The following is an 88,750-nucleotide window of genomic DNA, read 5'->3' on the forward strand; positions in this document are numbered from 1 at the left end:
CTATGTTCCTAATTTTCAAATAAATAATTCTAACCCTTATATCGAACTCACGTTAATATATAACGGGTGAACGGATAGGTTTGTTTATTTGTTAATGTGTTAACTAATTAACGGATTAATGGTCTGATTCGTTAAATAGTTATAGCTTAAGGTGGATTTAATGATGCTCTGTTTGTATGTGTGATTGTATGTGTGTATATTTGTAGCATCAATAAGATAAATATACTGATAATCAAATAATGGCACGTCCGATTCAAAATACTCCTACTATAAAAGGTGAGGATGCTAAAAGATTTAGAAAAGAACTTTTGGAATCTCTTACCAAGAAGCTTACGCCCGAAGAAAAGGCTGCAAAGAAAAAGGAAATCAGAGAGATGGAAGAAAGTTATAATTTGTTAGTATCGATTTCTGGTGGAACATTCTATTGACTTTTGGAAGTTGCTGAAACAGGGAAAAGTAACAGTAACCCACTTAAATACAGATTATGAGTTTAAGTCGTTCAATTGCGGGAATACCGATTTGAACGATTTTTTATTTGCTGATTCGAAAATATACTTAAAGTATCTTCGCTATACCACAACGTTGCTGGAAACTGAAAATCGGATAATAGCTTATTACAGCCTTGCCAATGATTTGTTAAAGATATCAGATCGCCAGGATTTTGCTGATGAGATGGAAGGTTGTAGAGATAAAATTGAGTTTGATTTTTGGGAAAGATTTTTAAACCAAAAGATGTATCCAGCAGCAAAAATAGGAAGACTTGCCGTGGATAAAGATTTTCAAGACCAAGGTATTGGTACTTTTCTTATCAGGTCGTTAGTACAAAGTTTTATTAGGAAAAACAAGACTGGCTGTCAGTTTATAACTGTAGACGCTATTAATGATAATACTCAACGAACTATAAAGTTCTATGAAAATAATGGCTTCAAGTATCTCACAATGAATGACGTGAATAGAGAGTCGAGACAAATGTATAAATCGTTATTGGAGTATATCTAGGAGTAAACGGATTTCTATCTCAAATATTAGTTAGTGGTTAGTTAATTTTTAACCTAACAGCGTTAAATGTTAACGAACCCCTGTATTCTATTAAACCGTGTTATAAATCGTTCTGCTTTGCCCCGAAAATTTGGAGATATGCCGAAAGTCCGTATCTTTGTACTGTGTTTTTCATAGTATTAGATTTAAGGTTAACAAAGATTGGCTGTCTGGGATAGATAGCCTTTTTTTTGTCCCTACGGTTTGTGGGTTTGTGCTGTTGACGGGTTCATTTTATGATTTTTTCCCATAACTTTGTTATCCAACTGCTATTGCAGGATTCATTATAGTTTGCAGATATTGCTTCATAAACTGTTTGTACATGTGCCAGTTCCCTATCTATCAATATTTTTATCTTTTCCAGTTCGGCAATTCTTTCATCCTGTTCTTCTAATTCTTTTTCTTGCTTTTCAATGATTTCGCAATACGTCTCGTTCACAAGTGTCGCATTGTGGTATTGCTTCTCCAATTCTTCGAGGTATTCTTCCGAAAACCTGCTCTCCTTTCTCCAACGCAAGAACCTTTTGAGTTCATTTTCGTCTATCAAAATCTCTTCCCCTCTTTTGGCATAGGAGTGATAGATTCTTTTCCAGATAAGAATGGTATCTTGCTGGATTTCATACTTTTGTGCTGCTGCTTCTATATTAATCATTTTGGACATAGTATTTGTTTTTTCATGTGTTTAATCATTGGGGATTGGGAGTAAATAACGATTAGCGGAATGATGCAACGAGCATTCATGCTTTCAGGTTTCCTTTTGGTGCGGAACTGCTGGTTAGGGCATTTATTAGGGTAAATGAAAACTGACCAACCGGATATAAGAAAGGCATGAATGCTGTTGTATCATATATCCAGTATCGAGGCCTTAGCAAACCTTTGACGAGATAATGATAACAACAGACACCCACGCCAATCGTTTATATATAACACATCTCTTGCAGATATGTTGATATACATCCGTTTTACGTGGAGTATCTGCCGTATCATCTCTCCGTCTAATGAAAAGTGCTAAGTTTTCGATACTGAGAGATAATACGTTGATTACTCCTTTATGGAATAAAAAACGGCTTTCTGCTTGTTTCATCTCGCTGATGACGCGGAAAGCGTGCGACAAAGATATATGTTTTTTTTGATATTCAATGAGAATATGGAGTGGAAATAATGGAATAAATAAAAGAAGTTTTGTATTGAGGGGATTTGGGGATGTTTTTTTATATAGGTTGTTTTTACACTGATTACGTTTTACAGTATCAGCCAGATTGCGATGATATGTCCTATGCTCCCGCCCAGGCAGAACAGGTGGAACGTGGCATGCATATAAGGCTTGCGCAATGAGTAGAATACAGCTCCCACAATATAAGAAACTCCACCGCCTATCAGCCACCAGAAAGCGGGAGCGGCTCCTGCCATCTCCAACTGGTCCAGCAAAGGTTTCAAGGCAACCAGTATCGAAGCGCCCATGCCCACATAACAGACCGTTTCGAGATTGCTGTGCTCTTTCAGCTTTTTAAAGCTGAGAATGAAACCGATAACAGCCGACAACCATACGAAAGAGAAAATTCCCCATCCCCATCCGCCTGCATGCCGCAGTGTGAGCAGCGTGAAAGGCGTGTAAGTACCTGCAATATGCAGATAGATAGCACCGTGGTCGAACTTGCGGAGCAACTCTTTCACTCTCCCCGGACGACTGCCGTGATACCACGTGGAACTGACATAAGACGAAAGCATCCCTGCCAGATAGACAATGACGCAAGGCACTGCCCATTGCGCTTCGACGTTCACGGAAGCCTTTTCCAACAAGAAATATCCGGCTACGATTCCCAACAGGATGCCTGCTCCATGACTGAGCGTATTCGCCCATTCTTCTATATTATTGTATCTTTTGTTTTCCAACGTTCTCCTTTTTTTGAAGTATTGAGTCGCAAAGATACTTTATTTTCCGTAACGAATTATCTCGCTTATTCCTTTTTTAGAATGATTTTGCCACTATATTGCCCTGCCACCAGTTTACGGAAGCCGATGAATGTCTCGTATTCATCGGGAGCATAAATCCCTTTCGGCATGAATAAACGATGAACGATATGTATCTCTCTGTCCTTCACCTCGACACTGGAGTGGAAACTCCCGAATTTGCCCGTTACGTCAATAGGTTTCGGAAGACCTTCGATGGCATATCCTTCCGGCAAGCGGATACAGATGCTGTCCGTGTCCGAATAGCCGTAGTTGATATGGATAGGATACGTGCGCTTCGTGACGGAAGGGACGCTGAATCCTTTTCTGAAAATGTTGGCGGGGATAAACAGGCGGTTTCCCGTCTTATGCCCGTATTGGTTGCTGTTGACGGAATAGTCGAAGGTGATGGACGGGGCTGCCTCTTTGCACTCCTTTATTTGCAGGTTCAGGATGTCCGCCTGAGACAGGTTGATGTCCGAGCGGATGCGGTCTTTCTGCTTGTTGGGTGGCAGGTACACGATGCCCGCTTCGTCTTCGTATTGGAACAGGCGGGACACTTCGTTGACCGATATTTTCGCTTCCGCCGTGGGGGAGAGGGTGACGTCGGCGACGATGCATTGCGTATTCAGCGAATCGGGATAAGTGGGCAGACGGTGTATCCTGCCGCCTTCCGGTTCTATCAATAGGGCGTCGTGCCCGGCAATGCCCTGATGGACGTAGCCGAAAGGAAGCTGCGGATTGGTACATTCCAGCCAAAGCGTATCCTGCGGAAGCGGGACTTGCAGAATGACGTGGTTCATCTGGTTGGCGCTCGAAAAGTCGGGGAGCAAACGTTCGTTGGTGGTGCTGATGACTGTGTAAGTAGAGGGGATACCCAGTTCTTTCAGCATGGCGCGGGCGTAGTTGGACAAGCCTTTGCAATCGCCGAACCCCGTGCGGCAGACGTCCGTGGCGGCGATAGGCTGCAAGCCGCCGATACCTAACTGGATACTGACGTAGCGGGTGGTCTTGGCGAGATAGTCGTAGACGGCTTTCACTTTCTCCCGGTCGGTAGAACAGTGGGCGGTCAGTTCGTGCAGTTTGGCGCGGAAAGGGTCGGTGAGCTGGTCGCGTCCGTCGAGCAGTTGGTACTGCCATGCTCCGTACTTTTGCCAGGTGCTTATGTCTCCTTCGGATTTGTCGTACTTGAAAGCCGAAGGGGCGAAATAGACGCGGGGGAATAATGCGGCGGAGCTTGGGCCGAAAGGTTCCCTGAGGATGGGAGACAGCCGCAGGGCGGTGGCTTCTATTACTTGCTGTCCTTCGGGGCCGGTGGATTCTTTCACTTCGATTCCTTTTCCTTGCGTGTTCAATTCACGATAGCGACAACCTTGTCCGGCGGGAAGTTCAATCCGGTAGGCGGCTTTCTCTACGCCCTGGTTGAAGCTCGTTTGCGGGACGAAGGTGGAGTAGCCGATTAGCCCGTTGTTGCATTTCATTTCCCATTCGTACTTCACCGTGAAGGGGAAGGAAGGGTAGTTGCACTCGTAATAATAGAAATAATCGTCTGTGGTGAGTGAGGAACTGTATTCGCTCTTTTGAAGGTCGGATTTCTTTATCTTGCGCACGGTCTGTCCCGAAGCGTTGATGATTTCTCCGGAGAATTTCTGCAGGGAGCGGAACATGTCGCATCCGCAATAAAAGGTGGCGTCTTCCAGTCCTTTGCGGTTGAGTATGGTGATAGTCCGGCTTTCCTTTTCTACGGATTGGGTCATGGATTTGCAGAGGATTTCTGTCCGGGCGTCCGTGACAACGGAGTTGGCATCCTTCATCGTGTCTTGTGCGCGGGCGGGCGTTGCCTGAAGGCTCAGGCAAAAAATGACGTAAGACAGGGCGGGTACTTTCTTTATGAAGTGCTTTATAGAGTTGGTTTGATTGGGATGTTTCATAATATATAAAGATTAAGCATTGTAAGTGCTGTGTCACATGAATGATAATTTTAAATTAGGCACGGATTACACGGATTTCACGGTTTTAAGAAATATGATTATATAAAGCAACAGCGTAATCCGTGCCTAAAATACTAATATACCGAATGGAAACCTTGCTCCGGCGCTACGCCGGCTACGGCGGTTATATTTTCTTGAGTACCAATATTTCGTTGTTTTTCTCGGCAATCAGTTCCCAGAAGGATTTCACCAACTTGTATTCGCTGGTGGGATAAAGCAACTTGTTGGAGCTGAACGAGTAGGTGATGATGAGCTGATTGCCGTTCTGATGTACGAGGTAGCGGCAGAATCCTTGTTTGTCTTCCGTGAACGCGTTCAGGGGAGCCGGCAGTTCGTCGACGGTATATCCTTCGGGGATGGTCAGGTTGGTCACTTGTATGATTTGTTCGGCATAAGGCATTTCCAGCGGCAGTTGGCGTTCGGCCTGGGTGAACGGGCACTTGCTGGCGTGCAGGAAAATCATTGGATTGATGTAAATCAGGTTGTCGTTCACGTTCGCTTGTTTTTCAAATTCGAGACTCTCCTTTACGGTGGAAGAGAAAGCGTTCGTACCTGTTGTCGAGAATGTTTTCACTTTGATGTTTTCTTCCGTTTCCAGTTTGGTGATAAACTCCGCGCTGTCCTTGGCGGCATGATAGTTTCTGCGGAAGTTGGCGGCGTGCTGTCCGATGTATCCGGTCTGGCGGATTCCCGTTATTCGTCCGTCGGGATGAATCTGCGCATTGACGGACGAGCGGATTTGGTTCTTGCCGAGTTGGCTGAGGTCTATCCAGTTGCCCCCGTCCGCTTTGCTGAGGAGACGGGCACGGTCTACCATCAGTACGGGCGGCAGTGTGTTCATATATCCGTTGGTGACGGAGCCGTCGAGGAATACGAAGGTGCTGTCCGTGTCCGCTATGCCGACTACGAACGTGTTCAGCTTCTGGATGGAAGGGTGCGAGAGTGGAAGAATCCCTAACGTCTTGCGGCTCATCACGGCCGGATAGCAGGGAATCTGCGCGTCGTGCAGCATGCTCATGAGTACGAAGTTGATGTCCGCGTTGCTGCCGGTTCCGTTCTTTATCGCTTTTCTCACTTCGCTGCCGTAAAGTCCGTATTGTCCGTTCCATGACATTTTCTTTTTGAGGAAGGTGTAGATGGCGGCAATCTTGTCCTGCCTGTCGGTCAGTTTGTCGAGCCCCAGTGCCGCCATTTCGTCGCGGTAGGGATTGCGCATTTTGAGCAGGGAGCCGAAGTCCTCGTCTTCCAGCAGCATCTTGTCGATAGTCTCCCAGGTATTGGTGAACGATTTGTAGAGTGAACCGGGGAAGTTGATTCCACGCAGTTCGAAGCCGACACCGCTCATGTAATCGTCCGCGCACCATACGTATTTGTCGGGACGGAGAGCGGGCAGTTGCTTGCCGGTAAAGCTCAGGTGGCGTCCGGTGCAGAGGAGCTGTTCCACTTGTCCGTTTTGGTAATGGAGCGTGTAGGAGAGGCTTTCGGACTGGTCTTTCATGTTCAGTGAATGTGAGCCTCTCATGTCGAGGTTGAACAGGAAGTATTCGGGGATGGTGATGTCATATTGCGTGTGGATGACGGGGATGCTTCTCTGCGCTTCCCAGTGGTTGATGCTGTAATAGAAGTCGGAGTTGAGCTGGTATTTGTACTCGAATACGGTTCCCTCACGGACGGCGGGGATGGAGAATTTAATCTGCATATAGCTCTTGTTGAGCCTTTCTTCGAAGACGAGGTCGCGTTTCATCTTGGTGCGTACTATCTTGCCGTCTTCGAGGTTGTAGGCGGAAGCGTCGAGCTGGGTGATGTTTTCTTTCATGGTGCCGCCTGCTTTTTCTTTAGAATAATAAGGTATGATGATGTCCGCATAGGACGTGCCTTCGGATTTCAGTACCTTTATTTTTACCTCATAGGTGTACACGAGCCGGAAGTCATTGTTCAGCAGGTCGTAGCGGGCGTTGTTTCTGGTGTACAGTACGACGGCGGTTGCGGCGGTGTCCGGTGCGTAGGTGGTCATCTTCAGCTCTTCCTCGGTGGGTTTGCCGTATTTCATACTGGGTTTGATGACGTCTGTGTCTGTTTGTTGCGAGTAAACGGGCGACAGGAATTGGAATAGTAATGCGCAGAGAATGAATAGTTTTCCCATTGTTAGTGTGTTTTTTTTAGTACTATTCCCACAAAGATAAAAAAAATAGAGAAAGGTGGTGCTCCTTTCTCTATTTTTTATTTATCGGATGGATAAAATATTATACTAAGTGTCCAATCCACTCTTCACGGTCGCCCGGAAGAAGGTCGATGACCGGAACTTCCACCATAGTGTAGCATCCCGGCTGTTGTCTCATCGAAGCGCGTGCCACGCATACCAGTACCTGTGCGGTCAGTGCGGGGTTGTTGATGCGCATGTTAAATTCGAACAACTGGTTCTGCGTTTTTCCCGATACGCCTTTGCGAGTGAGATTTACACCGTGTCCCATGTCGAGCAGCGCGTCTACGCTCGGAACGAGTTTCACGTGTGTCTCGTCGTTCACGAAGTATGGGTCTGCCTTGATGGCGGCGGCTACTTCTTCAAATTTGTATCCGTCTTTCAGTTCGATGTACACCATGCGGCGGTGGATTCCCGTACCGGTGGGGATGGTCATGGAAAGGGCGGCTTTCACACCGTCGACGGCTTTCACGGCTACGGTGTGTCCCATGCTCATGCCCGGGCCGAAGTTGGTGTAAGTGATGCCTTTCGGGGCAATCGCTTCGAGCATCGTACGCACGATGGAGTCACTTCCCGGGTCCCAGCCTGCGGAGATGATGGATACGGCTTTGTGTTCTTTGGCGGCTGCGTCCAGTGTGCGGCGCAAATCGACGATGCCGGTGTGGATATCGAAACTGTCTACGGTATTGATGCCCATAGCCAGGTATTCTTTTGCATATTTCTCAACGCTGCGGGTGGGCGTGCAAAGAATTGCCACGTCTACGCCTTCCAGCTCTTTAATGTCCTTTACTACTGCGTAGTTTGCCAACTCTTCCGGTTTGTTCTCTGCTCCTGCACGACGAACGACTCCGGCTATTTCGAAATCAGGCGCTGCCTGCAACGCTTCAAGTACGTAGTGTCCAATGTTGCCATAACCGACGATGGCGGCTCTTACTTTTTTCATTCTTTTCTTGGTTTTATATGAACATTTTTCTTTGTTTCTGCCACAAAAGTAAACAAATTATTAGGAAGGATTGTTTACGGGCTGCATTATTTTTATTTTTTTTTAGATTCGCTATGGATTGCGTGGAATACACCTTGTGCGTGCGTCAGATTTTAACCGTCGGGCTCTTAAAACGAATAATCTGTAGAAAACGGGATAATCTGTGGCGGGAAAGTTTTATCTTTGTTCCCATTATGATAGAATATATTAGAGGCGAGCTTGCCGAACTCAGTCCGGCAACCGCGGTAATCGACTGTAACGGGGTGGGATATGCTGCCAATATATCCTTGAATACCTATTCGGCTATTCAGGGAAAAAAAACTTGTAAGTTATATATTTACGAGGCGATTCGTGAGGATGCGTATGTGCTGTATGGCTTTGCCGAGAAGCAGGAGCGGGAGATTTTCCTGTTGCTGATTTCTGTTTCGGGCATCGGCGGGAATACGGCGCGCATGATTCTTTCCGCTCTTTCGCCTGCCGAACTGGTGAATGTAATCAGCACCGAGAACGCGAATATGCTGAAGACGGTGAAAGGTATCGGTCTGAAGACTGCGCAGCGTGTGATTGTCGACCTGAAGGACAAGATTAAGACGATGGGAATGTCTGCCTCGGGCGGCGTTGCCGGTGCCGGGGGCATGTTGCTGCAAGCTGCCAATGCGGAAGTGCAGGAAGAGGCTGTGGCTGCGTTGACGATGCTCGGTTTTGCCGCTGCGCCTTCGCAGAAGGTGGTGTTGGCTATAATGAAGGAAGAGCCGGATGCTCCGGTGGAAAAGGTTATTAAACTGGCCTTGAAACGATTGTAATGATTGTAACGACTTTAACGATGAAGGAACAGAAGATTTATATGCGGGCATGGACTGAGATGCATGGTCGTGCGAAGGTGACGGCTACGGATGAGTGGTATCTTAATTTGGCAAATGAACTGTTGCCGTTGGTAGCGAACTCTTATATGTATAAAGGCAGGGAAATGGTGGAAGACCAGCGACGGGTGGCTTTGTCGTGTGCCTTGTATCTGGAAGATTGCGTGGCGGACGCGGGAAACTGGCGGGAGTTTATTCATTGGCATAAGGAGAATTACGGCCGTTATCTGCCGTTCTATCCGCTGTCTGAGGACTACTTGCCGGACGAAATCAACCGTGAGGACATCGCTTTTCTGCTGTGGGCTATCAATTCGCCGGTCGGTGATGATTTCGACTGGGTGGAGAATCCGATGGACGCGGATTTGCTGGAGTTTGCGGGGGTGCTTTACGAACGCTTGGACGCTGTTTTTGAATCGGCTCCTATCAGCGAACACCTTGCGCCGGGCTGGATGATGGAAACGGAGTTGATGCGGAAGAAACGCGAACCTCTGCCGGCAGCTTTGCCGGGGGAGAAGATGCCGACCAATGTGGAACGCTTCTTTGAAGCGAGCAAAGGGGAGTCGCTCCTGTTTTTCGATTCGTATGACGCACTGAAATTCTTCTTTGTACATTCGTTGAAGTGGGAAGATGAGGAAGATGCTCTGTTGCCGGATTTGGCGGAGTTTGATAATTTCGTTGTTTACGGCAATCCGAAAGGGTTGTTGATAGGCCCTGATGTTGCCGAATTCTTTGCTGACGGGAATAATCCGCTTTATAATGCCGAAGCGGCTGAAGAAGGGGCGTATGAAATGTTCTGCGAAGAGGGTTTATGTCCGTTCGACTTGCTGAAGTATGGAATGGAACATAATCTGCTGCCGGACGCGCAGTTCCCGTTCGAGAATGGAAAGGCGCTGCTACAGGAGAATTGGGATTTTGTGGCTCGCTGGTTCTTGGGTGAGTTTTATGAAGGAGAATAAGAAGTAAGCTATGCCAATAAAAAAAAGTAATAATCCTTTTGCCGGGAAGGCAAAGCCCGGAGCGGGGAAAAAGAAGAGTTCCGGAAAACGGGTGGGTAAGTCGAAGCAGGAAAAGGCTAATAATCAGTTGAATAGAAGGGTGAAATAAGGCTGTGGCAGTCTACGCTCTTTTGGGTTGAGAGATTACACCGTTTTATGAGGACAGAGTACACCGTTTCTTTATATGAGGAAACGTCGTTTCTTCGGAACAGGGAATAGAGAACGTTATGATAGAGTTGACGGGAACAGTTGCTGATATGAAAAAATCGCAACTGTTCCCGTCAACTCTTTTATCTTTAGCCGAGGATGCTTCTTTTACTTGTCGGTTGCTGCTTCCTGCGCTTTCCGTTCTTTTTTCTTATTGATAAATTCGATTTTCAGATTGGCTTCTTCTTGTTCTTTCTTAATCTGCTGCATGGCAGAAAGAATTTGTGCCAACTCGTAGACAGATGCCGCAGCCTGACGGTCGGTCGGGCTCATGGTTGTTTTGTAGGCACGGTCACCGAGGTATTCTACGCGGAGATTCTTGTCTTTGTTGAGGTTGATGAATCCGATAACGTTTCCGTCTTCTCCCAGTTTGTAGTCCGCTTTCTCTATTTTTTCATTCATGTCGGTCGTTTCGTAGCTGTCTTTGGAAGCCGGAGTTTCGGCAAAGCTGCCGTCGGGGGCAATCACTTTGACACCTACATGATGGATATTGCCTGCGCCGCAATAGATGGAAGTCATGCTCATGTTGCCCTGTTCGTCCACCTGAAAGCGGAGAAAGGAGCGGTGCATGTTCTTTTCGACGGTCTGTGCAGGGTGGAGATAATTGCCTACCTGTTGGTATTCAGCGTCCTTTTCGAGGATGAATTTGTCTTTGATGGCGTTGAACGCTTCGGTTTTTGCTTGGAAAGCGCTGTCGAGGTAAGCGAGTGTCTTCTGCTGTGCCTTTGTCTCTACGTCGAGCATCAGTGCCTGTCCCGCTTTGCGTGCTTCGAAGGCTTTGGGGTAGAGGATTTTGATACTGTCGATTTGCGACTTGGCTTCTTCGTAGTCGCCACGTTCGTAGGCAGCCTTGGCAATTGCCAGTTTCTCATTGGCTTTTTTCTCAAGTCCGTTGCCGCAGGCAGCCAGTGCCAGCGTGCCGCAAAAGAGGATAATCAGTTTTTTCATCACAAGTCTTGTTTACTATTTTATTATTTACGGTTTACTATCCAGGACAGACGGCCTGTTTATGGTTCATTGTTCACTTATTAACGGCAAAAGTACAAATATATCCCTTATTTTTGTAATTTTGCACCCTCAAAACGTATAACTAAAAGGAATGATAGAGTTGACTCAAGAGGAATTGAAGCAGCAATTTAGCGAACCCATCTTCGGACAGATAGCCGAAACGGCGGATGCGCTCGGTTTGGAGTGCTATGTGGTAGGCGGTTATGTTCGCGATATTTTTCTGCAACGTCCCTCTAAAGATATAGATGTAGTAGTTGTAGGCAGTGGAATTGCAATGGCGGAAGCACTCGGCAAACGTCTGGGACGGGGTGCGCACGTTTCTGTTTTCAAGAATTTCGGAACGGCACAGGTTAAATATAAAGGTACGGAAGTGGAATTTGTCGGCGCACGTAAGGAGTCGTACCAGCGGGATTCGCGCAAGCCGATTGTTGAGGACGGTACGCTGGAAGACGACCAAAATCGTCGGGATTTCACTATCAACGCTCTTGCGGTTTGTCTCAATAAGGCGCGTTTCGGTGAACTGGTAGACCCGTTCGCCGGTTTGGATGATATGAAGGAGAAGACGATTCGTACTCCTCTCGACCCGGATATTACTTTTAGTGACGACCCGTTGCGCATGATGCGCTGCATCCGTTTTGCCACGCAGTTGGGCTTTTATATTGATGACGATACTTTCGACTCCCTTTGCCGCAACAAGGAACGGATTGAGATTATTTCCCGTGAGCGCATTGCGGACGAACTGAACAAGATTATTCTTTCACCGATTCCCTCGAAAGGGTTTATCGACCTCGACCGTAGCGGGTTGCTGCCGTTGATTTTCCCGGAATTTGCAGCGTTGCAAGGGGTGGAGACACGGAACGGGCGTTCGCACAAGGATAATTTTTATCATACGCTTGAGGTGTTGGATAATATCAGCAAGAAGACTGATAATCTGTGGTTGCGTTGGGCGGCTTTGCTGCACGATATTGCCAAGCCTGCCACGAAACGGTGGGAGCCGAAGGCGGGATGGACGTTCCATAATCATAATTTCATTGGTGAGAAGATGATTCCGAATATCTTCCGGAAGATGAAGTTGCCGATGAATGAGAAGATGAAGTATGTGCAGAAGCTGGTCAGTCTGCATATGCGCCCTATTGTCATTGCGGATGATGTGGTGACGGACTCGGCAGTGCGTCGTTTGCTCTTTGAGGCGGGCGATGATATTGATGACTTGATGATGCTTTGCGAAGCGGATATTACTTCCAAGAATATGGAACGCAAGCAGCGTTTCCTGAATAATTTCCAGTTGGTACGTCAGAAGCTGAAAGACTTGGAAGAAAAAGACCGGGTACGTAATTTCCAACCGCCGGTGAGCGGAGAGGAGATTATGGAAATCTTCGGTTTGCAACCCTGTCGGGAAGTGGGTGTGCTGAAAAGCGCGATAAAGGATGCTATTCTGGACGGTGTGATTCCCAATGAATATGAAGCTGCCCATGCTTATCTGATGGAGCGGGCGAAGAAGATGGGGTTGTGCCGGTGCGCTGATATAAGTTGATATAAAGGGTAGGGTTAAATAAAATCGACCTTATCTAAGAATATTATTCAGGCACGGATTTCACGGATTATACGGTAGCTAATCATTTGTGATGTGATTAACAAAAACCGTGAAATCCGTGTAATCCGTGCCTGAAATATAATAATCGCTTATCTTGTTATTTCTTCTGGTAATTGCGGTTACTGCTTGGGCAATGTCACAGAGAAATATGGATTCGGAGTATGTTGCTCAAAGATGATGGCTTTCATCTTTTCTACGATGTCCGGATGTTGCAGGGCTATGTCGTTGTCCTCGTGAATATCGGTCTTCAGATTGTAGAGGGACGGTTTTCCCTTTTTGACGATTAGCTTCCAGTCACCCATGCGCACGGCTATCTGGTTCGTTTCGTTGAATTCCCAGTAGAGGAAGTCATGCTGTTTCTGTTTCTTCTTGCCCAGTAATGTCGGAGCGAAAGAGATTCCGTCGAAATAATCCACGTCTTTCTCCTTGTTGCGGTATTTCTTCTCATAGTTCTTGACGCCGGCTATGTCGCAGAAAGTAGGCATTAAATCATAGAAAGCACAGATATGGTCGTTTACTTCACCTGCGGGTACACGTCCCGGCCAACGGGCGATAAACGGAATACGTATGCCGCCTTCGTGGCATTGGCGTTTCAGTCCGCGCAGCTTTCCGTCTCTGCCGAAGAAAGTGGGGTCGGCTCCGCCTTCTTCGTGAGGGCCGTTGTCACTGGAGAAGATGACTAGTGTGTTCTCGTCCAGTCCTTTCTCTTTCAGTTTCTTCAGGACTTCGCCTACGTAATAGTCAAGGCGGGTAATCATAGCGGCAAATTGGGCGTGTGTATGCGTGATGGCATTGTAGCGTGAGCCTTCACTGCCTTTGAATACTTTGTCCGGGTCGAATTTCGCTTTATATTCGTTCAGGATAGAATCTTCCGGTTGAACCAGTTCCGCATGAGGCAATGTGTAAGTAAATATACCGAAGAAAGGCTGTTTGCCGTCTTGATGGTCCAGCCATTCCATTGCCTTCTCATGAATCATGTCGGCGGAGTATTGTGGGCGTTTCTGGTATTCGGGACCGTACATCGGATATTTGATGTTCTCGTCCATAATGACACGTACTACGCTTGTGTCGCCCAGCGCTTTGCTGTAACGGTTCAGGAAGTTGGGGTAGTAGAGGTGAGCCTGGAACTGGCAGATATAGCCGTAATACTCATCTATGCCCCGTTTGTCGGGAGTGGAGCAGGAGCCTTCGTAGCCGCCTGCCCATTTGCCGAACATACCTGTGGTATAGCCGTTGTCTTTCATGATTTCCGGCAGGATGATGTGGCCAGGGTCGTAAGGATGCTGTCCCACTACGGAAAATTCTTTGTTGTTTCCGTACATGATGATGGGGGAATTTCCCCAATATTCCTTGTTGCCGCGTACTTCGCAGTGACCGCTGTGTTGTCCTGTCATGAACGAGGCTCTCGAAGGAGCGCTGACGGGGCTGCCTGCATACGCTTGTGTGAAACGTATGCCCTCGCCTGCCATAGCGTCTATATGTGGAGTGCGTATAAACGGCTGACCGTAGCATCCCAAATCTCCGTATCCCATGTCATCACAAAGGATAAATATAATATTAGGTTGGGCAGTCTTTTTCTGTGCATTGGCGGACAGGGTGGATAAGAGCAGTGTGCCACCAACTATTGAGATTGATTTATAATCCATTAGGTTGTTTGATTTTTAAAAGTTGAATGTATGTTTTTTAAGGTTGAATGTATGAGTGCCCGGAATTATTTGCCTATTATATCCTTTCCGTCGCGTACACTTTGGAGAATATTTTGCAGTTCGGTCACTTTTTCCGGCATCTGGGAAGCATAGTTGGTCACCTCTTTTACTTCCTGCATTTTGTAGAGTTGAGGTTCTTTGGAGTTTCCGGTTTCAATCTTCGGTCCCCATTGAATCATTTTCGGTCCGTTGCTCGGTTCGATGTATTTCCAGTCTTTGGTGCGGACGGATAAAGTGTGGTTGGAAGCCTGCTCGATAACCCACGGGCGGTCTTTCTTCTCTTTGCCCAACCAGCTTCCGAGGAAGTTATAGCTGTCCGGTGCGGTGTTCTTTGGCATAATGGCTCCGGTCAGTGAAGCCAGAGAAGCCAACCAGTCGACTTGTGAAACCAATAAGTCCGAAGTCATGCCTTTTTTCACTCCGGCAGGCCAACTGACGATGGCAGGAATGCGGGTTCCGCCTTCAAAGGCGCTGTATTTGTTACCTCTCAGCGGTCCGGCGGGGCTGTGTCCGTTGAGTAGTTCTTCCGCTTTATCGTCATATCCGTCGTCTACTACCGGGCCGTTATCGCTTGAAAGGATGATGAGGGTGTTTTCTCTCAATCCCAGTTTCTCCAGTGTGTTCATGATTTCGCCGACGCAATAGTCGAACTGTACGATAGCGTCACCTCTCAGTCCCATCGGGTTCTTTCCTCTGAAACGGTCGTGAGGGAAGCGGGGAACGTGTACGTCGTTCGTTGCGAAATAAAGGAAGAAAGGTTTATCCTTGTTTTCTTCAATGAACCGAATGGCGTGGGTAGTCAGTGAGTCTGCTATATTCTCGTCTTTCCAGAGTGCCTTGCCGCCGCCTTTCATGTAGCCGATACGGGAAATCCCGTTGACGATGGACATGTCGTGACCGTGGCTGGGCTTCAGGTTATACAGCATTTCAGGGTTGCTTTTTCCGGTAGGTTCACCTTCAAAGTTCTTCTGGTAGCTTACTTCGATAGGGGCGCTGGGGTCGTAGTTGGCTACTTTCCCGTTTTCGATGTATACACAGGGGACACGGTCGGCTGTGGCAGCCATGATGTAGTGGTAGTCGAAGCCTAAATCGCCCAGTGCGCAGGGCAGGGGAGCGTTCCAGTCTTGTGTGCCGGCTTTATCTCCGAGTCCAAGATGCCATTTGCCGACGGCAGCGGTAGTGTATCCTGTACTTTTGAACATATCCGCCATCGTGTATTGTTCGGGACGGATAATCATTCCGGCGTTTCCGGCAGCTACGTCTGTACCTTTTTTGCGCCATGCATATTCGCCCGTCAGCATGGAATAGCGGGAAGGGGTGCTGGTTGCGGCTGTGGCATGGGCGTTTGTGAAAAGAATGCCTGATTCAGCCAGTCGGTTGACGTTGGGCGTTTCTACGTTTTTGGCTCCGTAGCATTGCAAGTCTCCGTAGCCGAGGTCGTCGGCGTAGATAAATACGACGTTAGGAGTTTTTGACTTTGTCGGTGTTGTCTTTTCCGGCGTTTTGTTCGTTGCGGTTACTGTGCAGGCAACAGAAGATACAAGGGTTAGAATCAAAGGTTGTTTCATCATCTTGTTGGGGGTGTTATTAAATTGATTAAATTTTTTGATAGAATGGGTGTGTTTATTAATGTATGTATTAAAAAGTATATTGAAAAGGTCTGTTTTAAATGACAGAGTGAAAGCCTCTTTTTATCGAGGCTTTCTCATTGTATATGCTTTTTGCCTTTTATTAGTGTCCTCCTAATGCAGATATCAGCTTAATTCGATAATTTCTTCATTGCAATTAGTCAGTTTTTCGATTCCTTCGTTGGTGACTACCCAAGAGTTTTCTATGCCGACAGGCCCTACGCCCGGCAGAACGATTTTCGGTTCGAGGGCAAACACCATTCCCGGTTCCAGTTCCTGCTTGACACGGGGGGCGAGTACCGGAGCTTCATTGATTTCGAGCCCGATGCCGTGACCGATAAACTTGGCTTGCTGGCCTATACCCATGAATTTGTCTGCAAATCCAGCGGCGGTAACTATTTCGATGGCTGCATCATATAACTTCTCGCAAGAAACACCCGGACGGGCTATGGTGGCAATCTTTTCCTGAATGTCGAGACAGACTTGATGAGCTGCATAAGCTTCTTCAGGTAGCTTTCCGATGGAGAATACACGGCTCATGTCACCCATGTATCCATTGAAGTTGCCGCCCAGGTCTACCATGACGCTTTGTCCTTCTTTCAGCGGGGTTTTGTTGGCTCCACCCGGCAGGGCAGGGTCAAGACCTTGACCGCCTAAGGCAAAGTCATAAGGAGAAGGATAACCGGCATTGTCTCCGGTCAGCACGCTGCCCATGAAGATTTCCATGCTGCGTCCGAATACGCGGAAGATGCCCAAACAACCTTGTAGACGCATCAGGCGTTCAATCTCGATAGAAAACTCGATGTCTGTCATGCCGGGACGATATACGCTTGGTATCAGGTCGTACGCCTTTGCATGGGCGATGCCCGAACGGCGGAACATTTCGATTTCGATAGGAGTCTTTACACTGCGTGCCTGGCGAATCAGTGGGGTTCCGTTCACAACTTCCGCTTCAGGGAACAGGCTTGCCAGACGGCAATATTCCGTGTAGGGAAGTTCGTCGCCTTCCAGCATCAATTTTGCAGGCATCGGCAATCCCTGTTCTTTCAGCAAATCAACAATTTGTTCCGGTTTACGGATAGGGAACGCATGCTCGCCTGTGATATTATTGGGACGTTTGAAAAACAGCAATGCAGGTGAGTGGAGAGGGAGATAAATATAACCGCTGACTACGCAGCCATAAGTATAAATTAAATTTGCATTACAAGTGATTAGCGCGGCATCAATGCCCTGTAACGCCATCAGACTGCGAATCTTATCGCGGCGGAATTTTAATTCGGGTTGTAGCATCTTTATTTATTTGTTACATGAATATTTATTGTAGAACTATTAGTTACCCTATTGATGCCACAAAGATAATTAATTCCATGGAAAATATGGTTAATTTCAAAAAAATAGCGCTGCCCGCGTCCTGTCACAGGAGGCGAGCAGCGCAAACCACAAATACAAATACAACTAAACAAAGTCTTCTAAATAACGCCTTGTCCCATCATTGCGTGAGCTACTTTCATAAATCCGGCAATGTTGGCACCCTTTACATAATTAATGTATCCGTCGGGTTCCGTACCGTACTTCACGCATTGCGTGTGGATGCCGTGCATGATTGCGTGGAGTTTTTCGTCCACTTCGGCGGCACTCCAGCTCAGGTGCATGGCATTTTGGGACATTTCCAGTCCGGAAGTGGCTACACCACCTGCGTTGACTGCTTTACCCGGGGCATACATCGTCTTATGTTCGATGAAAAGGTCGATGGCTTCCGGCGTACAGCCCATGTTGGAAATTTCTCCGACGCAAAGTACGTCATTTTTTATGAGATTTTGAGCATCTTCTCCATTTAATTCGTTCTGGGTCGCGCAAGGGAGTGCAATATCCGCTTTTACTTCCCACGGACGCTTGCCTTCTACAAAGGTTGCGTTCGGATATTTTTCCGCGTAAGGAGCAACGATGTCATTACCCGAAGAACGAAGTTCAAGCATATAATCTATCTTTTCGCCGCTGATGCCGTCCGGGTCGTAGATATATCCGTCCGGGCCTGAGATGGTAATTACCTTGGCACCCAGTTCGGTGGCTTTGGTTGCTGCGCCCCAGGCAACGTTTCCGAATCCGGAGATGGATACTGTCTTGCCTTTGATATCAATGTTTTTTGCCTGCAACATCTGATTGACAAAGTACAGACCACCGAAACCGGTAGCTTCGGGGCGAATCAGGGAACCGCCGAATTCCAATCCTTTTCCTGTGAAAGTGCCTGTAAATTCACGGGTCAACTTCTTGTACATTCCGAACATATAGCCTACTTCACGTCCGCCTACGCCGATGTCACCGGCAGGCACATCCATGTCGGGGCCGAGATGACGCCACAATTCCAGCATGAACGCTTGGCAGAAGCGCATGATTTCGGCATTGCTCTTTCCACGTGGAGAGAAGTCGGAACCGCCTTTGCCGCCACCCATAGGCAGGGTAGTGAGCGCGTTCTTGAATGTCTGTTCGAAACCGAGGAATTTCAGGATGGAAAGGTTCACGGAAGCGTGGAAACGGATACCGCCTTTGTACGGGCCGATAGCGTTGTTGAACTGTACGCGATAACCGAGGTTGGTCTGCACTTCACCGTTATCGTCTACCCACGTCACACGGAAAGTAAAGATACGGTCGGGCTCTACCAGTCTTTCTATGATTTTAGCTTTTTCAAATTCAGGATGTTGATTGTATATATCTTCAATGGAGAGAAGAACTTCTTTTACTGCTTGAAGATACTCAGATTCACCGGGATGCTTTGCCTCTAAAGAGGACATGATTTTTTGGATGTTCATGATACTATATTTTAAAAGGTTAATTCTGATAAAATGTCAACTAACTCACTGCAAATATAGGAAAATTTTTCAAAGTCGCTTGTTTTGAAGCGGATATTTTGATTAATTAATAATAAAATGTCATATTTCTCTGTTGAAAAACACAAAGTCCCGTGACCTGTAATGTAAAATACAGGCTACGGGGCTTCTATGTGTTTGCAAATAGAAAGTCGCGCTTTAGAATTTCGGCTTCATTCCCAGGTTATACATGATAAATCCGTAGATGTCTGCTTGTTCTTCCAGCACTTTCGCCATCGGTTTGCCGGCACCGTGTCCGGCTTTGCTGTCGATGCGGATGAGTGTGGGGTTCGTGCCGTCATTGTCTGCTTGCAGGGTAGCGGCAAACTTGAATGAGTGAGCGGGAACTACACGGTCGTCGTGGTCGGCAGTGGTGACGAGGGTTGCGGGATAGTTAGTGCCCGGTTTGAGGTTGTGCAGCGGAGAGTAGCTTTTGAGGTATTCGAACATCTCTTTGCTGTCTTCGCTTGTCCCGTAGTCGCTTGCCCAGTTCCAGCCGATGGTGAATTTGTGGTAGCGGAGCATATCCATTACACCTACTTGCGGGATGGCAACGCGGAACAGGTCGGGGCGTTGCGTCATGCAGGCACCTACCAGCAGACCGCCGTTGGAACCGCCTACGATTGCTATCTTGTCCTTGTCGGTATATTTCTGGTCGATAAGGTATTCGGCGGCAGAGATGAAGTCGTCGAATACGTTCTGTTTTTGCATTTTGGTTCCCGCTACGTGCCAGTCTTCGCCATATTCGCTGCCACCGCGAAGGTTGACTTGGGCGTAGATTCCGCCATTTTCGAGGAACGGGATGCGGATGGCGCTGAAACTTGGGTTGAGGCTGATGCCGAAGCCACCGTAGCCGTAGAGGAATACGGGATTCTTGCCGTCTTTCTTCAGGTTTTTCTTATAGGTAAGGAACATCGGGATTTTCACACCGTCCTTGCTGGGATAGAACACTTGTTCGGTCACGAAGTCGTCCGAGTTGAACTGTACTTTCGGGGCGCGGTATAGTTCGTAGGTGTTGCTGTCCATATCATATTTATAGGTAGCGCCGGGAATGGTGAAAGAAGTGAATCCGAAGAAACATTCCTTGTCATCCTTGTTACCGCTGAAACCTACAGAGCCGAGTGACGGTAATTCGATTTCCTGCAATTGCTTGCCGTCGAGACTGTAAACGTAGGCATGGTTGGAAGCGTCTTTATCGTAGGTAAGGAACAGTTTGCCGCCAATCACTTCTGCATTGGAAAGGACAGCTTCCGATTCGGGGACGAGTTCTTTCCAGTCTTCCAATTTGGGACGGTTGATGTCGGCTACCATGATTCTGTTTTTCGGTGCGCCATAGTTAGTGTAGATATAAATCTGGTCACCGATTACTTCAATCGGGTAGTATTGGTAGTCGAGGTCGGTAGTCAGTTGGATGAAAGGGGAGTTCGGTTTTTTCAGGTCGCGGATGAACAGATTGTTTCCTCTTCCGGCACCGGATTCTGTCAGGAAGAGGATGCGTTCGTCTTCACTGGTGCTAGAAGTGTAGAAGCGTTTCGGATAAGCCGGATTCTGATAAACCAGTTTGTCTTTCGATTGCGGTTCACCTATTTTATGGTAATAGATTTTATGATTTTCGTTCACGTTGGAGAACTCTTTTCCTTTGCTTGGAGCATCGTAAGCGCTGTAATAGAAGCCGTCTCCCTGCCAGGCGGCACCGGTGAATTTAGCCCATTCGATGTGGTCTTCCAGCAGTTTGCCGCTTTCGGTGTCCATTACATAAATTTCAGACCAGTCCGAGCCGCTGCGCGAAATGCTGTAAGCGGCGTATTTGCCGTCGTTGGAGAAGTAAAGGCCTGTGAGGGCTACTGTGCCGTCTTCCGACAGTTTGTTCGGGTCGAGGAATACGCGGGGTTCACCGTCCAGAGAATCTTGTACGTAGAATACGCTCTGGTTCTGCAAACCGTCGTTCTTGCTGAAGTAATATTTTCCATGTTTTTTGATTGGGGCGCTGATTTTCTCATAGTCGGCCAGTTCCGTCAATCGTTTCAAGAGGTTTTCCCGGAAAGGGATTTGGCTCAGGTACTCGTTCGTCACTTTGTTCTGTGCTTCTACCCAGGCGGTAGTAGCTGCACTGGTGTCGTTTTCCAACCATCTGTAAGGGTCGGGTACTTGCGTGCCAAAATACACGTCTATTGTGTCTACCTTTGCCGTCTCGGGGTAGACTAGCTTTTTCTGCTGGGGAGCGCATGACATCACCATGATTCCACTCATTAATAAAGTTACTTTTTTCATGTGAATAAAAAGTCTTTTTGAATAAACTTAAAGTTACAAATCTACAAAATAATAAGAGATAAACAAGTAAACTTTATAAAGAAGATGGTGGAAAATGAGATTTAAAGAATTAACTTTGCAAAATGTGATTTTGAAGAATGACGACTTGAATAAGAAAGGAGAATTATTTTATGCTCAGTAAATATAAATTAAACCAGCTTTACTTCAAAGATACGCAATTCGCTAATTTAATGACCCGGCGAATTTTTAACGTGTTGTTAATAGCCAACCCTTATGATGCTTTCATGCTCGAAGATGACGGACGCATCGATGAGAAGATTTTCAATGAATATACTTCATTATCTCTGCGTTATCCGCCCCGGTTCTCGCAGGTGTCTACGGAAGAGGAAGCGTTGGCGCAGTTGGAAAGTATGTCATTCGACCTGGTGATTTGTATGCCGGGCACGGGAGATAACGACAGTTTTGACATCGGTCGGCATATCAAGGAGAAATATGAGCATATTCCTATCGTTATCCTGACTCCTTTTAGTCATGGTATCACGAAACGAATCATCAACGAGGATTTGAGCGCGTTCGAATATGTGTTCTGCTGGTTGGGCAATACCGACTTGTTGGTGTCCATCATTAAGTTGATGGAAGATAAAATGAATCTGGAGCATGACGTACAGGAAGTGGGTGTGCAGTTGATTCTGTTGGTAGAGGATGGTATCCGTTTCTATTCTTCCATTCTTCCGAACCTGTATAAGTTCGTTTTGAAGCAAAGCCAGGAATTTTCTACGGAAGCTCTGAATGCGCACCAGCGTACGCTTCGTATGCGCGGGCGTCCTAAAATCGTGTTGGCGCGTACGTATCAGGAAGCGATGGAGATTTATCACAAATATCAGAATAATATATTAGGTGTAATTACCGACGTGCGTTTCCCGAAAGTGGAACGGGGAGAGAAAGACGGTCTGGCAGGTATCAAGTTATGTGCCGAGATACGGAAGAACGACCCGTTTGTACCTTTGATTATCCAGTCTTCCGAATCGGAAAACTCTTCTTATGCAGCGAAATACGGTGCGAGTTTTATTGATAAGAACTCGAAGAAGATGGACGTTGATTTGCGCCGCATTGTTTCCGACAATTTCGGTTTCGGTGATTTTGTTTTCCGCAATCCCGAGACGGGTGAGGAGATAGCGCACGTACGTAATCTGAAAGAGTTGCAGAATATCCTGTTTGCCGTGCCTGCCGAATCTTTCCTGTATCATATTAGCCGTAATCACGTGTCCCGCTGGCTTTATTCGCGGGCTATGTTTCCTGTGGCGGAGTTCTTGAAGCCTATCACCTGGAGCAGTCTTCAGGATGTGGATGCTCATCGTCGCATTATCTTCGAAGCTATCGTGAAATACCGCAAAATGAAGAATCAAGGGGTCGTGGCGGTCTTCAAACGCGACCGTTTCGACCGTTATTCCAATTTTGCCCGTATCGGTGACGGTTCATTAGGTGGAAAAGGGCGCGGACTGGCTTTTATCGACAATATGGTGAAGCGTCATCCTGAGTTTGACGAGTTTGAAAATGCGCGGGTTGCCATTCCCAAGACGGTGGTGCTCTGTACCGACGTATTCGATGAATTTATGGATACTAATAATTTGTATCAGATTGCCCTTTCGGATGCAGACGATGATGTGATTCTGAGATATTTCCTGAAAGCAAAATTGCCGGACAGACTGGTAGAGGATTTCTTCACTTTCTTCGATGTAGTGAAGTCTCCGATTGCCATCCGTTCTTCTTCTTTATTAGAGGACTCTCATTATCAACCGTTTGCCGGAATCTACAATACATATATGATTCCTTATCTGGACGACCGTTATGAGATGTTGCGTATGCTTTCCGATGCTATCAAAGGAGTGTATGCTTCGGTATATTTCCGCGACAGCAAAGCGTATATGCAGGCTACTTCGAATGTTATCGACCAGGAGAAAATGGCTGTAATCTTGCAGGAAGTGGTGGGCAATCAGTATGGCGACCGCTATTATCCTTCCATGTCCGGTGTAGCCCGTTCATTGAATTATTATCCGTTAGGCGATGAAAAGGCGGAAGAAGGAACGGTAAACCTGGCTTTAGGATTAGGAAAGTATATTGTGGACGGTGGCATGACTCTCCGTTTCTCTCCTTATCATCCGAATCAGGTGTTACAAACCAGCGAAATGGAAATAGCCCTGAAAGAAACACAAACCCGTTTCTATGCTTTGGACTTGAAGAACGCAGGGCATGATTTTTCTATCGACGACGGCTTCAACCTCTTGAAACTTCATGTGAAAGAGGCGGAAAATGACGGCGCTTTGCGCTACATCGCTTCTACATATGACCCGTATGACCAAATTATCAGGGATGGCTTGTATCCGGGCGGCCGTAAAGTGATTACGTTTGCTAATATCCTTCAACATGATGTTTTCCCGTTGGCACGTATTCTTCAATTAGTGTTGAAATATGGTGAGCAGGAAATGCGTCGTCCCGTTGAGATAGAGTTTGCGGCTACGCTGAGCCGTGAGCAAGATAAAACGGGTACTTTCTATCTCTTGCAAATCCGACCTATCGTAGATAGTAAAGAGATGTTGGATGAAGATTTGAACGAGATACCGGATGAGGATGTAGTGCTTCGTTCGTATAACTCATTGGGACATGGCGTTATGAATGACATTTGTGATGTTGTCTATGTCAAGACCGACGGTTACAGTGCTTCGAATAATCAGGCTATTGCCTGGGAGATAGAGAAGATAAACCAGCAATTCCTGGACGCAGGCAAGAATTATGTCCTTGTCGGGCCGGGACGTTGGGGAAGCAGTGACACATGGTTGGGTATCCCGGTGAAGTGGCCGCATATCTCCGCCGCCCGTGTAATCGTAGAAGCCGGATTGACCAACTATCGCGTAGACCCCAGTCAGGGCACGCACTTCTTCCAGAACTTGACTTCTTTTGGAGTAGGCTATTTCACCATCAATGCCTTTATGAACGATGGGGTTTATAATCAGGAATTTCTCAACGCGCAGCCGGCAGTGGAAGAAACAAAATACCTTCGTCACGTCCGTTTTGAAAAACCGATGATTGTCAAGATGGACGGGAAGAAAAAGCTCGGAGTCGTCCTGATACCGGGTATCGACAAATAAGTTCTGTTAACACTCTCAACTTGAATAAGGAAAGTTCTGTTTTTCATATGAAAGACAGAACTTTTGTGTTTTACCTCTTTAAAATAGTCATTTTTTTAGATACGTAAACTTATTTGTGTCCCTTTTTTCATATTGGGGAATAAAACTTTCTTTGGATACTTTATTATAAAGAAGTAAAACTGTACTTTTGCGTTCAGTTTTATACATTTTAGAGATTCTAGAGAGATGAGTAACAGACAACTAGTAAAACTAGCTTTTTGTATATGTCTTTTGCCTCTGTTTTTTTCTTGTTCTTCAGAACGTGACGAAGGTAGTGAAGGAAGTGGGACATTACATGTACAGGTTAATGCAAATCCCGAGGTGGTAGTGGGAACCAATACTCGGGTGGGTGACGGAACAGAACAGGGAGTTCCTGATGTAAATGATTTCTCTTTTTCCATATTTAAAGGAGAAACTCTTCGTGGGAAATGGGCTACTTTGGCAGATTTTCGGTCTGATGATGAGCTTACACTTCGTCCGGGAAATTATACAGCAGTTGCTTCGTATAGTGATGTCGAAAATGAAGGATTCGAATTACCATATTTTGAAGGTAATCAATCGTTTACTATATCGAAAGGAAAAACGACTAATGTGAAAGTGACTTGCTATTTAGCGAATGCAAAACTAAAGATTGCTTATACGGATGCTTTTAAAGAATTCTTTTCTTCTTACTCTTCCGAGGTTACTTCTTCTTTAAATAATATAGTTAAGTATGAAAAATTAGAAGAACGTTATGGATATTTTAAACCAGGAGAGCTGCAAGTCCGTACAACATTTCGCAAAAAGCAAGGTAGCAGTCAGGAAGTGACTGTGCAAGCAAAAACTTTTTTTGCAGAAGCCCGTCATGCTTATATTTTGACGCTTGATGTGGATGCAGGTTCATCAATGGTAAATATATCGTTCAGTGACGATATTCCAAATCAGGAACCAATAACAATTGATGTTTCTGACGAAGCGTTAAGTGCTCCGGCTCCTTATCTGAAAGCGAATGGATTTGGGACAGAAGCATTGTCTGTTGTTGAAGGTAAAAGTGCAGAATCATCACAGATTTACGCATATTTGAATGCGGCTGGTGGGATTGCCCATTGTAATTTGACAACTCACTCCAATACTTTGATTGAGCAAGGATGGCCGGAGTCGGTGGACTTGGCTAATGTGCCTGCCGAGATTTTAGAAAAAATGCAAGGGTTAGGATTGAAAATCGTAGGTCTAAGTGACAAGAAGGATAAGATAGCGATGATTGATTTTACAAATGTTATCCCTTTCTTGGAATATAAAGAAGGGGACGCAGAACATCTTTTCACTTTAAATGCGGTTGATATACTTTCAAAAACCAATGAAGAACCGTTGACTCTCAAAGTGAATAGTCTGGATAATAAGTTTGCAATTACTACTGGACCTACAATTGCTTATGGTACGACCAAAGTGAATGTGAATATGACGCTTGATGGAGATCCATTAAAAGTTAATTATTGGTTGAAGGTAGGTGATAGCAAGCAAGCTATTACTCCAAAGAAAATAAACTCTGATAAGGAACAACATCAACTGACTTTTGTTTTGCCTGAGTCACAGACTTCCGTAATGCAAATAGAAGCTAACTACCTTCGTCGGATGAAGTCGGTAGAAAGTACTGTTGAATCTCCATTATATACACTTAGTTTGGCTTATCCTGGTGATGTTTGGAATAATAAAGCAACGCTACAGGTAGATAAGGTGGTGGAAACAGGCTGGGATTTTCAATATTCTAAAAAAGGAAATTGGAGTGCTGCGGATTATTCGTTATCGGGAACAGAAATATATTTGAAAAGCCTTCCATCGAACGAAAAATTGATTTGTCGATTTGTAAATAGAGATAAAGAAGGTGATATTGTTGGAACTTCTAATCTTTTGACGATTCATACGGAAAAAGAAATGCAGCTTCCTAATGCCAATATGGAAGAGTGGTCTTATGAAACCGGAACAAATGACTGGTGGCGTAAATGGTTCCCATGGAATAGTGAAAGCTCTAAGGGCTGGAATACTATTAATGAGAAAACTACTGCTGATGGTGGTGGAGGTATTGCCAGTGCTTATGCTTATATCGCAAATTCCGGTACGATTCAGACTGCTGATTGTTATGAAGGAGATTATGCAGCATTAATACGAACTATAGGTTGGGGTAAAGGAACTACAGCTCCAGGTCCTTTTTGGGATGGAAGCATGAAAAGAGTGGATCCTGGTTATCTTTATTTAGGAGAATATTCAGAAAGTCCGGAGAGTACCTACATTCCTTATGCTTTTGTTTCTCGTCCTGCGGCTTTATCTTTCTATTATAAGTATACTCCTGCGTCGGGTAAACAACAAAGTAATGATAATTTTGAAATTCGAGTGATTGTTGAACATAGAGAGGGAGATAATAAAATAGTATTAGCGGATGAATATCTTAAAGAAGGGGGGATTGTTGCTGAATATACCCCAAAGAAAATTCAGTTAAACTATGTTGATGTTCATCATCAGGCTACCCATTTGTATATATTATTCAAATCAGGAACTGTAACAGAATACAAATATTTCAAGGTACCTTCAAGAATGAATTTAAGTGATGGTGAATATATTGGAAGTCAGTTGTATATTGACAATATAAAGTTAGAATATAATTAAAAAAAATGTGCTATGAATAAAATAGTATCTATAATAATCGTTTTAATCTTGAGTATGCATATACTTACTTCATGTGATCGCGAAAACATGGATTTTGGAAAAGAGTCCAATGATTATGGACAAGTGAATTTGGCTTCTATGGGACTGTCGGTAAATGTAAATGCTACTCCAGTATCTCGTGCTGAAACAGTAGATCCCAGTAATTATATAGTAGGCATCTATAATGCAGAAGATGAAACTTTGGTTTCGGAATGGAAATATAGTGAGCTTCCTGAGATTTTTCAGTTAAAGGTGGGAAAATATAAAGTGATAGCTCATGCTCCTAATGTTGATACAGCTTTATTTGATGAACCCTATTGTGAAGGATCGAAGAATTTTGAGATTCAGAAAGATCAGATTACTAATCTTGAAACGGTTAACTGTACATTGAATTGTATCATGGTGACTATCCAATATGATGAGAATTTCAGGAAATTGTTGGGGGATGAGGCTAATATTAAAGTTACTGTTAATAATAAATACTCTCTTAATTTTGAAAAAGATGAAACTCGTGCCGGTTATTTTCCTGCGGAAGCGAGTGGTAATGTAATTGATGCGAACTTTATAGGTGAGCTTGATGATGAACTAGATGTGCCAATTAATAAATCCTTTCCTAATATAAATATTGGCTCTCAGTTGATTATTACTTATACATTGCGGGATGCTAATGGTGATCCGGGCACAGGAGGAGTTGTCAATCCGTCCGTTGAGTATGATGTTACCTGTGATATTGTAGAGTTGGATGGTTCTGTTCATCCCGGAAAGGAAGAGGGAATAGACGACTTTCCATCAGGAGGAGATAAGGAAGGTACTGACCCTACTGTGACAAGTGGTAATAAGAATTTTGATTTGAATACTCCAATTGATGCAAATGACTATAATGAAGAGGTTGATGGTCCTGTTGTTGTGAATTTGTTGGCTTCCAGAGGAATAAAGAATGTGATTGTGGAGATTACAAGTACTGATAGCGATTTTGTGGCGGCTGTAGTAGAGTTGTTTGGTGCTACATCCTTTGATTTGGCAAACCCGCCGGCAGATGAGGATCATAAAAATAACTTGATTTCATTAGGTTTCCCGGTTGGAGATGAAGTGAAAACAACAGAGACGGTACCTTTTAATATTACAAAATTTGTTCCACTGTTGCAGGTATATCATGGCATGCATCAGTTTAAGATTACGGTGAAAGATGTAACAAATGCATCTGCTACAGCTACTTTGACGTTGAATACCAAGTAAAATGAAGTAAAGGAGTATGATGAAAAAGATAAATAAATATATCATTTTATCCCTACTGGCTTTAACTGGTTGTCAGAGTGATGAAAATATAGGCTATGGCGGAGAAGGTACGCTTCGTTTGGAGGTACAGATGAAAAATGACTTGCAGGTGGTTGTTACTCGTTCTCTGACTGTTGATGAAGAAAATGCTTTGGCAAAAGATTGTAAAATTCGAATTTATGATACGGATAAGTTGATTCGTAAATACTTGGGCACGGCAGAACTTCCGGAAGAAGGAATAACATTGCCTTCCGGTGAATACCGGGTACGGGTGACTGCCGGAGATTCTGTGGCTGCATCGTTTACCAAAAAGTTCTATGAGGGAGTTAAACCTTTCACTGTCGAAAGAGCAAAAGTAACCCCGGTAGATGTAATATGCAATATTGCGAACACAGTAACAAAAGTTGCTTTTGGTGAATCTTTGAAAACTGTTTTTAAAGAAGAATATGCTGTGTCAATAGCCGTAAAGGCAGAAAATGGAATATTGGATTTTAATGCGGATAATTTGGAAGCAATGGGATATTTTTCTCTTCCAGCCGATTGCGATACTTTGTTTTGTACATTTTCGGCAACTGATATTGCAGGACGTCCGTATACACAGATTGATACTATTCCACAAGCAAAAGCAGCCACTCTTTATCAGTTGACTTATGAATATAAGGATATTGAGGTGGGAAATCCTGATACCGGAGGAGCTATTTTACATTTACAAGTGGATGCCACTCCGTTGGAAATCATTGAAGAAGAGGTTATGTATTACCGTCGCCCGGTATTTACTGCTAAATATGGAGATGAAACTTTAAATCTGGATGCCACAAGTTATGTTGCTACTGAAAGTGGTTCGGATGTTACTATAAATATTACTGGCTCTTCTGCTTTGCAACAGGTACTTCTTTCATCTGAACAGTTTCCTGAATTTTTGGCAACAAGTGAAAACTCTTTTGACTTGAAAAATCTGACAGAGGAACAAAAAACTCAGTTGACAGCAGGTGGAATACTGATTGATGAAAAAGCAGAATCCAAAGGATATGCATTGAATCTGACTCTGTCTGCTGATTTGATTCGAAAATATACGGTTAATGAAGGGTTTTATGCAATTAGTTTAACTGCGACAGACGCAAATAATAAGATGCGTACAGCAAACTGGAAGATGGTAGTTTCAAATGCTACCGTACAAACAGAGCCTGTTCCGGTCTATGAAGTGTGGGCAACAAAAGCAACTTTGTATGGTAGTGTTCTTCCCGGTCGTGAGCCACAAGGTATATTGGCCTTCCGCTATCGTAAGGCGGATGAACAAGACTGGAAAATAGTAGATGCCGTTCGTGACGGACAGAGCGTTCAGAGTGTGTCTGCTGTGACAGGATTACTTTCTGACACGAAGTATGAATATCAATTAATGGATGGTGATGTACTATCTACAGTTGTCTGTACGTTCACTACGGAAAAAGCATTGCAATTGGGAAATAGTAGTTTTGAATATTGGTCGGGAAGTGTTCCTACCTATATTGCGCCTTCATCTGCCGAAAGTGATATTTTTTGGGATTCAGGAAATCATGGTTCCAAATCTGCGAGTGTCGATATTACGGTTGCCGATGCTTCTATTAGACATAGTGGAAAATATTCTGCCAAGTTAACCTCAACAGATGCCAAAGTTTTGGGGATCGGACAGTTTGCAGCAGGTAATCTATTTGCTGGCAGATATTTGAAAACAATAATGGATGGATTGAAAGGAAATGGTGTCTTAGGTTGGGGGCGTCCTTTTACTGCTCGTCCGTCAGCTTTACGTGTCTATGTTAAGTATCGTCCTAAAGCGGTAACTAACCCATTGCCTGAGCAAGGATTGATTTCAGGGGAGCCAGATCAGGGAATCATTTATGTGGCTATAGGTGATTGGTCTGGAACGGGTGGTGAATATATTCCAGGATATGAATGGGCTGTCGTTGCGCAGACAGATTTTAATCATCCGGAAAATACACGTACTTTTGATCCGAATGATGAGAATATAATAGCCTATGGTGAGCGTATCTTTACGGAGGATATTGGCGAAGACGCTGAAATGGCAGAGATTGTCATTCCTCTGAATTATCGTGATAACACTCGTTTGCCCAAATATATTGTGATGGTTGCTTCATCTAGTCGTTATGGAGATTATTTTGCCGGGGCCGTGGGAAGCATTATGTGGATAGATGATGTAGAACTTGTATATTAACTGTTGATTATCAAATAAATATTGCACGTGAAAAAGTTTTTAATATATATCTTGTTAATGGTGGGGATGACTGCCCAGGCACAAGAGTTTAAACGTAATATAGAGGCTCGTACTTTTGTTCCGAAAGGACAATGGATTGTGGGTAGTTCGGTTTCTTATTCCGAACACAACGAGCAGAACTACCAATTCCTGGTAATTGACGGTTTTAATTCGGATGGATATACCTTTAAGGTGAGCCCGATGTTTTGTTATGCATTTAAAGATAATGTGGCTGCCGGAGGGCGTTTCTCTTATGGGCGTACATTAACAAAATTAGATGGTGTGACTTTGAATCTTGACGAGGATACTAAATTTGATGTGAATGATATGTATCAATTGAAGCATACATATGGTGCTATTGGGATTCTTCGAAATTATATCAACTTAGGAACAAGCAGGCGTTTTGCTCTTTTTGCAGAAACGAGGTTGGAAGTCGGTGGAAGTCAGTCCAAGATCGTTACGAAGGATAATACTTCGCTGACTGGAACTTACTCAAAGACTACAGATTTTGGTTTGGGAGTTGCTCCTGGTATTGTTGCATTTATAAACAATTTTACAGCAGTCGAGGTTAGTATTGGAGTACTTGGACTAGATTTTAGTAAGGTAAAACAGACTACAGATCAAGTATATATCGGAGAGCGTTCGTCAAGTTCGGCAAACTTTAAAATTAACCTATTCTCCATTGGATTAGGTATAGCATTCTATTTATAAGGAAGGAATAATGAGTCGATTAATCTATATATGTGTAATGGTTGTGTTGGCTGGAGTACAGACACTTTCGGCACAACAACGGGATACAATTATAATACGTGATACCATTTATTTGGATAAAGCGGAATTGGAGAGAAAGAAAGATAAAGATATTGTGGAGAACACTAACTTGGTTCGTATAAAACCAATAGGACGTTTTGACCGTGGAATTGTGAGTTACCGGTTTATTCCTAAGAAAAAATGGATCGGTGGTCTGACTTTCTCCTATGTTAATTTTGATAGTGACGACAGTCGTTTGCTGTTCTCCATGCTAAAGGATTTTGATTGTAACTTTAAGACGTTTTCTGTTAAGCCCTTTGTTGGTTATGTAATAAAGGATAATGTTGTGGTTGGAGTAAAGCTCGGATATAATCATACAATTGCTGATTTAGGAAATATATCGCTTAATATTGATGAAGAGTCGGATTTCTCGTTGAGTAATATGAGGTATGCGGAGGATCTTTATTCTTTTGGTTTGTTCCATCGTTCGTATGTCGGGCTTGATAGGGGGAAGTTATTCGGATTATTTAATGAGACGACATTAACATATTTGAATGGGACATCAAGTTTTGCCAGAGGAGAAGGAACGGAATATAAGCGGACGGATACGACGATAAATGAATTGCATTTGGGTATCAATCCGGGAGTTGCTGTTTTTATAACACAGAATGTTTGTGCAGAGCTTTCTTTTGGAGTTGTGGGTTTCAAATATAGGTCGGAGAAACAAAGCAATAATTTGGGAGAAACTGGGAAACGACGGTCTAGCGGTGCTGATTTTAAGATCAATCTGTTTAATATAAATATTGGTTTAATTTTTTGCATGTAATGGTGATGCGTATTATATATAATTTATTTCTTAGCGCAGTATTTGTGTGTTTACTGCAAAGCTGTATCAAAAATGATATAGGATACCCGCAGATTGCATTGTCTATTGTAGAAATGCAAGTGACTGGACAACGAGGGAATGCTGTCATTTCCGAAGATAACCGTACAGTTACACTTAATATAGAAGAGACGCAGGACTTGAAAAAAGTTCAAGTCACTGCCTTTACTGTGACGGAAGGTGCTGAAAGTACGCTTGCGGTGAACGATATTATTGATTTGACGACTCCTTATAAGGTCACATTGTCACTTTATCAAAATTATCAATGGAGTATTCTTGCCAACCGTAATATAGACCGGACTTATAAACTCCAAAATCAGGTTGGGGTATCTGAGATTAATGAGGAACAGCGGTTGGCTGTGGCTTATGTGACAAAAGATACAAAATGGAAAGATCTGCAATTGCTTGAACTGAAGTTGGGACCTGTCGGCTCTACTTATAATGGAAGTACTGAAATTCCTTCTTTAGATTGGACAGTATATTCCAATTACGCCTCTGCTAAAATCTTAGTGAAATATAAAAATTTCTTTGAAGAAGAGTGGGAAGTGCGTGCTTATCGTAAAGATAAAAATGCTGACACGAAGCGGGCAGATGGATGGGTGAATGTAGCATGGTTATATGGTGAAGGTCTTGAAGGAGCGGATAATGGGTTTGAAATCCGTGAGGCTTCTGCTATTGAATGGCAAAAGGTAGATAAATCTTATATAACATTTGATGGGGCGGCATTTATTGCACGTATTCCTCATTTGAAGGCGGAGACAGAATATGTTTGTCGGGCTTATTCTGGAATTGATTATGGTACAGAACTTTCCTTTACAACAGGAAAGGCTGTCGAAATTCCGAATAGTTTGTTCGAAGATTGGAGTAAAGAGGATAAGGGAAATAACAAGATACTTTGGAAACCATGGGCAGAAGGAATGGAGAAAGGTTATTGGGATACGGGTAACAAAGGTGCTACCACTGTTGGTACCAGTAATACGATTCCAGTACTTGATACATGGAATGGTTCGGGTAAGGCTGCACAGTTGAAATCTGTTTATATTGTGTTAAAATTTGCTGCTGGTAACTTGTTTGTCGGAGATTATTTAAGAACAGATGTTACTGATGGAGTTCTTAGTTTTGGTAAGCCATTTACAGAACGACCAACTCGCTTGAAAGGACATATTAAATATACAAGTGTAACTATCGATAAATCAACTTCTGAATTTAGTTATTTGAAAGGTAGACCTGATTCTTGTCATATTTATATCGCTTTAGGTGATTGGGATGAGCCTGTGGAAATTCGAACTAAAAAGAGTGAACGTAAATTGTTCGATAAGAATGATTCGAATATCATTGCTTATGCGGAATTTATTTCAGGGAAAACTATACCTCAATATACGGAGTTGGATTTACCTTTAGTTTACCGTTCTACTAGTCGTGTTCCTAAATATCTGGTGTTAGTATGTACGGCAAGTAAGTATGGTGATTACTTTACAGGGGGAGATGGTAGTACTTTGTGGGTTGATGATTTTAGTTTGGAGTATGATTATGATGATTAATATTTGGGAAGAGATAAATATACGTTTTTCGTTGGTTTAAAAGGAAAAAACAGACCAGATTTTGCTAGGATAAGACTATTTGTTTATAATTCTTAGAGCTTCTATTTTAGTATATATGTTTTTATAACAAAAGGCTGGAATGCAAGTTCTCGAACGAGTGATAAGTTTAACGATAGGCTAGGATGAAATGAGTGAACCGTGCGGAAATGAATAGAAACTAACTCGAATATTTTCTCATCGTGATAAGAACATTTTCTCACGGTGATAGGAATTAATACTCATCCCTATGAGAATATTTTCTCATCGCGATGAGTATTTTTTCTCATAGCAGTGAGAATTGTTTGAGAATATAATAAGGTATATTATGCTATGTATTAACCAAATAACTATTTTACATTTCTCGTTTTACACATCCTAATTCATCGTTCAAAAAGCTCTTAATCTCTAAAAACATGTTTTTTACTGCATTTATTAAAATGTATCGGGGATAATCCCGTTCTTTTATTCTTTTTTAAGCCCGAAAACAGTTAGTCCATAACCGTACATGAAATGAATAAAAAACAGAGTGCGGTTGTTTCTTTATCAGAATATAGATAAGGTGATATGCTTTGACTATTCACAAGAGGAAATATAACTGTCGGGAATAATATACAAAAAAGACTGTCTTGGAATTTTAAGACAGTCTTTCGTTCAATTCATCATTTTATTTCTTATTCTTTCAAAGCCTCTTGAAGATCAATGCCCAGTGCTTTGGCAACTCCTGTTCCGTATGCCGGATCGGCCTTATAGCAATTGCGCACGTGGCGCTGTTTGATGAACAATTCGGAATCTCCCATGGCGCGGGCTGTATTCTCGAACAATAATTGCTGTTCGTCTGCCGGCATCAGTCGGAACAAGTCACCCGGTTGGCTGTAATAGTCATCATCATATTCACGTTCATTGTAATTGTAAACTTCGCCTGTTACTTTGAGAGGCGGTTCTTTCATATCGGGAGAATCCTGCCATTCGCCGTAGCTGTTCGGCTCATACCCTTTTGCAGAACCATAGTTCCCGTCAACGCGCATTGCTCCGTCTCTATGATAGGCATGGAAAGGGCAGCGTGGCTTGTTTACTGGGATTTGTTCCGCATTCACTCCAAGACGGTAACGCTGTGCGTCACCATAAGAGAAGAGACGTCCTTGTAGCATTTTGTCGGGAGACAATCCGATACCGTCTACAAGATTCATCGGGTTGAATGCTGCTTGTTCCACTTCAGCGAAGTAGTTTTCCGGGTTGCGGTTCAATTCAAGGATGCCGACATCTTGTAAAGGGAAGTCTTTGTGCGGCCACACTTTGGTCAAGTCGAACGGATTAATGCGATAATTGTCCGCTTCTTCCTCTGTCATTAGCTGAATCTGGAATAACCATTTCGGGTAATCGCCTTTTTCGATACTCTCGAAGAGATCACGTTGATGTGATTCACGGTCTTTGGCAACGATAGCTTCTGCTTCCTGGTCTGTCAGATTTTTGATACCTTGCAAGGTGCGCAGGTGGAATTTCACCCAGATACGTTGGTTGTCTGCATTGATAAAACTATAAGTGTGGCTGCCGAATCCGTGCATATGACGATAAGAATAAGGAATACCGCGGGGGCTCATGGTGATAGTAACCTGATGCAAAGCTTCGGGCAGAAGCGTCCAGAAATCCCAGTTACTATTGGGGCTGCGCATGTTCGTCTTGGGGTCACGTTTGATGGCATGATTCAAATCTGGAAATTTGAGCGGGTCACGTAAAAAGAATACAGGTGTATTGTTTCCAACCAAATCCCAGTTTCCCTCCTCTGTGTAGAATTTCATGGCAAAACCACGGATATCGCGTTCTGCATCGGCGGCTCCACGTTCCCCTGCTACCGTAGAGAAACGTACGAAACATTCTGTTTGCTTTCCGACTTCACTGAAAATAGCTGCACGGGTGTACTTCGTAATGTCGTGGGTAACGGTGAAAGTTCCGTAAGCTCCTGAACCTTTGGCGTGCATACGTCTTTCCGGAATCACTTCACGATCAAAATGGGCAAGCTTCTCGATAAGCCAGGGATCCTGTAACATCACAGGTCCGCGTTGGCCTGCGGTTTGCGAGTTTTGATTGTCGGCGACGGGCCGTCCGTTCGCAGCAGTAAGTTTTTTCTTTTCCATAAATAGTTTTTTTAGTCGGAAGCTAAGCATAACTAAAACCGTAGTTCCCTTATCCTTTTATTCCGTGGTTTGTAATATGTAACAAAGATAGGCTTGTTTTGCTTGTCTGTCAAACAGATAATTTCTATCTAAAGATAGAGAATAACTATGAATAAATGTATCTACCGGCTGCTATTTATTTTTCTCACCGGAATAATTGGGCTGAGAGACGGGAGACAGCTCTGTTGGAATTGCATAAAAAAACTCCCGTTCTTCCTTTGGGAAGACGGGAGTTTTTTATAAACTATAGCTTGTTATATCTTATACGCTGATTATACGATACCTTGTGCCATCATTGCTTTGGCAACCTTCATGAATCCGGCTACGTTAGCACCTTTCACATAGTTTACGTATCCGTCAGCTTCAGTACCATACTGAACACATGCTTCGTGGATATTCTTCATGATGCTTTTCAGCTTCTCGTCAACTTCTTCAGCACTCCAGCTCAGTTTGATAGAGTTCTGAGTCATTTCAAGACCGGATACTGATACACCACCGGCGTTGGCAGCCTTGCCCGGAGCGTAAAGAATCTTAGCATCCTGGAATACTTTGATAGCTTCCGGAGTAGAAGGCATGTTTGCACCTTCGGAAACAGCAATTACGCCGTTTGCAACCAATTTCTTTGCATCGTCACCGTTAAGTTCGTTCTGAGTTGCAGAAGGCAGGGCAATATCAGCTTTTTCGCCCCAAGGACGAGCTCCTTCTACATATTTGCAGCCATATTTCTCTGCATATTCGCGGATACGGCCACGGTACAGGTTTTTCAGTTCCATGATGTAATCCAGCTTTTCGCGGTCGATACCGTCCGGATCGAAGATATAACCGTCAGAGTCGGACATTGTCAACACTTTGCCACCCAATTCGAGAACTTTTTCTGCAGTATATTGGGCAACATTACCGGAACCGGAGATCAGGCAAGTCTTACCTTTTAAGTCAGTACCCTTAGTTTTCAGCATTTCCATCAAGAAATAGATGTTACCGTAACCGGTAGCTTCCGGACGAATCAGTGAACCGCCGAATTCGCGTCCTTTACCGGTGAATGTTCCGGTGAATTCATGAGCCAGTTTCTTGTACATACCGAACATGAAACCTACTTCACGACCACCAACACCGATGTCACCGGCAGGAACGTCAGTCTCAGGACCCACGTGACGCCATAATTCAAGCATGAAAGCCTGTACGAAACGCATTACTTCCATATTTGACTTACCGCGCGGAGAGAAGTCGGAACCACCTTTACCGCCACCCATAGGCAGGGTAGTCAGTGAGTTTTTGAATGTTTGTTCAAAGGCAAGGAACTTCAAGATAGAAAGGTTTACAGATGCATGGAAACGGATACCGCCTTTGTACGGGCCAATCGCGTTGTTATGCTGAACACGGTAACCCATGTTCGTCTGAATGTTACCTTTGTCGTCCATCCAAGTCACGCGGAACTGATATACTCTATCAGGAATACACAGACGTTCGATCAAGTTTACTTTATCAAACTCCGGGTGTTTGTTGTATTCTTCTTCAATCGTAGAAAGTACTTCTTCTACTGCTTGATGATACTCCGGTTCATTGGGAAATCTTCTTTTCAGATCGTCTAATACCTTTGCTGCATTCATAATCTTTTTTTCTTTTATTGGTTGTTTAAAATTCGATTATCTATTTCTCTTATGCGGTTGCAAAAGTAAAGATAAAATTTGAACTGGCAAACATTTTATAAAGAAAAATGCGATAAAACATCAAATTTGATATTTTATCGCATTAAAAGTGAAAAAAAAGATATTTATTTGTTCTTTTTGATAGACTTATAGACGGGAATAAAGACTAATGCTGCCGAAATGATAAGCATTACTAGCGTCATTCCGTCAATCCGTTCTGCTTTTGTGAGAACTAAATAGCAAAGCGCCAGCCAAAGCAGGCTGACGCAAACTATTTGTGATTTTGATAACGGTCTTCTCATTTGCTTTCTTTTTTCTTTTTGTCTACGATAGCGTCAATCACGGCTACGGCAGTGATATTGACAATGTCGCGGACGGAACTTTCGAAGTCAGTGAAGTGGATAGGCTTGTTCAATCCCATCTGGATAGGGCCGATAAATTCTGTGTCGGGATCCATTGCCTGCAGCAGTTTGTATCCGGCATTTGCAGAACTCAGGTTCGGGAAGATCAGTGTGTTCACATCTTTACCTTTCAGGCGGGTAAACGGATATTTGGCATCACGCAGTTCGCGGTTCATGGCAAAGTTCACCTGCATTTCACCGTCGATAGCTAGTTCTGGATATTCCTTTTGCATATAGCTCACCGCTCCGTGTACTTTGACAGGGCTGCCGGAGGTGTCGGCACCGAAGTTGGAGTACGACAGCATCGAGATGACCGGTGTATGGTTGAAGAAACGGACTGTCTTGTCAGCCAGTTTGGCGATGTCAATCAAGGTTTCCGTATCCGGATGACGGTTGATCAGGGTATCTGCCAGGAAGTAAGTACCTTTCTTGGAGTTAAGAATGTGCATCGTTCCGAAATGATTGAATCCGGGTTGGATGCCGATTACTTCTTTGGCTACTTTGATAGTGTTGCTGTATCTTGTATAAAGCCCGGTGATGAATGCGTCGGCATCTCCGGTTTCTACCATCATCATACCGAAGTAGTTGCGTTCGAACATCTTGTCGTTGGCTTCTTCGTAAGTAAAACCTTCGCGTGCACGCTTTTCCGCAAGGATGCGTGAGTATCGTTCGCGGCGTTCCGATTCGTCCGGGTGGCGGAGATTGACGATTTCGATACCTTCCAGGCTGAGGTCGAGTTCTTCTGCCAGCTTGCCGATAGCTTCATCGTTTCCTAATAAGATAGGATGACAGATGCCTTCGGCTTTCGCTTCAACGGCAGCTTTCAGCATATTCGGGTGGATGCCTTCGGCAAACACTACACGTTGCGGATGGCGACGGGCTGTATCATACAGTTGGCGGGTCAGTTTGGACTCATATCCCATCAGTTCACGCAGATGTACGCAGTAAGCGTCCCAGTCTTTGATTTCGGTGCGGGCTACTCCGCTTTCCATAGCGGCTTTTGCTACGGCACAGGAAACTTCTGTGATGAGACGCGGGTCTACCGGTTTCGGGATGAAATATTCCGGGCCGAAAGAGAGGTTGTTTACATGATAGGCTGCATTTACGACATCAGGTACAGGCTGTTTTGCCAGATTGGCGATGGCGTGTACGGCGGCAATCTTCATTTCCTCGTTGATCGCTTTGGCATGCGTGTCCAATGCGCCACGGAAAATGTACGGGAAACCGATTACATTATTAATCTGGTTCGGATAGTCGGAACGTCCGGTTGCCATCAATACATCGGGGCGGGCTGACATCGCTTCTTCGTAGGAGATTTCCGGCGTAGGATTAGCCAGTGCAAATACGATAGGCATCGGAGCCATGCTGCGCACCATATCCTGGCTCAGCACATTTCCTTTCGACAGGCCGAGGAATACATCTGCGCCTTTGATTGCTTCTTCCAGTGTGTGGACATCTGTGCGGTCGGTGGCGAAGTATCTTTTCTGTTCGTTCAGGTCGGTACGTGTTTTGCTGATTACGCCTTTACTGTCCAGCATGACGATATTTTCGAGACGTGCACCCAGTGAAACATACAATTTAGTACAAGATACGGCAGATGCACCTGCACCGTTAACAACGATTTTCACATCTTCGATTTTCTTTCCGGCCACTTGCAGGGCGTTTACCAGTCCGGCACTGGAGATGATAGCCGTTCCGTGCTGGTCGTCGTGCATCACCGGGATATCCAGTTCTTCTTTCAGACGGCGTTCGATTTCGAAACATTCCGGTGCTTTTATATCTTCCAGATTGATACCACCGAAAGTAGGAGCGATAGCTTTCACCGCTGCGATGAATTTTTCGGGGTCTTTCTCGTCCACTTCGATATCGAAGACGTCAATACCCGCATAGATTTTGAAAAGCAGACCTTTGCCTTCCATTACCGGTTTGCCGCTCAATGCGCCTATATCACCCAGTCCGAGTACGGCTGTACCGTTAGAGATAACGGCAACAAGGTTACCTTTCGCAGTGTATTTATACGCGTCCTGTGGATTTTTCTCTATTTCGAGGCATGGTTCTGCTACGCCGGGAGAATATGCGAGTGCTAAATCTGTTTGTGTACTGTACGGTTTGGTAGGAACTACCTCAATCTTACCAGGTTTGCCCTGTGAGTGGTAGAGCAAAGCGGCTTCTTTGGTTATTTTAGCCATAGTATCTGTATTATTTATTAATAAGTTATCATTTGGCTGCAAATGTAGGAATAAAAGTTAGAAATTGTAGCCGATGGTTAGTAAATTCTATTAATTTTATATCAAAGAGACTGAATTTATGATATGATATACATTGGTTACGTGTTTATATCCTACTCTTTTTTAAAGGCTTCGATATTGATTTATTGAAATTTTAACGAGTGCTTTGATTGCCGTCTTTAGTTATTTCGTTATTTTTGAGTCCATATATGATTTAACCTTATATGATAATGATAACCACCCAACAACTTCAATTATTAAAAGATGGGAATAAAAATGCCTTTGAAGCCTTGTATCGTGCATACAATGCCCGCATTTATAATTTTGTTCTTTCTATGATAGGCAATGCCGGGGTGGCGAAGGATATTACGCAGGATATTTTTCTCCAAATTTGGGAGAAGCGGCTTAATATTGATCCGGAAGGGAATTTTGACGGCTATCTTTTTAAAATATCCCAAAATATGGTGTATCATTATGTAAGACGTGAACTTCTGCTTCAAAATTATGTGGATAAACTGTCGAATGAATCATCTGACGAATCGGTAGAGATAGACGGAGAGTTGGATTATTTATTTTTAGAAGAGTATATCCTGAAACTTATAGAAGAACTGCCTCCTGCCCGTCGGGAGGTATTTATGCTTTATTGGAAATCCGGACTGAATTATCGCGAGATAGCTGAACAGTTGAATATATCGGAAAAGACTGTTGCCACACAGGTACACCGCTCTTTGGATTTCTTGCGTGACAAACTGGGGATGATTGCCTTTTCTGTCTCTTTTTTCTTGCATAATATTTAATATCGAACTTTTAATAAAAGTTAATATCTAAATTATCTCCATTTTCTTGTAGTCTTTTTCTTTCTCTCAAGACTAGTATATATAGAACAGGAAAATTATGGAGCAACACGATTACATAGTACTATTGGAAAAATTCTTCAAGAAGAAGGCCTCTTCTGAAGAAAGAAGGATACTTATTGAATGGATTCGTAAACCGGGAATTCGGGAGAAGTTTAATTCGCTTTGCGAGCAAATGTGGAAAGGAGCGGCTGTCGGAATAGATAAGACAGTGGAAGAGGAAATGTGGAATCATTTGCAGAAGAATTTGGATGAACCCAAAATTTTGTATCCGAAGAAGCGGCGTTGGCAACCTATTATATATAAGGTGGCGGCCACCATATTATTGCCGGTTTGTTTGGGCCTGGCCACTTATTGGGGAGTAGAACATATTAATAAGTTATCACAGGAGCCTTTCATGGTTGCAGTAGATTACGGGCAGAAAGCGAATCTTACTTTACCTGATGGAACGAAAGTCTGGTTAAATTCGGCTACTCATCTTTCTTATGATGCGGAATACAACAAATCCGACCGAAAGATTTATTTAGACGGAGAAGCCTATTTTGAAGTGGCAAAAAACAAAGACAAGCGTTTTATCGTTTGTTGCAATGACTTGGAGATAGAAGCACTGGGAACCACTTTTGATGTGAAGGGGTATGGTGACGATCTTTCCGTCACGACACTGCTGGCAGAAGGAAGTGTCAGGGTTTCTAATGAAACGAATGCCATATTGTTGAAACCCGGAGAGAAGGTAGAGTATCATAAGAACAGGCAGACATTTATTAAATCGGCCATCTCGGATATGCGTGAAATCGATTTCTGGCGGAATAATATGTTGATTTTTAATTCAGCGCCTTTAGCGGAGATTGCGACTACGTTGGAGCGGATGTACGGAGTGAAAGTCGTGTTTGACTCGGAAAAACTGAAGAATGTGCCGTTTTCCGGAACCATTCGGAACAGCAGCTTGCATAATGTATTTTACATAATAAGCCTTACTTATCCTATAACCTATGAGTTAGAGGGAGATACGGTGAGAATAGGAAGTAGTATTAACTAAAAATGACGATTTATGGAAGACACCTCATAATAAAAAAAGAGGGTAGAACTATGTAGCAGCATAATTCTACCCCGAATCAAATACGGTTTATACATGATAGTAAAAAAGAATCTTTCCTTATAACGAATAAGGGAAAGGGAATCCTTTTTGCATCACGGTTTGACAAAGATAATAAAAAGTCTGGCTTTCAGACTTATATTTTAAAGAATTTAAAGCTAATTACTAATGAGAAAACAATTACATATCATATTCAAGCTTGTTATGTTCTGTTGTATATTGTTGTTCGTGTCTCAAGAGGTTAGTGCGCAGATCACTTTCTCTGTGAAGAATCAGACATTACGCCAGACGATACGAGTGATTGAGAAGAAAGCTGATTATAGCTTCTTTTATACAGATAAGCTTCCCGGATTGGATCAAAAGATTTCGTTGACAGTGAACAATGAAAGTATCGATACAGTTTTAGAAAAAGTTTTCAAAGGATCATCTATTAGTTATAAAATAGAATCGGGCAAGCAAGTGGTGCTTACCCTCAAAACCGGGCAGAACACCTCCCGGAAAGGAAATAAGAAAACAATAACCGGTGTCGTAGCCGACCGGCGGGGGGAACCTTTGATTGGTGTCACTGTGAGAGTGGAAGGAGAGAATATTGGAACTGCCACCGATATAGACGGGCGTTTCTCCTTGGAAGCTCCTGTAGGGGCAAAAATCAGTTTTTCTTATATAGGTTACGTTTCCCAGTCTCATACGGTTAATAACCAGAACGTATATAATATATCTTTGAGTGAAGACTCACAAGTACTGGAAGAGGTTGTCGTAGTGGGTTATGGCTCTATGAAACGGAAAGACATTACAACTGCGGTATCTGTGGTTTCTACAGCGGATATTGAAGAACGTCCGATCATGACGGCTGCACAAGCAATTCAGGGAAAGGCGGCAGGTATTCAAGTTGTGCAACCATCGGGTATGCCGGGATCCGGTGTAACAATCCGGGTGAGAGGTGCCACCTCGGTACAGGCATCCAATGAACCGTTGTACGTAGTGGACGGTTTGCCGTCGGATGACATCTCGAATATCAGCCCGAACGATATTGAAAGTATGCAAATTCTGAAAGATGCATCATCTGCAGCTATTTACGGAGCACGTGCGGCGAATGGAGTAGTGTTGATTACTACTAAAAGAGGAAAGATTGGTGCACCGCAAGTGAAAATGAGTGCTTATGTGGGTTTTTCTAAATTAGGGAAGAAGATAGATGCCTTGAATACGGAGCAATATAAAGACCTGATGAAAGACTTGAAAGCTGTTTCGGACGTTGCTCCCAATATCCCTGAAAGTGAAACACGCTATGTGGACTGGACTGATTTATTCTTCGGTACGGGTGTCAATCAGAATTATCAATTGTCTGTGGCAAATGGAAGTGAGAAACTGCAATATTTTGTGTCCGGAGGATATTCTGACGAACAAGGTATTGTGGAGAAGGCTCATTTCAACCGGTATAATTTTCGCGCGAATCTGGATAGCGAGCAAACAAAATGGTTGAAAATGGCGCTTAATTTTGCTTATTCGCATACGGGCGGACAATGGGTGAACGAGAGCCGTAGTTCTTTACGTGCCGGTTCCATCTTGTCTGTAGTGAATACTCCTCCGTTTATGCAGAAGTGGAATCCGTATGATCCGAATGAATACGATGAACAGGCTTACGGTGCGCGTATCTTGAATCCGCTGGCTGCCAATGCTGCGGACAGTAACACGAATACTGATCATATTAATGGTTCGCTCGGATTCACGGTTGACATATACAAAGGTCTGAAGTTTAAAACGACTTTTGGAATTGAACTGACTAATGAGCATTGGGACTACTATCTGGATCCGATTTCAACTTCGGACGGACGGGGTACAAAAGGACGCGTGGAAGAGAGTTTCTCCCGAAACTTTGAATGGCTTTTTGAGAATTTGTTGACCTATGATTGTTCATTCAACAAACATAACATTTCTGTTATGGGAGGAGCTACCCAGCAGCGTGCACAATATAACGCTTCTTGGATGGCAGGTTTCGACTTGGCGGATTCTTATCCCGATATTCATTCCATCAGTGCCGCCAACCAGTTGGATAAGGATGCTTGCGGTTCTTCTGCTTCCGCATGGACACTGGCTTCTTTTTTGGGTCGCGTAGCTTATAATTATGACAGCCGTTATTTACTGACGGTTAACTTCCGTGCTGACGGTTCTTCCCGTTTTGCTCCGGGACATCGTTGGGGTACTTTTCCTTCTGTTTCCGCTGGCTGGAGAATTTCAGGCGAGAAGTTCATGCAACCTTTGCAAGACATTGTAACCGACATGAAGCTACGTGCCGGATGGGGTATGAACGGTAATCAGGGAGGTTTTGGAAACTATGCCTACATGGCTGCCATGAGTGTTAGTAAACTGCCGGTTTCGGAAGGTAATTTATATCCGGGACTTGCCATTAAACCCGGTTCGGCGGCCAATAAAGAACTGACTTGGGAGAAGACAAGCCAATGGAATCTGGGACTCGACCTGACAATGTTTGATTCTCGCTTATCCTTCTCAGTGGACGCTTACTACAAAAAAACAACCGATTTGTTACTGACTGTCAGCTTACCGGAGAATGTAGTGCCGAGCAGTGTGACAAGAAACGATGGTGAAATGGTGAATAAAGGTATGGAGTTCACTGTCTCTTCCCAGAATTTTAAAGGTAACTTCCAGTGGAATACCGATTTCAATATCTCTTTCAACCGGAATAAGTTGACGAAGCTCGGCTTGAATAAAGTCTATTATTATGCTGAAATGTATGAATCCAAGGAGAAAGCTGTCATCCTGAAAGAAGGTCTTCCGTTGGGAACATTCTTTGGGTATATATCCGAAGGTGTCGATCCGGAAACAGGGGATATTATCTATCGTGATCTGAATGGTAACGGTTTTATTGATCCTGAAGATCGAACCACTTTGGGAAATGCCCAACCCAAGTTCATTTACGGTATGACGAATACATTTTCGTATGCCGGTTTTGACTTGTCTGTTTTCTTGCAGGGAAGTCAGGGCAATAAGATTTTTAACGCGTCGCGCATCGATATGGAAGGTATGACAGACTTTAGAAATCAGTCGGTTCGTGTATTGGAACGTTGGAAACGACCGGGTATGATTACCAATGTCCCCCGCGTTGGTAATACGGAGAATAATCACAACTCCTCCCGTTTTGTGGAAGATGGATCTTATTTGCGCCTGAAAACAGTCACTTTATCCTATAATTTTCCAAAGAAATGGTTGAATAAGATACATCTGTCCCAATTGCAGGCTTACGTCACCGGGCAGAACCTTCTCACATTGACAAAATACAAGGGATACGATCCTGAGGTAAATGCTTTTGGAGGCGACTCCGTTGCTCAAGGAGTGGACTATGGTACTTATCCTCAATCGAGGGCGGTAATTTTTGGTTTGAATGTTGAATTTTAATAGGTGCGAAAATGAAAAACATAATAAAGTTAGCTAATGTCGTGCTCTGTGTCTTATTTGTTTCATGCAGTGATTTTCTGGATGAGAAACCGCAATCGGATTTTATGCAGGAGGGTACCGGAACAGAAGATCAGGAGTCTAAATATGGAAGTCTGGCAGATGCGCAAGCCGAGTTGCAGGGCGTATATGAAAGCTTTAAGGCAGATATATTCCAGTCGGAAAATTACACCATTGGAGATGTGCAGTCCGATAATTGCTATATTGGCGGAGATGGTGTGGCCGAACAGGAGTTTGATTTGTTGAAACTGACCTCTACCAACTATAAAGTGGAACTGGTCTGGTCGCAATATTATTCGATGGCGGGTACTGCAACCAGTGTGATTGAAAATACGAAAATGATGGACCCTTCTTCTACTGTAGCAGAAGAACGTAACCGTGTCATTGCGGAAGCCAAGTTCTTGCGGGCATGGGCATATTTTGATATTGTCCGTTTGTGGGGAGATGCTCCGATGGTGCTGGATTTGATTCCGACCATTACTGCCGAGAACCTGGATAAATGGTATCCGGTGATGTATCCGGAACGTTCTGCCGCAGATAAAATCTATGATCAGATTCTGGATGATCTGAATGAGGAAAATACCATTCGTTATCTGGTAAGCAAGAATAAGGGGATTTTCCAGGCCACCAAAGGCGCCGCTTATGCTTTGCGTGCCAAGGTGTTGGCAACCAGAGGAGAGAAATCAACACGCGACTATGCCAAAGTGGTTGAGGCTTGCGACAAAGTGATAGCGGAGGGTTATACGCTGGTCAGCAACTTTGATGAGTTGTGGCAACCTGACAAGAAATTCTCTTCAGAAAGTATCTTTGAAGTCTATTACACCTCCGATGCTCCCAACTGGGCTTATTGGGTGTTGCTGAAAGAAGACGACGGCTCGGTGACCTGGAGACGTTATTGTACGCCTACTCATGACTTGGTTGCTAAATTCGACAAGGAGAAAGATACTCGTTATGCATCCAGTATCCTTTGGAAATCGGTTCCTTATGACACCTATTGGCCGGCAGACAGTTATCCGTTGTCTTATAAAATTCGTGAGAAGACTTCCAACATTATTCTGATGCGATTGGCGGATATACTCTTGTTGAAAGCCGAAGCACTGGTAGAGTTAGACCGCACTCCGGAAGCGATTCGAATCGTGAACGGCATTAGAGAACGTGCGGGGTTTGCTCCCTCTTCTCTGGATGAGAATATGGGACAGGCTAGGGGCCGCTTGGCGGTAGAGAATGAACGTCAATTGGAGTTGTATATGGAAGGTCAGCGCTGGTTTGACCTGGTGCGTAATAACCGTTTGCTGGAAGTGATGCAGAAACATAAAGACAAAGATGGCAGATTGCTGTTTGCAGGTTTGCAGGCTTTCCGGCAGTTGTGGCCGATTCCTCAAGGAGAGAAAGATAAAAATACCAATCTGACTCAAAATGAAGGTTATTAATGAAAAGAGGAACGTAAAACTTTAAAAGAAAAAATGATGAAACACAATAATTTGTTTTTATGGTTGCTGGGGCTAACCGTTTGCTGGCTGGCTTCATGTAGCGAAGAAGATGGTCGGGTGAAGTATCCATATTCATGTCCTGAACTATCAGGACTACAATTCTCGACTACCGATCAGACTCCTGCAGCTGATTCTCTTTATTTCTCTGTAAAGATTCACGATCCGGAGACTCCTTTGTCTACGCTGGAAGTGAAATTGATGGTAGGTGAAACCTTGGTAAGTTCACAGTCGATCCGTACGAAAGGCACTGATGTGTCGATTGTTGAGAAAGGAATTTATATTCCGTTTGTGGCAGACTTGGAAGAGAACCAGGAAGCTAAAGTAGTATTGACTGCCATCAATGTGGAAGGTAGTGAAGTCACTCAAACGTTTGATTTCCATATCGTCCGTCCACAGATTCCGGAAGTGCTCTATCTTCACTATAATGGTGAGGTGGTAGAAATGGCCCGAAGCGCAGAGAATCCTTATCTGTATCTTACGGAAGTTTCCGGCTCGGAAGAGGGCTATCCGATGGAGCTGACTGGAAAAATCTCCACTACGGAATCATTGGACGATGCGGAATTGATTTGGGGAGCTGCTGAAAAGAGTAATACAGCTGTCCTTATTGAAGCATCGGGACCCAGCTTTGCCTTTGATTACCGGGATTGGTTTGTTGAACAGATCACTTTCGACGTGATGACTTTTAAATTGGGTGTCGTCGGTTTCCAGAAGAACCTGAAAATTAAAGAAACCGAGTTGATAGCCAGTGAAGGACTTTTCCGTGCCCAGATTAGCTTTACTCAAGGTGAAGAATTTGAAATGAGTGGATTTGAAGATGTGGAACATGCTTACAACCGCGATTTCTTTAGTTATAATCCGGACAATGGTAAGTTTACCTTCCTGCGCAAATCAGGTACTTGGGAAATCTATTATTCTTCTAAATATAACTATATTTGGGTTGCCCGGATGGGCGATGTGGCACCTGCTTGCTTCTGGCTGGCTGGACATGGATTCACTAGTGCTCCTATCTGGAATACGGATTATGATACCAATGATGGCTGGAATATGGAAGATATATTGCAGTTAGGATATATTGTCCCGATTGGTGAACAGAAGTATCAGACTACCGTATATTTGAGTAATACTCATAAATGGGAGTCTTTTGAAATCGAAATTTATAGCGATTTGCAATGGAATAAAGATAAAGGTATGTTGCTGCAAGAAGGTTCATTATCCGGTGATACGGATGGAATTGAAATATCGGCTTCCAATGGAATAACGAGTGGCGACGGCTTCGTACCTGGCTATTACCGTCTGACTTTCGACACTTCGCAGGGAGTAGGCAAAGAAACATTGCACATCGAACGATTGAGTGATTAATGTCTGAAAGAGTGATATATAGAATAACAGGAAAGCCTATGAGAAATATACTATATACGATAGGGGGAAGTCTGTGTCTCCTGCTGCTCATGACCGGCTGTAAATCGGCTGACGGGGCGAAAGCCCCCGTGTCATTGACTTGGGAGATGGGAGCTGCCGAAGTGCAGCCCGGCTACTATGAGAACTCATTTATCCTGAGGAATATATCAGATGCTCCTTTGGGAAAGGACTGGATCATCTATTATTCGCAGTTGCCTCGTGAGATTCTTCAAGACGAATCTGCATCGGTCAAGGTAGAGGTAGTAAATGCGAACTTCTTCCGGATGTATCCGGCGGAAAACTTCCAGCCATTGGCACCGGGAGACTCGCTGATTGTGACGTTCTGTTGTACCAATGGACTGAAAAAACTGTCACATGCTCCCGAAGGTACTTACTGGGTGAGTCAGGCAGGCGGCAAGCAAGGTACTCCCTTGCCTGTCGGGCTGACTATCTATCCGCTGCAAGGAATGGAGTCGGAAAGCTGGTATCCTGCACCTGATAGAATATATGCTTCAAACTTGGCGTTAGAGACTACTGCCAAGTTGCAACAAACTGATATTTTCCCGTCAGTAAAGGAAGCGTTTCCGGCTGTCGGTAAAGAAGACGTTACCATAGAAAATAAGGTGAAACTGACTTTTCATCCCGATTTTGCCAACGAAGCAGGATTGCTGAAAGAAAAGTTGGAAACACTCTATGGGTTGGAAGTCATTTCCGAAGCACCGGTAACGGTTCATCTGGATTATTTGCCGCAACAGGAGACGGCTGCGAATGACGAATACTATCGGATGGACACAGGAAATAGTCTGATCAATATTTCAGCTCCTACTTCGCACGGCATTTTCAATGGCACGCAAACCTTGCTCTCTCTCTTGAAAGGACAAGAGAAACCGTTTCGTTTGGAAGCTGTATCTATCCGGGACTATCCCGACTTGCCATACCGTGGACAAATGTTGGATATTGCCAGAAACTTCACGACGGCAGACCAATTAAAGAAACTGGTAGACGCTATCTCTTCTTATAAACTGAACGTGCTGCATTTCCACTTTTCGGATGATGAAGGCTGGCGTCTTCAGATTCCCGGTCTGGAAGAACTGACTTCGGTCGGTGCACGTCGGGGACACACCACGGATGAACTGGAATGTTTGTATCCGGGCTACGATGGCAACTATGATCCATCTGCGTCTACCTCTGGCAACGGGTATTATACTCGTGAAGAGTTTATAGATTTATTGCGTTATGCAGCTCAAAGACATGTGCGTGTGATCCCGGAAATAGAGTCTCCGGGGCATGCACGGGCGGCAATTGTGTCCATGAAAGCACGTTATCATAAATATATAAACACCGATCCTGAAAAGGCCGTCGAATATTTGTTGAGTGACGCGCAAGATACTTCCCGCTATGTTTCCGCACAGTCTTATACGGATAACGTGATGAATGTGGCATTGCCCTCCACGTATCGGTTTATGGAAAAAGTGATTCGTGAGCTGATTGCTATGTATGAAGAAGCGGAGGTACCTTTGACTACCATTCACTTGGGAGGCGATGAAGTGCCTGATGGAGCTTGGATGGGTTCGCCTGTCTGCCGGGCATTTATGGATGAACATGGAATGACGAGTGCGCATGAACTGTCTGAATATTACATAACGAAAATGGCAGACTATCTGCAACAATATCATGTGCAGTTCAGCGGCTGGCAGGAAGTGGCGTTAGGACATCCGGAAGCTGCCGATCGCCATCTGAACAAATTGGCAGCAGGTGTATATTGCTGGAATACAGTTCCCGAATGGGAAGCGGATGAAATTCCTTATCAGGTAGCCAACAAAGGCTATCCGGTGATTCTCTGTAACGTGAACAACTTTTATCTGGATTTGGCTTATGATGCTCATCCCGATGAAAGAGGGCTTTCGTGGGCCGGATATGTGGATGAATCCAAAGGCTTTTCCATGCTTCCATATGATATCTATCGTTCTTCGCGTACTGATATGGCAGGTAATCCGGTGGATTTGGACATCGCGGGAAGAGGGAAAACGACTTTGACCGCATCTGGCAAGGAACATATCCAAGGAGTGCAAGCGCAACTGTTTGCAGAAACCATCCGTGATTTTAAATGGGTGGAATATTATACTTTCCCTAAAATCCTCGGACTGGTGGAACGTGGGTGGAATGCTTTTCCCGCTTGGAGTACACTGACAGGAGAGAAAGAACGTCTGGCTTTCAATAAGGCATTGGCTCTGTTCTATTCGAAAGCGAGTGAAAAGGAAATGCCTCATTGGGCGTCCCGAAGTATTAATTTCCGTTTGCCTCATCCCGGACTTTGCATCAAAGGGGGGAAACTCTATGCTAACACCTCTGTCCGGGGAGGAGAGATACGCTATACGACTGATGGAACAGAACCTACTCCCCATTCGGAGCTTTGGACAGTTCCTGTAGCCTGTGATGCTTCTGTAGTGAAGGCTAAACTATTTTATTTGAATAAAGAAAGTGTGACTGGCACTCTCAAAGTAAATTAATCCACAAAAAGTAGATAAATTATGAACTATAATAAGATAAAAAGATGTGGTATATTATTCCTGTTGGGAATAGGTGCGATTACATCATTGTCATGCAATGACAATAATAATGGGGGATATCCGGACCGGGTGCCGACCCGCTTGTCGGTAATGCCTTTGCCGGAAAGAGTTGATTATAAGGAGTCGGTGGTCGCTCTTCCGCAGAATGTGACTGTTAGCCGGAATATCCCGGCCTCTACGTCACAACTGCTGAAGACCACGCTGGAAGAGGAACTGTCTCTTTCAGTAAGTGATGCTTCCAACGATGATGCTTTTATCCGGGTGAAACAAGAGTCTGATTTGCCCAAAGAGGCATATCGCCTGACCGTTAGCAAAGAGGGAGCCTGTATCTATTATTCAACGGAAATCGGGCTTCTTTGGGGAGTCCAGACGTTGAGGCAAGCACTCGAACAAGCTAATTCCTTCACTTCGGGAAACTCGAAATATCTTCCGGTGGTAGATATAAATGATGCTCCCAAATACGACTGGCGCGGATTCCATATCGATGTGGTACGCCATATGTTTACGGTTGATTATCTGAAAAAGGTGATAGACTGTTTGTCTTTTTACAAGATCAACAAGCTTCACTTGCATCTGACCGATGATCAGGGCTGGCGCATCGAAGTGAAAAAGTATCCTTTGCTGACACAGGAAGGAAGCTGGCGTGACTTCGATGAGTATGATAAGAGATGTGTGGAACTTGCACAGCAGGATTATAACTACGAGATAGATCCCCGTTTTGTGAGAAACGGTTCACAATATGGCGGCTATTATACGCAGGAAGAGATGAAAGGACTGGTGAGTTATGCATTGGAAAGAGGTATTGATATTGTTCCCGAAATAGATATGCCAGGACATTTCTCCGCGGCTATCAAAGTATATCCCGAATTGTCGTGTACGGGGGAAGCAGGTTGGGGAGAAGAATTCTCTTATCCTATCTGTCCTTCCCGCTTGGAAAACTACCAGTTTGTGCAGTCCATTATTGATGAGATGGTTGAAATATTCCCTTCGGAATATTTTCATATAGGAGCGGACGAAGTGGAAAAGGATAACTGGGAACAGTGTGAAGCATGTCAGCGATTGATGCAGCAGGAAGGTTATCAAAAAGTGGATGAACTGCAAAACCGCTTTGTGAAGATCATGATGAACTATGTGAAAGGCAAAGGAAAGAAAGTGATGGGATGGGACGATGCTTTTCTTGAAAAAGAGCCACAGGACTTGATCTATACTTATTGGCGCGACTGGTTGCCCGATCAACCGGGAAAGATTACCCAAAAAGGGTATCCGATCATATTTATGGAATGGTCTCGTTTCTACTTGAGTGCGACGCCTTCGGACGAAGGGTTAAGTTCTTTGTATAACTTTGAGTTCGAACCTCAGTTCCCGGGTATCATAAAGCAGAATGTGTTAGGTTTCCAAGCTTGTGTCTGGACAGAAATGATTCCTAATGAACGGAAGTTCGGTCAGCATGTATTCCCTTCTCTTCAGGCCTTTTCAGAATTGGCATGGGGAAGTGACCGTAACTGGATTGATTTTACCAATCGTCTGAAATGGCATGTCAGATGGTTGAATGCAAATGGATTTTATTTAACCAAGCCGGGATTTATTTAATCCCGGTGTCATCAGAATGATATGAAATCAGAACGTTTACTTTCATTAGACGTACTTCGGGGAATCACCATCGTCGGAATGATTTTGGTGAACAACCCCGGAACATGGGAATCTATTTATGCGCCTTTGCGGCATGCTGAATGGAATGGACTGACACCGACAGATTTGGTTTTCCCGTTCTTCATGTTTATAATGGGTGTTTCCATGAGTTTTGCCTTATCCAAATTCGACCATCATTTCAGCCGTAGCTTTATCACCAAACTGGTGCGGCGCACAGTGGTCTTGTTTGCGTTGGGACTTTTTCTTTCTTGGTTTTCGTTGGTGTGTGCAGGAGTGGAACAGCCTCTTTCGCATATACGTATTCTAGGAGTGTTGCAGCGACTGGCATTGGCTTACTTTTTTGGTTCCTTGTTGATTATGAGTATTCGGCGTACAGCAAAATTGGCATGGGCATCTGTGATTATTCTGATAGCTTATTCTATCTTGTTGGCTTTGGGACACGGATTTGAACTTTCCGGGCAGAATATTATTGCCGTAACAGACCGGACTTTGTTCGGAGAAGCTCATCTGTATCGGGAGTGGTTGCCGGACGGCGGACGTATCTTTTTCGATCCGGAAGGATTGTTAAGTACTTTACCGTGTATTGCGCAAGTGATTATCGGCTATTTCTGCGGAAATATATTGCGGGAAAAGACTGAGGTTCATCACCGGCTGTTACAGATATCCGTACTGGGCATCGTTCTTTTATTTGCAGGATGGTTACTTAGTTACGGCTGCCCGTTGAATAAGAAGGTATGGAGTCCGACTTTTGTTCTGGTGACCTGTGGTTTTGCTTCTTTGTTTCTTGTGTTTCTCACCTGGCTTATCGATATTCGTAAACAACAGAAGTGGGGGTATTTTTTCCATGTCTTTGGTACGAATCCGTTATTTATCTATGTGGTTGCCGGTGTGTTGGCTACTTTGCTTGAGGTTATCACAGTTGGTGGAATTAGTCTACAGGAGAAGATTTATACTTTCATCTTAGCTGTTGGTCTCGATGCTCATTTGGCCTCTCTGATTTACGGACTTCTGTTTATCGGATTCAATTATTTGATTGTATGGGGTTTATACAAAAAGCGGATCTTTATAAAGATATAGAGGAAAGGTCTGAAAAAAATAGAGTTTATGCAGTTTCTTTCAAAGGTTGGCTTTTGTAACGAATCTGCATAAACTCTGTTTGCTTTGTAATATATAGTCAATAAACGGGGTTATAGTTTTTTATTATTCTTTCCCTGACGGTGGTGTATGTGTAGTGCGCCAGAACGTGTTTTTCACCTCCCTTGCCACCTCTTTCCAACTCGGCATACTTTTCAGAGAGCGTCGAACCGGGAAATCATAAAGCAGCAACAACAGGAAGAGGAAGATACAGGCATAAGCCACCCAGCCATAGATCTGCTTGATGCTCACTTCCATCATCTGACTGATAAATTCTTCCATATAGTGACCGAGATTAAACGGATTGCTGCTGAAAGATACATGGTCGATTGCCGAACCGTAACGTGCCAGGTTGTCAGGAACGTAATAAGCTAGTCCCTGTGCATAGACTGCACAACCTAATACGCCGCCGACTACCATGTGAAGCATATTGAACACGCTTAAACTTTGGAAAAAGTGCTGAAAGGTCATAATCTCTTCCAAGCAGACCATGAAAGTGGCGCTTAACACCGCATAGGCAAAACCGCGGCATATCGTCGGCATATAAAGCTGCGATATATGAATATCGGTGGAGAGCGTCAGATAGAAACCGACCAGATAGCCGATCAGTCCTATGAGGCCGACTATGATGAGGCGTACATAATTATACTGTCTGATGTGCATCCACCAATAAGAGAACAAGCAACCGGTTACTATGCCGATTATAGCAAACCAGTCTAGTTGTACGCTTACCAGTTCTTCATATTTCATCACCTCTTCATAAAAGACTTCCTCTAAAACGTGTTCGGTTGCGAGAAAAGCTTCCACCAATGTGACTAAACCCAACAAGGGTAAAAAGTAACGATAACTCCACATCTTAGGTTCAAGGAATGGGTGGCGGATAGTCATCATACGCCAGATGCAGAACCCTAAAGTGACAAAGATTGCTATCGTCAATTGGCGGATTACCGGACTGTTCCACCAGTCGTACCAGTCGCCGTAGTTGAAGAGGTAAGCTATCTCGGCTAATAAGGCTGCCCAAAGTGCTGCCCCCAGCCAGTCAATACCGAACAGGGGAAACTTACGCATGAACCGGAAATGCTTCACACAGGTGAATTGTATCAGCAGGACTATCAGCATCAATCCTGCAATGAAGAGATTCATGTATGTCCAATGGTAATGATACATTAAATAAGTCGTTATCAAGTCCGACAACTGGATACTGCCCAGTACAATGATATGAAGCCAGGGAAAGAAAACGGTAAAATCCCGTTTGGGGGTCATCCACAACTGAATGTTGGACATACATTCAAAGGTTCCCTGAATCTTGCATATACCTTCGATGAAACATATCAGCCACAATAGCGGAAGGAAAGTAATATGCGGAGCAATCAGGTTGCAAAGCAGCACTCCCAATGCCGCCGATGTAAGCAGTGTCTTATTCGTGAAACGGAACTTCATACGGAACAACAAAGGGAAATAGATGGCCATGCCTGCGAGATTGGCGTACAAGCACATCAATATATCCTCACGCATCAGTGCCATGCCACCAATCATCTGATTCAAGGCTCCCAAATACACGCCACCCGAAAGCTGGAAAGTGACGGCTATGAACAGATAAATCCACGGTTGCATCTTCCGCGGCACAAAGCTACGGAACATAGGCATCACGAAAGGCCCATTTAAAACAGGTGCTCCCATACGTTAATATTTCACCTCACATTCTACGTTGAATCCGGCACGCAAGCGTTTTAAATCCTCCGGCTTGTTCCCTTTCAGACTGATACGGACGGGGATTCGTTGTTCCACTTTTACGAAGTTCCCCGTCGCATTGTCTTGCGGAATCATTGAGAACGCTGCTCCGGTAGCATCGGAAATGGATTCCACAATTCCTTTGAAAGTAACACCCGGCACTGCATCGGCTGTCATATCTACCTCGGCGCCTTCCCTGATATTGGAAAGTTGGGTTTCTCGATAATTGGCGATTACCCACAGGTCGCTGCTGTCTACGATATCGACCATGGTCTGTCCCGGTTGTACCAATTGGCCTTCCAGAATCTCTTTCTTTCCGGTTGTACCGTCACACGGAGCAATGATTACCGTATACGAAAGATTCAGCCGGGCAAGTTCCAATGCTGCTTCTGCCAGGCGGACACCTGCTTCGTTTTGCCCTAGGCGGTGCGTCTGTTCATTTTTCACCAAAGAAGTGGATTGTTTGGCGCGTGACACTTGTTCGTAACGGGCTTTGGCTGCTTCATAAGCTGTATGTACATTATCATACTGTTGTTTTGTCACAGCATCTTCCTTCAATAACTTCTCAAAACGGTTCAGTTCACGTTTGGCATTCTCCATTTGTACGCGTACTTCTTCAATGCTTGCATCACTTACACTCAGATTGTTTTGGGTGGTGGCGATACCGGCAGTGGTTGCTTGGCGTCCCGCAGTGGCATTTGCCAGGTCTGCTTCCGCCTGGGCTACACGAAGACGGAATTCAGCATCTTCAATGATAACGAGCGTATCCCCTTTGCGTACCTGCTGGTATTCTTCAAAGCATATCTTTTTGATAAAGCCCGGTACACGGGTGTTGATAGGTGTGATATGCTGTTTCACTTGTGCATTGTCGGTATATTCGATATTTCCCAAATGAATGAACCGGGAACAAACATAAGTGGCACCACCAATGAGAAAACAAAGAATCAGAATGTTGTATATAATCTTTTGGGTTTTTCTAGCTATCATAATCTTGTTATATTTTTAAAGGGTATGTGTAATGTATTTCATTTTATAGTAACTGTAAATCACGTTGATGCGTGCATTGACCAGGTTCAGGTCAGCACTCAGCTTCATATTACTGGCATCGAGCATATCTGTAAGCAGCGCAAGGTCGTTCTTATAGCGGTTGCTGGTTACACTGTAATTTTGGTCGGCAAGCTCCACGCTTTTCTCTTGCGTGCGAAGGTCTGTGAAAGAGGTCAGAAAGTTGACGTAATTGGCTTGGACACCATTCTCTATCTGTTCCTGTGCTAAAGAATATTCCTCTTGTGCCCTGCGTACATTCAGTTTGGCCTGGCGCACTTTCTTGTTGCTCTTGAATAAAGAAGAAAGGTTGTATTTGATTCCTACTCCTACATACCAGTAATTAAAGTTATTATCGAGTACTGGAACTTCAATAGTGATAGGACCGTCCAAATGCTCTGCGGCTACAAGCGCAATTTTAGGAAGTAACTCCGAACGTTCCAACTTCACCTTTTGCTCGTTCATTTTCACAGCCAGTAGGGCTTGTTGCAAACCTACATTACTCTGTGAAGCCAGCAGTTGCCAGTCATTTTCCACCAGTGCTTTTACCTCTTCGTCCAGCAAAGTTGAGTCGGGGATAATTTCCGTTCCGGCAGGGAGATGCAGGGTCGTTACCAGTTGATGGTTCATGATTTTGCACGCATCTTGTACCTTTGCCAGTTGCAGTTTCAATGTTTCCTTTTGTAATTCATAACGGGTGATGTCATTCTTCAGAGCTGTTCCCTGTGTACGCCGCGCTTCCATATTGCGAATCACTTTTTCTGTCAAATCAAGGTTCTTCTGCAATACTTGTACTTGATTATTCAGCTTATATAAATCCAGGTAGTAGCCGGTCAGGAGAAAACGTATTTCCTGGCGGTTTTTCTGCCAGTCCAAAGCAGCCATTTGTTGCCCTAGTTCTGCCAGTGAAATGCTGCTGTTGATAGCTCCACCTGCATAGATGACTTGCTGTGCTTCCAGTGCAAAGTTATTGCCAAAATGAGGCATCGGAATGTTCTGCCCGTTCTTGAAGTCACGGTTCCACAAATATCCGTCACCCAGATAACTGAAAGAGAGCGACGCGCCGATGTCCGGCAGACGTTGTGACTTGGCAGCTTTCAAGGCCTCATCAGCAGCTTCCTTTCCGGTTTTATACGTTTGAATACTCTGACTGTTCTCGTCTGCCAGACGGAACATTTCGTTGATGCCCAAAACTTTCCTGTTAAGCGTTTGGGCAAATGAACCCTGGCTGCATAGTACTACGCATAGCGCTACTATGAGCCATCTTTTTTTGCTCATAAAATGAAAAGAAATTTAATTGATAATGATAAATATGCGCTCTTGTATCATGCCATTTCCGGTGAGGTGGCATTTCGCATCATGGCGAGTAGTTCTTTTGGAAATTATCAAATCTGTACAGCTACACCCCAACCGTGGAAGTCATCCATTTTGTTTTTATAACGAGTGGCTATTTGATAATGCTTTAGTTTCATCTTGATACCTGCTTTTCTATTTTCGATTTGCAAAATTATGAAAAAAAATAGCTAAGTTGTGACCTTGTATATGCGTAAATATAATGTTTTTTAACGAATCCTTTTGGGGATATCATGTAGAAGAAAAGAGGGAAAGATGTACAAGAATCATTGTAACCAAGTACATGAATACTGTATATGATGTACTTAAACTAATAGGAACAAGTACAACTTACAGGTGAAAGAAGTACTTATTAATACGTCTGTTCTGAAAAAGCCCTGTTTTGTTCGGAATTAGTCTATAAGCGGGCAGAACAAATGCTTTACCTTTGTCTCCGATTAAAAAAACAATTGATTATGAATGCAATAAATAAGGAGAACTCAAAGGTGTTTTTGCTGATACTGTTAGGAATGTTATCAGCGTTCGGACCTTTTGTAACGGATATGTATTTACCTAGTCTGCCGGTGATGGCGGACTATTTTTCTGCAAGCCTGCCAATGGTGCAAATGGGACTTACTACCAGTATGATAGGATTGGCGGCCGGACAAATCTTTTTCGGCCCGCTTAGTGATAAGTACGGCAGACGTCCGTTGTTGTTGGCTTCAATGGTGCTGTTCGTTCTCTCCACCATATTCTGCCTTTTTGCACCGGACATTTATTCGTTTGTCACTTTAAGGTTCATACAAGGTATAGCAGGAGCGGGGGGAATCGTTATTTCCCGTTCGGTGGCAACGGACAAGTTTTCGGGAAAGGAACTGGCTAAGATGCTGGCTGTTATCGGAGCGATAAACGGAGTTGCCCCTGTCGCTGCCCCGGTCATTGGCGGACTGCTGACCGGAAGCGTTGGTTGGCAGGGCATTTTTGTGATATTACTGTTTATCGGTATCGTACTTGGCATTGGCTGTATCCGTTTTAAAGAATCGTTGCCTATAGAGAAACGTTCAAAGGCAGGAGTCGTTTCCACTTTCCGTAGTTTCGGCGTCATTGTCCATAACCGTCGGTATATGCTTTATGTGCTGCAGCTCGCTTTTGCACAAGGCATCCTGTTTGCCTACATCGCTTCTTCACCATTCATTGTACAGCAACATTACGGATTTTCTCCATTCGCTTTTAGTATTTGCTTTGCGGTGAATGCAGTAGCTATCGGAGTGGCGGCAGCCCTTTCAGTGAAATTCCGGCGGACAGAGAATGGAACACTGACCGGATGTATCGGCATGCTGGTTCTGTCGGTCTGCATGATGATAGCATTGTATGGCGGATGTGGCTTTTGGACGTATGAACTGCTTATGTTTGCACTGCTGTTTATGATGGGGCTGACCTTCACTGCTTCCACTACTTTGGCTATGGATTGCGAACGCCGCTACGCCGGGGCAGCTTCCGCTTTGCTGGGTGCTCTCTGCTTCGCTTCGGGCGGAATCGTCTCTCCGTTGGTAGGACTGGGGAATATACTTTTATCTACCGGAGTGACATTTGTAGTATGTGCTGTCTGTTCACTGCTGTGCGCGTTGTGGGCAATACGGCGGACAATGGTGAAAGTAGCGGTATGTGGAATTTAATTCTGTTTTATATCGAGTACTTGCTCTGATACTCTTTCGGAGATATTCCTTCGTGCCGTTTGAAGTATCTTCCTAAATAAGACTGGTCGGGGAAACCGAGTTTATCCGCTATTCCTTGTATCGTCATTTCGCCGGATTGAAGCAGTACCTTTATTTCAAGAATGGCGAAGTCATCGATAATCTTCTTGGCGGGTTCACCCGTTACGCTGCGGCAGATACCCGTCAGGTATTTGGTGGAAATACAGAGCTTGTTGGCGTAGAAACCGACTTCCCGCTGGGAGATACAATTCTCGTGTACCAGTGCGATGAAATTCTTGAAAATTTCATCCTGGCGGCTTCCTCCTTCTATTTCCTGTCTGTCGAAATAACGGTAACACTTATCATAAATATCCAGCATGAACGACTGGAGATGATTCTTGGCTATCTGGCTTCGGAAACGGTTTTTGCGGTCGTTGTAGATAGCCGTTGTCGCATGGATAAGCCCTTTGATAGCTCCGGTATTTTCTTTGGGGAGCACATAGCACGGCTTTTCCTTGATAAACCGGAAAAAGATAGGTTCGAACCGGAGACAGGCTTCCCGGAACATTTCTTTTGGGAAACCGAAGAAAGAAGCACTGAAATCACTGCTGGTGCCGTTGATGCGGATGATGGTTCCCGGCAAGAGCACTACTTGGGTATTTTTTACGATTTCATAATCTTTCAAGTCAATCGTGGCATGCGCCCACCCGCTCCGGCAGAAGTAGATAGCTCCCCCTTCCAGTTTCCACAGGTGATGCATGATAGGTGACAGATCCTCGTCGACTCCTGCCACAAAATCTTCTTGGAGTACGGCTAGTATGGATTCTCTCTTTTTCATATACAATTCTTGTTTAGGCGGCAAAAATAGAACATTTTTACTAAATATTAGCTTTGATGTTCCGAAAATGAACAAAACTCAAAACACTATGACCAGTTTTCTATGAAGAAAAGAGTCTACCTTTGCCGCGTTCAAAAAAATAATAGGTAATACAATGAGTAAAAAGATTAGTAAAGTGAAGCAGGGACTATTGTTACTCTGCTGTCTGGTTGCTGCGACAGGCTGTAAACAAGCTCCACCGGCACAAATGGAAACAGGATATGAAGTAATGACCGTTTCTCCGACCGATCGGATGATTTCGAGCACGTACTCGGCGACTATCCGCGGACGTCAGGATATTGATATCTATCCGCAGGTAGGCGGTACGCTGACAAAAGTCTGTGTGACGGAAGGACAGCGTGTGAAGAACGGACAGACATTGTTCATCATTGATCAGGTGCCGTATGAAGCTGCCTGGCAGACGGCGGTAGCCAATGTAGAAGCTGCCGAGGCTTCTCTTGCTACGGCACAGTTGACTTATAACAGTAAAGAGGAACTGTATAAGGAAAACGTAGTTTCCTCTTTCGACCTCAATACGGCGAAGAATTCTCTCCTGTCCGCCAAAGCACAACTGGCACAGGCAAAAGCGCAGGAAGTGAGCGCCCGTAACAATCTTTCTTATACGGTAGTGAAAAGTCCGGCGGACGGAGTGGTAGGCACATTGCCTTACCGTGTTGGGGCATTGGTAAGCTCCAGCCTCCCCGAACCGTTGACTACGGTTTCCGACAATTCGGATATGTACGTTTATTTTTCAATGACGGAAAACCAGTTACTGGGACTTATCCGCCAGTATGGCTCGAAAGAGGAAGCGTTGAAAAGCATGCCTGCTATCGACTTGCAACTGAATGACAAATCGGCTTATCCCGAACAGGGGCAAATCGAATCTATCAGCGGGGTTATCGACCGCTCGACAGGTACTGTCAGCCTGCGTGCCGTATTCCCCAACAAGGAAGGATTGCTGCATAGCGGCGGTGCGGGAAATGTGATTATTCCTGTTCGGAAAGCGGGGGCGTTGGTAATTCCGCAAGGCGCTACTTTCGAGATTCAGGATAAGAGATATGTATATAAGGTAGTAGACGGTAAGGCCCAATCGAATCTGGTACAAGTGACTCGTGTGAACGGCGGCCGTGAATTTATTGTAGACGAGGGATTGGCTCCCGGCGACGTGATTGTTGCGGAAGGTGTAGGATTGCTTCGTGAAGGCACGCCTATCAAGGCAAAGAGCGCTGCGGCACCTGCAACAACTACTACTGAAAATTAAACAAAGGAGGAATCATCCATGAATTTAAGAACCTTTATTGAACGCCCCGTATTATCGGCAGTCATTTCTATCACGATTGTCGTTGTGGGTATCATCGGGCTGTTCAGTCTGCCCGTTGAGCAATATCCGGATATTGCCCCGCCTACCATTATGGTGAGTACCACTTATTATGGTGCCAGTGCGGAAACTTTACAGAAGAGTGTAATAGCACCGTTGGAAGAGGCTATCAACGGTGTGGAAGATATGACGTATATGACTTCTACCGCTACCAATGCAGGTACGGTGAGCATTACCGTGTACTTCAAACAGGGGACAGACCCGGACATGGCAGCCGTCAACGTGCAGAATCGCGTGTCGCGGGCTACGGGACAGCTTCCGGCGGAAGTTACCCAGGTCGGTGTGACCACTTCCAAACGCCAGACGAGTATCTTGCAGATGTTCTCGCTTTCGAGTCCGGACGACAGTTATGATGAAAACTTCCTTTCCAACTATATCAGCATCAATCTGAAACCGGAGATACTCCGTATTTCGGGTGTGGGCGACCTGATGATTATGGGTGGTGAGTATAGTATGCGTGTATGGATGAAGCCGGACGTGATGGCTCAATACAAGCTGATTCCGTCTGACATCACCGGTGTGCTTGCCGAACAGAATATTGAATCGGCAACCGGTTCGTTCGGTGAAAACTCCAACGAGACTTATCAATACACGATGAAATATAAAGGACGTCTGATTACCCCCGAAGAATTTGGGGAAATCGTCATCCGCTCTACTGACAATGGAGAAGTCCTGAAACTGAAGGACATTGCCGAGATACAACTGGGACAGGACAGCTATGCTTATCATGGCGGTATGGACGGTCATCCGGGTATTTCGTGCATGGTGTTCCAGACGGCAGGCTCCAATGCGACCGAAGTAAACCAGAACATTGATAAATTTCTCGAAGAAGCCCGCAAAGATCTTCCGAAAGGGGTGAAACTGACGCAGATGATGAGCTCGAACGACTTCCTTTTCGCTTCTATCCATGAAGTAGTGAAGACGTTGATTGAAGCTATCATCTTGGTTATCCTGGTGGTATATGTGTTCTTGCAGGACTTCCGCTCTACGCTGATTCCTTTGGTGGGAGTGATTGTCTCGCTTATCGGTACGTTCGCTTTCATGGCGATAGCGGGATTCAGTATCAACCTGTTGACGCTCTTTGCGTTAGTGCTCGTCATCGGTACGGTGGTGGATGATGCCATTATTGTTGTCGAGGCAGTGCAGGCACGCTTCGACGTGGGGTACAGGTCATCCTATATGGCAAGTATCGATGCAATGAAAGGTATCAGCAATGCGGTAATCACCTCATCTCTGGTGTTTATGGCGGTATTTATTCCGGTGTCTTTCATGGGCGGTACTTCCGGTACGTTCTATACGCAGTTCGGTCTGACAATGGCGGTCGCTGTAGGTATTTCGGCTGTCAATGCGTTGACGTTGAGCCCGGCGTTGTGTGCCCTGTTGCTGAAACCCTATATTAATGAAGACGGTACGCAGAAGAATAATTTTGCGGCACGCTTCCGTAAGGCTTTCAATTCGGCTTTTGATATACTGATAGAGAAATATAAGAATATCGTATTGGTCTTTATCAAACGCAGGTGGCTGGCATGGTCGTTGCTCGCTTGTTCCGTGGTGTTGCTGGTATTCCTGATGAATACGACCAAGACCAGTCTGGTGCCGGACGAAGACCAGGGCGTGGTATTTGTCAATGTAAGTACGGCGGCGGGTAGCTCGCTGGCGACTACTGACGAAGTGATGGAACGCATTGAAAAACGAGTGATGGATATTCCGCAGGTTAAGCACGTGCAGAAAGTGTCTGGTTACGGATTGCTGGCAGGACAGGGAAGCTCGTTCGGTATGTTGATTCTGAAGTTGAAACCATGGGACGAACGTCCGAATGATGAAGATAATGTGCAGGCAGTCATCGGTCAGGTGTACGGTCGCACGGCTGATATTAAGGATGCGAGTGTCTTTGCCATTTCTCCGGGTATGATTCCGGGATATGGTATGGGGAATGCGCTGGAACTTCATATGCAGGATAAAATGGGCAGTGATGTAAACGACTTCTTTACGACTACCCAGCAATATCTGGGTGCACTGAATCAGCGTCCGGAGATTGCAATGGCATATTCTACGTTCGACGTGCGTTATCCGCAGTGGACGGTAGAGGTGGATGCTGCCAAATGTAAGCGTGCCGGAATTACGCCGAATGCGGTGTTGAGTACTTTGTCCGGTTATTACGGCGGTCAGTATGTGTCCAATTTCAACCGTTTCTCCAAAGTGTATAGAGTAATGATTCAGGCAGACCCGATGTTCCGTTTGGACGAAAATTCACTGGATAATGCGTTTGTACGTATGTCTAATGGGGAAATGGCTCCGTTGAGCCAGTTTGTAACGTTGACTCGCAGCTATGGTGCGGAATCGTTGAGCCGCTTCAATATGTACAACTCCATTGCGGTGAATGCCATGCCTGCAGACGGATACAGTACCGGAGACGCTATCAAGGCGGTACAGGAAACTGCCGAACAGGCACTTCCGAAAGGATACGGCTATGATTACGGCGGCATCACCCGTGAGGAAAACCAGCAGAGCGGTACGACGATGATTATTTTCGGTATCTGCTTCCTGATGATTTACCTTATCCTGAGTGCGCTGTACGAGAGCTTTATCATTCCCTTTGCCGTTCTGTTGAGCGTACCTTGCGGATTGATGGGTAGCTTCCTCTTCGCCTGGATGTTCGGGCTGGAGAATAATATCTATCTGCAGACAGGTTTGATTATGTTGATTGGTCTGCTTGCGAAAACAGCCATCTTGCTGACCGAGTATGCAGCCGAACGCCGTAAGGCAGGTATGGGACTGATTGCTTCTGCTGTAAGTGCGGCTAAAGCCCGTCTGCGTCCGATTCTGATGACGGCTTTGACAATGATTTTCGGTCTGTTCCCGTTGATGATGTCCAGTGGAGTAGGGGCGAACGGTAACCGTTCTCTGGGTACGGGTGTAGTCGGTGGTATGACTATCGGAACGCTGGCACTGCTTTTCATTGTGCCTACCCTGTTTATCGCTTTCCAATGGTTGCAGGAACGCTTGCGTCCGGTGCAGAGCATGCCTACCGAGGACTGGCAGATTGAAGAGGAAATCAAGATAAGTGAAGAAGAAAAGTCTAAAGCTGGAAAAAATAATTGATAATGAGAAAAATAATAATCTTATCCGCAGCAACGCTTGTATTGAGCAGTTGCGGTATCTACAATAAATACAAACCGGTATCGGAAGTCCCCGAAGGACTTTACGGCAGCGAATCCCTCGCTGCCACCGATACGGCAAACTTCGGTAACCTTTCCTGGCGGGAAGTGTTCACCGACCCGTACTTGCAGAACCTGATTGATTCGGCTCTGGTACGGAATACGGATATGCAGACGGCGCATTTGCGTGTCAAAGAGTCGGAAGCCGCTCTGATGACGTCCAAACTGTCTTATCTCCCTTCCCTGTTTCTCGCACCGGAAGGAGCTGTAAGCAGCTTCGACCGTGGCAAGGCTGCGCAGACCTATTCGTTGCCGGTGACCGCTTCTTGGGAACTGGATATCTTCGGAAAGGTGACCACTGCCAAACGTCGTGCGAAAGCAGCTTACGAACAGAGCAAGGAGTATGAACAAGCCGTGAAAACGCAGTTGGTAGCTGCCGTAGCGAATACCTATTATACATTGTTGATGCTCGATTCCCAATACGAGATTTCCGTGGCTACCGAAGCTGCCTGGAAAGAGAGCGTGAAAACCGCCCGTGCCATGAAGAACGCCGGTATGATGAACGAAGCCGGGCTGGCGCAGACCGAGGCTACCTATTATAATATATGTACGACGGTTCTCAGTCTGAAAGAACAAGTGAATCAGGCGCAGAACTCACTGGCTCTGTTATTGGCGGAAACTCCCCACGAAATACAACGGGGAAAACTGGCTAATCAGCAATTGCCGGAGAATTTTTCCGTAGGTATTCCTTTGCAGATGCTTTCCAACCGTCCTGACGTGCGTAGTGCAGAGTTCTCTTTGGCGCAGGCGTTCTATACGACGAATGCAGCCCGTGCCGCTTTCTATCCTTCCATTACGTTGAGTGGTAGTGCCGGTTGGACTAACAGTGCCGGAAGCATGATTATCAACCCGGGCAAGTTTGTCGCTTCTGCGATAGCTTCCCTGACGCAACCTTTGTTTAATAAAGGTATTAACATCGCCCAGTTGAAAATAGCGAAAGCGCAACAGGAAGAAGCCCGTCTCAGCTTTGAACAGACATTGCTGAATGCAGGCGTGGAAGTAAATGAAGCATTGGTACAGTATCAGACTGCCCGTGAGAAAGCTGCTTACTATGACAAGCAGGTTACTTCTCTGCAAACGGCTGCCCGGAGCACCAGTCTTTTGATGAAGCATGGCAGCACTACCTATCTGGAAGTATTGACAGCACAGCAAACGCTGTTGAGTGCGCAACTTTCACAAGTGGCGAACCGCTTCACCGAAATCCAGGGCGTGATTACTCTGTATCAGGCTCTGGGCGGCGGCAGAATGTAAGGAGGTATGTATGAATCCTGAAGCACTGCGAGGTAGGATACTCGACTACACCAAGCGGGAAATGTACCTGCACGGTGCCGGCGGACTGACTATGGATGATATAGCCAAGGGGATGAAGATGTCGAAGCGCACGCTTTACAAACTCTTCCCCAGCAAGACTTGTCTGTTTCGTATTTGTCTTTCAGATTTTGCCAATGAGATAAGAAGTCATGTGCAACAAAAGCAGGTACGAATGGACAGTTCGTGTATGGACTTACTTTTCATAACAGTGAACGGATACCTTACTCTGCTGCATTCGCTGGGTAAAACCTTACTGCTGGATATTGCCGCAGATACAGAATACCGTTCTTCTTTTGAGCGGGAAGAGGCTTTCTGGTTACAGCAGCTTATTGATGTACTGACGCACTGCAAGATTTGCGGTTATTTGCTTCCGGGAGTCGACCCGGATCGTTTTGCGCCTGATTTGCAGGAGGTAATCTATCAGAGTTGTCTGCAAGGTACTCCGTATCTAGTACAACGGATGCTGAACTATACGCTTTTGCGGGGGCTTTTTAAGGTAGAGGGCATCCGCTATATAGACGAGCACCTGGAGCCTGATAAATTTAATGTTTGTGTATGAAGTGTGGAGGTGCGTCTGAGAGTTATCGAAGGCGCACCTTTTTTATTATGTATTTCCTTAATAAAGGATTCTTTTTTACATAATACTTTAATATCTTTGCAAAACAATATAAAAAAGACAAACTTATAACTGAAAACATGAAAACAAAAACTTTACTGGGCTTCTTTCTTTTGTCTGTTATGACATTCTGTATGTCTGCTTGTCAGGATGATGCAGAGATTATTTTATTCAGCGGTTCACAACTTATCAATGAACCGGGAACTTGTACGAACACGATTTCTTCTACAACTTTGTATCTCAACGGACGGGGAACGGAAGATATTGGAATTGCTAATGGAAAAGGCGGTTACTCTGCACAGAGTTCGGATGAAACTATTGTGACGGCAACTGTCAGCAATGACCGATTATTGATAAATTCACATGGTAAAAAAGGAAAGGCCACTGTTACTGTCAGTGATAAGAAAGGGAACAGTGTTGTTCTGCCTGTTACGGTTTCATATGGAGTGGCGACTTTCTACTGTGGAATGAACTGGTCAGGTTTTGCTATAAGTGTGGGTAATGAGCTTTTGACATCAGGAGCGGAGGAAAATAAAGAACTATTGAAGTTGTTGAATGAGGTAATGTTGGAATCATATTCATTTTTGAAGGAACAGGATGTCTGTATCATGCAACCGGATGATGTGAATAGTTTCCTGCAAGAGGGCAAGGGGAGTTTTAAATTGAAGGATATTGATGGGAGAATACGTGTTGAAGGTACTTATGAAGTAAGCCTTGATGAGGAATTGGAAACTGGCAAACCAGAGTTGGCTTTCTCTTTCTATCAGCATCAGAATGGTGCTGATAAATTATTACATAAATTCTATTTTGAGCCTTCATTTGTTCGTCAGCCTTCTACTAGGGATATAGGACCCACAAGATATTATTGGATGGAACAGGTTACGGATTCTCGCTATTGGGATGGAGTCTCCTTACCGGAAGAAGAGGACGTAAAAGTGCTTTATGTAGTGTTGGCGAGTTCTTCCGGAATCAGACCAGCAGAATTATAGAATCATTGCAAAGCGCGGATACGTATTTCCGTCGCTTTGTCATCATACAAAAAGAGACTGAACTCAAATGCATATTGAGTTCCGTCTCTTTTTGTATGATGTAATACTTTAATAATCAGTCTTTATGCATTCAGTGCCTGTTCGATATCTGCGATAATATCATCCGCATTTTCGATACCTACCGACAAACGAATCAAGTCCGGGCGTACTCCTGCTTCCATAAGCTGTTCGTCCGACAACTGACGGTGCGTATGGCTTGCCGGGTGAAGCACACAACTACGTGCATCCGCTACATGAGTAACGATAGCGATGAAATCCAATGAATCCATAAATTTGATAGATACATCGCGTCCGCCTTTCAGACCGAAAGAGATAACTCCGCAGGAACCGTTCGGCATATATTTCTGTGCTAAAGCGTAATATTTATTATCCGGCAGTCCGCAGTAGTTTACCCAGGCTACCTTCTCGTTCTTGGACAGATATTCGGCTACTTTCTGTGCGTTACTGCAATGCTGAGGCATACGTAAGTGAAGCGTTTCAAGTCCCAGGTTCAGTAAGAAAGCGTTTTGCGGGCTTTGGATACTGCCGAGGTCACGCATTAATTGTGCAGTAGCCTTAGTGATATAAGCACCTTTGCCGAATGCTTTTGTATAAGTCAGTCCGTGATAAGACTCGTCCGGTGTGCAAAGTCCGGGAAATTTATCGGCATGAGCATCCCAGTCGAAGTTGCCGCTATCTACGATACAGCCGCCTACGCTGGTAGCGTGTCCGTCCATATATTTGGTAGTGGAGTGAACAACGATATCTGCTCCCCATTCGAACGGGCGGCAGTTAATCGGAGTCGGGAAAGTATTGTCAACAATCAAAGGAACACCGTGACTGTGTGCAATACGGGCAAATTTTTCAATGTCCAGCACTTCGAGAGAAGGATTGGATATTGTTTCACCGAACAATGCCTTTGTATTAGGCTGGAAAGCTGCGGAGATTTCTTCTTCGCTGGCATCCGGGCTGACGAAAGTGACGTCAATGCCAAGTTTCTTCATAGTTACGCCGAACAGGTTGAAAGTACCACCGTAGATAGCGGAAGAGCAAACGAAATGGTCACCTGCCTGGCAGATATTAAAGATAGCATAGAAGTTGGCAGCCTGACCGCTGGAAGTCAGCATGGCGGCTACACCACCTTCGAGAGCGGCAATTTTGGCGGCAACAGCGTCATTCGTAGGGTTTTGCAGGCGGGTATAGAAGTAACCGCTGTCTTCCAAATCGAAAAGACGTGCCATTTGCTCGCTGGTATCGTATTTGAAAGTTGTACTTTGATAGATGGGCAATACGCGTGGTTCGCCCTTTTTAGGCGTCCACCCTGCCTGTACGCACAGGGTTTCGGGCTTGAATTGTTTTGCCATAATGTTATCGGGTTTTAATGATTTATTTCAAAAAATGTTTTAATGGCGCAAAAGTAGGGAAAATAATTGTATTTTTGCCCTGTTTATGAGTGAAATGATACTCACGTGAAGGAGATAATTGTGTAGATATGAAAAATAAACTCTATATTCTTTTATTCTTAATTTTTCTTTTTTCGGGTACGCCACTTTGGGCGCAGCAGAAGGCTACTCCGAAGTCGGGAGAAGGTATCTCTTCTTTCCTGTTGAGACACAACCGTTCTCCGAAGAAATATTATGATGACTTTATCGAACTGAACAAGCAGAAACTGGGAAAGAATAATGTCTTAAAAGTGGGTGTTACCTACGTCATTCCACCGGTAAAGAAATCGTCGGGAACTTCCACCGGAAATACAGAGGCTAAAAATACAACCGCTAAAGGTGCAGGAATCCAACAGAAATCCTCGAAAGCCAAAACGACGAAAATAGGAACTACTATTAACGAACCCCTGTTCGGAAAGGAACTGGCAAATGTCAAAGTCACTTCCAACCGTCTTGCAGGTGCTTGCTTTTATGTCGTCAGCGGACATGGCGGACCCGACCCCGGAGCTATCGGACGCGTGGGGAAGCACGAACTTCACGAAGACGAATATGCTTATGACATCGCCCTTCGTCTGGCGCGTAACCTGATGCAGGAAGGAGCGGAAGTCCGTATTATCATTCAAGATGCTAAAGACGGTATCCGTGATGATTCATATCTGTCGAACAGCAAACGGGAGACTTGCATGGGCGATCCGATTCCGTTAAATCAGGTACAGCGCCTTCAGCAACGTTGCAATAAGATAAATACCCTTTACCAGAAAGACCGTAAGAATTACTCCTACTGCCGGGCAATCTTTATCCATATAGACAGCCGTAGCAAAGGAAAACAGACAGATGTCTTTTTCTATCATTCGAACAAGAAAGCGGAAAGTAAACGTCTGGCGAATAATATGAAAGACACATTTGAATCAAAATACGGAAAACATCAGCCGAACCGGGGATTTTCCGGGACAGTGAACGAACGCAATCTGTATGTGCTTTCACATACTACTCCCGCTTCCGTTTTTGTGGAACTGGGTAATATACAAAACACCTTCGACCAGCGCCGGTTGGTGATAAATTCCAATCGGCAGGCATTGGCTAAATGGCTGATGGAAGGTTTTCTGAAAGATTACAAGGAGAAAAAATAAGTATAAGACATCTTTTTCATGAACAAAAACGAAAATGGAATGTTTTATATATGCAAATCGCCTGATAGTTGCTTGTTGGTATGCGAATATATACAAGTCAGCGAATATGCCTCCCCGGCATAACAGGAAGATTGCATAGTAGTTTTGTCGTGTTTTATTTTGTGTTTGTGTTGTGACGGTGCTGCGATGTGAATCGAGGTACCGTTTTTTTGTATGACAGAAAGACATTTTTGAAACAAGTAAATGTCTGCGCAGTATATAAACAAAGAGTAAGCACGAAGCCACAATTTATTCCGGCTTCATGCTTACTCTTTGTTTATATACTGCAATAATCAGGCAGTATTATTTCCATTCACTGTGCTGTTCTAACATCGGGTTTGTGTCAATCTCGCTTTGTGGGATAGGCCATACCAAATCCTGTGCTCCACGCAGATTACCGCGTTCGACTACTCCGAAGCCATAGAATGACTTGTCTTCCTGCATACGTTTCTGAGCATTCTCAAAATCTTTCCAGCGATAAAGGTCGGCAAAACGTAAATCTTCAAAGGCAAGTTCCACACGGCGCTCATGGCGTACAATGGAGCGTAGCTCTTCTTGTTTCAGATTGATTCCTTCTACTTCTTCCACGGCAGGCATGCCTACGCGGTCACGGACTTCATTGATATATCGGGTAACTTCCGCTTGGGAGTAACCGCCTTTTTCAATCATAGCTTCAGAGAGCGACAATAACACCTCTGCATAACGGATGACATAGAAATCAAGGCTACCGTCATATTCGTTTGCTGTATTTTCGGGAGTAAACCATTTGCGAATACAACATGTAGAGCTGGCCGGTAAGTTATTAGTGTACAACTTTCCGTTCCATTCCATACCCGGTAGCATCAATGTTGCTTTCAGACGAGGGTCGCGATTCTCATAACGTCCCATATCCGGATTCTCTTTGGTATGCGCTCCTTTGTCAAGACTACCCCTAAATAAAGGAGATTTGTCAATTGGCAATCCGTCCGTGCAATAAAAATCATCGCATAAATTCATCGAACCTTCGATGGCATTCATCGGAGCAGACCAGCAAACTCCAAAACAATTGCCTTCACCCAATCCCGGACCTTTGTAGTGAACACTCAGTAACACTTCCCCGGCTGTTTCATTGGCTTCCTTGAATAAATCTGCAAAGTTAGCTGCCGGGTCGCTGCCGTCGCCCGCTTTGAAAAGTTGTACTTTGCCAACTACGTTCTTGTAGGCATTTATAGCCTCGTCCCAATGCTGATTGAAGAGGGCTATTCGTCCCATAATGGCATAAGCCGCTTCTTGAGTCAGACGTCCTGTCTGCGCTTTTCCTATCACGGGGAGCTTGGGAATCCATGTTTTCAAATCTTCCAGTAAGGAAGGGATAATCTGGCTGCGTTCTGTCTTGGCTGCTTGGGATTCTGCCAGAGTGAGAGGTTTTGTCAGATAGGGTACATCGCGGAAAACGGAAGTCAGATTGCAATACATCAGGGCGCGCAATGCTATTGCTTCCGCTTTGTATGCTTCTATCTTTTCCTGTTCCATTGGTATGCGTTCTACGTTTTCCACTAACATATTGCATCGTTTGATAACTTCATAATTAGCGTTCCAGTACATTGAGAAACACTCATCGGTGGTAGCTGAAGTGCATTGTGAAATGGAACTGCCCAACATCCAGTTGCCCCATGTGTGATCGCCATTGTCTGTGCTGGTTTCGCGTCCTAGGAATCCGAATTTCCAGCCGTCAATATTGTCATCATATAAGTTCTGGCTCTGCATGGCGTCATAGCAAGCGGTCAGTGCCATCAATGCATCCGATTCGGTTTGCCAATAGGTCGTTTGGGAAGGCTGGTTCGGAGAATCTGTCTGTAGAAAACTGTCCGAACATGCGCTGGCAGATAATAACATTCCGGATAATAGTAAAACTCTGCATATATTTTTTGTATTCTTAATCATAATATTTGTCCTCCTTGTAATTAGAATTGAATGTTTAATCCAAATGAATAAGTACGCATATTGGGATGTACGTCATTTCTTGTATCACCCGATGACTTTTCCGGGTCCCAGTTCTTCAAAGGTGTGAATGTCAACAGGTTGCTTCCGGCAAAGTAAACTCGGATGCTGGAAATACCGACTTTGGCAAGTTCGGTCTGGCGGAAAGTATAGCCGAATTCCAGATTCTTCAGACGCAGGTAATTCGATTTTTCAAGCCAGAATGAAGAATAAGAATCGTTCATGGTGTTTCCTAATGCAGGCATGGGAGCGTTGATGTTGTCAGCCGAATAACGGTTCACCCAACGGTTGGTAAGGTTACCCCGAATGTCGGTAGAAGTCTCCCAACTGTAGCGGTAGATACCTCCCACTCCTTGCCAGAAAGTAGACAAGTCGAAGTTTTTCCAAGATGCACCTAGATTGAAACTATAAGAATATTTAGGGAACGGATTACCTATAATGTCGCGATCTTCAGGAGTAATGTTACCGTTGTCATCCAAGTCGGCATACATGATATCGCCTAATTTGGGAGCCACACCGTTTTGTTTGATAACTTCACCCTTCGAATTGGTACGTTGCAAGTCGGCTTCCGTACGATAGATGCCTATTGCCTTATATCCGAAATAAGCGCCGATAGGGTTGCCGATACGGTTGATTGTATTGCCGTCAATTTTTTCTTCCAATTCCCCCATTTCAAGGATTTCATTCTTTACGTGTGACAGGTTGAAACCGACATTCCAAGCCCAGTCACCTTTGCTGTCGGAGTAATTTACAGTCCATTCCCAACCACGGTTACGGACTGCACCCACATTCTGATAAGGAGCGGAGAGAGAACCCAGGAAAATGCCGGGCATAGCCAACTGCATCAAAATATCGGAAGTTTTTTTGTCAAACCACTCGAAGGTGGTCTGTATCCTGTTGTTGAAGAATCCAAGGTCGAGAGCGACGTTTACAGAACGGGTTGTTTCCCATTTAATGTTTTCATTGGGAACGGATGTCTGTACCATACCCGCCTGCTTGTCTTTACTTTGGTCGAAAAAGTAGTTTCCGCTTGCACCCAAAGTAGCCGCATAAGCGTAGTTGCCGATTTCCTGATTTCCTAATTTACCCCATGACAGACGCAACTTTCCGAGGGAGAAGTTTCTATAGTCCTTCATAAACCCTTCGTTCGAGAATACCCATCCAGCAGACAATGAAGGGAATGTGGCATAACGATTGGCTTTAGGCATACGTGAGGAACCGTCATGACGGATATTGAATTCGAATAAATATCGGTCATCATAACTGTAATTTACACGGCCGAAGAATGATTGAAGCTTATATTCTTCGGATTCTCCTGTTGCTCCCGGATTGATTGTACCTCCTTTGAGCTCATAAATATTCTCGGTTGGGAAACCCTGTATGGAGGCCGTTGTTTTGTAAAAACGTGAACCGATGACCGAATGTCCCAACAATACATTGATGTTGTGTTTGTTGAATTGCTTGTTATAAGTCAGCAAGTTTTCGTTTGTCCATGTTGCGTTACGGTACCAATAATCCTCTTCCTTATTAGTTTCTCCTGCCGCTTTTACGATGTTTCCATCCGCATCATAGCGGGCAGGAGATTTGGGGGTGTAAGACTTAGTCGCATTCAGGTCGAAAGCATAAGCAAGACTTGTCTGGAACTTCAATCCGTCCCACAGTTCAATACCGGCAAATGCCTTACCGTTGAAACGCCAATATTCGTTGCTGCGATGTCCCAAGGACATCAACTCTACGGGGTTTTTCACCATTTCAGCACTCATTGACGAACCGTCTACATAGCCATAATGTCCGTTGGAGTACATTACTGGCACGGTAGGACGAGTGAACCAGGAGACAAAACGCATGATACCGCCTTCACCCGAAGGTGCAACAGCAGGAGCTGTTACGTTGTTTTTGTTACCGGACAAGTTCAGCCCGAATGTGAAACGTTTGTAGCGAGTGTCAAGGTTTGAACGGAAAGAGAAACGTTCTACTCCTGTTTTCATCATGATACCCTCTTGGTTGGAGTATGCTACTGAGGTCATGAAGTGCGTGTTTTCACTACCTCCCGACACTGATAAATGGTGTTGGTGCATGCTGGCATTGCGCAATACAGCGTCCAGCCAATTGGTGTTTGCATAATGGTCGGGATCCGAACCGTCTTTCAGTCTTTGTAGAGCTTCCGGTGAGAAAGTATCAGGGTTTACTTCGTTTCTCATTAAAGCCCAGTTATAACTGTCTATATAGTCAGGAACGATACCTGGGGTCTGTAATGTATAGCTTCCCGAGTAGGATACTTTTACTCTGCTGGAAGCTTGTCCGCGCTTGGTGGTAATCAATATCACACCATTGGCAGCACGCACACCGTAGATGGCCGCGGATGCTGCATCTTTCAATACGGAGATATTGTCGATATCCGCAGAGGGGATTTCGGATATTTGTGAAAGGCTGCCCTCTACGCCGTCAATTAATACCATCGGATTGTTGTTGCCAAAAGTACCAATACCACGAATCCTTATTTCCGGATTGTCATTACCGGCTTGTGCGCCGTTCTGAGTCAGTACTAATCCTGGCAAACGGCCTTGCAGCAAAGTAGCTGTGTTAGCCACTGGAATATCCTGAATGTCTTTGGAGGATACTGAAGCTACAGAACCGGTAAGATTCACTTTCTTTTGGGTAGCATATCCCACCACAACCACTTCGTCAAGTTTTTTGGAGTCTTCCTCCAGAGTTACCTTAAAATCGTTTTTGTTTCCTACGGGGAGGATTACATCTTTATATCCCAAAAAACTAACAACCAACGTTTGTGAAGGTTGTACTTTCAACTGAAAAGCACCGTCTATATCGGTTATAGTTCCTTGTGTTGTACCTTGAATCACTACGCTGGCTCCTATGATAGGTTCGCCTGCTGCATCGTACACCTTACCTGTCACTGTGCGTTCCTGTGCATATGCTGTAAAAGATAACAGCATGAGGACGCCTGCTAAAAACATACGGAATAAATTTCGCTTTTGTCCATTCATAATTTTAAATTTAACTAAGTTAATAGGTTCTTTATTGTTTAATACTGATGTTTTCATAACTAAAAGATATCAGTGTGTGTTTATTTCCATTGATAATGGCGCACCCAGTCCACTTCCATCTCTACGGGCAAGTCGGCTGGATCTACCGTACCAACCCACGTGCCTCCTAGCTGCATGTCAATTAATAGATATTGAGGAATATTGAAAGGAAATTGTCCTTCTTGTTCGGTTTCAATCCGGGGATAAACAAAGTTGCGCTTTCCGTTGACATGGAACACCAGACTGTCCGGCCAAAAATCCACCCCATATACATTGAAGTCTTCGGGATTGATGGATATAGTACTTCCGTGTTTCGGGTTATTTTCTATTCCTAGTGTATAGGTATAGTGCGAGTGTACAGTTTGGTAGACAATAGAGTCATGGTTCAGACGTTCCATAATGTCCACTTCTCCTCCCATAGGCCATGAGTATTTGTCTGTTTCATAAGGCAATGTCCATATAGCAGGCCATGCTCCCTTTGCTCCGTGTAGTCTGGCACGTACTTCGATACGTCCTCCGTGGAAAGCACGTTTGTCTTTGGTCCATAATCCTCCGGTCAGGTATTTGGCAGTATCTGCCTTTGTGTTGTCATTGATAATGCCTTTTAAGATAAGAAGACCGTCACGCATTTCATAACAGCGGTCATCAAACGACTGGGTATTTTGCCAATCCGGTTTGCCGCGAGATATGCGGCTCCATACAGTAGTGTCGGGCTCTGTACCATCAAAGTTGTCTTCCCACACTAATTCCCATCTAGGAGTATGAGTACAAGCAAATATACTACATACTGATAACAATAAAAGTATAACCTTTTTCATACGCTTTAATTTTGGTTCACAGAATTTACTTTAAATAATTAACACGCAAACGTATTTTTTTTCTTTTTTAAATGACTCAGAAATCGTATAATTTGAGTCAAATCTTGTCTAATTGAGAAGATTTCAGTGTTTTTTGTGGGAAAATCTTCTCTTTTTTTATGAATACTTGATGAAAAAATGAGGTACAGATTTTTAATGATAAGAAAAAAAAGTATTTTTGCAGAAAATGAAATTACAATGTATCGTGCCTTAATCATACTATTATTTCTGTTGGCAGAGGTAAAATTATTTTCTTCTGAACACACTGTTAATTATTCATTTACTCAACTCTCCATTGAACAAGGTCTTTCTCAAACTACTGCTCAATCTATCTTGCTGGACCATAAAGGTACTCTGTGGGTAGGTACCAAAAGCGGATTGAATAGCTATACCCAGGAAGGGATAAAAACTTACTTGCATCACTCGGGTGATCCTCATTCTCTCCCGAGTAACTATATCAATCATCTGGCAGAGGATTCTTTAGGGAATTTCTGGATATCGACTTCAAAGGGACTAGCTCTGTATGATGATGAACAAGACCGGTTTAATACTGTTAACGCCTCCATTATTTATTCATCTGTGGAAGTCGAAGGTGGAATATGGTTTGGTAGTGAGAATACCATTCATTGCTATGATTATATAAGCAAGAGATTAAAAACGATTCATATAGAAAAAGAAGAAGGCAAAGATATTAATCCGGTCGATTACAGGATTCAGAAGATGCTTTATTTCGAAGATGGCAAGATTCTGATAGGCACTCGGAAGAAGGGAATCTATTTATATGACTGTCGCATCGGGCAATTTACCCTTTTGATTTCAAGCAGTCTGAATCTATTGACATCGTTATACGTAACAGCAGACCGGCACATTTACACCGCTTTTTATGGAGATGGATTTTACTGTTATGACCGGACAGGGAAAATGCTGAAACATTACACAAAGGAAAACTCCGGGTTAAAAAACAATTATGTGTTGGATATTGCAGAATATAATGGCAACATATGGCTGGCAACCGACGGAAGTGGAATCAATTTATTCACTCCTCGAACCTTGCAGTTTTCACAATTGCAACACATAGTGGGGGATTATTCTTCCTTGCCGGTCAATTCTATTACTTTGCTGTACAAAGACATGAAAGAAAATTTATGGGCGGGAAGTGTGCGTGGAGGGATATTCAGTATTAAGGAAACGTATATAAAGACTTATAAAGACGCAATCTTGAACAATACTAACGGACTTAGCGAGAAATCTGTTATCAGCCTTTATGAAGAAAGGGACGGTAAAGTATGGATTGGAACGGATGGAGGAGGTATTAATTTATATGACCCGTTTACAGACAAATTTACCCATTTCCCCTCTACCTACGGTGATAAAGTTGTTTCTATTGCTGAAGTGTCTGAGACTGAACTGATGGTGTCTTTATATACTAAAGGTATTTTTCTGTTCAATAAAAAAACACATAAGTATCGTCCTTTCATTATCGTTGATGAAGAAACTAATAATAAAGAATGTTTTTATGGGTATCTTCCTTTGGCCAATCAGGTCTCGGACGACAAGATATATATCATCAGTTATGGCGCTTATGTATATCACACTAATGACCGTACATTCTCAAGGATGCGAACAGATCGTGATTATGACTTTTCCAATGATGCACTTTGTCTATCATATTCCAATGATAGTTTTTCTCTGTTAAAGTGTGCTCATCAGGCTTTTTGGGTCGATCAGAAAAATGATAGTATCCGACTGTTGTTTGAGTTGGAAAAAGATGAATTTATTACTTCCATGTCCTACGACAACAATCGTATGATATGGACCAGTACTAACAAAGGACTTGGATTTTTTGACTTGGAGAGCAAAATGTATCATCGTATCCGTACCAGGCTTTTCAATGGCATTTCCTTTCTTATTGCTGACGGGAAGGGGCGTCTATGGATTTGTGCCCAGAATCATTTGTATTCTTATATCATTAAAGAGAATAGGTTTATCCTTTGGAACAGTTCAGACGGTTTTCCCCCTAACGAAATTTTGTTTGCATACCAAAAGCAATCTAACAGGGATTATATCTATTTAGGAGGTTCAGAAGGACTAGTTAAGATTAATACGGATATTCCATATACCGAAACTCAAATACCGGAAATATATCTGTCCGAAATCCTCTTTAATGGTAGTCCTTTTTTGAAGAAGGTAAAAGAAAACACCATAAAGATACCTTGGAATTATAATTCACTTTCTGTTCACTTCCGGATAAAGAACAGGGATGTGTTTCAGAAATACATGTTGCAATATACTATTGAAGGCAGAGGTACACAGGTGGTTGAAAGTTATGAGCCGGTTTTGAATTTATCTTCCTTGTCGGCAGGAGATTATTCAATACGAGTTTCGTGTAATACAAAAAGTGGGAACCGAACCCCATCCAAGGAACTGATACGTATTGTTGTCACTCCCCCTTGGTATAAAACTGTTTGGTTTATTTGTGTGGTCGCTGTTCTGTTTATCCTTATGACTGCAAGTATAGGTTATATTCATTACCGTCGGAAAGAACGTAATATGAAAGGTAGTGTGAACCATTTCTTGCAAGCTGTATTAAACGATATGCTTAGCGGTAAAGGAGAAAAACAGCAGGGCGAAGAAGATAACTTTGCAGAAATCTTTTTGTCCGATATTCAGTCAAAGGAAGTGGATGATGACCGGATGGTGGAAACAGAGCAGCAAACTCAACAGAAAAACAACAAGGAGGATGAGGAATTCATCAATAAGCTCAATACGCTTATCAATGAGAATATGGCGGGTGGAGAACTTTCTATTAAATTCCTGACGGACAAGATGGCTATGAGCAGAGCTTCTCTATATAATAAGGTGAAGTCGCTGACTGGTTTGGGAGTTAATGATTATATTAACCGGTTACGTATCGAGAGATCTGTTTTTCTGCTTACAAATACTAGCATGAATATTAATGAAATATCTTATGAAGTAGGTTTCTCTTATCCTCGATATTTTAGCACTTCCTTTAAACAAATCAAAGGAATGACACCTACCCGATTTAAGGAAGAGAATAAGAAGAGCTGATAACTGTTTGATGCCATGCTGGTTTGTCCGAATAAAAAAAGAGGTATGGTTACCGTTTTTTTGTTAAAACCCAGTTTCTGTCTCATTTTTTTTGAGCTTCCGTGAACAAAAATCCAAATGAGTATGTTTTTAATTATGCAAATCGCCTGATAAAGCTTCTTATGGGTATGCGAATATAGATAGGTGAGCAAGATATGCCTCCCCGGCATAACAGGAAGATTGCATAGTAGTTTTGTCGTGTTTTATTTTGTGTTTGTGTTGTGACGGTGCTGCGATGTGAATCGAGGTGCCGTTTTTTATTGCAGATAAGTATAACCGGAGATTATCCGGCATAATAAAATACTGTGAACCATTTTTGTGAAAAATGGTTTTCTTTGCAGAGTTATAAATTCAGTATCACTAAAATCTAGTAATTTATGTTCAACGAAAAAAGAAGCAGCATGTTGCACGGTGTCTTGTTGATAGCACTGTTCTCTTGTGCGGCGTTTTACATTGGTGAGATGTCTTTCGTGAGAAGTCTCTCTTTCAGTCCGATGATTGTAGGTATCATTTTGGGTATGCTTTATGCTAACAGCTTGCGGAATAATCTTCCCGAGACTTGGGTACCGGGTATACAGTTCTGCTCGAAAAAAATTCTGCGTATTGGTATTATCCTGTATGGTTTCAGACTGACTTTTCAGGATGTGCTGGCTATCGGATTGCCTGCTCTGTTGATTGATGTTATTATTGTGGTGGTGACTATTTGTGGCGGTATTTATCTTGGTAAGTTATTGAAAATGGATAAGGGCATTGCATTGCTTACTTCTATTGGAAGCGGTATCTGTGGGGCTGCCGCCATTCTCGGTGCGGAGTCTACTATTAAGGCAAAACCTTATAAGACGGCAGTGGCCGTTTCTACCGTAGTAATCTTCGGAACTATCTCCATGTTTTTATATCCTTTCCTCTATCGGAATGGAATTTGTGCGTTGACTCCCGACCAGATGGGAATCTATACAGGTGCCACGCTCCACGAAGTAGCTCATGTGGTGGGAGCGGGTGACGCTATGGGAAACGGTATTTCGGATTCGGCGATTATCGTGAAGATGATTCGGGTGATGATGCTGGTTCCCGTGCTTCTGATTACTACTTACATGGTGGCAAGAGCGAGAAAGAGACAGGCACAGAAAGGACAGAAATTTCAGAAGATTGCCATTCCCTGGTTTGCAATCGGTTTTATGGGAGTTATCGCTTTTAATTCTTTTGATTTGCTGCCTGCGCAGTTGGTTGCGGGAATCAATACCTTGGATACTTTCCTGCTGACAATGGCAATGACTGCACTTGGTACGGAAACGAGTATTGATAAATTCAGAAAGGCGGGGGCAAAACCTTTTGTACTGGCACTTCTTCTTTATATCTGGCTGGTGGTAGGCGGTTATTTCCTGGTGAAGTATCTTGCTCCTTATTTAATGTAACATATTGTGTTTAATGTAACGCATTCATTGTTTGATATAATATCGCAGAACGAATTTCAGAAATAAAAAACGGGCTTACGTCGATTCTTTGAATAATAATCCTCAGAATCAGTGTAAGTCCGTTTTGGGTGGTGGTACTTTGACAAGTACCTATCTAGTTGTTATAAGGGCATATTTCCATGCTTCTTGGGCGGATTCGTCTGCATCTTGTTTTCCGTCATTTCCAATGCCTGAATCAGACGTTTGCGGGTTTGTCTCGGATAGATGATTTCATCGATGAATCCCAGTTCGGCAGCCTGGTACGGGGTGGCAAACTTTTCCTTGTAGGCTTCCAGTTCTTTCGCTTTCGTTTCTTCATCGGCTTTGCGGAACAGGATATTGATTGCACCGTCCGCACCCATTACTGCGATTTCCGCGCTTGGATAAGCGAAGTTTACGTCGGCACCGGTCTGCTTGGAGTTCATTACGATATAAGCACCACCGTAAGCCTTACGGGTGATAACGGTCAACTTGGGAACGGTAGCTTCTGCAAATGCGTAAACGATTTTTGCACCGTGGCGGATGATACCGTTGTTTTCTTGCGTGTATCCCGGAAGGAATCCCGGAACATCTTCGAATGTAATCAACGGAATGTTGAAACAGTCACAGAAGCGGATAAAACGGCTTGCCTTGTCACTGGCGTCAATATCAAGCACTCCGGCAAGATAAGCGGGCTGATTGGCGATGATACCTACCGAACGACCTGCCAGACGTGCGAAACCGATGAGGATGTTTTTTGCAAAATTCGGCATAACTTCGAAGAAATAGCCATTGTCTACCACCCGTTCGATGATATCTTTCATGTCATAAGGAACATTCGGGTCTGCCGGGACGATAGTGTCCAGAGTAGCGTCTTCACGGTTGGTTTCATCTGTACAGTTCTGCTTTTTAGTCTCGTCCATATTGTTCTGCGGCAGGAACGAAAGCAGTTCGCGGATACTCATCAACAGTTCTTCTTCGGTGTTGCACATAAAATGAGTCACTCCGCTTTTGCTGCTGTGAGTCATGGCGCCACCCAGCTCTTCCTTGCTGACTTCCTCATGGATAACGGTCTTCACTACATCGGGCCCCGTCACAAACATGTGGCTCTTTTCTTTTACCATAAAGATAAAGTCGGTGAGGGCGGGGGAGTAGCAGGCACCGCCGGCACAAGGACCGAGAATAGCGGAGATTTGTGGAATCACACCGCTTGCCATTGTGTTCTGATAGAAAATATCCGCATATCCCGAAAGGCTTTCGATACCTTCCTGAATACGTGCGCCGCCTGAATCGTTCAATGCGATAATCGGAGCACCGTTCTTTAAAGCCAGTTGCTGTACCTTTACAATCTTCTTCGCGTTGGATGCGGAAAGCGAACCACCGTAAACGGTGAAGTCATAGGCGTAAACGAAAACCTGGCGACCGTCAATCTTTCCGTAACCGGATACGATGCCGTCTCCCGGAATTTTGTTCTTGTCCATGCCGTAGTTGGTGCAACGGTGAACCATCAGCTTATCCAATTCGACAAATGTTCCTTTGTCGAGCAACATCTCGATACGTTCGCGGGCAGTCATCTTGCCGCTTTCGTGTTGCTTTTCTATTTTTTCTGCGCCACCCCCGAGGGAAGCGATGCGGTCACGTTCCTGGAACGTGGTATATGCTTTGTTTATTTCTTCCATGATGCAATTCTTTTTTAGTTTATGCAATCGGTTCTAATGTTATTAATGTCTGGTCACCGGTGATGTTATCACCTTCCTGAACCAGAATTTCTTTGATGCGGCAATCCGAAGTCACTTTATAGTTGCTCTGCATCTTCATGGCTTCGATAACGATAGCAGTGTCTCCTGCTTTCACTTCCTGTCCTGCCGTAACGGGGATTTTTACTACTTTCCCCGGCATGGGGGAAGTGATGCGGTCGTTCTGTTCGTTTTCGCCTTTCTTGCGCATACGCAGGTATTTCGCCTGACTGTCTACGATTTCGACATTGAAACTGCTGTAATGCGTGTTCACTTTATAGCTTTTCCCGTTTTCCTTGCGGATGAGCTGCGCGTTTGCACTGCGACCGTCCATAAGGATGTTGCAGGTTCCGTTTTCCGCCATTACCACGTCCGCTTCAAACGGTTTTCCGTCAATGGTAAGTATCACTTTGTTATCTTCCTTGCTGACCAGTTCCACTTCGGCCACTCGGTCACCTATATGAATTTCCATAATTAACTGCTTTTTAAATTTAGATACGAAGTACGCCTTTATGCAATCCGAATTCTTTCCATTTGCTGATAGGACGGTTGTCGGTAGTGTCACCGCTGTTCTCTTCAAGATTCATCAGATAGTCCATGTAGGCGGCAATCAGTGCAATATTCTCGGCACGTTCGCTGGTGCGCATAATGCATTGGTGCAGGTGTTCACCGTTCTTGGTGATGAATCCGGTATCGTAATGACCTTCCACAAAGTCGGGCGTATCCATGATAGCGCGCAAGTAACTGATATTATTCTTGACTCCGGTCAGCTTGTATTCATGGAGCACGCGACGCATCCGTTCGATAGCATATTCGCGATTGGTAGCCCATACAATCAGTTTGCCAATCATCGGGTCATAATAGATAGGAATCTCGTATCCCTCGTATACATAGCTGTCAATACGCACTCCGATGCCGTTCGGCTCTGTAATCTGCTTAATGATTCCGGGACTTGGCATGAAATTCATTTCCGTATCTTCGGCACAGATACGACATTCGATAGCGTGTCCGCGCTGTTTGATATCTTCCTGTTTCAGTTGAAGCATCTGTCCGTCGGCAACTTTGATTTGCTCTTTCACAAGGTCTACACCTACTACTTCTTCGGTAATCGGGTGCTCTACTTGCAGGCGGGTATTCATTTCAAGGAAGTAATAATTGCGGTGTTTGTCAACAAGAAATTCGATGGTTCCCGCTCCGATATAGTTTACTGCTTTGGCGGCTGCCACGGCTTTTTCCCCCATATCTTTCCGCAATTCCGGAGTGACGAAAACCGAAGGTGTTTCTTCCACAATCTTCTGATTACGGCGTTGTACGGAACATTCGCGTTCGCAAAGATGAATTACGTTGCCGTGCTTGTCACCCAAAATCTGGAATTCGATGTGATGAGGCTCTTCCACAAACTTCTCCAGATAAACCGTGTCGTCGCCAAAAGAAGAGAGTGATTCACTTTTGGCAGTTGTGTAGGCTTCTTCCACTTCTTCCGCGCTGTGGATAAGGCGCATCCCTTTTCCACCGCCACCCATAGAAGCTTTCAGCATCACCGGATAACCGATTTTATTGCAAAGCTCCACGGCTTCTTCCACACTTTTTAGGTTTTCTTGTGTCCCGGGCACAACGGGTACTCCGGCTTCAATCATCCTGATACGGGCGGAAATTTTGTCGCCCATTGCTTCCATTGTCTCCGGATCGGGTCCGATAAAGATAATGCCTTCTTCCTGACAGCGCCGTGCAAAATTAGCATTCTCGGACAGGAATCCATATCCCGGATGAATGGCGTCTGCATGGTTCGCTTTCGCCACTTCGATAATTTTTTCTATATTCAGATAACTCTCTTTAGATGCGGCGGGACCTACACAATATGCTTCGTCTGCGTAGAGCACATGCTTTGCAGTCCGGTCTGCCTCGGAAAATATCGCGATACTCGTTATTTCCATCTCCCGGCAGGAGCGCATCACCCTCACGGCTATCTCACCGCGATTGGCTACTAAGATTCTTTTTATCATACTTTTTTAAATTAAGTACATACTTATTTTATGCCTTTCCACCTTGCGGACATATTCCACCCGGTGAAAACACAGTATTTTATTGATTTGGGGCTTAACAAACGATGTTCTTTCTCCTAATCCACGAGGCGGAAGAACGTTTTACGCGAAGTGGCAGGTCTTCTGACTGACTCTTGTCTTATTTGCCTTCCCGATAAAAAAACATCAGTGGCGTCAAATTAGTTCATTAATAAGACATTGAACAGAGTTTCACAGCAGCGGGACTGTTCGGGATTTGCACCCGATTCCCTATTAATCGTCGTCCGTTGGCTACGGATTCCGAACCATTTCGGTGGCAAAGATAAATAAATATTGAATAGAGTGTAGCCTTTTTGCACGAAAGTTTCATTTTTGTGCAATGGAGTATATGTGCGAAGATAGGTTGTCGGTTCGCGTGGACATTCGAAAACAAAACGCTACATTTGCCTGTGAAATCAAGAAAAACGGTTTGTCGATGATAACTACCTTCTATATTTCTGAACAGCCGGGCGCTTTATTGCACTTCCTGTCTATGGATGCGCCTCAACGTAACACAGTGAAAGGGCTTGTTTTTATTTTGACCGTCTCCGGACAAGCGATAGTAGAAGTTGACGGTTGCTCCTATACCTTGTTGCCGGGTGGGCTATTGACCCTGTTACCGTCTCATTTATTGTACACTGTATCGCAATCTTCCGATTATGGATGTCTTACTATCGCTTTTCCGTTCGACGCAATGACCGATTTTCCTTATCTGCTACCTGCCTTGATAACGGAAAAGATGGAGCAAACTCCCTTTATCCTTCTTTCTGCTGAAGAAAGGAGACACCTGGCAGAAGGACACACTGCAATTCTGCATCATTATCATTTAGTGAATCATCCATCTTATAAGGAAATACTTTGTGCTTTGATATATGTTTTTACTGCCGAAGTTAGTGCGATTTATGCCAATCATCCGATGAAGGCGACCGCTACACATCGGGAAGAATTGACAGAGAATTTCTTCCGCCTTTTACATGAGTATTTTTCTTCCCGCCGGGATGTAGCGTTCTATGCCGATTGTCTTTGTATCACTCCTAAATATCTGGCAAGAGTGATACAGCAAGTCACAGGACATACTCCCGCTTATTGGATTGCAGACTTCACAGTTCGTGAAGCCAAGACCTTATTGAAATCGACAACGTTGACGGTAACTGAACTTTCGGAACGGATGAACTTTCCTAATTCTTCTTTTTTTGCCCGTTATTTTAGGCGTCATGCCGGAGTCTCTCCGCAGGAATACCGGGCGGGGAAGAAATGAGAATTGGCGTTTGCGAAAAGGAAATATATATACGGCACTCATAAATAAATGCCATATGTTTGTATATATTTTCCTTCCAGTTTGCAGTCGGCGGAAGAAGAATTGACGAACAGTCGGAAAGTGCCTTCCGGTATTTTCCATTTGCCGGTATTTTCGTCATATTGCGCTAAGTCGGATTTCGTGAGAATAAAGGTTACTTTTTCTGTCTCTCCCGGTTGCAGAAGCTTGGTTTTGGCAAATGTCTTTAGTTCTTTCAATGGACGTTTTTGTCCGTTATTCGGTGCGGAGACATAGATTTGCGCTACTTCTTTTCCTTCTTTATCGCCTGCGTTGGTGATGAGACAGGAAAGGCGGATATTGCCTCCTTCGTTGACGACGTCCAGATTGCTATATGTAAATTGAGTGTACGATAATCCGTAACCGAATGGATAAGAGACAGGCTTGTGAAAGGTATCATAATAGCGATAACCTACAAAGAGCCCTTCTTCGTAACGGGTGGAGTCGGTGCTTGCCGTGCTTCCCGCAATGGGAAAGTTGGGTGCGGAAGGGACGTCTTCGTATTTGATAGGGAAGGTCATAGTCAGTTTGCCTGAGGGAGATGCTGTTCCCGTCAGAATATCGGCTACGGCATTTCCACCTTCTTGTCCGGCAAGCCAGGAGACGAGAATGGCGTCCGGTTGGTTTTTCCATGAAACAGTTTCCACTACGCCACAGGTGTTGAGGATGACAACTACTTGCTTGCCCTGTGCATGGAAAGCGATACAAACATTTTCCACTAATTCATGTTCGGTATCGGAAAGATAGAAGTCGTTTTTTAGCGAACGGTCGGCAAATTCTCCGGAGATACGTCCTAAGGTGATGATAGCTATGTCCTGTTCCGCAGCCTGCTGCTGAATCACGGTGTCGGATACCGGCATTTCTGCGATGCGTTGTACAGGCTTTCCGAATTCGGCAGGCGGGAGTTTGGTAGATTCGATGGCTATGTAGTTGCGATATTGTTGTATCAGTGTGCTGTCCAGTTGTAATCCGGCATTGGTAAGCCCTTCGGTGAGAGAGATGGTATAGGCGCGGTTCACGTCGCCACTACCGGTTCCACCGGCTATAAAGTCATAAGAAGTGATGCCGAAAGCTGCCACTTTCCGGATATGGGAGATATCTATGGGGAGAGCATGGTTCTCATTTTTTAATAATACCATACCTTCAGTAGCGGCGGTGCGGCTGATATGTGCATGCGCTTCGAGAGCGGGGGCATTGCTGTATGATAGTTTCTTGAAACGTAAGGAACGGGAGATGAGTTCAAGAAGGTTCTTTACGTTCCGGTTGAGTACGGAGATAGAAATCTCGCCTTTACGGGCACCTACTTTGATAGAGTTTTGTTGTTTTTGTGTGCCCGGCATCAGCAGGTCGTTTCCTGCCTGCATTTGCAGGACGGGATTACTCCCACCGAACCAGTCGGTCATTACAGTTCCCCGAAATCCCCATTGTTGGCGCAGAATGGTGTCGAGCAATAGAGAATTCTCCGAAGCATACGTACCGTTAATACGGTTGTACGAGCTCATTATAGTCCAAGGTTTCGCTTCGCGGACGGCTATATCAAAAGGCTTGAGATACAGTTCATGCATAGTTTGCGGAGAAACCAATACATTGTTTTCTACCCGGTTCGTCTCCTGGTTATTAAGGGCAAAATGTTTAAGAGAAGTACCTACGCCGTTCTGTTGTATGCCACGAATCATGGCTGCCGCAGTTTTTCCCGATACCCACGGGTCTTCGGAGTAATATTCAAAATTACGTCCGCAGAGTGGATTCCGCATGATGTTGGTGGCGGGGGCCAGGAGAAGGTCTACTCCATATTCACGTGCTTCGTTACCGATGGCGTGACCGACTTTTTCCACTAATGGTATATTCCATGTGGATGCGAGTGCAGTGGCAATCGGGAAGTGGGTACAATAGAAAGTACTGTCGGTTCCTTTCCGGTGGGCATCGATGCGCAATCCGGCGGGACCGTCGGCTACCACGATAGCCGGGATACCCAGCCGGGGAATAGCGTGCGTTGTTCCGGCTGCTCCGGGAACTAGTTTCTGTGTAGACCCCACTACGGCGGTTACCGTGTCGGGTACTTCGGGGTTATCATCGTCTCTTGCACCGACAAGCAGGCTCACTTTCTCGTCAAAAGTCATGGCTGATATGACTTCGTCTATACTTGCTTTGCCTAATTGAGGCAGATTCTGTGCTGCCAGGTTCTCGAAAAAAGAGAGGGAGAGGGCAGCGAAAAAGCTAATTCTTCTGTTCATAATTTTATTGGTTTATTTCATTCTAAGTAGTCATCTTAATACTTATATCGTCTGTCATTAGCTTCGCTCAAATTCTTTTTTTATTATTTTATTATATTGCTGTCCGATAAACCTTTTTATTGCAAGATAAAATTAGGGTCGATTCCATT

59 protein-coding genes and 1 riboswitch are annotated in these 88,750 nt (G+C 44.4%); of the genes, 32 read left to right on the forward strand and 27 right to left on the reverse strand.

All coding sequences use genetic code 11. The features are described 5' to 3' along the window. The first annotated feature begins 239 nt into the window (after nt 1–239). Both RDN93_RS04775 and RDN93_RS04780 read left to right on the forward strand, forming a co-directional pair. Nucleotides 240–428: a hypothetical protein gene (locus tag RDN93_RS04775; protein ID WP_136014629.1), complete on the forward strand. Its 189-nt coding sequence runs from the start codon at nt 240–242 to the stop codon at nt 426–428. Beyond that, nucleotides 412–999, forward strand: a complete 588-nt coding sequence (locus RDN93_RS04780) for a GNAT family N-acetyltransferase (protein ID WP_308744433.1) — start codon at nt 412–414, stop codon at nt 997–999. The genes RDN93_RS04775 and RDN93_RS04780 overlap by 17 nt, the downstream gene beginning before the upstream one ends. A gap of 268 nt (nt 1,000–1,267) precedes the next feature. Here RDN93_RS04780 and RDN93_RS04785 read toward each other — a convergent pair whose 3' ends face one another. The 5 genes from RDN93_RS04785 to RDN93_RS04805 all read right to left on the reverse strand — a co-directional run bounded on the left by RDN93_RS04785 (nt 1,268) and on the right by RDN93_RS04805 (nt 8,122). After that, nucleotides 1,268–1,699, reverse strand: a complete 432-nt coding sequence (locus RDN93_RS04785) for a hypothetical protein (RefSeq protein WP_308744434.1) — start codon at nt 1,697–1,699, stop codon at nt 1,268–1,270. Between the two features lie 581 nt (nt 1,700–2,280). Next, on the reverse strand, nt 2,281–2,931 hold the full coding sequence (locus RDN93_RS04790) for a hemolysin III family protein (RefSeq protein WP_308744435.1): 651 nt from the start codon (nt 2,929–2,931) through the stop codon (nt 2,281–2,283). A gap of 65 nt (nt 2,932–2,996) precedes the next feature. After that, nucleotides 2,997–4,919: a transglutaminase-like domain-containing protein gene (locus RDN93_RS04795; protein WP_308744436.1), complete on the reverse strand. Its 1,923-nt coding sequence runs from the start codon at nt 4,917–4,919 to the stop codon at nt 2,997–2,999. A gap of 184 nt (nt 4,920–5,103) precedes the next feature. Continuing rightward, nucleotides 5,104–7,122, reverse strand: coding sequence for a DUF3857 domain-containing protein (locus RDN93_RS04800; protein WP_308744437.1), 2,019 nt, complete (start codon nt 7,120–7,122; stop codon nt 5,104–5,106). Between the two features lie 100 nt (nt 7,123–7,222). Further along, complete coding sequence (locus RDN93_RS04805) at nt 7,223–8,122, reverse strand: diaminopimelate dehydrogenase (RefSeq protein WP_044654430.1); 900 nt, start codon at nt 8,120–8,122, stop codon at nt 7,223–7,225. Between the two features lie 233 nt (nt 8,123–8,355). On the opposite strand from RDN93_RS04805, the gene ruvA reads away from it, so the two are divergent. From ruvA to RDN93_RS04820, 3 genes are read left to right on the forward strand one after another with little or no spacing between them, the layout of a single operon-like run. Continuing rightward, nucleotides 8,356–8,964: a Holliday junction branch migration protein RuvA gene (gene ruvA / locus RDN93_RS04810; RefSeq protein ID WP_308744438.1), complete on the forward strand. Its 609-nt coding sequence runs from the start codon at nt 8,356–8,358 to the stop codon at nt 8,962–8,964. 20 nt (nt 8,965–8,984) lie between these two features. Then, nucleotides 8,985–9,977 (forward strand): DUF3843 family protein, encoded by a 993-nt coding sequence (locus RDN93_RS04815; protein ID WP_308744439.1) that lies wholly within the window; start codon nt 8,985–8,987, stop codon nt 9,975–9,977. 10 nt (nt 9,978–9,987) lie between these two features. After that, a complete protein-coding gene (locus RDN93_RS04820) occupies nt 9,988–10,125 on the forward strand; it encodes a hypothetical protein (protein WP_308744440.1) in 138 nt (45 codons plus the stop codon). Between the two features lie 206 nt (nt 10,126–10,331). On the opposite strand, the gene RDN93_RS04825 is transcribed toward RDN93_RS04820, so the two are convergent. Continuing rightward, on the reverse strand, nt 10,332–11,171 hold the full coding sequence (locus tag RDN93_RS04825; RefSeq protein WP_308744441.1) for a hypothetical protein: 840 nt from the start codon (nt 11,169–11,171) through the stop codon (nt 10,332–10,334). A 151-nt stretch (nt 11,172–11,322) separates the two neighbouring features. On the opposite strand from RDN93_RS04825, the gene RDN93_RS04830 reads away from it, so the two are divergent. Next, nucleotides 11,323–12,765 (forward strand): HD domain-containing protein, encoded by a 1,443-nt coding sequence (locus RDN93_RS04830; protein WP_308744442.1) that lies wholly within the window; start codon nt 11,323–11,325, stop codon nt 12,763–12,765. A 179-nt stretch (nt 12,766–12,944) separates the two neighbouring features. On the opposite strand, the gene RDN93_RS04835 is transcribed toward RDN93_RS04830, so the two are convergent. The 5 genes from RDN93_RS04835 to RDN93_RS04855 form a co-directional block, all read right to left on the reverse strand. After that, a complete protein-coding gene (locus RDN93_RS04835) occupies nt 12,945–14,471 on the reverse strand; it encodes an arylsulfatase (protein WP_308744443.1) in 1,527 nt (508 codons plus the stop codon). Nucleotides 14,472–14,536: 65 nt separating this feature from the next. Beyond that, nucleotides 14,537–16,099: an arylsulfatase gene (locus tag RDN93_RS04840; RefSeq protein ID WP_308744489.1), complete on the reverse strand. Its 1,563-nt coding sequence runs from the start codon at nt 16,097–16,099 to the stop codon at nt 14,537–14,539. Between the two features lie 186 nt (nt 16,100–16,285). Further along, the gene (locus tag RDN93_RS04845) at nt 16,286–17,449 is read right to left on the reverse strand and encodes a Xaa-Pro peptidase family protein (RefSeq protein ID WP_308744444.1); all 1,164 of its coding nucleotides are present in this window, start codon (nt 17,447–17,449) and stop codon (nt 16,286–16,288) included. Nucleotides 17,450–17,628: 179 nt separating this feature from the next. Next, on the reverse strand, nt 17,629–18,966 hold the full coding sequence (gdhA, locus tag RDN93_RS04850) for an NADP-specific glutamate dehydrogenase (RefSeq protein ID WP_308744445.1): 1,338 nt from the start codon (nt 18,964–18,966) through the stop codon (nt 17,629–17,631). Nucleotides 18,967–19,182: 216 nt separating this feature from the next. Continuing rightward, nucleotides 19,183–21,294 carry a prolyl oligopeptidase family serine peptidase gene (locus RDN93_RS04855; RefSeq protein WP_308744446.1) on the reverse strand — a complete coding sequence of 704 codons (2,112 nt, stop codon included), beginning with the start codon at nt 21,292–21,294 and terminating at the stop codon, nt 19,183–19,185. Between the two features lie 170 nt (nt 21,295–21,464). Here RDN93_RS04855 and RDN93_RS04860 point away from each other — a divergent pair, with 170 nt between their 5' ends. The 7 genes from RDN93_RS04860 to RDN93_RS04890 all read left to right on the forward strand — a co-directional run bounded on the left by RDN93_RS04860 (nt 21,465) and on the right by RDN93_RS04890 (nt 33,855). After that, nucleotides 21,465–24,440 carry a PEP/pyruvate-binding domain-containing protein gene (locus RDN93_RS04860; RefSeq protein ID WP_308744447.1) on the forward strand — a complete coding sequence of 992 codons (2,976 nt, stop codon included), beginning with the start codon at nt 21,465–21,467 and terminating at the stop codon, nt 24,438–24,440. Between the two features lie 225 nt (nt 24,441–24,665). After that, nucleotides 24,666–27,119, forward strand: coding sequence for a DUF4493 domain-containing protein (locus RDN93_RS04865; RefSeq protein ID WP_308744448.1), 2,454 nt, complete (start codon nt 24,666–24,668; stop codon nt 27,117–27,119). A gap of 12 nt (nt 27,120–27,131) precedes the next feature. Further along, complete coding sequence (locus RDN93_RS04870) at nt 27,132–28,394, forward strand: DUF4493 domain-containing protein (RefSeq protein WP_308744449.1); 1,263 nt, start codon at nt 27,132–27,134, stop codon at nt 28,392–28,394. Between the two features lie 16 nt (nt 28,395–28,410). Further along, entirely contained in the window at nt 28,411–30,642 is a 2,232-nt protein-coding gene (locus RDN93_RS04875) for a DUF4493 domain-containing protein (RefSeq protein ID WP_308744450.1), read from the forward strand. A gap of 57 nt (nt 30,643–30,699) precedes the next feature. Then, on the forward strand, nt 30,700–31,392 hold the full coding sequence (locus tag RDN93_RS04880; RefSeq protein WP_308744451.1) for a hypothetical protein: 693 nt from the start codon (nt 30,700–30,702) through the stop codon (nt 31,390–31,392). Between the two features lie 7 nt (nt 31,393–31,399). Continuing rightward, a complete protein-coding gene (locus RDN93_RS04885) occupies nt 31,400–32,257 on the forward strand; it encodes a hypothetical protein (RefSeq protein ID WP_374047364.1) in 858 nt (285 codons plus the stop codon). Beyond that, entirely contained in the window at nt 32,257–33,855 is a 1,599-nt protein-coding gene (locus RDN93_RS04890; RefSeq protein WP_308744453.1) for a PCMD domain-containing protein, read from the forward strand. The genes RDN93_RS04885 and RDN93_RS04890 overlap by 1 nt, the downstream gene beginning before the upstream one ends. A 710-nt stretch (nt 33,856–34,565) precedes the next feature. Here RDN93_RS04890 and RDN93_RS04895 read toward each other — a convergent pair. The 4 genes from RDN93_RS04895 to RDN93_RS04910 form a co-directional block, all read right to left on the reverse strand. After that, on the reverse strand, nt 34,566–36,026 hold the full coding sequence (locus tag RDN93_RS04895) for a catalase (protein WP_308744454.1): 1,461 nt from the start codon (nt 36,024–36,026) through the stop codon (nt 34,566–34,568). Nucleotides 36,027–36,337: 311 nt separating this feature from the next. Beyond that, the gene (locus RDN93_RS04900; RefSeq protein ID WP_308744455.1) at nt 36,338–37,672 is read right to left on the reverse strand and encodes an NADP-specific glutamate dehydrogenase; all 1,335 of its coding nucleotides are present in this window, start codon (nt 37,670–37,672) and stop codon (nt 36,338–36,340) included. A 164-nt stretch (nt 37,673–37,836) separates the two neighbouring features. Continuing rightward, nucleotides 37,837–38,013, reverse strand: a complete 177-nt coding sequence (locus RDN93_RS04905) for a hypothetical protein (RefSeq protein ID WP_308744456.1) — start codon at nt 38,011–38,013, stop codon at nt 37,837–37,839. Beyond that, nucleotides 38,010–40,301, reverse strand: a complete 2,292-nt coding sequence (locus RDN93_RS04910) for an NADP-dependent malic enzyme (protein WP_308744457.1) — start codon at nt 40,299–40,301, stop codon at nt 38,010–38,012. Before RDN93_RS04910 ends, RDN93_RS04905 begins: the two co-directional genes overlap by 4 nt. A gap of 269 nt (nt 40,302–40,570) precedes the next feature. Here RDN93_RS04910 and RDN93_RS04915 point away from each other — a divergent pair, with 269 nt between their 5' ends. From RDN93_RS04915 to RDN93_RS04950, 8 genes are all read left to right on the forward strand, one after another. Continuing rightward, nucleotides 40,571–41,137, forward strand: a complete 567-nt coding sequence (locus RDN93_RS04915; RefSeq protein ID WP_308744490.1) for an RNA polymerase sigma-70 factor — start codon at nt 40,571–40,573, stop codon at nt 41,135–41,137. 97 nt (nt 41,138–41,234) lie between these two features. Beyond that, nucleotides 41,235–42,230: a FecR domain-containing protein gene (locus RDN93_RS04920; RefSeq protein ID WP_308744458.1), complete on the forward strand. Its 996-nt coding sequence runs from the start codon at nt 41,235–41,237 to the stop codon at nt 42,228–42,230. Nucleotides 42,231–42,455: 225 nt separating this feature from the next. Further along, nucleotides 42,456–45,698 (forward strand): TonB-dependent receptor, encoded by a 3,243-nt coding sequence (locus RDN93_RS04925; RefSeq protein WP_308744459.1) that lies wholly within the window; start codon nt 42,456–42,458, stop codon nt 45,696–45,698. 11 nt (nt 45,699–45,709) lie between these two features. After that, entirely contained in the window at nt 45,710–47,185 is a 1,476-nt protein-coding gene (locus tag RDN93_RS04930; protein ID WP_308744460.1) for a RagB/SusD family nutrient uptake outer membrane protein, read from the forward strand. Nucleotides 47,186–47,218: 33 nt separating this feature from the next. After that, complete coding sequence (locus RDN93_RS04935; protein WP_308744461.1) at nt 47,219–48,604, forward strand: DUF5016 domain-containing protein; 1,386 nt, start codon at nt 47,219–47,221, stop codon at nt 48,602–48,604. Nucleotides 48,605–48,642: 38 nt separating this feature from the next. Continuing rightward, complete coding sequence (locus RDN93_RS04940; RefSeq protein ID WP_308744462.1) at nt 48,643–51,153, forward strand: family 20 glycosylhydrolase; 2,511 nt, start codon at nt 48,643–48,645, stop codon at nt 51,151–51,153. 21 nt (nt 51,154–51,174) lie between these two features. After that, complete coding sequence (locus RDN93_RS04945) at nt 51,175–52,803, forward strand: beta-N-acetylhexosaminidase (protein ID WP_308744463.1); 1,629 nt, start codon at nt 51,175–51,177, stop codon at nt 52,801–52,803. Nucleotides 52,804–52,824: 21 nt separating this feature from the next. Further along, complete coding sequence (locus RDN93_RS04950) at nt 52,825–53,940, forward strand: DUF5009 domain-containing protein (protein WP_308744464.1); 1,116 nt, start codon at nt 52,825–52,827, stop codon at nt 53,938–53,940. Nucleotides 53,941–54,063: 123 nt separating this feature from the next. Here the strand turns inward: RDN93_RS04950 and RDN93_RS04955 are convergent, their stop codons facing one another. The 3 genes from RDN93_RS04955 to RDN93_RS04965 are packed head-to-tail and all read right to left on the reverse strand — an operon-like array spanning nt 54,064 to nt 58,050. Continuing rightward, nucleotides 54,064–55,677: a hypothetical protein gene (locus RDN93_RS04955; RefSeq protein ID WP_308744465.1), complete on the reverse strand. Its 1,614-nt coding sequence runs from the start codon at nt 55,675–55,677 to the stop codon at nt 54,064–54,066. A 3-nt stretch (nt 55,678–55,680) separates the two neighbouring features. Continuing rightward, nucleotides 55,681–56,715, reverse strand: coding sequence for an HlyD family secretion protein (locus RDN93_RS04960; protein WP_308744466.1), 1,035 nt, complete (start codon nt 56,713–56,715; stop codon nt 55,681–55,683). A 15-nt stretch (nt 56,716–56,730) separates the two neighbouring features. Continuing rightward, the gene (locus RDN93_RS04965; protein WP_308744467.1) at nt 56,731–58,050 is read right to left on the reverse strand and encodes a TolC family protein; all 1,320 of its coding nucleotides are present in this window, start codon (nt 58,048–58,050) and stop codon (nt 56,731–56,733) included. 3 nt (nt 58,051–58,053) lie between these two features. Between RDN93_RS04965 and RDN93_RS04970 the strand changes: the two genes are divergently transcribed. Both RDN93_RS04970 and RDN93_RS04975 read left to right on the forward strand, forming a co-directional pair. Then, nucleotides 58,054–58,212 carry a hypothetical protein gene (locus RDN93_RS04970; RefSeq protein ID WP_308744468.1) on the forward strand — a complete coding sequence of 53 codons (159 nt, stop codon included), beginning with the start codon at nt 58,054–58,056 and terminating at the stop codon, nt 58,210–58,212. Nucleotides 58,213–58,580: 368 nt separating this feature from the next. Further along, nucleotides 58,581–59,780, forward strand: a complete 1,200-nt coding sequence (locus RDN93_RS04975; protein ID WP_308744469.1) for a multidrug effflux MFS transporter — start codon at nt 58,581–58,583, stop codon at nt 59,778–59,780. Between the two features lie 7 nt (nt 59,781–59,787). Here the strand turns inward: RDN93_RS04975 and RDN93_RS04980 are convergent, their stop codons facing one another. Continuing rightward, entirely contained in the window at nt 59,788–60,636 is an 849-nt protein-coding gene (locus tag RDN93_RS04980; protein WP_308744470.1) for a helix-turn-helix transcriptional regulator, read from the reverse strand. Between the two features lie 154 nt (nt 60,637–60,790). On the opposite strand from RDN93_RS04980, the gene RDN93_RS04985 reads away from it, so the two are divergent. From RDN93_RS04985 to RDN93_RS05005, 5 genes are all read left to right on the forward strand, one after another. Further along, nucleotides 60,791–61,936: an efflux RND transporter periplasmic adaptor subunit gene (locus RDN93_RS04985; RefSeq protein WP_308744471.1), complete on the forward strand. Its 1,146-nt coding sequence runs from the start codon at nt 60,791–60,793 to the stop codon at nt 61,934–61,936. A gap of 18 nt (nt 61,937–61,954) precedes the next feature. Then, a complete protein-coding gene (locus tag RDN93_RS04990) occupies nt 61,955–65,155 on the forward strand; it encodes an efflux RND transporter permease subunit (RefSeq protein WP_308744472.1) in 3,201 nt (1,066 codons plus the stop codon). A gap of 2 nt (nt 65,156–65,157) precedes the next feature. Beyond that, complete coding sequence (locus tag RDN93_RS04995; RefSeq protein ID WP_308744473.1) at nt 65,158–66,522, forward strand: TolC family protein; 1,365 nt, start codon at nt 65,158–65,160, stop codon at nt 66,520–66,522. A gap of 10 nt (nt 66,523–66,532) precedes the next feature. Beyond that, nucleotides 66,533–67,141 carry a TetR/AcrR family transcriptional regulator gene (locus RDN93_RS05000; protein WP_308744474.1) on the forward strand — a complete coding sequence of 203 codons (609 nt, stop codon included), beginning with the start codon at nt 66,533–66,535 and terminating at the stop codon, nt 67,139–67,141. Nucleotides 67,142–67,278: 137 nt separating this feature from the next. Beyond that, nucleotides 67,279–68,187 carry a hypothetical protein gene (locus tag RDN93_RS05005; protein ID WP_308744475.1) on the forward strand — a complete coding sequence of 303 codons (909 nt, stop codon included), beginning with the start codon at nt 67,279–67,281 and terminating at the stop codon, nt 68,185–68,187. Nucleotides 68,188–68,309: 122 nt separating this feature from the next. Here the strand turns inward: RDN93_RS05005 and RDN93_RS05010 are convergent, their stop codons facing one another. After that, a complete protein-coding gene (locus tag RDN93_RS05010) occupies nt 68,310–69,590 on the reverse strand; it encodes an O-acetylhomoserine aminocarboxypropyltransferase/cysteine synthase (protein WP_308744476.1) in 1,281 nt (426 codons plus the stop codon). 128 nt (nt 69,591–69,718) lie between these two features. On the opposite strand from RDN93_RS05010, the gene RDN93_RS05015 reads away from it, so the two are divergent. Continuing rightward, the gene (locus RDN93_RS05015; RefSeq protein WP_308744477.1) at nt 69,719–70,798 is read left to right on the forward strand and encodes an N-acetylmuramoyl-L-alanine amidase; all 1,080 of its coding nucleotides are present in this window, start codon (nt 69,719–69,721) and stop codon (nt 70,796–70,798) included. 342 nt (nt 70,799–71,140) lie between these two features. On the opposite strand, the gene RDN93_RS05020 is transcribed toward RDN93_RS05015, so the two are convergent. From RDN93_RS05020 to RDN93_RS05030, 3 genes are all read right to left on the reverse strand, one after another. Further along, nucleotides 71,141–72,760 carry a RagB/SusD family nutrient uptake outer membrane protein gene (locus RDN93_RS05020; protein ID WP_308744478.1) on the reverse strand — a complete coding sequence of 540 codons (1,620 nt, stop codon included), beginning with the start codon at nt 72,758–72,760 and terminating at the stop codon, nt 71,141–71,143. Nucleotides 72,761–72,780: 20 nt separating this feature from the next. Next, the gene (locus tag RDN93_RS05025; protein ID WP_308744479.1) at nt 72,781–75,822 is read right to left on the reverse strand and encodes a TonB-dependent receptor; all 3,042 of its coding nucleotides are present in this window, start codon (nt 75,820–75,822) and stop codon (nt 72,781–72,783) included. An 80-nt stretch (nt 75,823–75,902) separates the two neighbouring features. Then, the gene (locus RDN93_RS05030; protein ID WP_308744480.1) at nt 75,903–76,679 is read right to left on the reverse strand and encodes a glycoside hydrolase family 16 protein; all 777 of its coding nucleotides are present in this window, start codon (nt 76,677–76,679) and stop codon (nt 75,903–75,905) included. Between the two features lie 237 nt (nt 76,680–76,916). On the opposite strand from RDN93_RS05030, the gene RDN93_RS05035 reads away from it, so the two are divergent. Next, complete coding sequence (locus RDN93_RS05035) at nt 76,917–79,787, forward strand: two-component regulator propeller domain-containing protein (RefSeq protein ID WP_308744481.1); 2,871 nt, start codon at nt 76,917–76,919, stop codon at nt 79,785–79,787. A gap of 416 nt (nt 79,788–80,203) precedes the next feature. After that, a complete protein-coding gene (locus RDN93_RS05040; RefSeq protein WP_308744482.1) occupies nt 80,204–81,238 on the forward strand; it encodes a YeiH family protein in 1,035 nt (344 codons plus the stop codon). Between the two features lie 161 nt (nt 81,239–81,399). On the opposite strand, the gene RDN93_RS05045 is transcribed toward RDN93_RS05040, so the two are convergent. From RDN93_RS05045 to accC, 3 genes are read right to left on the reverse strand one after another with little or no spacing between them, the layout of a single operon-like run. Further along, nucleotides 81,400–82,935: an acyl-CoA carboxylase subunit beta gene (locus tag RDN93_RS05045; protein WP_308744484.1), complete on the reverse strand. Its 1,536-nt coding sequence runs from the start codon at nt 82,933–82,935 to the stop codon at nt 81,400–81,402. 19 nt (nt 82,936–82,954) lie between these two features. Further along, complete coding sequence (locus RDN93_RS05050; protein ID WP_308744485.1) at nt 82,955–83,464, reverse strand: acetyl-CoA carboxylase biotin carboxyl carrier protein subunit; 510 nt, start codon at nt 83,462–83,464, stop codon at nt 82,955–82,957. 19 nt (nt 83,465–83,483) lie between these two features. Further along, entirely contained in the window at nt 83,484–84,995 is a 1,512-nt protein-coding gene (accC, locus tag RDN93_RS05055) for an acetyl-CoA carboxylase biotin carboxylase subunit (RefSeq protein ID WP_308744486.1), read from the reverse strand. Nucleotides 84,996–85,129: 134 nt separating this feature from the next. Beyond that, nucleotides 85,130–85,338: riboswitch (cobalamin riboswitch) on the reverse strand. 150 nt (nt 85,339–85,488) lie between these two features. Between accC and RDN93_RS05060 the strand changes: the two genes are divergently transcribed. Next, the gene (locus tag RDN93_RS05060) at nt 85,489–86,310 is read left to right on the forward strand and encodes a helix-turn-helix domain-containing protein (RefSeq protein WP_308744487.1); all 822 of its coding nucleotides are present in this window, start codon (nt 85,489–85,491) and stop codon (nt 86,308–86,310) included. Between the two features lie 38 nt (nt 86,311–86,348). Here RDN93_RS05060 and RDN93_RS05065 read toward each other — a convergent pair whose 3' ends face one another. After that, nucleotides 86,349–88,601 carry a glycoside hydrolase family 3 C-terminal domain-containing protein gene (locus RDN93_RS05065; RefSeq protein ID WP_308744488.1) on the reverse strand — a complete coding sequence of 751 codons (2,253 nt, stop codon included), beginning with the start codon at nt 88,599–88,601 and terminating at the stop codon, nt 86,349–86,351. Nucleotides 88,602–88,750 lie beyond the last annotated feature (149 nt).

This window comes from uncultured Bacteroides sp. (genome assembly GCF_902491285.1).
Classification (GTDB): Bacteria; Bacteroidota; Bacteroidia; order Bacteroidales; family Bacteroidaceae; genus Bacteroides.

Coding starts and splice junctions, on each gene's coding strand:
- RDN93_RS04775 (WP_136014629.1), top strand. CDS start 240: ATGGCACGTCCGATTCAAAATACTCCTACTATAAAAGGTGAGGATGCT.
- RDN93_RS04785 (WP_308744434.1), bottom strand. CDS start 1,699: ATGTCCAAAATGATTAATATAGAAGCAGCAGCACAAAAGTATGAAATC.
- RDN93_RS04795 (WP_308744436.1), bottom strand. CDS start 4,919: ATGAAACATCCCAATCAAACCAACTCTATAAAGCACTTCATAAAGAAA.
- RDN93_RS04800 (WP_308744437.1), bottom strand. CDS start 7,122: ATGGGAAAACTATTCATTCTCTGCGCATTACTATTCCAATTCCTGTCG.
- RDN93_RS04805 (WP_044654430.1), bottom strand. CDS start 8,122: ATGAAAAAAGTAAGAGCCGCCATCGTCGGTTATGGCAACATTGGACAC.
- ruvA (WP_308744438.1), top strand. CDS start 8,356: ATGATAGAATATATTAGAGGCGAGCTTGCCGAACTCAGTCCGGCAACC.
- RDN93_RS04815 (WP_308744439.1), top strand. CDS start 8,985: ATGAAGGAACAGAAGATTTATATGCGGGCATGGACTGAGATGCATGGT.
- RDN93_RS04820 (WP_308744440.1), top strand. CDS start 9,988: ATGCCAATAAAAAAAAGTAATAATCCTTTTGCCGGGAAGGCAAAGCCC.
- RDN93_RS04825 (WP_308744441.1), bottom strand. CDS start 11,171: ATGAAAAAACTGATTATCCTCTTTTGCGGCACGCTGGCACTGGCTGCC.
- RDN93_RS04830 (WP_308744442.1), top strand. CDS start 11,323: ATGATAGAGTTGACTCAAGAGGAATTGAAGCAGCAATTTAGCGAACCC.
- RDN93_RS04835 (WP_308744443.1), bottom strand. CDS start 14,471: ATGGATTATAAATCAATCTCAATAGTTGGTGGCACACTGCTCTTATCC.
- RDN93_RS04840 (WP_308744489.1), bottom strand. CDS start 16,099: ATGAAACAACCTTTGATTCTAACCCTTGTATCTTCTGTTGCCTGCACA.
- RDN93_RS04845 (WP_308744444.1), bottom strand. CDS start 17,449: ATGCTACAACCCGAATTAAAATTCCGCCGCGATAAGATTCGCAGTCTG.
- gdhA (WP_308744445.1), bottom strand. CDS start 18,966: ATGAACATCCAAAAAATCATGTCCTCTTTAGAGGCAAAGCATCCCGGT.
- RDN93_RS04855 (WP_308744446.1), bottom strand. CDS start 21,294: ATGAAAAAAGTAACTTTATTAATGAGTGGAATCATGGTGATGTCATGC.
- RDN93_RS04860 (WP_308744447.1), top strand. CDS start 21,465: ATGCTCAGTAAATATAAATTAAACCAGCTTTACTTCAAAGATACGCAA.
- RDN93_RS04865 (WP_308744448.1), top strand. CDS start 24,666: ATGAGTAACAGACAACTAGTAAAACTAGCTTTTTGTATATGTCTTTTG.
- RDN93_RS04870 (WP_308744449.1), top strand. CDS start 27,132: ATGAATAAAATAGTATCTATAATAATCGTTTTAATCTTGAGTATGCAT.
- RDN93_RS04875 (WP_308744450.1), top strand. CDS start 28,411: ATGATGAAAAAGATAAATAAATATATCATTTTATCCCTACTGGCTTTA.
- RDN93_RS04880 (WP_308744451.1), top strand. CDS start 30,700: ATGGTGGGGATGACTGCCCAGGCACAAGAGTTTAAACGTAATATAGAG.
- RDN93_RS04890 (WP_308744453.1), top strand. CDS start 32,257: ATGGTGATGCGTATTATATATAATTTATTTCTTAGCGCAGTATTTGTG.
- RDN93_RS04895 (WP_308744454.1), bottom strand. CDS start 36,026: ATGGAAAAGAAAAAACTTACTGCTGCGAACGGACGGCCCGTCGCCGAC.
- RDN93_RS04900 (WP_308744455.1), bottom strand. CDS start 37,672: ATGAATGCAGCAAAGGTATTAGACGATCTGAAAAGAAGATTTCCCAAT.
- RDN93_RS04905 (WP_308744456.1), bottom strand. CDS start 38,013: ATGAGAAGACCGTTATCAAAATCACAAATAGTTTGCGTCAGCCTGCTT.
- RDN93_RS04910 (WP_308744457.1), bottom strand. CDS start 40,301: ATGGCTAAAATAACCAAAGAAGCCGCTTTGCTCTACCACTCACAGGGC.
- RDN93_RS04915 (WP_308744490.1), top strand. CDS start 40,571: ATGATAACCACCCAACAACTTCAATTATTAAAAGATGGGAATAAAAAT.
- RDN93_RS04920 (WP_308744458.1), top strand. CDS start 41,235: ATGGAGCAACACGATTACATAGTACTATTGGAAAAATTCTTCAAGAAG.
- RDN93_RS04925 (WP_308744459.1), top strand. CDS start 42,456: ATGAGAAAACAATTACATATCATATTCAAGCTTGTTATGTTCTGTTGT.
- RDN93_RS04930 (WP_308744460.1), top strand. CDS start 45,710: ATGAAAAACATAATAAAGTTAGCTAATGTCGTGCTCTGTGTCTTATTT.
- RDN93_RS04935 (WP_308744461.1), top strand. CDS start 47,219: ATGATGAAACACAATAATTTGTTTTTATGGTTGCTGGGGCTAACCGTT.
- RDN93_RS04940 (WP_308744462.1), top strand. CDS start 48,643: ATGAGAAATATACTATATACGATAGGGGGAAGTCTGTGTCTCCTGCTG.
- RDN93_RS04945 (WP_308744463.1), top strand. CDS start 51,175: ATGAACTATAATAAGATAAAAAGATGTGGTATATTATTCCTGTTGGGA.
- RDN93_RS04950 (WP_308744464.1), top strand. CDS start 52,825: ATGAAATCAGAACGTTTACTTTCATTAGACGTACTTCGGGGAATCACC.
- RDN93_RS04955 (WP_308744465.1), bottom strand. CDS start 55,677: ATGGGAGCACCTGTTTTAAATGGGCCTTTCGTGATGCCTATGTTCCGT.
- RDN93_RS04960 (WP_308744466.1), bottom strand. CDS start 56,715: ATGATAGCTAGAAAAACCCAAAAGATTATATACAACATTCTGATTCTT.
- RDN93_RS04965 (WP_308744467.1), bottom strand. CDS start 58,050: ATGAGCAAAAAAAGATGGCTCATAGTAGCGCTATGCGTAGTACTATGC.
- RDN93_RS04970 (WP_308744468.1), top strand. CDS start 58,054: ATGAAAAGAAATTTAATTGATAATGATAAATATGCGCTCTTGTATCAT.
- RDN93_RS04975 (WP_308744469.1), top strand. CDS start 58,581: ATGAATGCAATAAATAAGGAGAACTCAAAGGTGTTTTTGCTGATACTG.
- RDN93_RS04980 (WP_308744470.1), bottom strand. CDS start 60,636: ATGAAAAAGAGAGAATCCATACTAGCCGTACTCCAAGAAGATTTTGTG.
- RDN93_RS04985 (WP_308744471.1), top strand. CDS start 60,791: ATGAGTAAAAAGATTAGTAAAGTGAAGCAGGGACTATTGTTACTCTGC.
- RDN93_RS04990 (WP_308744472.1), top strand. CDS start 61,955: ATGAATTTAAGAACCTTTATTGAACGCCCCGTATTATCGGCAGTCATT.
- RDN93_RS04995 (WP_308744473.1), top strand. CDS start 65,158: ATGAGAAAAATAATAATCTTATCCGCAGCAACGCTTGTATTGAGCAGT.
- RDN93_RS05000 (WP_308744474.1), top strand. CDS start 66,533: ATGAATCCTGAAGCACTGCGAGGTAGGATACTCGACTACACCAAGCGG.
- RDN93_RS05005 (WP_308744475.1), top strand. CDS start 67,279: ATGAAAACAAAAACTTTACTGGGCTTCTTTCTTTTGTCTGTTATGACA.
- RDN93_RS05010 (WP_308744476.1), bottom strand. CDS start 69,590: ATGGCAAAACAATTCAAGCCCGAAACCCTGTGCGTACAGGCAGGGTGG.
- RDN93_RS05015 (WP_308744477.1), top strand. CDS start 69,719: ATGAAAAATAAACTCTATATTCTTTTATTCTTAATTTTTCTTTTTTCG.
- RDN93_RS05020 (WP_308744478.1), bottom strand. CDS start 72,760: ATGATTAAGAATACAAAAAATATATGCAGAGTTTTACTATTATCCGGA.
- RDN93_RS05025 (WP_308744479.1), bottom strand. CDS start 75,822: ATGAATGGACAAAAGCGAAATTTATTCCGTATGTTTTTAGCAGGCGTC.
- RDN93_RS05030 (WP_308744480.1), bottom strand. CDS start 76,679: ATGAAAAAGGTTATACTTTTATTGTTATCAGTATGTAGTATATTTGCT.
- RDN93_RS05035 (WP_308744481.1), top strand. CDS start 76,917: ATGTATCGTGCCTTAATCATACTATTATTTCTGTTGGCAGAGGTAAAA.
- RDN93_RS05040 (WP_308744482.1), top strand. CDS start 80,204: ATGTTCAACGAAAAAAGAAGCAGCATGTTGCACGGTGTCTTGTTGATA.
- RDN93_RS05045 (WP_308744484.1), bottom strand. CDS start 82,935: ATGGAAGAAATAAACAAAGCATATACCACGTTCCAGGAACGTGACCGC.
- RDN93_RS05050 (WP_308744485.1), bottom strand. CDS start 83,464: ATGGAAATTCATATAGGTGACCGAGTGGCCGAAGTGGAACTGGTCAGC.
- accC (WP_308744486.1), bottom strand. CDS start 84,995: ATGATAAAAAGAATCTTAGTAGCCAATCGCGGTGAGATAGCCGTGAGG.
- RDN93_RS05060 (WP_308744487.1), top strand. CDS start 85,489: ATGATAACTACCTTCTATATTTCTGAACAGCCGGGCGCTTTATTGCAC.
- RDN93_RS05065 (WP_308744488.1), bottom strand. CDS start 88,601: ATGAACAGAAGAATTAGCTTTTTCGCTGCCCTCTCCCTCTCTTTTTTC.